The following is a 115343-nucleotide window of genomic DNA, read 5'->3' as shown; positions in this document are numbered from 1 at the left end:
TGGTCGCATTTTGCGGCGGAATCGGCGCGCTGGCTTCTGTGATGGAAAGCTGGATCGTCGCATATGAAACCACCGCCGCGGCTGTTGAAGCGAAAGTGGACCTGTTACGCCATCTTCAGCGCGGATGCTCATGGATGAGTTATTACGGCTTGCCTTATAGCTATCTGATGTTTGCAGCAGCTTATCATACGGAAGCCGTCCCGCGGCGGATGGCGAAAATGTTGCCGTTTATAACATTAATTCCGCCGGTGATCATGCTTGTTTTTCCGGCGCCCGCTAACCTGCCTGTCTCCTACATGCCTCTGGCTTGCTGGGCGATTCCATACAGCGTCCTAGGCACGCTTATCGTCTTAACGAAGCGGGCGACGCATCCAGCCGAGCGAAGGGCGCATTTGATCGTTACGGCGGCCGTGCTGCCAGCGGTATTGTTTGCTGTGGCGATGAACTATATGCTGCCTGTATTCGGCGTGTATCGGATGTGGCGCTATAACGTGTGGTCCATTCCGGTTGCGTTCAGCATATTCGTTGTGTCCTTATTCAAATATGGCTTTCTCGGCGTTCAGCTCATGATCGAGCGTCGCCGCTTGGACTCCTCAATGCGGGCGATTACGAGCGGAACGGCGATGCTGAATCATGCCATTAAGAACGATATTGCCAAAATCAAGCTGTTCGCCGATCACCTGGGAAGGTCAAACGCGAATGCGGGAGCTGCCGCTGGGAACCAAGCGGATGCAGCCGTTATTATGCGAGCGGCTGAGCACATCGAGACGATGATTCGAAGCGTTCACGAGCGTACGCAAGAGTTGGTATTAAGAGCGGAGCGAGTTAATTTGGCGGAGCTTGTGCGGATGCAGGTCGGTGCGATCTCCAAAGCGGCAGAAGCCGCTGGCGTACATCTGACGACGTGTCTGCCAGAAGCCGCTGATGTCGAGGTTGTTGCCGACGCCGCTCAGACGGAGGAAGCAATACATAATGTGCTTCGCAACGCGTTAGAAGCGATGCCAGAAGGCGGGCAGTTAATGATCACGCTGTCCGGGGGCAAACGAGGGGCTGTGATCGCCATTCGCGATACAGGTATCGGTATTGAGCGGCAGCATTTGCAGAGAGTAACGGAGCCGTTCTTTACGACGAAAAGCGGCAAAGAGATGAATTTTGGGCTTGGCCTCGCCTATAGCAGCCAGCTAATGAATCGCCAAGGCGGAGAGCTGCGGGTAGAAAGCGAGCGTGGGAGCGGGACGACGGTCACCTTCTCGTTCCCGTCTTTGAAGCGTTCGAGCAAGCGTGTGCGTTCGCTCGCAGCAGGCGAATCGCCGATAACGCGTGTATTTACGAAGTCTGGAGGGGAATGAGCGGATGAGCGAGCAGCAGCAAACCAAGCAAGAGCAGGAAGGGCAAATCCGCGTCATGCTCGTTGAAGACGATCCGGAATGGCGGCGCGGGCTGTCGCACTATTTAAGCGCGGTAGCTGATCTGTCTGTTGTAGCGGAGACAGGCGATCCTGAGCAGGTGGCCTCCTTATGCGCGAGTACGCGCCCTGACGTCATATTGCTTGATATTATGTTGTCGGACGTTCCGGCGGGGCTGCGCCTGGCGGCTGAGCTGCCAGCGATCACTTCAGCGCGAATGATCATGCTGACATCAATGGAGGATGGCGCGTTTGTTTCGGAGGCGCTGCGTGCAGGGGCTGTTAATTATATGGTGAAATCGCGTTTCACCGATATTCCGCATGCGATTCGCCAAGCGGCGGCGGATCGTTCGATGATTGACGCCTCGGCGGCAAAGCTGGTGCTGGAGGAGCTTAGGCGGCTTAAGAAAGTAGAGCGCGACTACGAGGTCGACCGGTTCAAACGGCAGGTCACGCCAGCCGAGGTGCAGGTTTTATCGATGATTCACGAGGGCTACAGCCAATCGCAGATCGCGGACCGATCGTTTTTATCGCTGCGGACGGTCAAAAATCACGTAGGCAATATTTTGCGCAAAATCGGGGTCGGCACAAGCAAGGAAGCAGCGGAGAAAGCGAAGGATATGGGGCTGTTCTAGCAGCAAACGGAGGCGGTACCAGATAAAGTTGGTACTATTCCCATCGGCAGGCGCGAGTAGAATAGGAAGTGTTAGGACTTGGTCCTAAACTTTCATCCCGAATGGGAGGCGCTTGTAATGGAATTATGGAAAAAGCATTGGACGACAGCGTTGGGCGCGCTGTTCGTATTGGCGGCGTTCCTATCGCTCTTCAAATATTCGGCGGATCAAGGCTGGCTGACGGACCCGATCAAAATAGCGATTGGCCTAATCGCTGGCGCTGCAGCCGCTTCGATCGGGGTGAAGCTGCATCGCAAAGGTAAGGGGTTCGTCCTTGCCGGGGAGCTCGGAACAGGGCTGGGCGCAGCAATAGGCTACTCGACGGCTGCTTATGCGGGCATTTACACGACATTGTGGGAATCCATGACGGTGCTGGTCGCCATGACCGCGATAACGGCCGCGGTTGCCGCGTATGCGTATCGCTTCAATTCCCGCATTCTCATGATGGTGTCGCTGCTAGGTTCCATGCTGGCGCCGCTTGTTATGCAGCCGGAAACGGATCAAGTGCTGCAGCTGTTCCTGTATTTGCTCGTTATGAATACTGCGGTGTTTGCCATTAGCGTGATGAAAAGCTGGCTCGAGCTGCGCTTGACAGCCTTTCTATTTACTTGGCTGCTGTATGCGGTGTATTATGTCCATTTCTTGCCTGAGTCGAATGGTTGGTGGAGCATGCCGATGCGGTATGCGGTTGCAGCATTCGTGTTCTATTTAGTGGCATTCTACGCTGCAACCTGGCGAGACCGCAGCCAATCAGCGGGGATCAATGTGTATTTCAGCTTCGCGAACACGGTGCTGTTCGGCGCTTGGGCGGCGGCGCTGCTGCCTGGGCAGGGCGCGATGACGGTTCTTATGCTTTTAATCGGCGTATTGTATGGCATGCTTGCGCTGGCGATTTATCGCTTCAAAATGGTTTCCGTGTCTGCGGCAGCCGGTCATATCCACGCGGCGTTAGCCGTTATCGCCCTGCTGCTCGGCATGTCGGGCCTCGGCTCCGGCTCGGATTATCGTCCGCTTGTCGGCGCGTTCGTATGGACGGCGATTGCACTAGCAATGGTCCTTGTTGGCCGCAAGCTTCGCACGGATTGGCTCATTGTTGCAGGATCGTTCGTATGGCTCGTAACAGGCGTCTACTGGTTTGCCAATGCATGGGACGTCCCGCGGATCAATCCGCTGGGAGACCTGTATATTCCGTTCTTGAACGGGGGAGCGATCGCTTGGGTCGCGCTGGCGGCCTTCGGGTTCTACGTATCGAGACAGGTCAACTACAAATCGCTCGATAAAGAGTCGGCATCAATCGTTGCGGTGCTGTATGCCGTACTGAGCCATATTATCGTCGGCGGCTTGCTGACGGTTCAGATCACTAATGTGTACGATGAGTACGACGTTGCAGGCAGCGTTCAGCTGGCACTGTCGGTCGCATGGGGCGTCTATGCCTTGCTGCTGTTCTTATGGGGGGCCTATAGCCGCCAACGTCCGTTCCGGTGGTTTGGTTCGATCGTGATCGTATTGGTGGCGTTAAAGACGATTCTGCTCGATCTGAGCGGCGAAAGCTCGTTGTACAAAATCATCGTGTTCCTGCTGCTTGGCGCGATTTCGTTCGGCATTAGCTGGGTTAATACGAAGTGGCAGGCGAAGTCGGGTAAGCAATAGGCATAAACTATAATTCCGATAGCATTTATATCTTTGTCTTCAACGACCATTTGTGGTACAACTGATAATAGATTGAGAATTTATTGTGTGTATAGAAGAGGAGTGTCAATCACTATTATGGCAGACGTAAAAAAAATCGCAGTTCTCGGCGGCGACGGCATTGGACCAGAGGTTGTCGGCGAAGCGCTTAAAGTGCTCAAAAAAACGGAAGAGCTGTTCGGCTACCAATTCGAAACGGAGCACGGCCTGTTCGGCGGTATCGCAATCGACGAGAAAGGTACGCCGCTTCCGCAAGAGACGCTTGAAATTTGCCAAAAAGCGGACGCTGTACTGCTCGGAGCGGTTGGCGGCCCGAAATGGGATAACAATTCGAAAGAGCTTCGTCCAGAAACGGGCTTGCTCGGCATTCGCAAAGCGCTCGGCCTGTTCTCCAACATCCGTCCTGCGAACGTATTCGATTGCTTGAAGGAAGCTTCGACGCTGAAACCAGAAGTGCTTGAAGGCACGGACCTGATCGTTGTGCGCGAGCTGACGGGCGGCATTTACTTCGGCGAGAAATTCCGTCGCGAAACCGCGAACGGCGAAGAAGCAGTCGATACTTGCGCATATAACGTACAAGAAGTTGAGCGTATCGTTCGCCAAGCGTTCGAAATCGCACAAACGCGCCGCAAGAAGCTGGCGTCGGTTGATAAAGCAAACGTGCTTGAGACGTCCCGCCTGTGGCGTGAAGTGGTTAACCGGATCGCGCCAGAATATCCAGACGTAGAGCTTGAGCATGTACTCGTAGACAACTGCGCAATGCAATTGCTCCGCCGTCCGTCGAGCTTCGACGTTATCGTAACGGAAAACATGTTCGGCGACATCCTGAGCGACGAAGCAGCAATGCTGACGGGTTCGATCGGCATGCTCTCTTCCGCATCGCTGGGCGAAGGCAGCTTCGGCCTGTACGAGCCGGTGCACGGCTCGGCGCCTGACATTGCTGGACAAGGCATCTCGAACCCAATCGCTACGATTCTGTCTGTAGCGCTCATGTTCCGCCTGACGTTCGGCTACCATGAGGCAGCGCAACGCATTGAAGATGCGGTTAAATCGGTTCTCGATGCGGGCCACCGCACGGGCGACATCGCAGTCGACAAGAGCAAAGCGATCGGTACGTCGGCGATGGGCGATCTGATCGTGGCTGCAATGGGTAACTAATTAATTGTAATAATTATTAATAAATAACGAATACAATATTGACTTCATTCTATTCTGGTGGTACCATTCATCTAGGAAGTAAGTCAATAGACATTCACTCAAATTACGCCACTGGCGTCAAGGAGGTTCTTTTATTATGGCAGATCGTTTGGTAGGTCGTTTGGCCCCAGATTTCACGTTGGAAACAGTATCCGGTGACGGAGAGCAATTCGGTAAAGCATCCCTGTCCGACTACAAAGGCAAATGGCTCGTATTCTTCTTCTATCCACTTGACTTCACGTTCGTATGCCCGACAGAAATTACGGCACTTAGCGATGCATACGCACAATTCAAAGACCTGAACACGGAAGTGCTCGGCGTCAGCACGGACAGCATCCACAGCCACCGCGCTTGGATCCGTACAGACAAAAACGACAACGGCCTGGGCAAGCTGAACTTCCCACTGGCTGCTGACATCACGAAGAGCGCAGCACGCGATTATGGCGTACTGATCGAAGAAGAAGGCATCGCATTGCGCGGCCTGTTCATCATCAACCCAGAAGGCGAGCTCGTATACCAAGTTGTTAACCACAACAACGTAGGCCGCAGCGTAGAAGAAACGCTTCGCGTTCTGCAAGCTTTGCAATCCGGCGGTCTGTGCCCAATCAACTGGAAGCCAGGCGAGAAAACGCTCGTAGCAAAATAACATCGGCTTATGCCGAACAACAAGAGTCCGCACCTTGAGTGCGGACTTTTTTTATAACCTGTCTATTATTGGCTATCGAAAAAGGCAGGAATTTCGTGGGTAAAGCACGAATACGTTAGGGGTAAGTTTTAATAAAGTGAATATCGGGTAAACGGAGTACAGCTACAAGCCATGAATGTCCAGCGAACGCATTACCTTTAAGGGGTGAGATGCCGATGAGTTTCTGTTGTGGAGCCAGTATGATTGGCACGAAAGGAACGCTTAAGCATTTCCGGACTCATATTCATAATGTGCCGATCTTGTTTTGTCCGGTATGCCAGTCTGTAGAGGTTCACCATATGATTGAAAATGAATATGAAATTTTGGCAGAATTCGCCCATGGCGATGGCGCTTCCGAGATTGATTTTCAAGATTATGTCGAGAAGGATACGAATTTGTTGTTCGAGAACTGTGTGAACAATGAGAATGAGGACCCGCTTGAAGTGGTGATCAGCCAGATTGACATGGCGCTGGATTTGCTTGTGATTGCGAAGCAGATCGATGATACGCAGTGGAGTAACGACCTGAAGAAGCGACTAGGCGTGTTGAGCGCAAGACGAACGAAATTACGCCAACGGCAGACGTCCTAGCAAGGTGATGTTCAGAGCCTCCGGTTGCGGAGGCTTTTTTTTATGCCAGGAGCAGTCCATACCCCCACAAGGGTGATGGGATAGACGAACGTTATAGATGAGGTGAAACGGTTGCTGCTTGTCCTATTCAAACGGTTCATCAGCAAGATTAGCGGTGATCGACCGTCCGCAGACGGCTCCGCCGCATCGCCGGAAGAAACCATCGTGCAGATAAGGCAAGGCGACGAGCAGCTAAGAGCAGTGTTCATTGCGCAATATGAGCCTTATATTCTCAAAGTAACGAGCCGGTTTTGCAAGCGATATATCGATCCAATTCAAAATGAAGAATACAGCGTGGCGCTTATCGCCTTTAATGAAGCGATTGAAGGCTTTAATGAGGCCGCCGGACGTTCCTTTCTTGGCTTTGCTGAGACGGTTATTCGCCGTCGGCTAATTGATTTTGTGCGCAAGGAGCAGCGTCACGCGCAGTCGCTGCCTTACAGCGCGTATGACCGTGAGGACGATGATGAGCTAATCAGCAATCCAATCGAGACGACGCAAGCGCTGCAGAAGCATGAGCAGGATCGTGTCAAAGAAGAGCGCAAGCAGGAAATTCAGACGTTCGCTGCGCTGCTTGGCCAATATGGGATTTCGTTCTCTGACTTGGCTGATCAAGCGCCTAAACATGCAGATACGCGGGGAATGTTGTTTGCGATTGGCAAACTGGCGGCAAGCGACCCGCTTTTATATAACCCGATTCTAGAGAAGGGGCGCCTGCCAGTAGCTGAGTTAGCTGGGCAAGCGGGCGTATCCCGCAAAACGATTGAACGCAATCGAAAATACATAATGGCGCTCGTCTTGCTGCTATTGGGCGAGTATCCCTATTTGAGAGCCTATATCACGCATACGGACGCGCCGCAGGTGTCTTTGGCAACCCGTGCACAATCGTCGAAGGAGGTGAAGCTGTGAGCAGCAGAGGCATTGTGATGGAGAAATCCGAGAAGCATTATATTATTTTGACCCCAGATGGACAGTTTCAAAAAATTACGCGTGTTCCCGGCTCCAGCTTCGATATCGGCGATGAGGTGACAGGCAGTCGAAGAAGAAGACGGCCGAGGCGTGTAATCGGCGCTTGGATCGCGGGAGCAGTCGCCCTGTTGCTGCTGTTCCCCATGTTTATGGTGCCTACTTCGCAAGCAGCTCCTGTTGTCGCATATGTATCGCTGGACGTAAACCCAAGCGTAGAGATGGGAATCGACGATGAAGAGCAGGTCCGCGAGCTGAGAGGATTGAATGAGCAGGGCTCCAGTATCATCGTTAATATGAAGTATAAAGGCTTGAACGCAGCAGTGGTAGCGGCAGAAATTGTCGAGCGGGCTTCCCAAACGAAAGCGGAAATCAACATATCCAGCAAGGATGATCGAGATATCGTCATTACGAGCGTTATGCTGGATGGCAAAGCGAAAGATCCCGAGCGATTCGAAGCCGAGCTCGAGTCGGACATTCACAAGGCGGTTACCGACAAGCTGCATGCTGGCGAGCTAGGAACGCCTGCAAACGACAGCAAGCCTGGCAATGATGGTATAACGATGTTATCCGCTCCCGAGGAAGTTCGTGAGGAAGCGGAGAAAAACGGTGTTTCAGCAGGGAAAATGGCGGTGTATTTATTAGTAAAGAGCGAGAACCCGGACGTGCAGCTAGACACGCTTAAGACGCAATCGATTCATGAGTGGACAGCTCCAGTAGGCGGCATTCATCAGCTCGTACCCCCTGTCCCGCCGGCGAATGCGGCTCCACAAACCGATCTTCCGAAAGAAAAGGAAAATGAACCGTTAAGCAAGGAACAGAAGCTCAAGCATGCAGAAGCACGTCAAAAATGGGAAAAGCAACGTTTGAAAGCGCTTTTGAAACAAGAAAAAACCAATGCTTCCAGCATTGCGGATAATAAAAATGCAAACTCGGATAATGGCAAGAAGGAGGAGCAAGGGGAAAAGGAGAACCTTAATAACAACAAGCAAACGTCGAGCCCGCCGAAAAATGCTGGAAAAGACGGGCAGACCAAAGGCAAGGGCAATGATCAGCAGGGCAGTTCCAAAAATCAAAATCGAGACGATGATCGCTCGGATTCGAGGAAAGGCAATAGCAGCGCAAGCCAAACTCCGCAATCGCAGCAACATGGCAACTCCCGCTCGGACAATCAGCAGCGCAGCAATGGCAAGGACGATGGCCGCAGCAGCAATAATGACCGGAATAATAACAACAATCAGGACCGGAAATCCAATAGCCAAAAAGAGAACGAGCGAGACGACGACAGGTCGAGCCATGATAAGGATGACGACAATGACCGGGAGCGAGGAAACAGCGATCATCAAGACAGTCGTAACAGCAACGGCAGCAATAAAAGCAACAGTAACGGCAATAACAACAGCAGTGCGAATAAAACCAATAAAAATGATAAAAACAAGGAGGACCATTCGAACAAGCAAAATCAAAAGTAAATACCTTACAGCTTTTGCTGAAATGTGATTTCTTCCAATGTTTTTCGACAGGATCTCCGATTGACAACGGTTACAAATTCATCCATCATAATGAGTACAAAGTTGAAGCTAATGTGGTGTTGACCTGCTGGAATGGCTCGAAATGGCGAGGAGAGCGGAGGCGAAATGTAGGGATGGACATGTTCCTTATTAAGACGCCGTCTGATGCAATAAGCGTTCGTCAACGGGGACGAGACATTGCTCGAAAGGTCGGCTTCGGGGCCGTAGATCAGACGCGTATCGCTTTTACTATATCAGAGATGGCTTTGCAGCTCGCGGATTCACCGGCACAAGGCCATATGGTCATTAAGGCAATTACCCGCAACAAACAGGAGCTGGGCATTGAGGTCCGGCTCTTCGATCATGCAACTGACGCCAATAGATGGAATCCGGAATGGATGAATAAGTGGGTTGACGATCTTGAAGTAAAGCATGACGATACGAGAGGAACGGTTATTACGTTTCGCAGATGGTTGCCGCCGTCCTACGGTTATGAAAGACAGGCTGGTCCGTCCGTTCTTGCTGCTGGGGAGGAGTAATTATGCAGGCTATTCGAAAGCGTTATTTACCTGCGCTTGCCGAATATATTCGCAGCGGGAGTGAAGCTTCTCTATTTCAAGCAACCGAGCTTGGTAAGATGCTTGGCAATGTTCATCCCGAGGAGATTATTGCGGTACACGACGAATGTATGCAGACACTTGTCCTTAATGTAGAGTCAGAGGAAGGCATTCGGCTCTATAATCGCTCGTTTATGTTTTTGATCGAGCTGATGGTGGCCTATCGTTTCAGGAATGACACCGAGAAAACAACCGAGCAGAAGTTTACTGAAATGAGGGAAATGTTATTCAAATCGCATCGCTCCTCAGAGCGTGTGAAGAACAAGTACGAGAACGTGCTGCAGCATATGGATTCAGGCATCGCCTTGTTTGATGCCAATGGCACGCTAACCTTCGTCAATCTGATGCTGGCGCGCATGCTGGATATACCAAGAAAGACGCTGGTGGGCTGTACAATTCGCGGCCTCATGCTGCATCCCAAATTGAAGCGAAGCACGCGCAGGATGATTGTTCGTCTATACAAGGAAGCGATTTTACGTCGAAATCGGTATTTTGAGTTTCAGGATAATGCCGGCAGACATTTTCTTGTGACGGTTACATATGGGGACCAGCTTGAAGGCGATATTTTGATCAGCATTAAAGATGTATCGGAATACAAGCAGATTGAGCAAACGGCCTATCAGAACGATAAGCTAGCGATGCTGGGCAAAATTGCAGCGGCGATCGCACATGAAATTCGGAATCCGTTGACGTCCATTCGCGGATTCATCCAGCTGCTCAGGCCGCATCTGCTGCAGCTAGGCAAAGACGAATACGCCCGCATTATCGTCGCAGAGATCGATCGCGCGAACGATATCATTTATGAATTCCTCAACTCCTCCAAGCCAACCGCACCCATGAAACAGGAAGTATCAATTAACGCGCTCTTGAAGGAAGTTATCCTGCTGACCGAGAGCGAGGCGCTCATGCGCGGCTGCTTGATTCAGCTGGAAGCGTATGAAGAGACGCTGCTTGTGTCGATTGACGTGAAGCAGGTGAAGCAGGTTATTTTGAATATCATGAAAAATTCGCTGGATGCGATCGAGGAAATAAACGGGTCGCGTAACGGGCGAATTGACGTCATCGTACAGCGATCGCCAGAGGGTGTCGAAATTACGCTGCGCGATAACGGGAAAGGCATGGACAGATCGACGCTCTCGCGGTTGTTCGATCCATTCTTCACGACGAAGGAAGCGGGCACCGGACTTGGGCTGTCTGTCAGCTATCGCATTATACGAAATCACGGCGGAACGATTCGTGTCGACAGCGTGCCGGATGAAGGAACATCGTTTATGATCAATTTGCCATTGATCTCGTAAAGCTTTAGAATCGGGATAGTATTCCCCGATTCTTTTTTTTATAGGGCGACCACGAAAGGATGAAGAACAATGAGCTTTACTTTTACATACGGTGCGGATTCGGCGAACGCGAATCAAGCGGATGTTGTCATTAAGCTGATTAGCGGCGAGGAGCTGAAGCAGCCTGCAGGAGACAAGGTTTGGGTGCAAGCCAGTATCGACGATGAGGTGCGTAAGCGGCATGCTCGCGGCTTGTTTAAAGGCGCCCGCGGCCAGAGGGAAACGATCGCTACACTCGGGCTGCATGCGAGCGATTATGTGATCTTCGTAGGTTATGAGGGGCAAGCGACGGCAGACGGCTTGCGCGAGGCTGCGGCTGGTGCAGCGAAGACGGTTCGAAAGCTGCGGGCGAAGACGGTTCACGTGCTGCTGCCTAAGCATGTCATCGACGGTACGGCAGATTGTCATCCGGAGCGGGCAGCGCAGTCGCTGTCAGAGGGCTTTGTGCTGGGCTGGTATGAACGGCCGAAACGGAAGCGGGAGCATGAGCAGGCTGCGGATTCGATCGATATTCGATTCGTGCCAGAGGAAGGCATCGAGCAGGACGATGCTGCGGCTGCACGCTGGTCCTATGGCATCAAGCGCGGCCAGTTGTTCGCGGACGGCGTTATTTTTGCCCGCGATTTGACGAACATGCCGGGCAATGAGCTCATTCCGGAAGGGCTCGCGGAATATGCGGAGGAAATTGCGCATCGGTATGGCTTCGATGTCGAAATCATTGATGAGTTTACGGCGATTGATCAAGGGATGGGCGGTCTGATTGGCGTCGGCAAAGGCAGCGTTCACCCGCCTCGCATGATTGTGCTTCATTATCAAGGAGCAGAGGACAGCAGCGACGTATGGGGAATTGTGGGCAAAGGCATTACGTTCGATACGGGCGGGATTTCCTTGAAGCGTGCCGAGGGCATGGAGGATATGATCGGCGATATGGGCGGCGCAGCGGCAATTTTAGGCGCGATGCGGATCATTGGCGAGCTGAAGCCGCGCGTGAACGTGGTTGCCGTTATTGCGGCTGCTGAGAATATGCCGTCTGACCGCTCCATGAAGCCGGGCGACGTGCTGGTCACGATGAGCGGACTGACGGTTGAGGTCGTCAACACGGATGCAGAGGGACGTCTGGTGCTTGCAGATGCCATGACAACGGCGATTCGCCGCGGCGCAACGCATCTGATCGACGTCGCAACCTTAACCGGAGCAGTCGAGGTTGCGCTGGGCAACGTCGCGACCGGCGCTGTGACGAACAACGAGCTGCTGCTGCAGGAGGTCATTCGCGCAGGCCGTTCGTCGGGCGAGCGGATCTGGCCATTCCCTTCTTATCCGGAATATCGCAAGCAGATCGAGAGCGATGCGGCGGATTTGAAAAACAGCGGCGGCCGTTATGGCGGCACGATAACGGGCGGCCTGTTCATCGGCGCATTCGTCGAGGAGCGCCCGTGGGTGCATTTGGACATCGCTGGCACCTCTTGGCTCAAAGCAGCTCGCGGCTGGGAATCCAAAGGCGCGACAGGCGTCATGGTTCGGACGTTGGCCGAGCTGCTCGCTACCCGCCAATAGTGGCATGAATCGGAGGGATTGTCTGCAGCGTGTAGGCTGCGGATAGTCCCTTTGTTATGATGGAGGTTCGAATGAAAGGGAAATATAGTGTATTAGCCAGTATAGTGATGGCCATGCTGGTGGCTTCGATGGACAGCACGATCGTCAACACGACGATGCCCGTTATTGCGGAGGAGCTTGGCGGGATCGAGCTTTATGCATGGACGTTCGCGAGCTACATGATTTTATCGACGGTTCTGGCTCCTGTAGCGGGACGGCTGTCTGACTTGTTCGGACGCAAAAAAGTGTTTGCGGCAGGCATCGTCTTGTTCCTGCTTGGTTCTATGCTGTGCGGCAGCGCGGATACGATGCTGCTGCTCGTCGTATTCCGTGCGGTTCAGGGAATAGGCGCGGGGATCATGAATCCGTTTCCGATCATTATCGCAGGCGATTTGTTTCCTGTAGAGAAGCGGGGATCGATCCAGGCGATGTTCACCGCGATGTGGGGGCTATCGGCGGTCATAGCGCCGCTGCTTGGCTCTGTATTCGTCGAATACTCTAGCTGGCGATGGGTATTTTATGTGAATTTGCCGATTTGCTTATTATCGCTGCTGCTGCTGCTGCCTTATCAAGAGCAATACGAGCCCAAGCGTGCGAAGATCGATTATGGCGGGGCAATCATTTTTACTGCTGCGATAGGTTTACTGCTGCTGCCAACCGTCGTGGCGTCCGGCTGGTGGCTGTACTTAGGCGGAGGGCTGATCCTGCTCGTCCTGTTCTACATGTATGAGAAGCGGCAGGCCTCGCCACTTATTCCATTCTCCTTGTTCCGCAACAAGCAGGTAGCATGGATGAACCTGAACTCCTTGTTGACCTACGGGGCATTGTTCGGCGCCTCAAGCTACTTGCCGATGTTTTTGCAGCATCAAGGCTATTCGCTCTTCCTGAGCGGCGTAGCGATGCTGGGCATGTCATTTGGTTGGATGATTTGCAGCGTCCCCGCGGGCAAGTGGATTGGGCGCTTCGGCTACCGTAAGCTAATTCTGGCGGGCAATGCCATTCTCGTCGGATCAGGCGTGTGGTTTTTGCTGCTATCTGACGCGACGGGCTTCTGGTTTGTTTTTCTCGGCTCCATTCTGTTCGGTTTAGCCTTCGGCATGCTGTCCACGGTTTCCGTGATCGGATCACAGCAGCTTGTAGGGTCGACGGAAAAAGGAATTTCGGCCTCGCTGCAAATGTTTTCGCGCAATATCGGGACAGCAGTCGGCGTAACGATTATGGGATCGATGCTCTCGGGCGCAACGGACATCCTTGTCGGCTACCGTCATATGTTTATTTATGGGCTTGCCTTTAGCGTGCTTGCCCTGTTATTCACGATCTTCGTTAGCGGCCGAATTGCAAAATCTGTCATTACAGAAGTCTAAACGAGTCGATTTATGCTTTGCGTTCCGCACTTATTTCAAGTATGATGATAAAAAAAGAACTCATGTTCAACGATAAGGAGTAACAATCGTATGACTTCTAAAACTAGCCACTGCAAAATCGTCGACTGCACGATCCGTGACGGCGGACTCGTTAATAACTGGGACTTCAGCATTGAGTTCGTTCAGCACTTGTACAATAGCCTGAATGAAGCTGGCGTTGACTACATGGAGATTGGTTACAAAAACTCGCCTAAACTGCTCAAGGGCGCCGAAAGCGCTGGCCCTTGGCGTTTCCTGAATGATGATTTCCTTCGGAAGGTCATTCCGAACAAAGGCCATACGAAGCTGTCCGCGCTTGTTGATATCGGCCGCGTAGACGAGAACGATATTTTGCCGCGCAGCGAGAGCCTGCTCGATCTGATTCGCGTTGCTTGCTACATTCAAGACGTGGACAAAGCGCTTGAGCTTGTTAAAGTGTTCCATGACCGCGGCTATGAGACGACGCTGAACATCATGGCGCTCTCCAACGTTATGGAGAACCAGCTGATCGAAGCGTTCGAGCTGATCCGCGAGAGCGTAGTTGACGTTGTTTACATCGTTGACTCGTACGGCAGCTTGAAGCCTAACGACATGGCATACCTCGTTGACAAGTTTAAGGAGCATCTGCCAAACAAACGTCTGGGCTCGCATACGCACAACAATTTGCAGCTTGCATTCGCGAACACGATTATTGCAGCGGAGAAAGGCGTAGAGCTGCTCGACGCTTCCGTTTACGGCATGGGCCGTGCAGCAGGCAACTGCAACACGGAGCTTCTCGTCGCGCACCTGCCTAACGCGAAGTACAACGTACGTCCTGTGCTCGACATGATCGAGAAATACATGCTGCCGCTTCGCGAGAAAGAAGAGTGGGGCTACATCATGGAGTACATGGTAACGGGCATGCTGGACGAGCATCCGCGTTCGGCTATGGCACAACGCGACAGCAGCGACAATCGTGATAAAGTAGTCGACTTCTATGATCGACTGACGACACCAGAAATCGCACACAGCAAATAAAGCATATCGCAATACAAAGAAGGACACCTCCTGCCTCACGACCGAGCTTTCTCGGTGGAAGGGCGGAGGTGTCCTTTTCGGTTTGATCGTGGAATGGCCTAGCCTTGCAGCGCAATAAGCTCGTCGTCACCGCGAAGCACGCAGGCTTGCTTCAGGACATTCGCATGGAAATAAGCTTTCCCTTGGAACGAGCGGCCATCGGCAGCAACAGCCGTTACCGACACCAGGATGTGCTCGGAGCTGTAATAGTGATCAAGCAAGGAAGCAGGTCCGGCTCCCGTTACGTCGATATACCACAGCTTGGAGCCATACTCCGTGACGAGCACAAGCTCAGCTTTCGTTAAGGCAAGCTCTATTGTCTCTGCCGCGTTAGGATCAGCGAGCGTTATTTGTTGAATTTCAATCGTTTCCATCCGACTTCGCATGCCCCTCTCCGTTGTTTATTCGATTGTATAAGCCCATTCCTATTTTTGCAACATATGCGATTGGCGATGCGTCTAACGGATGTAGACCAAATATAGGGGGTTGTCTTAAATGATGGAAAGGATCAAACGAAGATGGTTGTTCGTTTTGCTGATGGCGTTCGTCTTGCTGATGCAGGCTTGCTCCTCTTCGGCGCCGGACGACAAGTCAGATAACAGCACATCATCTGAGGCGACGACAACGGAGCCAGCCAAGGCTTCTACAGAGCAAAAAGCTGCTGACCGTGGCGAGGCGGTTCCGGATTCAGGGGAATCGGCTGCTGACCGGAGCGAGGAGCCAACGTCTTCCGGCGCATCGACGAGCGGACAGCAGGGCAACCTGCCGGATGCCGGGACGCTAACGGCAGGCGAATGGGATGATAATGCCAAATGGAGCACATGGAATAAGCTGATGGCTTCCAATGAAGGGCGAGAAAATCGCCCCTATTGGCAGTTTTATGATTTTCGCAGGCTGGAAGTGAAGGTGAAGGCGGGCGGCAGCCCGGTCGCGGATGCAGCCGTTGTGCTGACCAGCAAGGATGGGCAGCAGGCGTGGGCCGCACGGACGAATGCAGCTGGCGTCGCGTATGTGTTCCCGACCCTTTTCGTTGAGCAGGGCGGAGACCGCAAATATACCTTGAGCGTCACCGCTGGTCAGCAAAAGAAGCAGTTCGAGAACGTAGAGCTCAAGCAAGGGCGTTCGATGGAGGTAAGCTTCGACGATGCGATGAGGCCTTCCTCGCTCGTAGATTTGATGCTCGTGGTCGATACGACCGGATCGATGTCGGATGAACTGCGTTATTTGGAAGCGGAGCTGAAGGATGTTGTGACGCGTGTTTCCGAGCAAAATAACGGGCAGCTTGATATTCGCGTCAGCTCGAACTTTTATCGGGATGAGCATGATGATTACGTTGTGCGGCCATTCCCATTCACGCGGGATGTCGATAAAGCGGTCGATCAGATCGCGGATCAAGAGGCATTCGGCGGCGGCGATTTCCCTGAGGCGGTGGAATTGGCGCTCAGCAACGCCATTGAGGAGCACGAGTGGAGCAAGGAAGCGCTCGCGCGGCTGATGTTTGTCGTCCTGGATGCGCCTCCGCATCATGAGCCACAGATTATGAAGAAGCTGCAAAAGCTGACAGCGAAAGCGGCTGAGCAGGGCATTCGCATTATTCCGATCGCATCGAGCGGCGTCGATATTGCAACGGAGCATTTGATGCGTTATATAGCGGTTTCGACGGGCGGGACGTATGTGTTCCTGACAGACCATAGCGGGGTAGGCGGCGATCATTTGAAGCCGGCTGTAGGGGAATACGAGGTGCGTGCGCTGAACGATTTGATGGTAGACGTCATCACCCGCTATTGCCGTTCCTAGGAAGAACGGCGGCGGATGAAATAGGCATCCTCCAGCGTTGGCAGCTGCTCTTCAAAGCAGGCTGAAGGCGGCTTGGCAGCCATCACCCGAACGACAAAGCCGTCGTCAGAGGAAGGCTTAACGTCGATGATGCTGGAGGGGGTCAGCTCGCGGTAGGCTGCTGCATCCGCAGCGCCTTCCCATACGCGAAGGGGGAGGCTGGCTACCCAATCAGCCGCAGAGCTGTCGAACCTTGTCCGCCCCTCATCCATCCATACGATACGCTGGGCCCAGCCTTCCCATTCGTTCAGCTCGTGCGTAGAGACGATGACGACGCGGTCTCGCGCATAAGCGGCGAGATAGCGGATGAACCGGAGCCGTTCGATTGCATCCATCGCATTGAGCGGCTCATCGAGCATCATATAGGAAGGGTTGCCAATCCACGCTTGCGCAAGAGCGATCCGTTGACGGATGCCGTGCGCAAGCGTTTTGATTTTGCGGGAGCGGTAAGGCTCCAGTTGGAAAGCATCGAGCACGCGCCCAGCTTCGACCGAGCCGCTGAACCCTTTGAGCTGCTCCATGTAGCGGAGCAGCTTGGCTACTGTCAGCTGCTCGTACAGCTCAACGCCAGTAGGCACGAAGCCGATCTGGGAGCGAATTTCCGGAAGATGGCGGGAAGTGGTCCAGCCATCATAGCTGATCGTTCCGCTGAGCGGCAGCTCCGCCGTTGCGAGCAGCTGGAGAAGCGAGGTCTTGCCTGCGCCATTGCGCCCGACCAGTAGCGTAATGCCCGGGCGGAACGTCAGCCGCGGAATGCTTAGGCGAAACGGCGTTTTGCCATTTCTCTGCCATTCGATCTGATGCAGTTCGAGCAGCATAGGGCTGCGCCTCCTTTTGCATAAAAATTATTTGATCTCGCGGATGCCAAGGCTGCGTCGATACGCCATGGCGAGCAGCGCGAGGCCTGCAGCCATCGCAATGAGCTGGAGCTTATCCTCCCAGATGCGATACAGCTCGAAGTCGGCGAAACCGAGGCCGTAGTTCCAAATAAACCAGAGCACAAGCCCCCAAGCGAGCGCAGGCTTTAATCCTTTGCGCAGCATGACATTGGCGACCACGCCGCTGATCAACAGGTAGAGGGACAGCCAGCCTGTAAGAAAGGCTAGCGAGTTAAACCGATGGTCTGTCCACTCCATGTAGAGGGTAGCGGCGAGACCGAGAATGACATTCAGCAAGGTGACGATCAGCGAACGGGTAAGCAGCAGCAAGGCTGGCGGGTAAGGCGAGATGCTTTCGATCATTCGCATTTCGCGGTTCCAAGTCCGGAAGCTGTACAGCATCCCTCCGAGCAGCGCAGCGGGCATAAGGATCGTAAACCATCCTACAGCGCGGTCGGCAGCTGCCAAGCCAAGCCGATCGACCATGAACAGGAGCATGACGAACAAAGCGGCGCTCGCAGCCCAATAAGCGCGGGAATACGCGATGATCTGGCTTCTCATTAGCCGGCCAAGGGAAACGGTTTGTTTGCGGGATGAAACGGCTGGCTGTTCGACTTCGGGTTGCGAGATATGCATGACGTCATTAAACGCAGGTTGCAGCGAAAGCAGCAGGCGAGCAGTGTCGGATGACGTCACTGGCTTCACCGTGTAAGGTGCCAGCGCATCATTCATATCGCGTTCAAGCTGTTTTAGTTCATCATCGTTTGGCATGCTCATGCTGTTTTCCTCCCCTCGATGTATGGGTTTCTTCTTTGTCTGGCTTTAGCCGGTCCTTCAGCTTGCGGAGCCCCTTGTACAAATGCGTTTTGACCGAGCCGAGCGGCAGTTGGAGCGCCTCCGCAATGTCTTGCAGCTTCAGGTCTTGGAAAAAACGAAGCATGACGACCTGCTTCTGCACATCTGGGAGCTCGTCGAGCGAGCGAATGATTTCTTGTCTTGTCTCTTGCCGTTCGGCGAGCTCGACAACGGAAGTTTGCATGTCCCGCTGTTCCGGCATCTCGGCCATCAGGCGATTATCGGTATGGTACTGTGCGCTCTTCCAATAGTCGCGGCATAGATTAAGAGCAACTCGGTATAGCCAAGCCTGCGCATTATCGGGAATGGAGCGCTCCTTGAGCTGTCTTAAGAAGCGCAAAAAGGTTTCCTGCACGAAGTCTTCCGCCTTCTGGGCATCTCGCAGCTGGCGCTGCAAGTAACCGGACAGCGGCGCATGATGCCGTTGGACGAAAGCTTCGAAGCAGGCTTGTTCGCCTCGCGCCATCCCTTGAACTAACTCGTCGTCCGTCATCGGTTCATCTCCTCGTTCCAAGCCATGTTCCAGTCCTCCATCGTTAATGTTAGGTTGTCGCTCGGAATTTTCAATCCACGTGACCATAATTGGCTCAGCACTTGCTTCACCTGTTCGGCTCGGCCGGCTTCAAGCGCATGGTCGATTTGTGTTTTAATTAAGAGCCAATGCCGAGAATCAGACAGCAGGCTGATCGGCCGTGCATGCGGCTGTTCGGCATCATGCATATAGCGAATCGCATTTCGCAGGTCGTAGACAATCGAGCTTTGCTGCGATTCCGCTGCATCGAGAAGCGTCCAATCGGTTGCATTCGTATCCAGATCGCCAAATAAAAGTACATTGGCAGCAAGCCGCAAATCCGATCCATACATGCCGGTTACGGAGCCGGAGAGCAGGAGCGTATCGTTTTTCAGCATATCGCTCATGCCTTCGCCTACGGGCATTGCGGTGAAAATGGGCGCAGTCCATAGCTGCCGCACGGGCTGAAGATTCGGTAGCCAGCCAGCATAATAACGCTCGAGCTGCTCGAGCTCGGACAGCAGCAATTCGCTGCGTTTGGCATCGCCGCTCGTGGTTACAATCGCAGTAGCCTCGCTGCCGTGTTGAATCGCCTTGAAGCGCCCGGCGATGATATCGACCGATTGCGCACGCGAGCCTTTGAACCGCTGCACGTTGGCGGAGGAAGCTGATGTGCCAGAGGCTTCCGTATGGACAGGAGACAGCTTGGGCAGGGTCGCAAATAGCGGCTCGTTAAAGCCTTTCATCGTGACGTCGAAGTCCGTGAAGAGATTCGCGGTCACATCGGTCCGATTGACGTAATTTCCCGGCCCTCCGCGCGCCTTGCTGCCTTGATAAAATAAGCTGTCCCCTCCCGGCAGCGGATACCAGCCAACAGTTCCCGGCAAATAGACCGAGCTGTCGTGGATGAAGCTCCAGTAGCCCTCCGAATTGTTCGTTCTAGCCCAATCCATAAGCTTTCCTTCATAGCGAAAGGCAATCTTCCCAGCGGCTGCATTCGCAGCTGACGGCGGAATGGTTACGAATACGCGCTCGCCGCTGCGATCCCAATCCGCGGGATGTCCGTCCCACGCAATCGATTGGATTTGCATAGCGGGATGGAGCAGGAAGGCCAGTCGATGCGGTTGAATCGAAGCCACCTTTGCTACATCTGATGATGCGGGTAAGGGTTCTCCGTTGTGAAGCGGGACGGTAACCGTCACGTTCCCCCGCAAGCCATCTGCTGGCAGCCGCTCTGCAATGATCGAGACGGACGATAGCTGGAATTGATAGGGCTCATGCGGCGTTATCGCCACATACGACGGAGCGGAGCTTCGAATAAGGTCGACGCGCTCCAGCCGTTCCATCCAGAAATAAGCGTATGGGAGCGCCGCGACGATCGAGAGCAGCAATGCAGCGGCAGCTGCTGGAGCTGGATGGCGGTTGTGCATGCTCGGGCGTATACGGCGGACGGCTGAAGTAGCGAGTGTAAGCAAAAACAATCCGAAAGCCGCTACGAACAGCGCAAGCAGGGCATATTCCCGCCCATACAAGGCAGGCGTCCAGCCGTCATTGCCGAAGGTGGAGCTATCGGTTAGGAGATGCGAGAGCATGAATGCTTTCAGCATATACCAATTGGTTTCGGGCAATGCATAGATTTGCAGGAAGAATGCGCCGAATACCCAGCCCAGAAAGGCGACAGGCAGCGCGAAGCGGGACGGCATTAAAGCGCCAATGGCCATTCCGAGCGCCAGCGTAATGCTATAGGTCATGCCGTAGTGCAGCAGTAGCCACCCGAGCTCATAGGCTATAGCATCGCCTGGTAGCCCGAAGCGGGCAGCGGCTATTGCGTCTCCGGCAAAGATGAAGCCGATAAATAGGCACATATATAGGATGCCGGCCGTAAACTTGGCGGCAACAAGCAGCGCATTAGGCAGCGGCGAACCGAATGACCAGTCGAAGTTGCCGCTGAGCAGGTCGCGACGCATAAGCAGCACCCCGAGCAGAGCAGGCAAGACGGCTGTCAAGGACTGGACGACAGCATGCTCTTCGGCAGCATTGGCATAGAAGCTGGGCGGAATGTCGGCGCCGGCAGGGATCGTGAGCGACATGAACACCCAGATGCCTGCCCCTATTGGCAGAAGCATCGGCCAGCGCAAGCGGAAGAGCAGCTTGCATTCCAGCAGAACATGAAGCAAAGCCGAGCGCAAATGAAGGAGCAGGACGCGGGCTAAGCTGTAGGAGCGAAGGCTGCCGGTACTCATTGCCGCAGCTTACTTGAGCTGATTAAAGCCAAGTAGCCTTCCTCCATAGAGGGCTCTGTTTCGGAGGCATACGGATGAGGCATCGTCATCGATAATGCCCGGCATTCGAGCCCTTCGAAGGTGCGTCTGGCTGCGACGATGCCGCTGGCGGGCTGCCGCCGCCATTCCGATTCCGAAGTTTCCCAGCGCCAAACCTGCCCTTTGGCGTGAGCGGCAAGCTCCTCCTTGCCGCCGCTGTACAGCAGCCTGCCCTCGCAGAGCACATGAATATCTCGGCAAATGCCTACATCGCTCAGGACATGCGTCGAGAGAATGACGGCTTTCGTCTGCGACAGCTCGGCTAACACGCTGCGCAGCCGCACCCGTTCCTCCGGGTCGAGCCCGGCGGTCGGCTCGTCGACGATCAGTACATCGGGATCGCAAGCGATCGCTTGTGCGATTCCGAGCCGTTTGATCATGCCGGACGAGCAGCTGCGCACTGCCCAGCTCATCTGTTCGGCGAGGCCGACCGCCGATAGGGCGGCCTCTGCGGCAGCAGCGGCTTCTCGCGCGGCAGCGCCGCGCATCATAACCGAATGCTTAACGATTTCGAGGCCGGTAAGCTGACCGTGCATGCGAAACGTTTGGGGAACGAACCCGATATGCTGCCGTGAACGAAAGGGGTGCCTGACGGACAAGCCATGAAGCTCGGCGTCGCCTGTAGTTGGCGCTAGCAAGCCTGCCAGCATGCGGAGCAGCGTAGATTTGCCGGCGCCATTGGGTCCTAACAGCCCATGCATGCCAGGCCCGAAGGAAACGGAAATCGGGTGAAGCGCCCAGCCGGATCTATATCGTTTGCCAAGTCGATTGGCGGTTAGCATGTAATCCCTCCTGCTTCATTCAACGAGAGGCTCAAGCAAAAAGATTCGTGAAGAAGCTTCTTGAGAAACCGAATAGTGGGAAACGCGTCTAGACAGAACGTTTCATTTGAGCCAAACTTCATTATAGCAGAGGAAAACAGGATGTTGAATCGTCGGGAAAGACGTAGAAAAGAGGAGCTTGCAATGACGTGGAAAATCTATCCGCTCGGTGATCGGGCGCTTGTCGCGGAGCGGGAGGAACCGGAGAAAGCTGGCGATTGGGCAATGATGGCCGCCGGGGCGGATGCGCTGCGGGAGAGCCGCATTCGAGGAATCATTGACATCATTCCGGCATACACGACGGTGACGGTCTTGTATGATCCGATCGTAGTCGCTTTAGGAAGGCCAAAGGATTGCGAGCCCTATGCGCTGCTCGTTCGCGAGATACAGCGACTGCTGGCGAACGTGGCGGCTGCGGAGCAGACTGTCGCTCGCCAAATGGACATTCCGGTCTGCTATGGCGGCAGCATGGGACCGGATCTGCTGGAGGCGGCCGCGCGAAGCGGATTGCGCGCGGAGGCTTTCATTCGAGCGCATGCCGAAGCGATTTATACGGTTGCGCTCGTCGGTTTTGTGCCCGGCTTCCCGTACATGACAGGGATGCCGGAGGGGCTTGCTCAGCCGCGCCGCAGCAGTCCAAGGTCGCGGGTACCCGCGGGCTCGGTCGGCATTGGCGGCGGGCAAACGGGCATTTACCCGCTGGCGGTGCCAGGCGGGTGGCAGTTGATCGGCCGAACGCCGCTGCGGCTGTTCGATGCCGGCCGGGAACAGCCGGCGCTGCTGCGCGCTGGCGATCGCGTGCGATTCGTGCCGATTGATGAGGCACGCTTCCGCGAGCTGGCGCGGGAAGGGGTTGAAGCATGAGTCTACATATTGTGAAGCCTGGACTATATACGACGGTTCAGGATTTGGGGCGTGAAGGGCACCGCTCCGCTGGCTTATCCGGCGGCGGCGCAATGGACCCGTATGCCATGCGCGTAGCGAATTTGCTTGTCGGCAACGAGGAGTCAGCAGCAGGCTTGGAGCTGACGCTTCTAGGGCCGACCATGACCGCGGCGACCGAGCTTCTGGTCGCCGTCACCGGCGCCGATATGGCGCCGCGGTTGGACGGCCGCGAGCTTGCGATGTGGCGCCCTGTGCGCGTGCCGGCAGGCGCGACGCTGACGTTCGGCGCGGCGCGCCTTGGCTGCCGCGCCTACGTGGCGGTCACCGGCGGCATCGGCACGCCGCCGGCGCTCGGCAGCCGCAGCACTGACGCGCGCGCCGCCATCGGCGGCATCGCCGGTCGGCCGCTGCGCGCCGGCGATGCCGTGCCCTGCGGCTCCGCCGCAGGGGCGGGCGCCCCCTCCGCGTGGGCGACCGCATGGCTTGCGGCGCTGGCACAGCCACGCGCCGCAGCTTCATGTACGGGCCGCCCATCAACTGGGGCGGCCTGGTATGCACCGCCGCAAGCCTATGGCGGTGCAGGGCCTGACGGCATCGAGCTGCGCGTGATGCCGGGCAGCGAATACGGGCAGTTCACAGAAGCTGCCCGCATTGCCTTTCTCAGCGAACGTTACCGCGTCTCGGCCGCTTCCGATCGAATGGGCATACGGCTCGAAGGCTCGCCGCTTCCAAGAATGGAACGATTCGAGCTGCCATCGCACGGCATTGTGCCTGGCGTCATTCAAGTGCCCGACGGCGGCATGCCGATCATGCTTGGAGCCGATTGCCAAACGACAGGCGGCTATCCGAAGCTTGCGCATGTCGCTTCCATTGATCTTCCGCTGCTTGCGCAGGCCAAGCCTGGCGACGATATTCGCTTCCGCCTAATAGACCTGCAAGAGGCGCAGCGCCTTCTTCGCAAGCGCGAAGCGGAGCTTCGCGCTTTGGCAGCAGCTATTTCGCTGGGCTGCCCTTAAGGAAATAACGTCTAGTAAAGGAAGGTACGAACATGTCACAACGATCCGTCGATTTGAACGCCGACTTCGGTGAAGGCTTTGGCGCCTACGCCTTTGGTCAGGATGACGCTCTGCTTCCCTATGTAACGAGCGTCAATATTGCTTGCGGCTTCCATGCCGGCGATCCGCATACGATGCGTGCAGCGGTGAACAGCTGTATACAGGCAGGGGTCGCAATCGGGGCTCATCCGGGACTGCCTGATCGATTAGGCTTCGGGAGAAGGGAAATGGCAATCACGCCGCAGGAAGCTTACGATTTTGTGCTTTATCAGGTTGGAGCGCTTAAAGCATTCGTTCGGACTGCCGGTGGACAGCTTCGGCACGTGAAGCCGCATGGCGCGCTTTATCATATGGCCAATAATCAGGCAGAGATTGCTCACGCGATCGCACGTGCTGTGCGCGACCTAGATCCACATATGATGCTGTACGCTCAGTCTGGAAGCATTCTGCTGGACATTGCAAAGTCGCATGGCTTGCGTACAGTTTCGGAGGTTTTTGCCGACCGAACGTATCAAGCGGACGGCAGCCTGACCCCACGCTCGCAGCCGAATGCGGTGCTGGATAGCACAGAGGCTGCCTTGCAGCAAGCGATTCAGATGGTGAAGCACGGAACGGTGCTCACAGCTGGCGGGCGTGAGGCGGCAATTATGGCACAAACGATCTGTTTGCATGGCGATGGCCCGCATGCCGCACAATGGGCGGCAGCGATTCGGAATGGCCTTGAAGCGGAAATGGTCCGTGTGCAAGCGCCGCAATAACGAGAAGATTTGAAGGGAGTGCTCAAGCATGGAAATGAACAGCCGCACAATCAGAGTGTTCATATACGGATCGCTGCTTCCGGCGCAGCATAACCGGCATGTCGTCGATTCCTATGTGCTGCATACGGAGGAGGGACGAATTGCAGGACGGCTTGTTGATTTTGGCCCCTATCCAGCACTCGTTAGAGATGCGATAGCGAAGCGAGAATCGTCGTATGTCATCGGACAGTGGATAACGGTCGATCGGAATGGGTTGGCTGCAATGGATGTGCTCGAAGATTTCATTGGCTATGAAGAGGAAAACGATTACGATCGCGTTTGGGTCCGTGACCTGGATTACCCCGACCGTTCGGGCTGGGTTTACGTATGGGCAAACGACCGCGATTTTCCGCCTATCGCTGCAGCGTTCTGGCCTGATTTTTATGCAGCCAAAATCAATCGGTCATCCCTTGCTTAATTCGCGTGCGAACAGCTTGCTTGTTTCATGAACGTTCTGATAATGTTCAAATTATAGGCGGAATGTAACGTCATAATTTTGTAAACTAAGGCTGGACGCGCTTTTTTGACACGCGAAAGGATGTGCCGATTTTGATTATGAAACGCTTTACGCTTAGTTTAATGCTTCTCCTATCCTTGCTGCTGTGGTTGTCCCCGATTGCGGACGCACACGCCCAATTGCTAGAAACGATTCCGGAGGCTGGCGAGCAGCTTGCAGCCAGTCCTCCTTCTGTTCAACTTACGTTCAATGAAGCGATAGAAACGAGCGTTGGAGCGATTGAAGTGCTCGACTCGCAATCGCGGCCCATTGATCCGAATGCGACGATTCAAACCAATGCAGACCATACGCAAGCAACGGTCGCGTTGCCTAAGCTTAAGGAAGGCGTGTATACGGTTACCTACCGTATCATTTCCGAGGATGGCCATCCGGTGAATGGTTCTTACGTGTTTATCGTCGGCAATCCGCCCGAGGCGAAGGATGCTTCGACCTTCGATCTCCATGCCCAAACTGGACATGCCGGACATGAGGCGACCGCGGCCCAATTGTCGCCGGCTGAATTCGTATTGTATGCGGTACGCGTATTTTATTATGGCGCTCTGCTATTAGCGACTGGTATCGTGCTATGGTCGGCAATGATACGATTCGATCGAGCAGAGGCCCAGCCTATTGTTCAAAAATGGTCGCTGCTTTCCATGCGAGCTTTATTATTCGCTTCGATCCTTTATGTCTTCTTCCACGCGCGCGAGGTGATGGAGGGACAGCCTCTCGATGAGTGGGCGCGGCTGTTTACCCGCACAGGGGTAGGGATGATATGGCTGGCTGCAGTCGTCCTCTCCTTGATCGGCTTTATGATTTTACGCGGAGGGCGATATGTTCGCTTCGCTTGGGTGCTTGTGCTGCTTGCAGTGGAGAGCTGGAGCGGCCACGCTGCCGTCAATAATCCGAAGGCGCTCACCGTAGCGCTAGATGGCGTTCACTTGCTAGCCGCAGCGATATGGGCAGGCGGACTAGCCTTGCTTCTCGTTCTTTGGTTCCAAGACCGCAAAGAGGCTGGCCGTTTCGCTACGCGCTTCTCGGGCGGTGCGGTGCTCTCGCTAGCTGCCTTAGTGTTGACTGGCGTTGGCATGACCTTGCTTTTCTTACCGAAGCTTTCCTATTTATGGCTAACTGCATGGGGCGTCTTATTGGCCATCAAAGCAGGATTGGCGCTGCTCGTTATCGTTGCCGGCGTATTTCTGCGATTGAGGGTAAGGCGTGGAGATCTGCCAGCTCCAGGGCTGTTGAAAACCGATGGCCTTCTGATGGCTTGTATCATCATCATTACGGCATTGTTTACGTATGTAAGCCCGCTGCCGCCGAATGAACCTGTTAGCTATCACCAAATGGGCTCGAAGATGCATGTGTCTCTCCGCGTAACACCCAACAAGCCTGGCGATAACAAGGTTACGCTCAAAATATGGCTGCCGGAGCAGACAGGCGAGCCGAAGTCGGTCGTGCTGCGGTTCCGATCAGAGAAACACCCGGATGCCCCGATCGATATACCGCTGGAAACGTATAAGGATGATGAATTTGACTCTTTTGATGGCTATGTCAAAGCAACCTACCGGACGGAAGGGCCATACATTCCATATCCTGATCTGTGGACGGCAGAGATTCGCGTAATGGATAAGGAAGATAACGAATTGGTTGAAACTACGACATTCCGTAATTACTAAACGGCTGCGAGATACGCGCGTTAATGAGGTGGGCCATAATGTCCTATGCAAAAATCAAATGGTTGATTCTGCTGCTGCCGACAGTAGCAACGGGGATTTGGGAGTATGTGCGGCATCAAGCGCTGCTGCCCTACCTGTCTATGGAGCTTGGCAATGTGCTGACGCCATTTATCGTACTGCTGGTTACGCTCACCTTGTTGACGAAGCTGTTCCGTATGCTGGAGGAGACGCTGAATCAGCTTCAGAAGGGACAGGCGATGAAGGCTGCTTTCGAAGAACGGGAGCAGTTGGCTCGCGAGCTGCACGATGGCATATCGCAATCGCTTTTCCTTATGTCTGTGAAGCTGGATAAGCTCGAAAGGGCACAAGATAGCGATGATCGAGCAGCTGCTGCAGAGCAGATCAGAGCGACGGTTCGCCATGTCTATGAGGATGTTCGACAATCGATTGCCAACCTGCGGACGGCCCCTGTCACAACAGATGTGCCTTGGATGTCTGCGATTCGGGGATTGGGAGATGAAGCGAATGCTAATGGCATTCACACAACGTTAGACTGGCGGCTGTCGGATGGCATGCTTACGGGCAAGGAGCAGGTAGAGCTGTTAGCCATTTTGCGCGAGTCCGTCATGAATGTGCGCAAGCATTCGAACGCCAGCACCTTATTAGTGGAATGCGAGCCTTTTGGCAGCGGGTTTCGAGCTGTGGTCCAAGATAATGGAAGTGGCGGCGAGCAGACTGATTTTTGGGCTAAAGGCAGGTTCGGCATACGCATGATGCGTGATCGCGCCGTTGGAATGGGCTGGACATTCACGATTACAGGCAGCAAGGATCAGGGAACGAAGGTCGAAATCGTCAACAAACGAGGTGGCGGACATGAAAAATAAAGAAATATCGATTCGCGTGCTGTTGGTTGACGATCATCCGCATGGACGAGAAGGAATGCGTGATATTTTGTCAGCCGATTCGTCGTTTGAAATTGTCGGAGAAGCGATGAGCGGAGAAGAAGCCGTAGCGCTCGTTGAATATTTAGAGCCCGATCTTATCCTGATGGATATTCGAATGCCGGGAATCGGCGGTTTGGAAGCGACGCAGCGCATCAAGGCGAGCTCGCCCGCGGCCAAGATTGTTATGGTTACGGTGTCTGATGACATTACGGATCTTTTTGAAGCAATCAGGCGAGGCGCACAGGGCTATTTGCTCAAAAACTTAATGCCATCCGCGTGGCTTGAATATTTGCGTGCGGTAGCCATCGATGAAACGCCAATGTCCAAGGAACTTGCCGGGCGTCTGCTGCAAGAATTTACGGGATCAACCTCTGCAGTAGGAACACAGACTGCGGAAAAGGCGATTACGCCGCCGCAGCCGGACAAGCACGCTGCCAATCGCCGTACAGCAGCTACGCCGCTTACTGATCGGGAGAAGGAAATTTTAGAGCGCGTGGCTTACGGCGATTCGAACAAGGAAATCGGGGCAAAGCTTGGCATTTCCGAGAACACGGTCAAAAACCATTTGAAAAACATCCTACAAAAGCTGCACCTCGATAATCGCGTGCAATTGGCAAGATATGCGCATGAGCAAGGGATATAAGCAGGCGCCTGCACAAATTTGTCACACTCGATAGCCCTTTCGAGTCATGCCGACGACTTTGGCTGAGGCTATACTAAGTCCAGGTCAAAGAAGCGGTCCGTATTTTAGAAGGGATGTCGATGAACGATGAACATGAAAATCAAGATGAAAAAGCTTGCGGTTGCGGCAACAATGGCAGTTTGCTTGCTGATGTTTGCAGGTATTGCGAGTGCGCACGTTACGGTTCAACCACAGGAAGTGCCGGCAGGCTCTTATCAAGTGATGTCCGTACGCGTACCAAGCGAAGAAAAAGGAACTACTACGGTCAAAATTCAAGTGAAAGTTCCGGATCAAATCAAGGTTAGCCGCGTCGAGCCTAAAGTAGGCTGGAAATACACGCTTGAGAAAGATGCGGAAAGCAAAATTACGAGCATTACATGGACGGCTGATGGTACGGGCTTAAGTGAAACCGAATTTACCGATTTCCGCGTTAACGGCAAGGTGGCCGACGATGCCAAAGAGCTCGTATGGAAGGCCTACCAAACGTATGCTAACGGTACGCTCGTTGAGTGGGTAGGCGGAGACGGGGCTGATAAGCCAGCTTCCGTAACAATGGTTACAGCAGCTGAAGCGGGTAGCGACGGCCATGGCCACGGCTCTTCCGCAGGCGCTGCCGACAACAAGTCGGGGGATACGTCCGTATCCTCTGGAGACACAGGCAAAGCTGAGACAGGTACGGACAGCGGCAGCGCAGGAGCGGCGGAAACAGCTGCAGATACTAATGCTAATGCCGGCGATGATTACAATGCAACGCTTCCGCTCGTATTGTCAATCGTAGCTGTAGCGCTTGGCGCCATTGCTCTTGTGATTTCCCTAACGCGCAAAAAGCGTTAATCTTCGAGGCAACTATAGCGGTAGTCATCGCTGCCGCTTTATCGTTTGCAGACCGTTATTCCTAGAGCATTTGATCACAAATGCTGATGGGATAACGGTCTTTCATTTTTTTGTGTGGAAAAGCTAGTGTTCGGACAACCTATTGCGCAAAATAGCTCTCCCTGAGTGAAATGCTTATATCATCAAAGGTTCCAAATGACATCACCAGGTTGCTATCGTTTCTTGAAAGAATTTGTTTCGTTTCATCGACGACCTGCTGTTAATAGCTACGCTCTACTATCGTTACGTTGAGGAGGGCGACATGAATCAACTAGAGCTAACCAGATCCTATCAATAGTGGTTTATTTTATCAGTTGAGGCTTTTCACTATCATGATCATTTTCGAAAGTCACGGCAAATTTATAACCCACTGGACCGTTATGGCCACATGCCCCTAATGACCAAATGACCAAAGACTTGAACGAGCTCAATTGACTTGAATGTTCCTAACGGCTTAAACGTTCCCAATGAATTGAAGGAATTTACGATTCCTACTCCTAACGACTTGGATGCTTCTAATGACTTGAATGCTTCTAATGACTTGGATGTTACCAAAGACTTGAACGAGCTCAATGGCCTGAATAATCTCGATAGTCTCCATGTCCTCAATGTCCTAATGTCCTCAATGTCCTAATGTCCTCAATGTCCTAATGTCCTCAAATGTCCTAATGTCCTCAATGTCCTAATGTCCTCAAATGTCCTCAATGCCCTCAATGCCCTAATGTCCTCAAATGTCCTCAAATGTCCTCAATGCCCTCAATGCCCTAATGTTCCCATGTTCTCAACGGCCCCTTTTTCATGATATAGGCATTTCATTCAGGGAAGCCTGTTTTTTGTGATGGAGAGCGGGGCTTCGCTATCAAAAGTGATTAAAAAACATCTTGAAATAAGAACATACGTTCGATATAATTAAGTCATAAGAACGATAGTTTCTATTTTGTAAGGGGTGAGCCAATTGTCTACGTATATTAATGATTTTATGTCGCAGTTTCAAGATGAAGCGGCTTGTCGTCAGTATATGTTTCAATTGCGCTGGCCAAATGGCTTTTGCTGTACACGATGCGGACATGATTCCGCTTCTTATATAACGACTAGGGATTTGTATGAGTGCGTGCTCTGTAAGGCGCAGATTTCAATTACATCCAACACGCTCCTTCATCGCACGAAATTGCCGATGTCGTATTGGTTGTTTGTGTTTTATTGGTTCACAACGGAACAGAATTGCTCTGCGCGTAAGCTATCAGGCCTATTGTCTATTCATTATAGGACTGCGCTTCGCATGATGCATATCGTGCGTGAAGCGATGCGCGATTGGAACGGGACGGCTACGGGTCTGCTTTCAGCTCCAGCGAGTGAGGAGCCTTCGTCGCCGATGACGGTTGTTCACCGTGCCGTAAAGAGGCTTGGAGCTCGTGCGAGAAAGCACATGGTGTCAAAGTATCGTCGAATTCGTTATTGGCAGCGGTATGTAGATGAATTTATTTTTCGAAAGCAAGCAGGCGTATCAAGCTTTGAAACGGTGGAGCCGATGCTGCATCGAGCGGTTTCGTTTTCTAGTGCGTAGCCGCGTTCTCGATGCTTTAACGAGCGGCTTGCGAAGGAGTGTGCCTAATTCACTGGTTTTGCTTGCTTTGATGCTAACGAGTTGGCTATAATAAAGGGCAATAGATGGATTGCGATGACGGAGAAGAGTACACAGTGCCGAACGAACAGGGAGAAGACGCCGGAGATTGAGAGCGTCTTTACGAGGACGGTCTGTCGAAGTTCGCTCCCGAGCAGACTTTTGAACGCGCGCCTATTAATGGGCCGTATGTAGGGAGTCCGGCGCCGGCCGTTATCCGGTAAGAGAAGCTAAGTTGTTTCTTTCATATGGTATGGTAACCATATGAATGCTAATGCGCAGCTCAAAATAGGGTGGTACCACGGTCCTTTCGTCCCTAACGGGGAGGAAGGGCCTTTTTTGTATTTGGAGCGATAGCGCTCCGATCACGATGGAGGGATTCAGGCATGAAAGAACGTTTAGAGGCGCTTCGTACGGAAGCGCTACAGGAGCTGCAAGGGGTTGCAAATCCACAGCAATTGAATGATTTGCGAGTTAAGTATTTGGGAAAAAAGGGCGCATTGACGGAAATTTTGCGTGGAATGGGCAGCCTTAGCGCTGAAGAACGCCCGATCATCGGCCAAGTCGGCAACGATGTTCGCGCTTCGATTGAATCGGTCATTAATGAGAAGCAAGAGACGTTCCTTCGCGAGGAAACGGAAACAAGGCTTCGTGAAGAAACGATTGACGTTACGCTTCCGGGGAACGAGCTGCCGACAGGAGCAGTGCATCCATTAAATAAGGTTGTACAAGAAATCGAGGATATTTTCGTAGGTCTCGGCTACACGGTCGCAGAAGGACCTGAGGTGGAAACGGATTATTATAACTTTGAGGCATTGAATTTGCCTAAAAATCACCCAGCTCGCGATATGCAGGATTCGTTCTATATTACGGATGAAATTTTGATGCGTACGCAGACTTCGCCTGTTCAGGTTCGAACAATGAAAGCAATGAATGGCAAATTCCCGGTCAAAATCATTTGCCCAGGCAAAGTGTATCGTCGTGATGATGACGACGCAACGCATTCGTTCCAATTTAATCAAATCGAAGGCTTGGTTGTCGGTCCCAACATCCGAATGAGCGATCTTAAAGGAACGCTGCTTCAATTCGTTCAATTGATGTTTGGCAAGCAGGCGCAAATTCGACTTCGTCCAAGCTTCTTCCCGTTCACAGAGCCGAGCGCAGAGGTTGATGTAACCTGCTCGCAATGCGGCGGCCAAGGCTGCCGGATGTGCAAGCAAACGGGCTGGCTTGAAATTCTTGGCTGCGGCATGGTTCACCCTCGCGTTCTGGAGATGGGCGGCTACGATCCGAACGAGGTGACTGGCTTTGCATTCGGCATGGGTGTTGAGCGGATTGCGCTTTTGAAATATGGAATCGACGACATCCGTCATTTCTATACGAACGATCAACGGTTTTTGAATCAATTCGGGCGTATGTGACGCAGAAGGGAATAGAAGCGAAATGAATGTATCTTATCGGTGGTTGAATGAATATATCGAGGTATCTGATTTAACGGCACGCGAGATCGCTGAGCAAATGACGCGCGGCGGTATCGAAATCGATGTTGTGGAGTCATTGAATAAAGGGGTAACCGGCGTTGTCGTTGGTTATGTCGTATCGAAAGAAAAGCATCCGGATGCAGACAAGCTGAACGTTTGCCAGGTTGATGTTGGAACAGGCGAGAATTTGCAAATCGTCTGCGGAGCTCGTAACGTGGATGCCGGCCAAAAAGTGCCAGTGGCCGTCGTTGGCGCAAAGCTGCCGGGTGATTTCAAAATCAAGCGTGCGAAGCTGCGCGGTGTGGAATCCCAGGGAATGATCTGCTCGGCGAAGGAGCTGGGCCTCAACGATAAGCTGCTTCCGAAGGATCAGCAGGAAGGGATTCTTGTGCTCCCTGCCGAGACGCCGATTGGCCAATCGATTGGCATCACGCTTGGCATCGATGACGAGGTTTTGGAACTGGATTTGACGCCTAACCGTTCGGATTGCTTGAGCATGCTGGGCGTTGCTTATGAAATAGCTGCATTGACTGGGCGGGAAGTGAAGCTTCCAAACACATCCGTGATGCATTCCGCTGATCAAGCCTCGGACCATATTTCAGTTTCAATTGAAGCAACTGAGCTGTGCTCGCATTACTCTGCTCGCTATATTCGTGGCGTAAAAGTAGCGCCATCGCCGCAATGGCTGCAAAATCGTCTGATCGCTGCAGGCGTTCGTCCAATTAACAACGTCGTTGACGTTACGAATTATGTCATGCTGGAATACGGACAGCCGCTACACGCATTCGACGCTGCTAAGGTAGCTGGAGGCCGCATCGTGGTGCGCCAAGCGAAGCCGGGAGAGACACTGACAACGCTCGACGATCAAGAGCGGAAGCTTGAGCCGCAAATGCTTGTTATTGCAGACGCCGAGAAGGCGATTGCCTTGGCTGGCGTGATGGGTGGAGCGAACAGCGAGGTTACGGCGGATACGACGGATATTTTGCTAGAATCGGCTCGCTTTGACGGCAGCACGGTCCGCAAAACTTCGCGTCAGCTTGGCCTTCGGTCAGAATCAAGCGCCCGTTTTGAGAAGGAAGTTGATCCAGGACGTGTTATTGCTGCCTTGAATCGTGCGGCTTCCCTACTCGAGCAATGCGCGGAGGGCCACGTTACTGAGGGAATCGTTGAAGCAATCACGAAAAATATTGAGCCATCGGTCGTACAAGTTGCGCTCAACAAAATAAACCAATACCTCGGCACCAGCTTGTCGAAGCTGGAAGTGGAGGCAATCTTCCTTCGTCTTGGGTTCGAAGGTTCGCTCGATGAGAACGGCGTATTTACAATTACGGTACCGACGCGCCGCGGAGAAATTACGCGTGATGTTGATCTGATCGAAGAGGTAGCGAGATTGTATGGATACGATAATATTCCGACGACGTCGATCGAAGGCAGCACGACGCCTGGCGCGCTAACGAAACCGCAAGCGATCCGCCGCGATCTGCGCAAGCGTCTTACGGATTCGGGTTTGAACGAAGTGATCAGCTATTCCTTCACTGGCCCGGAACGTACGAAGCTGTTCCCAGCGCTTACGAATGGCGCGGTTCCTGTTCGCTTAGCGATGCCGATGAGCGAGGACCGCAGCGTGCTGCGCACGTCGCTTTTGCCGCAGTTGCTTGAAATGGCGGTTTATAACCGGAACCGTAAGAATGAGAACATTGCCGTGTTTGAGCTCGGCAGCGTATTCCATACGGAAGAAGAAGTGCTGACGCACTTGCCGCAGGAAAAGCATCGGTTTGCATTGCTGCTGACAGGCAATGCGGTGCAGGCGCAATGGAACCGCAAAGCCGAGGCGTACAATTTCTATCATGCCAAAGGCGTTGTAGAGACGATTGTAAACACGCTGGGCATTAGCGGGTCGGTACGTTTCGAGGCTGCCCAGCCTGAAGGGTTCCATCCAGGACGTACGGCAGCGGTTCTGCTTCATACAGAAGCAGGCTGGACTACAATTGGCTATGTAGGCCAACTGCATCCTGCGCTTCAGCAGCAGTCGGATCTGCCAGATACCTATGTGGCAGAGCTGGATTTGGCTCCGCTATACGAGTATGCAGACTTCGCAATCGAGTATAAGACGCTGCCGCGTTACCCGGCGATGGAACGCGATATCGCTGTAGTGGTTGATACGGCAGTCCAAGCAGGCCGTCTGTTGGAAACTGCAAGTGAAACGGCTGGCGAGCTGCTGGAGTCCGTTCGCATCTTCGATGTTTACGCGGGCGAGAAGCTGGGAGCTGGCAAAAAGAGCGTTGCTTTGGCGCTCGTTTATCGTCATGCGGAGCGTACGCTTACCGATGAGGAAGTAACGGAGCTGCATAGCGCAGTTGTCACGAAAATCGAACAAACTTTTGGTGCAGAATTGCGGAAGTAGGCAGGAAACAATCAAAGCCACATCGAAATAGTTCCGAAAGGAACAGCGATGTGGTTTTTTTTCGCCTTTATCTATGCTGGTCGCGATAACGAATGCCGGGTTGACACCAAGAAATGCGACTTTAATTACTACTAGGAGGACAAGGTTTGATGGATGCCGATCGGACACGCGTAACGGTTGACATATACGGACATCAGTATAAGCTTGCAGGACGCTCCAGTACCGACTATATCAAGCGGATCGCAGCACTGGTCGACGAAAATATGCACAAACTAGCCAAAGGATATCCAAGGTTAGATATGCCCAAGCTGGCTGTTCTTGCGGCTGTACATATGGCTGAGGATCTTCTTCGATTACAAAAGGAAAATGATCGCTTGCTCGTTGAAGAAACGCGGAACGCCGTACTCGTAGAGGAAATTGAGCGGGTGCGCAACGAGGCAGGCGCATTGCAAGATATCGTTGTTGAAGCGGAAAACCGGATTGCAGCAGTGGAATTGGCAGCGAAGGAAGCATTGACGTCTCAGCAGCTAGAGCAGGACGAACAGATTAAAGCGCTTGTGGAGCAAAATCGGATAGCTCTCGAGCAAGCAGTAGAAGAGGCGAATGCGCTACACGCTGCAGCAGCTCAAGCAAGCGAGAACCAGCTTGAGCTAATGCAGCAGCAACTGGAGGCTGAGCTTGCAGCGCTTAAGGAAAGCCATTCTCAAGCATTAGCTTCGCAGCGGGAGGAATGGGGACGCCAGTTAACGTCGGCACGAGCTGAAGGCGAGCGGAAGCTGCAGGAGCAGCGGGTGTCAGCTGATCGGCTGCTTGCGGAGCAGCGGACTGCTTCTGAGAAGAAGCTGCAAGAGCAGCGAGCGGATAATGAGCGCAAGTCTCAGTCGCTTCGCGAACAAGCGGAGCAAAAGCGCCAGCAGCTGGAGCTTCAGTTGGCGGAGCTTCATAAGGCTGAGGAACGGCGAGATGCAGCCAATAAATCGGCGATGGAGCAGTTGAATGCTTCGCATAAAGCAGCTCTTGAGCAGCTGGATGCTGCGCACAAGGCAACGGTTGAACAGATGAATGCAGCTCATCAAGCGACGCTCGCACAGCGGCTTGAGGAACAGCAGGCAGAATCTTTGGCGCGGTTGCAAAAGCAGCAAGCGGAAGCAGCTCATCAGTTGGCAGAGCAGCAAACAGAAGCAGCTCGTCAGTTAGCAGAGCAGCAAGCAACGGCAGCCTTGCAGCTGAAGCAGCAGCAAGAAGAAGCGGCGCAGCAGTTGAGCCAGCAAAAGAGCGCGTTGGATGAGCGTCGTGCAGAGCAAGCAGCAGCGCTTGAGCGTATGCAGCAGGAGCAAGCTGATGCGTTCACGCTTGAATTGTTATCGCTGCAGGAAACGCATCGTCAGGAGCTGCAGGCACTTGAAGAGGCAAAGGCAGCCGAGCAGGAGACGGTTAGTCAACTGCTTCACAAGATTGAACAGCTGGAGCAAACTGCGCAAGACTCCGTACGCAAGGCTGAGCAGCGGATTGAGCAGGCCGAGCAGGCCCAGCTGGAGCTGCTGCAGCAAGCGGATGAGCGCGAGCATGCATGGAAAGCAGACTTTGCACAGCTGGAGCAGTCGTTCAAGAGCGAGCTTGAGCGTAAGAAAGCAAGCTGGCTTGAAGAGCGCGAGCAGATCGCAGATCACTTTGAACAAGAGATGGCTGTGTTGGCAGGCGATTATGACCAGGCTCAGAAGCAGCTGCAATCGGTGCTTGCTGCGAAAGAGGCGGAGCTTGCGAAAATTCGGAGTCTGCTAGACGATCAGGCGGCCGCAGGACAGCAGCGCTTCGAGCAAGCGCAAGCGCAGTGGGAGCGGCGGCTGGCGGAGCTAGAGGAGCAAATGCTCGCTGCAATGGAGCAGGAAGAGGGGCTTCGCGGTGCAATTGGACAGCTTGAAATCGAGCTGCAGGATCGGGAGCAAGTGTCTGGCAATGCATTCGAGCGACTGGAGAACGTACAATCGCAGCTGAAGGAGCAACAAGCTGAGCTTGACCGATTGTATGCCGAGCTTGCGAAGGAGCGCGATGGCCGTGAGCGCGCAGCTCGCGACAGCGATCAGCATGCGAATAAGGCGGAAGTGCTGGAAGGGCAGCTGAATCATCTGGCGGATCAGTTGGAGCTGCAGATTGAGCAGGCTGCGGCCGCATCGAGACTGCTGGGCATCCAACAGCAGGAGCAAACGCGCTTAAGCAGCCGCATCGTAGAGCTGGAGCAGTCGCTGCAGCAATATAAGCAGCGTGAGCAGGAATTGCTCACCCATACGGAAGCGCTGCAGCTCGAATCGGAAGAGCTCTTTAAGCTGAAACAAGAAGAGCTCGAGGAACAGCTGCGCAGGCATCATGAGAAGCTTGAGCAGCAGCTGCTTGAACGCGAAGAAGAGCTGTCGGACAAGCTGCAAGGTTACGAAGCGCATATGCGGTCGGTGTCACGCGAACTTGAGCAATATCGAGAAGCCGCTGCCGCAGGGGCAGAGCATGTCGAATCGCTTAGCGAGCAAATACAGTCGCTTGAGCAATCTCGGCAAGGCGCGGCAGCTGAAGCCGAGAGCCTTCGCAGCGAGCGCGCTCGCTTGCAAGAGCAGCTGGATAAGCTGCAGCAGGAGTATGCGAAGCTGCAGACCGAGTATAATGAGTGGATCGAGCTGATCGAGTCCAGCTAGTTGTACACAAACAAAATAAAGCGGATGCCTTCCGAGCGCAATCACTTTTCAAGTTGATTGCAACCGGAGGGCATCCGCTTTTTTTGATCCATTATCATCCTATGCTTGCGCTAGGAGACAATAATTTTAGCTTTCATTTTCGAATGGCCAGTGCCGCAAGCGATGTTGCAGTAAATGTTATATTCACCTGGCTTGTCGAAGGACAAAATTTTGGATTCGTTCGTTTGGATGGAGTAGCTTGTGTTTTCAATTTTGATGCCGTGGAAGCCTGACGATGACTTGACGGAAAGCTTGATGGCCTCGCCTTTTTTGACATGATATTCAGGCTTGTCGAACGCCCAGCTCTTCGCTTCGATGACGAGCTCGGTTGTTGCTGCAGACGGTTCGGAAATATTCTCGTTCATCGTAGTGGAACTAGCGCCGCACGCGCTGATGACCATGACGAGCATGGCAATAATTGCGACTCCGACTAATTTGCTTCTTAATCTCATTGTTAAAAACTCCCCTTTCTGTGCCATTGCATAGCATACCATGAATGACAGCATGTCTCCATTCCATTGTATACGAAAGCGGCAGCAGCCGGCAGTTACAATATGGTGAAGTTTCCCTCTCACTGAGCTGTCAAGACAATCCCCTTGCCTAATCAGGCAAGGGGATTAAGCTTTGACGAGCATTCGATTAACGGCGGTCGCGGTCGTAATGGCGGTCGTGGCCAGCCTCGAACGGCGTGCTAACCGGAATGAACAGATCGATGATCCCGATCGCAAGCGCTGCAAGAATGGCGCCAAGCCAAGTAACCGTAACGCCGCCTACGATGAACTGCGCTACCCAAATGACGACGACACTGGCGATAAATCCGACGATGCCGCGGCCGAAAGGCGTTACTTTTTTGCCAAAGATGCCTTCTACGATCCAGCCCAATGCAGCGATGACAAGGGCTAGGAATAGCGCGCTCCAAAATCCGCCGACACTAAATTGAGGAACAATAAAACCAACTACCATAAGCACGAGCGCCGCCACAATGAACCTTACGACATGGCCTAAAAAGTTCATTAGGTATACCCTCCTCTAATATTGGATCTCATGCACCAGCAGGTTGCCGGTTATGAGCTGTTCAATCATAGCGTACCCGAATGAGCAATTCGCATGTATGGAAGGTTACGTCATGGCATCCAGTTCCCGCATCAGCTATAATGGACGTTGAGAGGAGCTGTTCGAAGCCTTGGATCACAAAATTTTAAATACGATGGATTATTATAAAATGATACAAAAGCTGGCGGGCCATGCATTAACCTCGCTGGGAAAAGGAGTAGCCGAACAGCTGAAGCCAAGCTCGGATCTGTCGTTCGTTAAGCATTCGCTGCAAGCGACAGACGAAGCGTATAAAGCGGACCGGCTGAAAGGCACGCCGCCGTTTCGCGGCATTGTCGATTTAACGGCTTCGCTGAAGCGGGCGCGGATCGGCGGTACGCTGAATCCGGCTGAGCTGCTGGAAATCGCGGAAACGATACGGAGCGGACGCCGCGTGAAGAAGCATGTGCTTCAGTTGCACGACGACGATCCAATTCCGCTTTTGCATGACATTGCAGACTTGCTCTCGGAGCATAAGCCAACGGAGGATGCGATCTTCGCCTGCATTGATGACAATGCGGAGGTGATGGATCAGGCAAGCCCGGAACTGGCTTCCGTTCGTCGCGAGCTTCGCAACGGCGAATCGCGCATACGCGAGAAGCTGGAGCAGATGATTCGATCCAGCTCGGTGCAAAAGATGCTGCAGGACGCGATCATTACGCTTCGCAATGACCGTTACGTCATCCCGGTCAAATCAGAATACCGTTCCAACTTTGGCGGTATCGTCCATGACCAGTCCAGCTCGGGCGCTACGATGTTCATCGAGCCGGAAGTGATTGTATCGATGAACAACAAGCTTCGCGAGCTGAGAGCGAATGAGGAGCGCGAGATTGAGAAGGTGCTTCAGAAGCTGACCGCAATTGCGGCAGAGGTCAGTGACGACCTTTTGGCGGATGCTGAAGGTTTGGGGATGCTGGATTTCGCTTTTGCGAAGGCGCGGCTTGCTCATGAGCTGAAGGCTACATTGCCTCTAATGAATGACCGCGGCTTCCTGAAGCTGAAGCGCGGACGGCATCCTTTATTGGCAGCCGATGCTGTCGTACCGATCGATGTCGAGCTGGGCAATTCCTTCTCTACGATCATCGTAACCGGCCCGAATACAGGCGGTAAGACGGTGTCGCTGAAGACGATCGGCCTGCTCAGCCTGATGTCGATGTCGGGCTTGTTCATTCCAGCGGAAGATGGCAGCCAGATGTGCGTATTCGATGCCATCTATGCTGATATTGGCGATGAGCAAAGTATTGAGCAGAACCTTAGTACATTCTCCAGCCATCTGACGAACATTATTCGTATTCTGAACGCGATGACGCCAAAAAGCCTCGTGCTGCTTGATGAGCTGGGCGCCGGAACGGACCCTGCAGAGGGCTCTGCGCTTGCCATCGCAATTCTGGAGCATATTCACCGGAAGGGCTCGCGAATCGTAGCCACGACTCACTATAGCGAGCTGAAGGCTTACGCATATAATCGCAATGGCGTTATTAACGCGAGCATGGAATTTGATGTTGCAACGCTTAGCCCGACATACCGTCTGCTTGTTGGCGTGCCGGGACGAAGCAATGCATTCGCCATCGCTGAACGACTGGGGCTTAGTCAGCAAATCATTGATCACGCGCGCGGCGAAGTAAGCGAAGACGATATGCGCGTGGAGAATATGATTGCATCGCTCGAGGAGGATCGGCTTAGCGCCGAGACGGAGCGGCAGAGTGCGGAGTCGCTGCGCAGAGAGCTGGAGCAGCTTCGGGAGAAGCATGCTGCAGAGCAGCAGCGTTTCGAAGAGCAGCGCGACAAGCTTTTGCTCAAGGCGCAGGAGGAAGCGCGCGCAGCTGTTAGAAAAGCGAAGCTTGAAGCGGAGCAAATTATATCGGATTTGCGTAAATTAGCGCTTGAAGAAGGAGCGTCGGTCAAGGAGCACAAGCTGATCGAGGCTCGCCGGAAGCTGGATGAGGCTTCGCCGGAGCTGCATAAGCCGAAGCCGGCTGCGAATCGCAGCGGCAAGTCGGCCAAGATCGGCCCTGGCGATGAGGTTCGCGTCTACAGCTTGAATCAAAAAGGCAGCGTCATCGAGCTAACGGGATCGGAAGCGCTCGTTCAGCTTGGCATCATGAAGATGAAGGTTTCGCTCGATGATCTGGAGCTGCTGAAGTCAACGGAGGCTGCAGCGAAGCAGCAGCAGCCGAAACAGGCTGCGAGTTTGAAGCGCACGCGCGACGAAAGCGCAGCGATGGAGCTCGACCTGCGCGGAGCTTCGCTTGACGAAGCTTTAATCGAAGCGGACCGTTTCCTCGATGAGGCATTTTTGGCAGGCTTCGGCCGTGTACATCTCATTCATGGCAAAGGAACGGGCGTTCTGCGAAATGGCATCCAAGATTTCCTGCGCCGCCATAAGCATGTGAAGAACTACCGGATTGGCCAATACGGCGAAGGCGGCACTGGCGTGACGGTAGCCGAGCTTCATTGACGGGAGGAAACGGATGGAACGCGAGATTGATCGGCTTCTCGATATTCCGTTTGTAGCTTCGTTAGCTTTCGTATCGGTTGCCGTGCTGGCGCTAATTTTGTTTTTGTATATATTCGAGCTGGTTACGCGTTACGATTGCTGGGCAGAAATGAAACGAGGCAATCTAGCGGTAGCTATGGCGACTGGCGGGAAGATATTCGGCATATGCAACATCTTCCGATTTGCGATTGAAGCGAATGAATCGATCTATAAAAGCATGGGGTGGGCAGGGTTCGGCTATGCCATTCTGCTCGCCGCTTACTTTTTGTTCGAGTTCCTGACCCCCGTTTTTCGAATCGATGAGGAAATTGAGCGTGATAACCGCGCAGTCGGCTTAATCGCGATGCTGATTTCGGTATCCTTATCCTATGTAATCGGTGCGACCATTATCTAATACGGCCAAGGTGATCTGACGGATGAAATATTTATGGGGAACGTTATTTGCGCTTGCGATTTTATTTGTAGCATTCGGCATTTTTTATATGAAGCATAACTAGTAGAAGAGGTAGAGGTGAGCCAACATGGCGAAGAACGATCAATTGGACAATAACAACGTATGCCCGTGGTGCCATTCCGAAATCGTATGGGACGAGGAAATTGGTCCGGAAGAGCACTGCCCGCATTGCAGCAACGAGCTTTCCGGCTATCGTACGCTGCAAGTAGGTATTGAGCAAGAGGAGTCCGAAGTGTATGGTGAGGAAGCGTCGGAACAGCATCAACATCAGCATGAAGAGGAAGAAGACGACTGGGCTTCGGATGATACCAAAAAACAAGCCATGTCAGGAGACGGCTATCGCCATGCGGGCCGCGTCAACTTCGCCATCGAGGAATCGGTTCAACGCGTGCTAGACGATCAGCTTGAGATGCCGGAGTGCCCTTCCTGCCGAAGCTATATGATTGAGCTAGGCGTACATAACGTTACTCGCGATTTCTTTAAGCCGGCAGTGCCTTTTGCGATTGGCAAGCCGCTGATGGAGCCGCCATTCGAGACGGTTATGTTCGTCTGCCCGGCATGCTTCGAAACGTCAACGAAGCTGTCGCTCGAAAGCCGTCAACGGCTGACAAACCTGCTTCAGGAAGAAGCGGAGAAGCAATAACAGGCAAGCATGGCTCCCCCCGTTTTGGGACAACTTAGCTAGACATGTCACGATTCGGGGAGGAAACATGGATGGGGACGCAAGCCTCAGCCTTGCGGCAGGACAAGTCCGGCGCCAAGCTGGACAGCCAATCGGTTACATTAATTGTTGTGCACGGGCTGCATGCGATCGCAAGCGCGTTATCCGGCACATTCATTCCGGCATATCTGTGGAAAGCAAAGGAGTCATTCGCAAATATCGGCTGGTTTTGTTTGAGCCAATATGTCGTTGGCGGCCTGATTTTCTGGATCGCCGGCAAATGGGTGAAGGAATACAACAAGATGAATGCTCTGCGGCTCGGCGTTGTGCTGTCGGGCTGCTTTTATTTTACAGTGCTTATGCTGGGCCCTTCCGCTTATAAGTGGGTCGTGCCCATCGGCATTCTAGACGGGGTAGCGCTGGGACTGTTTTGGCTCTCCTATAATATCGTTTATTTTGAAGTAACCGAGCCGGGCAATCGGGATCGGTACAATGGCATTGCCGGGTTATTAGGGGCGGCTGCAGGCATTATTGCCCCGTGGGTATCGGGCTATATCATTACGACGCTTAAGCAGCAGCGCGGCTATCAGGTGATTTTCACTTCTTCTTTGATCATTCTGGGAATCGCCGTCGTTTGTACGTTTTGGCTCAAGCATCGGCAATCCTCTGGTACGTATGAATGGCTGCATGGCGTGAAAGAGCTTCGCCAACGCGGCAATCCGTGGCGCCGGTTTACGCTGGCGATTATGATGCAAGGCTTGCGTGACGGCGTATTTATGTTCCTGGTGGGACTTACGGTTTATATTGCGACTCGCAATGAGCAGAAGCTGGGCAATTATGCGCTTACTATTTCATTCGTTGCACTGATCAGCTTCTGGATCGTGGGCAAATGGCTTCGGCCGCATCGCCGTAAATATGGAATGCTTGCCGGGGTGCTGCTGCTTACCGCCGCTATTATTCCGTTGTTTTTTGGCATCAGCTATAAAACGCTGCTCATGTTCGGCATCGGGACATCATTGTTTATGCCGCTGTACATTATCCCGGTTACGTCCTCGGTATTTGATTTGATCGGCAAAAATGAGCAATCCGTACGAAAGCGCGAAGAGTTTATCGTGCTGCGCGAAATCGCGTTGACGCTCGGGCGTACCATTGGCATGATCGCCTACCTCGTCGTTTTATCGCGCACACGCTCGCCAGCGGCGATTACGTGGCTGCTCTTTGCCGTAGGCTGCATGCCGATCATCGGTTGGTTTGCGACGAGAAATTTATTAAATATGACGCCTGATCATGGAGAGGAGAGACAGAATGCCAAAGATCGTACAATCGGTAACGGAGCTAATCGGGGAGACGCCGGCCGTCCGCATTAATCGGTTAACGACCAGTCAGGATGCGGAAGTATTCGTGAAGCTGGAGCGGTTTAATCCGAGCGGCAGCGTTAAGGATCGGGCTGCGGCTTCCCTCATCGCGGATGCGGAGCGAAGAGGCGTAATTCAGCCGGGCAGCACGATTATCGAGCCGACGAGCGGCAATACAGGAATCGGGCTCGCGATGAATGCGGCAGCCAAAGGCTATCGGCTCATTCTGGTTATGCCTGACAATATGTCGGTCGAACGCATTATGCTGCTGAAAGCGTACGGCGCGGAGGTCGTGCTGACGCCGGCTGCCGAGCGTATGCCAGGCGCGCTGCGCAAAGCGTTAGAGCTGCAGCAAGAGCGCCCAGGCAGCTTTATTCCAAATCAGTTCGAAAATGCTGCGAATCCTGATATCCATCGGACAACAACGGCTTTGGAAATATTGGGCCAAATGGAGGAGCGCCTCGATGCATTCGTGGCGACGGCGGGAACTGGCGGTACGATCACCGGAACAGGGGAGGCGCTTCGGGAGCGATTGCCTCATCTGCATATTGCGGTCGTTGAGCCGCAGGGCTCACCGGTATTATCCGGCGGAAGCCCTGGCCCGCATAAGCTCGTTGGAACGAGCCCTGGCTTCGTGCCTTCGATATTGAACACATCCATCTATAATGAAATCATTCAAGTGTCGGATGAGCACGCGATTGAAACGATGCGATCGTTAGCAAGACTGGAAGGCTTGCTGGTAGGGCCATCCTCAGGCGCGTCCGTTTGGGCAGCGATTCAAGTCGCTAAGCGGCTCGGAGCCGGCAAGCGGGTTCTATGTATCGCGCCGGACAGCGGCGAACGTTACTTGAGCATGAATTTGTTCGAAGCATAGTTCAATACGCAATTTGTCCGAACAACAAAAATGGTGGGGCGAGGGAAGGACCCTTGCTCCACCATTTTTTTGCGCGGCGTTACCGCTTCCTCATTCCCAGTCATCCAGCTCGTTGCGGATAATTTCCTGTCGCTCTACGATATATCTGCGCATGAGGGACGGTTCTGCTGCGAATACTTGAAAATTATGCTTCCGCGTATAATCGCCTCGGATCGCTTCCGCGATCGATTCGTGCATCGATTCGATGACGGGGGTTAAGGCATCCAGTGTAAAAGCGGTATCCATCAGCTCGAGCAGCAGCGTTTTGTAACGTGCCCGATACTTGCTGAAGCTGAGCAACTTCTCGGTTACTACATTATAGCCTCGAATGTCGACCAGATCGCTGTCACAGACGCGGCCGTAGCAATTTCGTCCCCAAGTTCCTTCGTAATCCCATGGCAAGATCCGATACCGTCCGTAAGTAGGCGTTTCATATAAAGCGTAATTTTGCTCGAACCCGTCATAATTGCCTGTCAGCACAGCGCCGGCGAGCCATTTTAAGTAAAAATTCGTATCGAGCCTGTTGCTTAACAATTTCGCTAAATTGCTGCCCTCATAACGATTGACTCTGCGGATAAAGGTGACGAGACGAGATTGCGTGCTATCATCGCCGAGCTGCTGCTCGTAGCCGTTAAATAATGATGATTTGGTTTCATTCGTGTCGGGGTCGATGAGGCTGAAGTTCGCATCATCGTTGATGGCATAAATAAGAGATCGCCAGCCTAGCCCGCGCGCTTTGAAGAAATTGCGGTCAACCGATTCGATCTCCAAATAAACGCCTTGCGGCTCTCCGTTCCATTGCAGCTCCATATGCTTCGTCTTCGGCGAGTACACGCCAATCTGGTTGAAAAAATGGAAGGAAAGCGCGTTGCGCATTAAGGAAGGATCATCGTATTCGGCATTCCAGTGCAAAATCTGCGTTGTGCCGCTGCTGCTGCCGTAACGAACCTCATATGATTTTTTGGAATAACTCAATGTATGCCCGCCTCTATGGCGCAGCTGCGCATTGTAGCTTTTTCCATCCAGCTCCAGCTGTACCTGGACGAACTGCTTGCTTCGGGGATATGCCTGCAGCTTTTCCCATTCGGACTGTTCAATCGTAATGGAGCGCTGAACAACGCCCTGTGACGACGACATAACGGCACCTCCGGACAAAAGATAAAGCCTATCGATATCGATAGGCTTTTGTGCTTACTTACACTATGCGTGAGGTGCTTATCCCGTCACAGGGCCTTGCGATTAACCTTCTCCTTGGCTGCCGCCCGTACGTCCTTGCGAACCTCCGGATTGTCCTTGCGAACCTCCTGTTTGTCCGCCCGAACCGCCTGTTTGATGGCCTTCAGATCCACCTGTTTGGTGGCCTTCAGATCCACCCGTACGTTGCCCTTCCGATCCACCTGTTTGATTTTCATTGCTATTTGCCATTTGCCATTCCTCCTTCATTTGAACATACCTCAATCTATGAAACAACTCTACTAACCGCGCGGGCGGTTCGTCCAATCTCTCAAAAATAGATCATAATCTAGTACCGCAAGTATACGAGATACATATAGATATATTACAAATCGTCACCAAGGATAGATGAACCTAAGGCGAGGTAATGGAGGGATGCAGAACACTTAACGGGGAAAGACAATTAACGAGTAATTAGGTTGACGTGAAGGTTAGTCGGTTTCTCTGTTCTCGTTTAAAGGAATCTATCTATCAATTATTTGGAGGGACTTATCTAATGATGTATGGAAACATGTATAACAACTATTGCCGCAAACCACATCGGTCTTCGTCTTCGGGGCACAAATCGGCACCAAAACCAACACAAGAAAATTTCTTGAACGCTCTGATCGGCAAGAAGGTTAAAATCAACCGTGGCGGCCCTAACTCGATCGTTGGCCGGCTGCTCGCAGTAAAAAGCGATTACCTCGTTGTAGCAACGTGGGAGGGCATCGTTTACGTCAAAACGGCTCATATCAAATCGATCACAGAGCTTGACGGCTCCAGCGGAAGCCGTTCCGGCGGCCATTCCAGCGGCCGTTCTGACGGACGCACAGAAGGACGCACAGGCGGACGCTCCCGCGGTGGCAAAAAATTCATCGATGCAGACAACTTCACGGGCGTACTCAAAGCGCTTAACCAGCATTTCGTACAAGTGAACTGGGGCGGCCCTGAGAAAGTTGTTGGCTTCCTGTCCGAAGTGAAAGGCGACCACATCCTCGTGGTATCGGATCACAAAATCATCAAAATCTTCATCCTCCACATTCAATCCATTAAACTTGAAAACATGCGTTCGCGCGGCAGCTCTGGCCGTTCCGGCGGTTCCGCAGGCGCACAAGGCGTTCAAGGTCAAAAAGCAAACCCAACAACGAAAGCAGCAGCTCCTGCGCTCAAAAAACGGACGACGCTCAAACGGCGCATTAGTCGATAATTCGGCGATGTGTCGGTAATGGAATCCGGGTTGGATGATTCATCCGACCCGGCTCCAATCCGACGACCTCCTGATATGCGGACCACGATACAGGGTGAAAGGAGGGGCCGTATTGTGACGAAACAGCAGCATCCGTTAATGAATTGCTATGTCGATCTAGAAGTGTCAGGCAAAGCGATACCGCTGAGGGGCAAGCTCGTCGATATGGGACAAGACATTCTCGTTATCCATAACGGACAGCAGTTTGTTTACGTGCCGATCATCCATTTGCAGCAGCTAAGAGCAGTTACTTCGCAGGAAACGATAGAAATTGTCGTGCCGGAAACGCCGTTCGAGCATCCGAATGATCCAATCTCCTACCGAAAAATATTAATGAATGCGAAAGGCATGTTTTCCGAGCTTTATATTACAGGAAATCAATCGATCCACGGTTATTTGACGAGTGTCATGAATGATTTCTTCGTCTTCTATTCGCCGGTATACCATTCGGTTATCGTTTCATTGACGCACCTGAAGTACTTGATTCCTTATAATCCGAACGCTACGCCATACACACTGACGCCTGAGCAATTCCCGTTGAAACCGTCGCCGCTCACGCTTGCACGCACGTTCGACCAGCAGCTGCGCAAGCTGGTTGGAGAGTTTGTTATTTTGGATCTTGGCGAAAATTCGAATAAGATCGGCGTGTTAAAAGGATTGGATCAAAACATGGTAGAGCTCGCAACCGCTGGCGGAAATTCCGTCTATCTTCATCTTGATCATGTTAAGACGGTGCATTTGCCATAACCGTTTTCTATTGCCGCAGCAAAAAGCCAATGAAGGGAGAGTTCTCGCCTTTCATTGGCTTTTTGCCATACATAATGCAACGTGCCTTGGACATCCTACGGGAGGTGTTCCGTTCCAACAAGAGCTTGCCAAATCAGAGGAGTGAGTGATGCGTGCTGCAACCATTGACAGCCAAAGAATTGGAATATATCGCGGATTCCATGTCCAATGAGGATTTGTTATTGAAGCAAAATGCGGTGTTGGCTTCGTCGAGCTCCAATCCGGCGCTTCGCCAAACGGCGCAGCAGTTTATTGCCGTTCACCAGCAGCATTATCAGACGCTGCTTCAGGCGCTTCATCAGCATGCTGGCATCGCGCCAACGCAACCCCAAAACTAGCCTGACAGGAGGTAGAGGAGAACATGAATCAGCATCAATCGATTTTGCCGGACGAGGATCTGGCGAGCGTTGTTTTATCGGATTTGAAGCGGGTCGTAAGAGAGTATGCGACGGCAGCTACCGAGTCGACATGCCCAGAGGTGCGCAAGCTGTTTACGTCGCTTCTCAATAGTACCTTGCAATTGCAAGGCCAGCTGTTCACGGTGATGCAGCAAAACCAGATGTACAACACATCCTCCCCTGCGCTTCGCCAAGAAATCGACAAGCAAGGCAAGCAATATGACCAGACGCTGCAAAAAACGAATCAATTCGTGCAGCAGCGCCTAAGCATTCCGCAGCAGCAGCCTGTCTATTATACGGGCCAGCCGCCTGCGGGACAGTTGGGGCAGGTGCCTTTCCAGCAGCAGCCTGTTCCGAACCATCATTCGCCTGTCCAATACAGCTAACAAGCAGCAGCAGCTTCCTTTATGGCCGGTCATCCGGTTGGAAGCCGCTGTTTTTTGTTTTGCAGTCGTGGCGGTTTCATTGTAAAATTAAAGATACAGTAAATCACGCAATGCATTGGAAGGAAGGCTAGAAGGAGGCTATGACGATGAGCGATTTGAAGATGAAAATTTTGGAGTTATTGAAAGAAGACGCTCGGCGTGATGCCGAATTGTTAGCCACGATGCTCGACGTAGAAGTCGACGTTGTCAAACAGGAAATCAAGGAGATGGAAGATGACCATCTCATCGTAAAATATGCTGCAGTCGTCAATTGGAGCAAAGTGCACGATGAAACGGTGACCGCGTTGATTGAGGTTCAAATTACGCCTGAGCGCGGCCGCGGATTCGAAGGCATCGCCGAACGGATTTATTTGTATCCAGAGGTAAAGTCGGTTTATCTGATGTCCGGCGCCTATGACCTGCTCGTGGAAGTGGAAGGCGAGACGTTGAAGGAAGTTGCGTCGTTCGTATCCAATAAGCTGTCCCCGATTGATTCGGTTCTATCGACCAAAACCTTTTTCATACTTAAAAAATACAAACAAGACGGCATCATCTTCGACGAAACCGTCGGTGACCAGCGCTTGATGATTTCGCCGTAAAGGGTGATTGCAAATGATAAAAGACGAACAACAGGCGCCAGTCGCTCGGCGCGGATCGGTTAGCGATTATTTGGCGCCACAAGCCCGGGCTTTGAAGCCCTCGGGAATCCGGCGCTTTTTCGATTTGGTGAGCGGTCGCAAGGATATAATTACGCTTGGCGTTGGCGAGCCTGACTTCGTTACGCCATGGCATGTGCGCGACGCTTGCGTAGCTTCGCTCGAAATGGGCAAAACGCAGTATACGTCCAATGCCGGCATGCCGGAGCTGCGCAATGCGATCGCCTCCTATCTCCAAGGGCGTTTTCAGGTGGAATACGAGCCTGCCAATGAGATTCTCGTGACGATCGGAGGCAGCGAGGCGATTGATTTGGCGCTTCGCGCATTAATTGCTCCTGGCGACGAGATTCTCATTCCAGAGCCATGCTATATTTCGTATTCCCCAATTACAACATTGACAGGCGGCGTAGCGGTAGGTGTGGAAACGTTCGCAGAAGACGCATTCAAGCTTCGTGCGGAATCCTTAAAGGCCGCAATCACGCCGCGTTCGAAGGTGCTGATCCTCTGTTATCCGAGCAACCCGACGGGCGGCGTCATGACTTACGAGGACTGGCTGCCGATTGCGAAGGTTGTAGAAGAGAACGACCTGATCGTTATTTCCGATGAGATTTATGCGGAGCTTTCGTACGGCCATAAGCATGTCAGCTTCGCTGCATTGCCGGGGATGAAGGACCGGACGATTCTCGTCAGCGGCTTCTCTAAAGCTTTCGCCATGACAGGCTGGCGGATGGGCTATGCTTGCGGGCATCCAGAGCTGATCTCTGCTATGCTTCGCATTCATCAATACACCGTGATGTGTGCGCCGATCATGGGCCAAGTGGCAGCGCTCGAAGCGCTGACCAACGGCATCGCAGAGATGGAACGGATGATCGAATCGTACAATCAGCGCCGCCGACTGGTCGTGAAGGGGTTCCGGGAGATCGGGCTGGAATGCCACGAGCCGCAAGGCGCGTTCTACGCTTTCCCATCGATCAAGTCGACGGGGTTAACCTCTGAGGAGTTTGCCGAGCGCTTATTGAATGAAGCGAACGTTGCGGCTGTTCCCGGCAATGTGTTTGGACTTGGCGGAGAGGGGCATCTGCGCTGCTCGTATGCAACAAGCGTTGCGCAATTAAATGAGGCGATTGAGCGGATTGGCAAATTTGTGCATGGCATTAAGGTAGCAGGTAGCTAAACTGACAAAAATTCCTATAAGATATCAAAAAAAGTGTATATTCATTTTGATGCACATTTGATATAATTTAACACAGGATTAACATTTCTCGTCTCAGAATCCGATTATGATGATAGCAACTTTACCAGTGGCAAGGGAGGGAAGGCATTGACGATTGCGGAATCAAGTTTGACGTTGCAGGAGCAACCAAGCACATATCGTACGCGAAAACTGCCCCCATCCATTCAACTGTTGGAGGAAGAGATCTTCAGGTTGCGGGAAGCAATGGAGCGTACGTACGACGAAGAAGACACGTTCCAATCCGAAATTGTAATCGAGATGAGCAGAAGACTTGATATCAAAATAAACGAATATATGAATTATTATCGTTTTAAATGGAATTCACTTAAATAAAGTGATGTAAGCCCCGCAAGGGGCTTTTTCTTTTTTTGGGTGAAGGATGGTTTGTGATATAGTAGAGACAGTCTGTTTATACGCTAGTTTGACATCTATTTGTGGAGGGATTTCGTTGTACAATCGCATGAAAAAAGCAAAATGGATCGGCGCGCTGCTGTCGGTATTATTAACGGTCGTCCTGTTAACTGGCTGTGGAGATGAAGCGGATGTTTCGGTGTTCATCATGGCGCCTAACGGCATGCCGGATAAGGTGACAACGGATCTGCAGGCGGAGCTTCAGCCTACGCTTGGCGAGAAAACGATCAAGGTCGTCGGCAGCCCGATCTATAACGCGCAGAAGCTGCTTGTCGAATATATTGCTGGGGAGCACGCGGTTATGGCGCTTCCGAAGTCTGATTATGAAGCAATGATTGGACAAGGCGGCGGCGTGCCTTTAGAGGATATCTTCGATGAGAAGCAATATTCGGAAGGGGTTATGGTCGGTACGATTTTGAAGGAGAAGAATGCAGAGGTGAAAGAAAAGCATTTGTTCGGCATCCCTTTGAAGCAAGCCGGCATGTTCAAGAAAACGGGCTTCGCGCCAGAAGAAATGTTTCTGATCATTCCGACTAACGCGCCGGATCTTGCATTGTCCAAACAGGTTATAAAGGAGCTGGTCCATTCATGAAGTTATATACTAAGTCAGGAGATCGCGGGCAAACCTCGGTCAAAGGCGGCCGCGTCATGAAAAATGATGCGCGCGTTGAAGCTTACGGCACGTTGGACGAGCTGAACAGCTTCGTCGGCGCTGCAGCAGCGCAGGCTGCGACATTGGAGCCGGTGCGAGCATTGGCAGCCGAGCTCGTCGAAATTCAACAGGAGCTGTTCGACTGCGGGTCCGATCTGGCTTTCGCCTCGCCGGCGGAGGATCATTATAAGGTGACGGCAGATATGACGGCTAGGCTGGAGGGCTGGATTGATGCGCACGCGGATGCTGCGCCGGAAATCCGCCGCTTTATTTTGCCTGGGGGGAGCGCATTGTCTGCTTCGTTGCATGTGTGCCGTACCGTGTGCAGACGGGCGGAGCGCCAAATCGTGACGGTAGCTGAAGCCCATCAGATACCTGAGGAAGTACTGAGATATGTGAACCGTTTGTCGGATTATTTCTTCGCAGCGGCACGTTCGGCTAACGCGGCGCTCGGCGAAGCGGATACGGAATATGTACGCAGCGCGGAGGTATTCCGCAGTGCACCGCGCAAGGAACAATGAGTGAGGCGGGTTACTACAAGCCGCTGACGGTGACGGTGGAGGAGCGGGATCATGGGCAGCAGGTCCGGACCGTGCTCGAGCGCCGATTGGGCGTATCCCGCAAGCTGCTGTCTCGCGTGAAGCTGACTGAGCTGGGTTTAACCGTAAACGGAAAGCGGGTATACACCTCAGATCGTGTGAGTACGGGCGATCTCTTGCAGGTACGGATGGAGAAGGAACGCTCGGACGATATTTTGCCGGAGCCGATTCCGATTGAAGTCGTATTCGAAGATGATGATTTGTTGATCGTGAATAAGCCTGCGGGCATTATCGTTCATCCTACACATGGGCATTATACGGGTACATTAGCCAATGGCGTCGTCCATTATTGGCAGGAGCGCGGGGAAATTGTGCGGTTTCGCCCGATTCATCGGCTGGATGAGCATACGTCCGGGCTTGTCGTCATTGCCAAAACGCCATATGTGCATCAGCAGCTATCGGAGCAGCTGCAAGCAGGGACGATTGAAAAGCGTTATCTTGCATTCGTTTATGGCAAGCCGGAGCCGAGCGAAGGAACGGTCAACGAGCCGATCGATCGCGATCCGGAGCGCCCGCATATTCGGATCGTGACGCCGGAAGGCTATCCGTCCGTTACGCATTACGAGACGATTGCTCAATATAATGAAGGAACCGCTTCCTGTGTCCGCTTGAACCTCGAAACGGGCAGGACGCATCAAATTCGGGTACATATGAAGTTTTTAGGCTGTCCGCTTATCGGCGATGACATGTATGGCAGGGAAGAGGGACATGGCCCCGCTGATGAGAAAGCAAGACGGCAAGCGCTGCATGCGGAGTCGATCGCGTTTACGCATCCGATGACAGCCGAACGAATGACTTGGAAAGCGCCTCTGCCGGAGGATTTGCAGCAGCTGGCTCATTTTTTGGGAGGATCGGGATACGATGGGGACTAAAGGAACGTTGCGATTTTATGGATATTCGAAATGCGGCACATGCCGATCGGCAGTAAAGTGGCTGCAAGCGAGGGGCTGGGAGCTGGAGCAGCATGACTTGTTCGAGCAAGCGCCGACGATTGAGGAGCTGCGACCGCTTGTCGAGCGAAGCGGCTTGGAGTTAAAGAAGTTTTTCAACACATCCGGCGAAGTATACAAGGAGCTGGGCTTGAAGGACAAGCTTCCAGGCATGTCGGATGAAGAGCGGCTTGCGCTTCTCGCTTCGAATGGCCGTCTTGTGAAACGGCCGATTGTTACGGATGGCGAGCGCGTAACGGTTGGATTCAAGGAAGAAACGTTCGAGCAAGAATGGGGAGCGTAGGGGAAATGCCGACAAAAAGCTGGCGGTCGGATAAGCTGGGGCGCCTTGGCTCCTCTATTTTTGCAGAGGTGGCAAGCTGGAAATCGGAAGCGTTAGCAGCAGGGAATGATGTGATCGATCTGGGCATCGGCAGCCCGGATTCTCCGCCTACGGCAGGCGTTCGACAGGCGCTTTCGGAGGCCGTGCTGAAGCCGGATCGTTATGCGTATCCTTCCTCGCAAGGAAGCATCGCTTTTCGCAAACAGGCAGCGGCTTGGCTGCAGCATCGATTCGGCGTGAGCGTCGATCCGGATCGCGAGCTCGTCACTTTAATGGGCTCGCAGGATGGCCTTGCTCATCTCGCGCTTGCTGTTTGCAATCCGGGAGATGTAGCTGTCGTGCCGAATCCGGGTTATCCGATCTATTCCGCAGCGCTTGAGCTTGCAGGCATTCAGCCTGAGCTGTTGGCACTGCGGGCAGACAATGGCTTCTTGCCGGATCTCGATCAAGTGCCGGAGCAGGTTTGGGAGAAAGCGAAGTTCGTTCTATTCGGTTATCCGGCGAATCCGGTAACGGCAGTGGCGAACGAAGCATTTTTTGTTCGGATGATCGAACTGGCGAAACGATACGGGTTTCTGCTCGTTCATGATCTGGCGTATTCCGAGATGGGCTTCGACGGCGTGCAGCCGATGAGCGTGCTGCAGCTTGAGGGAGCGAAGGAAGTGGCGGTCGAGTTCCACTCCTTATCGAAAAGCTTTAATATGGCGGGCTGCCGAATCGGCTTCCTCGCTGGCAATGAAACGGCCGTTGGCGCACTTCGAGAGCTGAAGGCGAACATCGATTATGGCGTGTTCGGAGCTGTGCAGGAAGCCGGCATCGTTGCTTTGCAGGAAGGTATCTCAGGTGTAATGGAGCCGGTCGGCAAGCTGTACCAGCAGCGGCGGGATGTGTTTATCGCGGCTCTAGCAGCTGAAGGCTGGCTGATCGAGAAGCCGAAGGCGACGATGTTCGTATGGGCGCCGCTACCTCAGATGCAGTGGCAGCTTCCTGACGGCGCTGAATGGGACGCAAGGCGCATTTCCCGGGAAATGCTGGTCAGGGCTGGCGTAGCCGTTATACCTGGAGACGCATTCGGCAGCGAAGGCGCTGGTTTCGTTCGAATCGCGCTCGTAGAGGAGGAAGCGAAGCTTCTGGAAGCGGCGAAGCGAATCGGTCGATTTATTCGCGGGGAATAGAGAGTGGTCTTCGTTCGGTTATCGGACGAGGGCTTTTTTCTTGGTCGCATTTTCAATAGAGTCAGTTCGCTAGACATGATAGAATAGACGACAGGAGGCGAGTGCGCGTGCAAACTAGCAATAAAGTATTAATCGTCGATGGGATGGCGGTTCTATTCCGAGCGTTCTATGCGACGTCTTATAGCGGATACATTCGCAAAACATCGACAGGCATTCCGACCAATGCGGTATATGGCTTTATCCAATACTTATACGATGCGATCAACACGTTTAATCCTTCTCATGTCGTGTGCTGCTGGGATATGGGGAGCAAGACTTTCCGTACGGAGCAGTATCCCGCTTATAAAGGCAACCGGGGCGAGCCGCCGAATGAGCTGATTCCGCAGTTTGATCTTGTGAAGGAAGTTGTAGCGGAGATGGGCATTCCGAACATCGGCATCGTAGGCTATGAGGCGGATGATTGCATTGGGACACTGGCGGCGAAGCTGACGGTTGATCACCCGGATTCGGAAGTGCTGATTCTGACGGGCGACCACGATATGCTTCAGCTGGTGAGCGAGAACGTGAAGGTCGTCATTATGAAAAAAGGAAAGCTCAACTACGCGATTTATGATATCGAGCTTTTGATGACGGAGAAGCAGTTAACGCCTCTTCAGGTTATCGATATTAAAGGGTTCATGGGCGATACGAGCGATAATTACCCTGGCGTGAAAGGGATCGGCGAGAAATCCGCGCTGAAGCTATTGCTGGAGTATGGCTCGATCGAAGGCGTGCTGGACAATTTGGAGCAGCTGCCGAAAGGGGTTCGCAGTAAGATCGAAGCGAATCTGGATATGCTGCATTTGTCCCGCGACTTGGCTACGATTCGTCTGGACGTGCCGATTACGTACGAGCTGGCGGAATGCGTGTGGGAAGTACAGTTAGATGCGGCGACTCGAAAGTTTGAGGAGCTGGAGTTTGGAGGCTTGACCAAGCTTTTGGTGCAAGCGTGAGGAATAGCCGATCGACATAAAAAGAAGCTGCCGAGTGTAAATCGGCAGCTTCTTTTTGATTTTATGCTTACATTTCGAAACGATTTCTTCTATTAAAATAGACTAGGCTTGCGAAGTCTCGCGAGTAGCTGAAGTCGTAAACCGTTTTTTCGCGAAATTCGCTTTGTTCGTCATGTAGTAGCCGCAAGCGACGAGTACGCAAAGCGCGCCGTTTAATAGGAGCAGCATTTGGTAGTTGCCGAATATATCGTAGAAGATACCACTTACCAATGCGCCGACAATGCCGCCGGCTTGGTGGAACATGATCAGAATGCCCGTCGCTTTGCCTTTTTCCTCGAACGCATCATTGGCAATCAGCAATCCGCCTGGAATCGCAGAGAGGTACGTGATGCCGAACAGAATGGCAAAGATATGCGGCGACCAAGCGAGATGGAGGAACAGGATGAAGAACGCAGCGATGCGTACGGTATACAAAAGGGCCATGACCATGTTTTTGTTCATACGGTCCAGCACATAGCCGTAAGCGAAGACGCCAGTAATCTCCATAATGCCGAGAAGGCTCATGACGAAAGCAATAACAGCTGGGGAAACCTCAGCCATTTGATGAATGGTAACAAGGTTCATTTCGACGGTACCCATGTTAAAACCGCAGGTGAACAGCGCCAAGCTGATGATGAACAGGAGCGGATGCTTGAGGAAGTTAACGAGCCCAACGCCTTGTTTTTTCGGCTTTTTCGTTTTGTCCGCTGGAGTTGCTTCTTGAGAAGGTTTGGCGGTTTCATCCGGAGACCGCATGGCAACGATGAACAATGGAAGGGTCGTAATTAAGCCGAGCACTGCCGTGACGAGGAACGCGTCTTGCCAGGTCAGCCACGTATTGGAGACGAAGACAGGCGTACAGATCGCAAGCCCGATGGATGAAGCGCTAGTTAGAATCGCTGTTGCTTTGGCCCGATGTTGCTTGAACCATTTGAAGAGCAGTACATAGCTTGTAGATGCGCCTATGCCTGAGAAGCCGCTGATGACGCCATAGCCGATGTAGAACCAGATCGGTCCGCTTGATAAGCAGACGACGGCAGCGCCCACGATGTTGAAGAGGCTGCTGAGAATCAGCACTTTTTTGGCTCCGTACCGGTCGACGAGTGCTCCTCCAATAGGGGCGCAAAACGCTGTTATCAATAAGTTCGTTGACCAGGCCCCTGCCACCAAGCTTCTGGCGATGTGAAAATCATCTGCAATTTGCACTTGAAACACTGCCATTACGAAGCGTGACAGTTTGCCCGAGAAGGCAATGAACCACAAGATCGAAAGCAACATCCAGGCTGACCGTTTTTCCTGAAACCACATTTTCTCCAATTGTAGCATCCTCCCTCATAAAAAGATACTGATCGGTATCTTTATTTTCGAAGTTTAAACATATACGCTAGTAAAGTCAAGTATAATTTTCCATTGACTACCTTGGCGGAGAGGAGGGAGGCTTTATGAAAAAAGGCGAGCAAACACGCGAGCGTATTATTGAGCAAGCGGCTGCTCTGTTTAACACGCACGGCTATGCAGGGGTGTCGCTGAATGAAATCATTCAGATGACCGGCATTCAGAAAGGAGGGATTTATCGGCATTTTACTAATAAGGACGAAATTGCGCTGGCGGCCTACGATTACGCTGTGCGCGTAGTAAGGGAGAAGATCGATGCTGCCTTGGCAGGGAAAGCATCGGCGTTCGATAAGCTGATCGCATTCTTTGAAGTGTACGGCAACGTCGTGGACGATCCGCCCTTTACGGGCGGCTGCCCCTTGTTGAATACGGCTGTGGAGAATGATGACGGTCATCCCCTGTTGTTGGAGAAAGCAAGGCATACGCTGGCAGTATGGAAGCAGATGATGAAAGACATCTTGCAGCAGGGGATCGATCGCGGAGAGTTCCGAAAGGAGATCGATGAGGAATCATTGTTTTCGTTCTTCATTGCATCGCTCGAAGGGGGCATATTGCTAAGCAAGCTGGAGGGAAGCAACCAGCATATGGGGTACGCCATCGAACATATTTCGGGACATTTAAAGCTTTTTTTACTTCATAATCCGGATGGAGCGGGCTGAACAAGCCCGATTTATTATTAGAAGCGTTGAAGCGCTTCATGTGGCAATATTCGATCTTAGTACCCTCGTAATACCCCATATTGGGTATATACGGGGGGTGAAGTGATTAAGTACTATGCAATATAGAAAGTCAAAAGGAGGTAATTAAATGGCGACTGCTGTAAAACTTGGTATGGATGAGATTATTTCTGTGGTGAAAAGAGTTGTCGAATCTGAATTTAATTTGGAGCTGAGCACGGATGCCGAGATCAGCTTGGATTCGATCGCAATCGTTAAAACGATTGTGCTGCTGGAAGAAGAGTTTGGCTGTAGCTTTGACGAAGACGTTGTCCGCCTTGAGCATTTCTCAAGCATTCGCAAAATCAGCCAGCTGATTAGCGAGCTGGAAGAAGAATAAGGGAATGATTACGAAATACGATTTGAACGATCAGTACCTGAATTGCAGAAGAAACCAGTCCTTAAGCTATCTGCACACGAAGGGTATCCCGATCGATCTGCTGTTCTATGGCGCGTATGAGCAGCCGAAGGAGATTTTCCAATCGATCTATGAGCAGGGCATGAACCGAAATCTGTATCTGGATAAGGTAGCCAATGCGGATGAGCTCGAGCTGCTCGATATTAAGACGCACCGCATCCACGCGCTTCAGTTCAACGCAATCGAAGACGAATTGTCCGAGATTTTCAAACGCAATGATGTGGCTTTGTTATTCGGGGATGGGTACAGACTTCCCTACAAGCAAAACACGTACATGACCCGCCACGAGCTGCATTCCATCGTCCTTTGCGGGATTAACCCGGGGACCGGTCACTATTACGTAAGGGATGATATCTACGATGCCGATGTTTATCGAAGCGGCAGGGACTACATCACCTATGAATGTGATGCAGCAACGATATCCTCCTTTTATGATAATGAATTTGACTTTGGTTCGCATGAGACCTTGGAATCGAAATGGGACGTGATTTATTACGAGAGCCATTTCAACAGCGACAAGCCTTATTTGCAATCGATTTTTTATCCCCGTTTTGAACAAATGCTAAGCCATTTAAGTATGGATTTTGAGTTGTACACCGAAATTCCGGATCTTATTGCGAATGCGAGCATTGACCAACCCCTGCAGCAGGATGACCGTTTACTTCAATTCATTACCATTCTTATTGGCTCCAGAAAGCATTTCATGCAATTCCTTCAACGGATTGATGCCATTAGCACGGAAACCATCGCATTGTTTGATCGAATTACCGGCTATTTGGAGTCCATTCGCTATTCGCTAATTAAGAAAAATATGACAGGAAAGTTGGATCTCTCAAAGCTAAAAAACAAATGCGATTTACTAAAAAATGATGAAGAGTCAGCATTCGATACCTTGCAAAGGTCTGTAGCTGTCAATCGATGAGAGGGGATTACTTAATGGAAAAGCAGTTCTTTGATGTCGCAATTATTGGCTCCGGCGTTGCCGGAGCCACGCTCGCAGCCGTATTGGCAAGACATAATGTCAAGACGTTGGTACTGGACGGCGGCACGCATCCGAAGTTCGCGATCGGCGAATCGATGATTCCGACGACCTCCTTCTACATGCGTTCGATCGCCGAGCGCTATGACGTACCGGAGATTATGAACTGCAGCACGCTGCCGCTCCTTCGCGACAATATCTCCTCCATGTGCGGGATCAAACGCAACTTCTCGTTCGTGTATCAACGTCCGGGCGAAGCGCAAAACCCGAAAGAAATGACGCAGCTGCCTGTTCCGAATATCCCGTATGGCGCTGAGGCGCATCTCTATCGTCAGGATACGGATGCTTATCTGCACGCGGTTTCGGTTCGCTACGGCGCGGTCGTTAAGCAAAGAACGATGGTGACGAACCTCACGTTCGAAGAGGATCAAGTCATTATCGAAACCTCGCAAGGCACGTTCTACGCGAAGTTTTTGGTCGATGGCAGCGGCATGCAGTCCGTTCTTGCGAAACAGAAGGGTCTTCGCGAGGAGCCGACGCGGATGAAGGCGAATACGGGTTCGATCTTCACCCATATGATCGATGTGGCGCCGTTGGACGAGTTTTATAAAAAAGGCGATCTTGACATTCCAAGCCCATTACATAAGGGCACTCTCCATCATATTTTTGATGGCGGCTGGCTGTGGGTGATTCCGTTCAACAACCATAAGGACGCGAAAAATCCGCTCGTAAGCGTAGGTCTTCAATTCGATCATAAGCGGCTGGACAAGCTGCCATTCGATATCAACCTGCCGCCGGAAGAAATGTTCGCCGCATTCCTGGACAAGTTCCCGGATATCGCCAAACAGTTCGCCAATGCGAAGCCGGTTCGCGACTGGGTGAAGGTGAATCGCTTGCAATATTCGGCGCATTCGGTTATCGGCCATCGTTACTGCTTGATGGCGCATGCCGCATGCTTCATCGATCCGCTGTTCTCGCGCGGCCTCGCAATCACGTCCGAGACGATCTTCTCGCTCGCTCAGCAGCTGATTGATGCAACGAAAGAAAACGACTTTAACGTTGAACGGTTCAGCCGTGTCGGCGACATCATTTCGAAGTCGTTCGATACGAATGATCGTCTGGTTAACTGCTCGTACATTGCGTTCCGCAACTTCGAGCTGTGGAATGCATGGTACAGAGTTTGGACGCTGGGCCAAGCGTATACGTCCCTGCGATTCACGCAAGTACTGTCCAAATATTACAAGGGCGACAAGGAAGGCTTGCTGCAGTTGGAGCAGCATCCATTCGTCGGCTCCCTCTGCGGAGATTTGCCGGAATTCCAAGAGCTCTTCGATAAAGTGGCATCGATCCTGGAAGCCGTAGGCGACGAGGAGCTGGATGTAGAATCCGCGATTACGCGAATCTATCAGCTGTACTCGGAAATCGACTATGTGCCAGAGCAGTATGAGCTGACAAACCCGGATCGCCACTATATTTCCAAAATGGATGGCAAAGCGCTGCTTGATATCGTCGAGTGGGGCACGAAAATCGGACCGGAACGGAATCGCAAATTGTACTTCGACATGGAAAACAGCTCAAGCGGCAGCTTAACGCTAGTTTAATGAAGAAACACTTCGCGGGTCCTTCCTTGGGGGGAGGGCTCGCGAAGATTATAGGGAGTATCGAACAGATTGGAGGGATATTATGGATACCCGCAGCCTTCTGAAGGAGCTTATTATTGAAGCTTCTGATCACAACGTGACGATGGAGGACTTGGAGCGTGTAGGCGATTCCATCAAGCAGCTGGGTCTTGATTCTCTAGTAAAGATTCGTCTCGTCGTATTAATAGAAGAAAATTTTGATTTGAACATCGATGTGGAAGAGGTCAGCTCGGAAGTGTTCGATCAATTATCTGCGCTGCAGCACTATGTGGAGAGCGGAAATCAAAATATGACTTTGTCGATATAGAGGTGGCCAATGGCGAACGAGGTGAAAGAGAAGAGTGAGGTAGCCTTCATCGATGAGATGGTGTACGGTTCCAAAATCCTATATTTGGAAGGCCATAACGACATCAATAATGGACAGATTTCGTTCCGGGACGGTCAATCGATCTGGATCAGACGGGCATTTATGGGCTGGGAAGAAACGACCCATGACGATTTCATAAACATCGATCTGGATGGCAATCGGATTGCGGGCGAAGGGGTCATTCCAGCGGAGTGGCCATTGCATACCGAAACCTATCGGGCAAGGGAGGATGTGAATTGCATCATTCATTCTCATCCCCCGTATGCCATGATCTTCAGTGCGACTGCGCTTGAGCTGAAGGCTGTCACGCATGATGCGACGCCAATCATCGATACGACCCGATTTACATTAACGACGAATACGGTGACGAATAAGGGAATTGCCCAAGAGGTGGCGAAGGCGCTTCAGAAAAGCAATACGATGCTGCTCAAAAATCACGGCATCGTAGCGGCTGGCAAGTCGATACCGGAGACGGTATGCTGGGCAATCGCATTGGAGAATGCTTGCAAGCTGCAATTGCTAGCGGAATCGACAGGCGTTCCGTATGGTTCATCGGAAGCTCATGAAGTAAAGATGAAGAAAAAAATTATTTTCGGGACGACTGCGCTTCGAGAATATTGGGCTTATTGGTGCAGGAAGGTTGATCATCATTTTAATGAATCAAGGAGGACGGGCCTGTGATCAACTCTCCAGCGATCGTAGATGACCTTCTTAGAATTTTCCAAAATTACAAGGGATATGAGTACATTGGCAGCCGAGCGAGCAAGAGTCCGAAGCCTGAGCGCTTCAAGAATTATAACACGCCGTACTTCCGCTTAAAGACATCCCTCTATAATGATGAATTGGAAAACATCTGTTTTACGAACGGGACGAACCTGCTGGAAAAAATATTGCTGCCTTCGTTCGGAATGAGCTCGGTCAAATTTTATGGGCATCAATCCGAAATCCTGCTGTCCTATCCGTCGGCAGGCGGCTGTTATCCAATGGAAATCTACCTCGTTTCCTCACGCTTGGACGGAGTTGACAAAGGCGTTTACTACTACTCCATTCCGAATCATTCGTTCTATAAGGTGAACAATCAAGATTCGATGTATTTGTTGAACGAATCTTTGCTGGAAGAGCATCAGGATGCTGATTTTTACTTCATTATTACAGCCTACCACTGGCGCAGCTGTTGGAAATATTCCAATCGCGGCTACCGGTTCGGCATGATTGAGACGGGCCATGTCTTATCGAACTTCCAATTGGTGCTGCAGAGTTTGGGATTAGACTTCTCCGCTTATACCGTGTGCAAGGCGAACTACTTGAGAACGCTGCTGTCGATCGATAATTTCGAGGAGCCGTTCGCCGTCATCGCCGTCAACATTCCGAATAACGAAGAGCAGGAGAAAGACCGGAAGCGGACGATGGATACCAATACGAAGCTGGCAACCGCGACTTCCGGGCAAAACGATCAAGGGGCTCTCGCGTTCGACTGGACGGCGATTCTGAATTATCAGGATAAAGTGAACCGGTCGATCAAGAAGCCGTCCGACGATTGGGTGCAGCAGTATCAAGTGCCCGGGCAGTGGGGGTATAAGGATACGATTAACCTCCTTTATCAAAGAAGGTCGAGCGCCCGCTATACTAATTCCGAGTTATCCTATACTGATTTTATGAGCTTGGCGCAGTATCTTCAATCTGAGCAGCTGCAAATCAAAACGTATGCCATCGTTCACGCTGTAGAAAATATGCAGCCGGGCGTTTATCGAATAGATGGAGCTCCAAGCCTGATCAAGGCAGGAGAATTCAGAGAAATCTCGACCAAGCTCTGTATTGACCAACAATTCGTCTATGATTCTTCCGTCCTGTTCTTCTTCGCAATCGATCATTCCGCGATTTCCGATTCGGACTTCTATCTCTATCAGAAACAGCTGATCGAGTCAGGCCTCCTAAGCCAAAATTTATACATCAAGTCGCTCGAGTATAAGATGAGCTATTCAGCGATCGGCGGCTATTACGACGACGATGCAAGAATCTTCATGGAGCTGCCCGCGCATATGGAAATCATTTATGCAGGGACATTAGGCATGGAAAGCGATCAAGCGAACCCGTTGAAGCGGGACCGATATTATTTGAATCAGTCTACGCCTGCGGAAGGCGCCGTGGATACGCTCACGAATGAAACGGGCATTTCGCAAAGCATGATTATTTCCAAGCTGTACGGCTCCGTTCTGGAAAATGGCGATCGGATCGCCATTCAATACGATCAAAAGGCGTATACCTACAAGGAAATGTGGGCGCATATCACCGCTCGAGGCGCGTGGCTGAAAGAGCAGCTGCCGCTGAAGGGGCCTGTAGGGCTCAGCATGAAAAACTGCGCGGAATATTTATTCACGTATTACGGGCTGCTGCTCGAAGGGTATCTCCCGATGCTCATCGATCACACCTTCACCCGCGATGAAATGAACTCGCTATGCGACTATTATCACATTCCAGCTATCGTTAGCCTAACCGCGAACAACGAGCTATGCGTGGAGCAATTGCTGCCCGAAGAGCTGTCCGTTACCTCGCCATTGCTGGAGCAGCTGTCCGATGTGGCAACCTGCCGGTTTTCCTCCGGTACGACAGGCCGTCCGAAATGCCTGATGTTCACGGAAGAAGCGATCGTGAATGCCGGATTAAACTGGGCGAAGGCGACCCGCATTACGCAGGAGGACAACGTATTATGCACGGCTTTATTCCATAATGGATTGGCCTTCAATACCTCCTTCCTAGCTGTATTCCTGTCGGGCGCTACCCTTTATATCCAGAAGCAAATTACGCCAAAATCGATCTGGGAAATCGTCAGCAACCATAACATATCCATTTTGGTCGCCTTCCCGGTCGTCTACGATCTGCTGAACCAATCGAAGTTTTGCAACAGCCAGCATGGGTTAAGGCTCTGCTTATCCTCGTCGGCGCCTTTGCATCATGCGATCAAAGAAGCGTTCACGGCGAAGGTCGGTCTCGATATTTGCGATTATTACGGTATCGTCGAATGCGGTCCGTGCACCTTCAATGACGGCAGCAAGCCGTTATCGCAAGGGATTCCGGTACCAGGCGTTTCCTTCCGAATCGTCGACGAGCAGGGCAAGCAGCTTGAGGATGGGGCCACGGGCTTCGTGCATATCAAATCCCAATCGATGTCCAAAGGCTATCTCAAGGGCGAAGCCCAGTTCCAAGTCACGCCAGACGGGTATTACCAGACGTCGGATCAAGGTTATCTGGAAGACGGTTATCTCTATATCAACGGACGAACATCGGATCTTATCAATGTCGCGGGCAAGAAGGTAGATCCTGTCGAGATCGAGAACGTGCTGCTCAAGCTGGAATTTATCCGCGATGCAGCCGTCGTCGGGGTGATGAACGAGCGTCAGACGACCGAGTTCCCGGTTGCTTACATCGTGACGGATGCGAATTTTGATTTGGACCTTATTATTGCTTACTGCCAGCAATATCTCGCGCCGTTCAAGCTGCCGCAAAAAATCATTGCGATCTCCGAAATACCTCGCAGCGGCGTCGGCAAAATCAAACGGAAGCAGCTCGTTGAAGACTTCCTCAATTCGAATAGAAAATAGGTGCTAATATGTCGGTGATTACGCAAAGCACGATTCAAAATGCATTCGCCAATCGAATTGGCGGCAGTACATTCGGGCTGGATACGAAGGTGTATAAATTCGAGAAGATTAAGCGCGCGAAAAACGAGGCGAAGGCCAAATTTCCGGATCGCGAGCTGATCGACATGGGGCTTGGCGAGCCGGACTGGATGGCTGACCCTGCTGTCGTTCAAGTGCTGGCGGAAGAGGCGGCGAAGCGGGACAATCGGTTTTATTCCGATAACGGCATGTCCGAATTCAAGGAAGCGGCCGCTCATTATTTGCAAGAGGTGTTCGGCATTACCGGGATGAACGCTGCTACCGAAATCAACCACTGCATCGGCTCCAAATCCGCTTTGTCCCAAATCCCGCTCATGTTTATCAATCCCGGCGATATCTTGTTAATGACGACGCCCGGCTATCCGGTGATGGCTACCCATACGCAATGGCTGGGCGGAGAGGTTGTCCATCTCCCATTAACGAAAGCGAACAATTACTTGCCGGATCTGTCGGCTCTTTCGGAGGACGTACGGAAGCGGGCTAAGCTGCTCTACATTAATTACCCGAACAATCCGACCGGCGCGACGGCGACCCGGGAATTTTACGAGAGCGTGGTCGAGTTCTGCCAAGCGAATCAGATCATTGTCGTCTCAGACGAGGCCTATGCCGCGTTAACGTTCGAAGGCGAACAGCCTTTGTCGTTCCTGTCTGTGCCCGGGGCTAAGGAAATCGGCGTTTCGATCCATTCCTTGTCCAAATCGTTTAATATGACCGGCTGGCGCCTCGGTTTCGTGGCAGGCAACGAGCTTGTTGTCAAAGCGTTCGCTCACGTGAAGGACAACTGCGATTCCGGACAATTTATTCCGATTCAGAAAGCGGGCGTGTACTGTCTGAATCATCCGGAATTAACGGTTTTGACGGGACAAAAGTATTCGCGGCGGCATGGCAAATTGGTCGAAGCGCTCAATCGGGTCGGATTTAACGCCCGGAAGCCGAAAGCAGCTTTCTTCTTATATGTAGAAATTCCGAAGGGAATAGCGGGCGGACCAGAATTTACGTCGGCTGAGCAGTTCTCGGAATATCTCATTCGGGAGCAATTGATTTCAACGGTGCCATGGGATGAGGTAGGGGCGAACGTCCGGTTTTCCGTCACGTTTGTCGCGGATAGCGAAGAGGAAGAGGATCGAATCATTCACGAGATTGAAGAGCGATTAAGCAGCATTCCATTTATTTGGGAATAGAGGGGAGTTTTCGTGGCCGCGAACATTTTGCCTATATTTGAACCTATTATTCATGGAAGAATGTATTACGCTTTTCCGCTGAGCCTTATCGATGCGAACGACCGCCATGCCCAGTCCTGGATCATGAGCCGATTCGTCCAGCTTCAGTCGCATACGCTGGAGCAGGTCGATCGTACGGGAATTGCCGAGCTGCGGTTTGCCCATGCGGATCATCCGGAATGCTACACCGATGCATTCGAAGTCGAAGCCATCTCGATGGCGGGGATGTACGGCAGTGACGTTACGAGCTACATTCGCAAAGCGATCGCGCTGCATCGTTACGTCTATATATATGTAGACAAATTTTACGTGTCGGATAATCCCTTCTCCGGGAAGAAGCATGTCGTGCAGGAATCACTCATTTATGGCGATGAAGACGGGCAGTTTCATATTCTAGGCTTTAATCGAAACCGCAGGTTCGAGAAGTCCGTGGTTCCTCATTCCGATATCGCAAACGGATTTCTGCACTCCGATACGCCTACGATTTATTTATTGAAAGCCAAGCCGTTCGATCAATCCGCTTTTGATCTGATCGATATTCGGGAGCAGCTGAATCGGTATCTGCTTTCCGACAATGCCGGCGCTGAACATATCGGCGAATCTGGCCTTGAACGGTCATATGGCCTGCAGGTGTATGCAAGCCTTCGGCAATCGATCCGAAATCTGGCCGAACGACACGAGCTGGTCGTGCCGAATATCGCCTATCTTCATATTCTTGCGGAGCATAAGAAGCTGATGCATAAGCGGCTGCAAGGCTATCATGGGCATGGCGTTGCGCTTGCATCGGAATCGATGCTGCACTATCAGGCGTTCGAGAAGCAATTGATGAAATTGCGGAATGATTTGATCAAGTACGAAGCGAACCATAAGGATGTTATTTTGCAGCAAATCGATGATTCCCTCCGCGTTATAGCGCAGTCCGAGAAGCAATGCTTAATGGGCTTCCTCGATTGCATACCATGCTGATAAGAGTCGGGAGAGCTAGGCTATGATTCATGTGGATGTGAAAAGCGAAGTCGATATTAATGCCCATCACGGCAACCTGCGCCCGGTCATCGGAGCCAAGCATTATGAGGTGATCCACGCGGATCGCGCTGTGCCTGACATCGAGGACGGTCCTGGCTGGACCTTTCACAATGCCCCTACAATGGCGTTCTGGAACGGCAAATTTTATTTGCAATATATCGCCAATCCGGTCGGCGAGAATATGCCGCCGAGCCGGGCCATGCTGACGATGTCTGACAATGGCCGGAATTGGAGCGATCCGCGCATTGCATTCCCGACGTACTGCATGCAAGCTCGGGAGCAGGATTCGGATCTGTCGGCAGGGGAATCCTATTCCGTCATGCATCATCGGATGGGCTTCTACCTCGCGCCCAATGGCAAATTTCTTACGCTGGGCTTCTACGGCATAAGTCCTGAGCCTTCGGTCATGCCGAACAACGGGCAAGGGATCGGCCGAGTCGTGCGCGAGATCGGCAAGGACGGCTCATTGGGGCCAATCTACTTTATTCGCTATAATCGGCATGCTGGCTGGGACGAATCGAATACGACTTTTCCGCATTATATCCAATCAAGGGACGCGGCTTTTGTCGAAGCATGCGATAGCTGCTTGGCCGACCGGTTGGTCACAATGCAGTGGTGGGAGGAAGAGCAGCGCCCGGATGGCGATTATCCTGTCAAAGGCTATAAGGCGATGTCAGCTTACCGCATCGGCGACCAGTCCATTGTCGGCTTGTGGAAATGGGGAAAAAGCGCAATCAGTCAGGATAACGGGGAATCCTGGAGCGACGTGCAGGATATTCCTTCATTAAATACGGCAGGCAGCAAGATTTGGGGCCAGAAGCTGTCGGATCAAACCTATGCTGTCGTCTACAACGCGAGTCCCATGAATGAGCATCGTTGGCCGCTCGCCATTCTGACGAGCAGCGATGGCGTCAACTACGCCAATATCGGGCTTGTTCAGGGGGAGGTGCCTGTTCGGCGATATGCAGGCTACTACAAGTTTTTTGGCATCAACTATGTGAAAGGACTTGAGGTGGGAAGCGAGTATCTTCGAAGCTTGTGGCTCTCCTATAGCATGAACAAGGAAGATATATGGGTTTCTCGCATTCCGGTGCCCATTCGATACGCTAACCCTGCTCCTGTCCATGATCGATTCGATGCCTATGCCCATCAGCAGAGCCTGTTGGATGATTGGAATCTGTATATTCCGCATCTCGCGCAGATTGAGCTTGGGAAGGATCCTAGCTCCTCGGCTTACGCGCTGCGGATTCAGAATAATAATTCCTCCGATTGGGCGAAAGCGGAGAGGATTTTCCCTGCGAGCACCAGCGTGGATATCCAGTTCTCGATCATGCCGGTATGGAAGGGAGGGCAGCCGTTAGCCGTTCAAATTTTGGATGGCAAATCGAGCAGCCTGATAAGCATCTGCTTTGAAGAGGAGGGGGCGATTCAGCTGCGCCAGGGCGAAGCGTCTGATCCGATAGGCTGCTATACGGCATTGCAGTGGCATGACTTCCATGTACATATCGATCTGGCTTCGATGCATGTAGTAGTCGCCATCAATGAAGGCGAGCCGCAGCGGCATGCCTTGATCAACAAGCTCGCTTCGGTTGAGCGCATCGGGTTTCGGGCTGGCGAGCGTTGGCCAGAGCCTAAGTTGTCAACCAAGCTGGACCTGCCCGATCAAGCGATACCGGCAGTGGAGGTGCTCGCATCCTCTTGTTATATTCGATACGTCATAACCGCGAACCATTCGCTGGCACGGCATGATCTATAAACAACTAGCTCCGGATGCCTGGCGCATCAGATTGGATATTGAAGGGCCGCTCAAATGGGTGAACGCTTATTTGTTCAAGGGGAAAGACGGGTATTCCGTTGTCGATCCCGGCATGAGCAGCCCGGTGAACAAGAAGCGTTGGGATGAGCTTACGAAGCGGCTGACGATCAGCTACGCGGACATGAAACACATTTACGTTACGCATCATCATTCGGATCATTACGGGTTGGCGGGGTGGCTGCAGGAGCGCTCCAATGCTGAGGTGTGGATGTCGAAAACCTGTCATATGGAGGCGGAATGGTCCTATCAGAATGACCGGAAGTACATCAACAACTGGTGTAAGAGACTGGGAGGTGATGCGGATAGCCTATCTTCGCAAAATCAGATATGCGAGAAACACCCATGCGATGTCCACTACATTCAGCATGAGGATTTAGTCCCGGTTGGGGACCGATGGATGCGCGCCTTGTGTACGCCAGGCCATACCCGCGGACATGTCAGCTTCTATGATGAACAAGGCGGATTGCTCATCTGCGGGGATCAGATTTTACCTATCATGATGCCTAATCTTACGTTCATCAATGGCATTGATCGCAACCCGCTATTGGAGCTGCTTCAAAGCATTGAGCTGCAAAAGCAGTTGCCGGTCAAGGTGGCGTGGCCAGGCCATATGCACACGCTTCTTAACTTCGCTGAGCGATGTGACGAGGTGCTGCGCTATCATATGGACAAGCTGGAAGCAGTGAGAGTGTTGTTGAGAAGCGGGACGCAATCATCTTATGCATTATGTACAAGATTATTCCCGTCGTATGTGGGCAAGCCCCATCTGTTTAAGTTGAAACTAGTCGAGACGTATGCTTACCTGCAGTATCTGGTAACCGAGAGAGAAGCACGCTGGTGTTTCGGGGACAATGTCATGCAATTCAGTGCCTCGTAAATAAAATTAGAGCAACGGAAGGTGTTATTAATGGATATCGTAAAAATTGATAAGTTTGACCAGTACTTGAATTGCCGGAAAAATCAGATTTTTAGCTATTTGGCTGCAAAAAACCTGCCTGTCGACCTGCTGCTGTACAACGCTTATGAGAATTCGGACGATGTTTATCAGAACGTGTTCGAGAAACGGATTCATCGTTATCTGTATTTGGAAAAAACGCTTCCGGAAGCGGATCTTAACCTCCTTGGCGTGAGCACGTTCATGTACCCGACATCAAGCTTTGATATCGTAGATGAGCTGCTGCCGCGCCTGATCGATTCTCATCAAGTGGTGTTCTTGTATGGAGCGGCTTGGTATTTGGATTACAAGCAAAATACGTACCAGAAGGTTGAAATCGTGCACTCCATCCCGGCGTTTGCTTACGAAGAGAAGCCAGAGGGAAGAACCTACAAGATCTTCGACGATGTATTCGACGGCGTACAGCGCGGACAAGAGTTCATGCACTACGACATCAGCCATAAGGTCATGAAGGAGTATATCGAGAACCAAGGAACTGAGGGCGGCGTTAACGTGCTGGCGAAAGACCGGATGACGATTTTCGACTTCAGTACGCTGAGGGAGAAGGAAGCGAAGGAAGCGTTCCAAGCCAAATATGCCAACTGGCTGGAAAACTTTAACGACGATTTTGCTGTCTATACGAAAATTCCGGGATTGCTGCAAGATGAAAGCATCATCCAAAGCTTTGCGGATGCAGAGGCGTTCCATGAGATCGTGTTCCATCTGCTGTCGACGTTGGTTGGCTCCCGTAACCACTTCCTGCGCTTTATCCAATACACGAATCCGACTAGCGAGCTGATTCCTGTTCTGCAGGAAACGGTAGCGGCAATTGAGGCTGTTCGTTTCGTTGCGAATAAGTTCCGCTTCAGCGGCAAGCTTGACGTAAAACGGATCACGGACAAAGCCAACGCGGCTAAAGCGAAGGAAACCGAGTTCTTGGAGCTGCTGAACAAACAGAAGTATGCTTCGGTATTTGCGTAAACCATTTGATGGTCGTTATTAAAAACTTATTTTAAAAAAACCAGCCTGATCAGCGCTTGCTCGTGCTGTCAGGCTGGGATTAAAGCTTACAAACCTTTCTCTGCCATGTAGGCCGTAAGGTCTACAACGCGGTTCGAGTAGCCCCATTCATTGTCGAACCAGGAGACAACTTTCACCATCGTGCCGTCGATTACCATCGTCGACAATGCGTCGATCACGGAGGACAACTGGTTGCCGAGGTAGTCCTTCGATACGAGCGGCAATTCGCTGTAACCCAGAATGCCTTTCAGTGGGCCTTCCGCTGCTTCTTTCAAAGCAGAGTTGATGTCATCTACGGTCACTTCGCGCGATACTTCGAAGCTGAAGTCGACTGCAGATACGACTGGCGTAGGAACCCGCATCGAGTAGCCATGGATTTTGCCGTTAAGCTCAGGCATTACCAGCCCCATTGCTTTAGCGGCACCTGTAGTCGTTGGAATAATCGACAACGCGGCAGAGCGAGCGCGACGCAAGTCGGAGTGAGGCGTATCGAGAGCCGGTTGGTCGTTCGTATAGGAATGAATTGTCGTCATAAGGCCGTGTTTAATGCCGAACTTATCATGAATAACTTTAACGAGCGGAGCCAAGCAGTTAGTCGTGCAGGAAGCGTTGGATACGACATCATGCATCGCAGGATTGTACTTATCCTCATTAACGCCGAGAACTACCGTAATATCTTCGTTCTTGGAAGGCGCAGAGATGATAACCTTCTTCGCACCGCCGCTTGTAATATGGGCTTCAGCTGTTTTCTTATCATTGAAACGACCAGTCGATTCAATGACCAATTCAACCCCGTAATTCGACCAAGGAAGGTTAGCAGGCTCGCGTTCAGCGAACACCTTTACTTCCTTCCCGTTTACATAGAGATTGCCGTCCTTCGCTTCAACGTCGGCATGAAACTCACCTTGAATGGAGTCATATTTGAGCAAGTGAGCCATCGTTTCTGCGTTCGTCAAATCGTTGACAGCTACGATTTCAACATCGTCACGGTTAAATGCAGCACGGAACACGTTACGGCCAATACGTCCAAATCCATTGATTCCAACTTTTGTAGTCATTCTAATTACCTCCAATTTGGTTTTGGTTTTGAATTACAGACATCAGCGAGACATCAGCAGGTGAAGTAAAGTGAGCTCATCCCTCCATACGGGACGATAAAAGTCCCACAGGGTCAATTATCGTCCAATCGATTACGTAATCATGATAGCATCTAATTTCGACTAGCGCAACCAGATAATAGACTATTTTTAGAAAAATATTTAACTACGTTATTCGACAATTTATTCTATATAAAATAAATAATTGAAAATCATTTTTGGTGTGGTATCATTGGGTTACGTTTTGTATCAAAATGGCGAGAAAGGGAGAAAACGCGTATGAATCGTAGAAAATTTGACCATTGAGCTGAAGAAAATGGTGTTCGCAGTAGAAGTGGCTCGAATTTAAGAACGTTGCTGAACACGAATCTATTTCTAGAGTATACGTTAAATAATTCAAAAAACAATAAATTAACGGTTATTTTACACGAAAGAGTGATTAAGTGATTTTATAGAAATTAGGTTTGAATTTTGAGTAAATGTGAGGAGGAAGCTGATGAATAAGCATGTGCAAGCACGTGAGCCGATCGCAATTATTGGGATGGGTTGCCGTTTTCCTGGAGGAGCGAGCGATCCGCAGCAGTACTGGGAGATGCTTCGGGCAGGTGTTGATGCGATAACAGAAGTGCCGAGCGACCGCTGGAGCATTTCGTCTTACTATGATCCTACGCGCTCCAAATCAGGGAAGACCGCTGCCAAATGGGGAGGCTTCCTCGATAAGATCGACGAGTTTGATGCCCGGTTTTTCGGCATCTCGCCTCGCGAAGCATCCATGATGGACCCGCAGCAGCGGCTCCTTCTGGAAACATGCTGGGAAGCGCTCGAAGACGGCGGCCAGATCGTGAGCGAGATGTCAGGCTCCAGGACGGGCGTGTTCATGGGCGGCTTTACGCTCGATTACCAATTGCTGCAGTTTTCCGAGCATAACCGTCATCTGGTGGATTCCCATTCGGCAACCGGCACCATGATGACATTGCTGGCCAATCGGATTTCCTATGCGTTCGATTTTCGCGGCCCGAGCATGGCGCTCGACACCGCTTGTTCTTCTTCGCTGGTAGCCGTACATATGGCTTGCCAGAGCATTTGGTCCGGCGAGAGCGCCGTTGCTTTAGCCGGCGGAGTTAACGTCATGCTGAAGCCGGATTATTTCATTGCGCTATCCAAGCCCGGAATGCTGTCCGCTGACGGCAGGTCCAAGACGTTCGATGCGAGCGCGAACGGTTATGTGCGGGGAGAAGGCGCAGGCGTTGTTGTGCTTAAGCCATTGTCGCAAGCACTTGCAGACGGCGATCCGATCCATTCGCTCATCCGAGGAACGGCCGTTAATCAGGACGGCAGCAGCGCAGGCATTACCGTGCCGCGCGGAGAGGCGCAGGAGGCATTGATGCGTGAAGCTTACGAGCGTGCTGGCGTGGCGCCGTACGAAGTGCAGTATGTCGAAGCGCATGGCACGGGGACTGCTGTCGGCGATCCGATTGAAGCATCGGCGATCGGCAACGTGATCTCGGACTTGCGGCCGGACGATCAGGCGTGCTATATCGGCTCCGTAAAGACGAACATCGGCCATTTGGAAGCTGCAGCGGGCATTGCCGGATTGATCAAGACGGTGATGAGTTTGAAGCATAAAGAAATTCCTCCGCATCTCCATCTGAAACAGCTGAATCCCCAAATCAAGCTCCAAGCGCTTAAGCTTCGAATCTCGGATAAGGTGACGCCATGGCCGAGGACAAATGGCCAAGCTATCGCCAGCGTCAACTCCTTCGGTTTTGGAGGAACGAATGCGCATGTCGTATTGGAGGAAGCGCCGGTACGCGCAACCGAAGACACGCAGGCGAACAGGCAGCATTCGGCTTATCTCATTCCTGTATCCGCGCGCAGCGAGCAAGCGCTGGCTGCCAACGCGAATGCTTTGAAATCGGCAGTTGCCTCCCAGTTGGAGCGGCCGGAGATGTCGTTGGATGACATTGCGTATACCGCAAGCAAGCGGCGTGACCAGCATGATCATCGACTCGCTGTCGTCGTGCGATCCAAGGAAGAGCTTGTGGAATCGCTGGAGGCGTTTGCCGCGAACGAAGCCCGCCAAGGGATGATCGCAGGCCATGCGGGCGGCAGTGCGAAGAACGATGAGGGTCACGCTTTACCCAAAATGGCGTTTGTATTTACGGGAATGGGGCCGCAATGGTGGGCAATGGGCCAGCAGCTGTACCGGGAGGAGCCTGTGTTCCAGAAGGTGCTGGATGATATTAATGCGCTGCTGACGCCTTATACGGGATGGTCGCTGCTGGAAGAGATGCTGGCCGACGAAGCAGCATCGCGTATGGGCGATACAGAAGTGGCCCAAACGGCAAACTTTGCCCTGCAAGTCGGTCTGGTCGAGCTGTGGCGTTCATGGGGCATCGAGCCGGATGCGATCGTCGGACATAGCGCTGGCGAGGTAGCTGCCGCTTACATCGCAGGGGCGATGAGCCTGCAAGAAGCCGTGCGCGTCATTTACCACCGCAGCCGCTTGCAGCAGAAGACGACCGGACAAGGCAAGCTGGTCGCGGTTGGGCTCCCGATGGAAGAAGCAGTAGAGCTGCTGCGCGGGTATGAGGACCGCATTTCGATTGCCGCTATCAATAGCCCGCATGCAGTCACGCTGGTCGGGGACCCGGAAGCGTTGGAGCACGTCGTCGTTCCGCTGCAAGCCAGAGATGTGTTTTGCAAATATTTACGCGTTAACGTTCCCTACCACAGCCACTATATGGAGCCTATAAAATCAGAATTATTCGACAAGCTTGCAGCGCTTGAGCTGCATCCGACGACTCTGCCGCTCTATTCAACCGTAACGGGAGCCTTAATAGAGGGAAGCCAGCTGGATGAGGGCTATTGGTGGAAAAATGTGCGCGAACCGGTTTATTTTGCGGCAGCTGCGCAGGAGCTGCTCAAGGATGGCTACAGCATGTTCGTCGAAATCGGCCCGCACACGGTGCTTACAAGCTCGATAGCCGAATGTGCAGCTAAGCTCGATTGCCAAGCGACGATCGTTTCATCGCTTCGTCGAGGGGAGCCAGAGCGCGGAACAATGTTAACTGCGCTTGGAGCCTTGTATACGATTGGTTATCCGATCGCATGGGCGAATGTGTATCCGAACGGCAAACACGTCAAGCTTCCAGCATACGCATGGCAGCGCGAGCGGTACTGGCTGGAATCCGAAGCCTCGGAGCTGGATCGCGTCGGCGTCGAGAATCACCCGTTATTAGGCAAGCGGCTTCCTGCTCCATATCCAACCTGGGAGAAGGTGATCGATGCTGATGTGCTGTCTGCGCTGAGCAAAGCTTATCTGCAGTGCCAGAATACGCTTCCTGCTGCCGGATATATCGAAATGGCGGTGGCTGCGGCACGTTCGCTCGTCGACGATTCATCCGCGGTTGTGCAGATCGAGCATATTCAGTTTAAGCAGCCGTTGTTCCTGACCGACGATGCATCCGTGAAGCTTCGCTTCATCATCGACCCCACCGATGCAACGTTCAGCGTCTATAGCGCATCAGCTCCGGCGTATTCGCAATGGCTGCTGCTGACTACCGGCAAGCTGCGCACCGCTGTTCAATCCAGCGAGAAAATCGTCAATATGCCTACGCTGTTGAATCAATCGATCCTGTTTAATCTGGAGCATGCCCGCTCGACTACGCTAATCAAGGAAATAAGAAGAAGCTGCAACGAAGCGCTTGCCTTCTTCGAGATCCCTTCGAGCGTCATGCAGGAGATTGATGCGCTGGAGGTGCATCCGGCTGTACTCGATTCGAGCTTCCATGTGCTAAGCGAAGCGATGACCTGCACGCAGCTGGCCAATGGGCAGCATGAGCAGTCTCGATACTTGCCGTTTGAAGTGGAGAGGCTCGTCATCCATCAGCCGATGGAAAGATGCATGTGGGTGCATGCGAAGGTCGAGGAGCAGGATGCAAAATCGATCAAGGGGGACATCCAGCTGCTTGGCGAGCATGGACAGCTGATTCTAGAAATTCAGGGATGCCATGCCGTGCTGATGGAGCAGGAAGAGCAGGAGCCGGGCAGGGAGCAGCAATTGTATGCCATCCAGTGGGTTCAGCAGGATCGGCAGCTGCCGCGGGAAGCTGCGATGGCAAGCCAGACGGAAGGCGATGGCAATTGGTTGATCTTCATGGATGCGCAAGGCGTAGGCCAATCCTTAATGGACCGACTGCATGCGCAAGGCGAACGGTGCATCGCGATTTGGGCGAGCGAGTCGGCGAGCTTTGAACAGGACGGCAATACGTATGCGATTGATCCGAACCAGCCTGCGCATTTTGAACAATTGTTTAACGGCGTATTCCGTTCCTCCAAGGCAGCTTGTCGAGGCATTGTCCATCTATGGAGTCTTGACGCGGAGCATGCGGTCACGCCGAAGTCCTTATTGGCATCGGAGGCGCTGACGGTCAATACGGCGCTGCATATCGTACAAACGGTGCAAAAATGGGCATGGCACAGCAAACCGCAGCTCTGGCTGGTCACGAGGGAGGCTCAATCGACGGATGAAGTAACCGCATTGAACGTTTCGCAATCTACCCTTTGGGGACTTGCGCGATCGCTGGGCCATCAGGAGCACGGCGATATCTGGGGAGGCATTATCGATCTGGATAAGCAGCAGGCTTCAGCGGATGCCGCATTCATATGGGAAGAGATTTGGCATGCAGATGAAGATGACCAAATTGCGGTTCGCAACGGAAAGCGGTACGTCGCGCGGCTGCTGCCTGTAGAGAAGCGCCCGAACCCGATTCCGCTAGCCTTTCGATCGGACGCAAGCTATATCATTACCGGCGGCTTGGGCGATCTGGGCCAGCTGGTGGCAAAATGGATGATCAAGCAGGGGGCGCGGCGACTGATTTTAATCGGACGCACCGCACTGCCGCCACGAAGCGCATGGCATGAGGTTGACAAAACGAGCGCGCAAGGACGGCGGATCGCAGCGGTTCGGCAGCTGGAGCGCTTGGGCGCAAGCGTCCATGTGGCAAGTTTGGACATCGCAGAGGAATCGGAGCTGCATGCGTTCCTCCATCAATTCGAGCGCGAAGGCTGGCCTGCGATTCGCGGCGTGATTCATGCGGCTGGCGTGCTGCAATCCAAGCTGGTCACGCAGATGAGTGCCGACGATTTCCGCACCGTTCTGCGCCCTAAAGCGTTAGGCGCATGGAATCTGCACCATTACTTTAAGGATCAAGAGCTGGATTTCTTCGCCATGTTCTCCTCGATTGCCTCTGTTGTCGTTTCGGCGGGCCAGGGCAGCTATGCTTCTGCCAATTCGTTCTTGGACGCGCTGGCGCATCATCGCCGTTCCTTAGGCCTGCCTGCTTACAGCATTAACTGGGGACCGTGGGAGGAGCTCGGGATGGGGACGATCGAGATGGCCGAGTATATGAAAAAACGCGGCTTCACTCCGATTCAGCCGGACCAAGGCTTGGAAGCGCTCGAGCAGATTTTGGGCCAAGGCCTTCCTCAAGTGATGGTCGTTGCCGCTGATTGGCCTACGGTACAGGAACGAAACTATCCGATGGGCGCTTCGCCTGTATTGCTTAAGGACTTGATTGTTGAGAAAACGGAGGATGCTCAGGCAGCGGAGACAGCTGTGGCCCTGACCGGCAAGATCACGGACCTTCTCCAGCAAGAAACCGAGCCTGAGAAACGGCAGCAGCTAATCGTGGGCTATGTGCAGCAAATGTCCGCTAAAGTGCTGCGGCTAAGCAGCCAACAGCTGCAGCAGGATCAATCGCTGATCGATTATGGATTGGATTCGATGATGGCGATTGAGCTGAAGAACCAGATGGAGAAAGACTTGAGCGTTAATATCTCTGTTGCAGATTTGCTTAGAGGATCGACGGTTGCCAAGCTGTCCGAGAAAATCGGCCAGCAGCTGGAAGCCGACGCGGCCGAGCAAGCCCAAGCCTTAATTACACGATGAAAGGATAGTGAATGATGAATACGGTGATGATTAATCGTTCATGGCTGTTATGCCAAAAACCAAACCCGGCGGCGCGCATGCGGCTTGTCTGCTTCCCTTATGCTGGCGGGAATGCGCGAATCTATGATTCGTGGGCGGCTAGCATGCCGGCAGAGCTGGAGCTGCATGTCGTGCAGCTGCCTGGCAGAGGCAATCGATTCGCTGAGCCGCTGTGCTCGCATATTTCCGAGATCGTACCCGTATTGGCGAAGGAAATTATGGCGGTCGCCGACAAGCCGCTCGTTTTCTTCGGCCACAGCATGGGCGCATTGCTCGGCTTTGAGGTGGCGCGCCAGCTGCGCAGCACGTATGCGAAGCCGATTGCGCATCTATTCGTCTCCGCCTTTAAAGCGCCTCATCTGCCTCGCATGAAAACCGAGCGCTATCGGCTAAGCGATGAGGATTTGATTGAAGAGCTTCGCCATTTTAACGGGACGCCGGAAATTCTGTTGAAGGACAAAGAGCTGATGGATATGTTCCTGCCGGTGATGCGAGCGGATTTGGAAGTTTGCGAGACGTATGCGTACACGGATGAACTGCCGCTGCCATGCCCGATTACAGCCTTCGGCGGCTTGTATGACCAAGGGATCACGCCGAATGAATTAAGCGATTGGTGCGAGCAGACGAGTGAGGGATTCCAATTGGAGCTGTTCCAAGGCGATCACTTTATCGTGCACAGCCACCGCAATGAAATGCTGGATTATATGAAAAAAGCAGTCAATCCGATGGGGGTATATTAATGCCGATTTTAACCGAGTCCGGAACGTTAGCTAATTTGATTGGCGGCAAATGGGTCCATTCTTCGTCGCTGACGAAAGATCCGGTGTATAACCCGGCAACGGAGGAAATATTGGCGCATGTCCCGCATTCCTCCATCGATGATGTGGACAAGGCCGTTCAAGCGGCGAAGACGGCTTTCGAATCATGGAGCAAAGTGCCGGTTCCTCGCCGCGCAAGAATTTTGTTCAAATACCAGCAGCTGCTGGTCGAGCATTGGGAAGAGCTCGCTCGCATGGTTACCGAGGAGAATGGCAAGAGCTACACGGAAGCCTACGGGGAGGTGCTGCGCGGCATCGAATGCGTGGAGTTCGCATCGGGCGCTCCGTCGCTGATGATGGGCAAGCAATTGCCCGACATCGCAACCAATATGGAGTCCGGGATGTACCGGTATCCGGTCGGCGTCGTAGGCGGGATTACGCCGTTCAATTTCCCAGTCATGGTTCCTTGCTGGATGTTCCCGCTGGCTATCGCTTGCGGCAACACGTTCGTGCTTAAGCCCTCGGAGCGGACGCCGATTCTTGCTAACCGCTTGGCTGAGCTATTCATGGAAGCCGGATTGCCGGATGGCGTGCTCAATATCGTCCACGGCACGCACGATGTGGTGAATGGCTTGCTGACGCATCCGGACGTCAAATCGATTTCATTCGTCGGCTCCCAGCCAGTTGCGGAGTACGTGTACAAGACAGGCGCTGCTTTTGGCAAAAGGGTGCAGGCATTGGCTGGCGCCAAGAACCATTCAATCGTAATGCCCGACGCGGATTTGGATGCAGCGGTGAATCAAATCGTGACGGCTGCCTTCGGTTCGGCAGGCGAGCGCTGCATGGCGATTTCGGTCGTCGTTGCAGTCGGCGAAATCGGCGATCAGCTGGTGGAGAAGCTGGTCGAAGCCTCCGACCAGATCCAGATTGGGAACGGGCTGGACGAAGGCGCGTTCCTCGGGCCCGTCATTCGACAGAGCAATAAAGCGCGTACCGTGAGCTATATCGAATCGGGCGAGCATGAAGGCGCGGACTTGAAGCGGGATGGCCGGCAAGATGCGGAGTCGAGGCGGGAGGGCTATTTTATCGGTCCTACTATTTTTGACAACGTGACCTCGGAGATGAAGATTTGGAAAGATGAAATTTTTGCGCCATTATTGTCGGTCGCTCGCGTGAATACGCTGGAGGAGGCCATCGCGCTGGCGAATCGGTCTGATTATGCCAACGGAGCTTGCATCTTCACGACGAATGGGAGCTATGTCCGCCAATTCCGTGAAACGATTGACGCTGGCATGCTCGGCGTTAATGTGGGCGTTCCCGCCCCAATGGCCTTCTTCCCATTCTCCGGCTGGAAAAAATCATTTTACGGCGACCTGCATGTGAATGGTCCCGATGGCGTTGAATTTTACACGCGCAAAAAAATGGTAACGGCAAGATGGTAAACGGATTTGGGGCCGACTGGCCCCAATCATAAGATTGAAGGGAGTGGCTCCAGAGGCGGTCGTCGAAGCCAAAATCTATATTATAAAAGGGGATCGATTGATAGACGAGAGACGTTCTAACATTAAAGGAGACTCATTCAAATGAAAAGCTTATTTAATGATTTGAACACCGACAACAAGCGTTTTTGGATCGAAGTGGATGACCTGGACTGGAGCGTACTATCCCAGCTCAATCAATGTTATCGAACAGCAAACAATGGCGGTGGAACAGACAAGCGCCCGACAGCGTTAAGCGCGGCCGTCGCCGAGCAGTTTCAATCGATTACGGCCGTTTTCAGGCAAATGATGGAGCCGTTGAGCCGATCCTTGCTGATGCCTCATCTGTTCCTGCTGCTAACGCCCGATGCGCAGGTGATCGATTACGAAGGGACCTCGAATGTGATCGACAACCTGCATGTGCTCGGCATTCATAAGGGATGCTCGCTTGATGTGAATACGGCCGGCATTAATGCCGCCTCGCTTTGCCAGCAGACGAATAAGCTGTCCGTTGTCAAAGGGAACGAGCACACGCTGCACAAATTTTGCAACAACTACGGGTTATGCGCCCCTATCTATAATCAGGATACGATCGTAGCCATGCTGGGCTTGACGTTCGATCTATTGTACCAAACCAATTTTGCCATTCCCGTGCTCGTTCAAGCCATTCAAGGAATCGAGCAGCATTTGAAGCCGAATGCGATGATGGAGCAGCAAAAAGTATTTTCGGAGTTTGATCAATACAAGCTCACCCCCCGCGAGAAGCAAATCGGGTACGAGTGGCTGGAGAACAAGACGGTTCAGTATATCTCCGCTAAACATAAAATTAGCGAGCTAACCGTCAGAACGTTCATTAAACGCATTTATAACAAAGTCAATGTGTGCAGCAAAGGCGATTTCATTCGCAGGTTTTATCTCCATTCCTGACGGTTTCTTGGCTTCAAAAATACGTATCATTGGAGTGATCATATTGATGAATTTCCAGAATACCCGTAATCGTGGTGATCGTGGATGAATCTGCAGCCGAGCTTTTTGTTTCTCGTATTAGCTTCAATTGTAGTCGTCTTGATCTGCTGTAGAGTCGTGGGCAAATTGTTCAGTATGGTGGGACAACCTCAGGTCATTGGCGAAATGGTAGCGGGCATTATTTTGGGACCACTGCTGTTTGGCTCCTTGTTTCCCGGTTTTATGACGCATCTGTACACGCCTGAGGTCAAAAGCGTGCTCTATGCCATCAGCAACATCGGCCTTACCATTTACATGTTTCTAATCGGTCTGGAGCTGGATACCAAAAATCTAAATCGGGGCCAGCTGGCGCGTTCCGGCATCCTCGCTTCATCGGGGTTGGTGCTGCCGTTCATCCTTGGTGTCGTGACGGCATTGTATCTCTACCAGACCGTGCTCACGACCGATTCCAGCCTGCTGACGGTCAGTTTGTTTTTTGGCGTTGCGTTTTCCGTCACGGCTTTCCCTGTATTGTCGAGAATTTTAGAGGAAAAAGGGCTTCTTCGTACCAAAATGGGCTCGCTCGTTCTGATGGCGGCGAGCTTCGACGATGCGCTGGCATGGTGCTTGCTGGCGATAGTAACATCGTTGGCAACTGCCAAGAGCGCATATGGAGGGCTAGGCTCGCTCGGCTTATGCCTCTGTCTCGTGCTTGTCCTGTTTTTCGTCGTACGCCCGATTCTCAAACGGTTGGACCGTAGTGCAGATCATAAGCTGACGACAGGCTTATTCGCAGTAGTTATCATCCTTCTGCTCGCAACAGGGGCGGCGGCTGATTATATCGGGGTACATTCCGTATTTGGCGCGTTTCTCCTTGGCCTGTCGATTCCGAGAACAGCAGCTTATATGAAGCTGGAGGAAAAGCTGAAGGAACTGGTTAACATTTTGTTCGTTCCGATTTTCTTTGCTTACGCTGGCATGAGCATGAATATCAAAAATATTAGCATGGGCATGCTGATTGCTTTTTCCCTTATTTTCTTCATGGCGGTGCTGGGAAAATACGGCGGCTGCTCGTTCACGATGCGCCGAATGGGCTTCTCCTGGCGCGAAGCTTCGGCAGCGGGAGGGCTGATGAACGCCAAAGGAACGATGGGGCTGATCATCGCCAACATCGGGTTCACGTACGGCATCATCGATCAGTCGATGTACTCCTTGTTTGTCCTGCTCGCCGTCATCACATCCGTGATGGCCGTCGTCATTTACAACTTATCGATTAAGGAGAAGGGCGACTCCTACTACTTGTTTTCCAAGAGAGTCGGTTAGCGCTGATCGACAGCAATGATGGAAGTGGGCGTTGCGCGCGAATAGGGCACAGAAATCTGCCCTATTCGGCTAGAAGTGAGCGTTGCGGGCGAATAGGGAACACAAATCTTCCCTATCCGGCTGGAAGTGGGCGCAGTGTGCGAATAGGGAAGAGAAGTCTGCCCTATTAGGCTGGAAGTAGGTGCGGCGCGCGAATAGGGAATAAAAATCTGCCCTATCCGGCTAGAAGTGGGTGCGGCGCGTGAATAGGGCAGAGAAATCTGCCCTGTCCGTCCAGAAGTGGGCGTTATGGGCGAATAGGGAATATAAATCTGCCCTATTCGGTCAGAGGTCGGCGTGGCGAGCGAATAGGGAATAAAACTCTGCCCTATTCGGTCAGAAGTCGGCGTGGCATGCGAATGAAATAAAGTAGGCGGCGCGGGATAATCCCGCGCCGATTTTTATTTTTACCCGGAATGGAATGATGGTCCAAAGGAGGAAGAAGGAAATCTAGCCATTCGTTAAGAACTCAGTTAGTCATTATAGGTTTTTGGGCATTTCAAGAGGAGGCATTACGTTGAGGAACCATCCTAATTACAGAATTGCGGTAGAAATCGTCATATTGCACGAAAGCAAAGTGTTGTTAACCAAACGGGCGGAGCATGTGGAGGTAGGGCCGGGCGAATGGTGCGTGCCATCCGGCAAAGTCAAATATGAAGAAATACCAATCGAAGCTATGTATAGAGAAGCAATGGAGGAAACGAACCTTGAGGTCGAGCTTATAAAAGAATTGGATCAACGCACGTTTAAAGGGAGAAGCACGGTTGAAGAAATATATCGGTTAGTCTTCACGTATCTGGTCAAGCCAAAGCTTGATCAAATTGACCGCCTCGCCATTAACGACGAGCATTCGGAATATGTCTGGGTGACCAAGGAAGAATTAAACGATTCTAAATTCGAGTCACTCCATCCGACGCTTAGGAGACTTTTGGTGGAGTTGCATTAAACAAATGATAGCGGTAACTAGTGTCGCTTCGGTAGGCTTGCTTTTTTTTTTAGAAAAAACCTCTAGCATTTAGTTTACAAAAGTTTACTTCTTATCCATGCCATAAGTTTGCTATTATTATATTAGTAGATTAGCTCGATCGAAGAAGGAGAGATCACTTTGAAGAAAATCGCATTAACCGCGCTTGCTGGAGCTCTGTTCTTGGGGACGCTCTTAACTGACACAGCCGATGCCAAAGCGACGACTTACAAAAATTGCACCGAGCTGAACAAAGTTTACCCGGGCGGTGTAGCGCGGGCAGCGAACGTGAAAAATAAAGGCGGCAAAACGAAGTATAAGCCATATGTCTCGCAAGAGCTTTATGATGCCAACAAAAAAAGCGATCGCGACAAGGATCTTATCGCTTGCGAGAAATAAGGCAAAAGAAACCGTAAGGGGCGACCCTTGCGGTTTTTCTTTTCTCTATTTGCAGGCTAATAAATTTGGGAGAATTATCCGATATAGTAATGTTGTCGCCTAAGAAAATACAGAGGAGAGAAGAAAAAGTGAAAACTGTACAAAGATTGACGTGTAGCGTTATGAGTTTGATGTTGCTGTTAAGCTTCCTGACGTTTATACCTCACGTAAATGCGATTTCCGCTCCGACAGTTACGAGTTTGTCCCCAAACAGCGGCCAATTAGAGGGTGGGGATCTTCTTTATGTGAATGGAAGCAATTTTGCATCCGGGGCAAAAGTCTATTTCGGATCAGTCCAATCCCCCTCAGTAACGCTTTCTACGAGTGCTAGGCTGAAAGCAACCGTCCCGGCGGGCACCGCGCTGGGCGCAGTTGATGTAACGGTTGTCAATGCGGATGGAGGACAAGCGACGCTTATAGGCGGATACACGTACGTTGCGCCGCCACCGCCGCCATCTCCGGCTATTACGACGTTATCCCCCAATTATGGTGTTCTTGCTGGTGGAGACACTATTTATGTGAATGGAAGCAATTTTGTGAACGGGGCGAAGGTGTTTTTCGGTTCCATTGAAGCGACGGCGGTAACGTACACTTCAAGCGTGAGGCTGAAGGCAACCGTGCCAGCCGGTGCTGCTGCAGGGACAGTTGATGTGACTGTGAAAAACCCTAACGGGACGGAAGGAACGTTGGCGAACGGCTATACGTATTTAGCGCCAGCGACTGCTCCTGTCCTTACCGATGTATCTCCTAACAGCTACGCGCTAACAGGCGGTCTCTCTGTTTATATTAACGGAAGCAATTTTTCTACAGGCTCGCGAGTGTTATTCGGCTCGAATGAAGCGACAGGCGTAACCTATGTTTCTAGCACGAAGCTTATAGCAATCGTACCTGCCGGCGCTGCGCTAGGCTTGGTTGACGTCACGGTCATCAAAGCGGACGGGGCGCAAGCGACGCTTGCCAATGGTTTTACGTATATAGCGCCGCCGCCGCCTCCCGCACCTTCCATTACCACAATGTCCTTCTATAGCGGATCGTTGGCTGGCGGGGAGAGCCTTTATCTGAATGGAAGCAATTTCACATCAGGTACAGTCGTATATTTCGGATCGAATCTAGCTTATATTAGTAACCACAATTCAAGCGTCAGGCTGACAGTGATCGTACCAGCAGGCACAGCAGCTGGGGCAGTTGACGTGAAGGTTGTGAATCCCAACGGAACGCAAGCGATTCTCAGCAACGGATACACCTACTTAGCGCCGCCACCGCCGCCAGCGCCAGTCATAACGTCATTATCGGATAATAGCGGTTACCTGGCGGGCGGCCTTGATGTTTATGTGAATGGAAGCAACTATAATTCGGGAACGAAGGTTTTTTTCGGATCCATTGAGGCTACCAATGTAACGTTCCTATCTGCGATTAAACTTAAAGTGACGGTTCCCGCAAGTGCGGTACTGGGATCGGTAGATGTCACGGTCATTAATCCGGACGCAACGCAGCCTACGCAGGGAACGCTTGTGAACGGGTATACGTACAAGCTCCTTCCTACGCCAACCATTACAGGCGTATCTCCGAACAGTGGACAACTGGCAGGCGGGGAAACCGTCTACATTAACGGAAGCGACTTCTCGGCAGGCTCCAAAGTATACTTCGGCACGAAGGAAGCGGCGCTCATCAACTTCTCCAGCACGCAGCTTGCCGTACATGCGCCTTCGAGCACGTCGGTTGGTGCTGTGGATGTCTCGATCGTCAACTATGACGGAACGCAAGGCATGCTGACAAACGGGTATACGTACCTGGCGCTGCCGGCTCCCGAGATCGACCAAGTTGCGCCTAACAGCGGACTGCTCGCAGGCGGCGAGCATGTTTTTATTAGCGGAAGTCATTACCAGCAAGGGGTAAAAGTTTATTTTGGCACAGCAGAGGCTTCAATTGTTACCTACTATGCTGACGGCTATTTAGAAGTGCTTGCGCCTGAATCGCTAATTGCGGGCGCCGTTGATGTTCAGGTTGTTAATCCGGATAATCAATCGGTTGTGCTTGCATCAGCTTATACGTATAGAAGCGCAGCAGATCCTAACGAAAGACAAGATACGCTGAATGACGTCGGCAATGTCCAAATCACGAGCATTACAGCTGCGAATGAAGGCCGAGTCGACTATGGCTCTGGCGAGAAATGGCGCGCAGGAAGCGCGGTGCCGATGACCGTAGAAGGAGTTGTATACGACGATAACGGAAATCCGTTGTCCAATGAGCATATGAGCTTCCGCTTCCTAGGTCATATCACGCCTGGTACTGCGAAGCAGGTTGAGTTTGTTACCGATGCTAATGGACACTTCCGATTCCAGTTCGTGCTTCCTCCAGCAGTAGGGGAAGAGTCTTATTCCTTGCCTCTTTCGACTCATTACTTTGATATCGTAGAAATTCAATTCTATGAGGGCAAATATGATTCGTCTGATGCAGCAGCTTCCCGCTTCATTACAAATGCAAGCGACAGCAGCATCTATCACTTTGCCTATTCCTATTACCATGGCTAATCAAATCTGCACAAAGAAACCGTAAGGGCGTGCCCTTACGGTTTTCTATGTTTATTTCCTTATCATTTCAGCGTAATCGCAATTCGATCTTCCTTCGGCAGCCATTCCACCGTCGCGCCAAGCTGCTCGCTAATGAATCGAAGCAGCTGCCTTCATAATTGCTTCCAATCAACCGATGACTACCAATAGCAGAATAATCGAAATGGAGGGCTGATAGGCATGAAAGGAATATCTCAAGTGAGCGGTCGAATTGCGCATGCTGCTCGGGTGGCGGCGGCAACGGCATTGCTGGCAGCGTTGACCGCTGGAGCTGCAGGAGATTGGCATACAGAAGTATTCGGAGGCGATGGCGGAAGGATCGTTGAACACGGCGACTGGGCAGTCGCTGCTGCTGCCGGCAATGGAGCGGGAGCCACTGCCAATGTCATCTTGAAATATGCCGTGAAGCAAGAATCGGTGAAGGTTAGCCAACGCATCTGGCTGAAGGAGAAGCTGTCGCTTTCGGAGCAGGTGGCCATTAGCTTCGCATCGGGAAATCCAGCCGTCGCCCGAGTGGAAGCGAACGGCTTGTTAACCGGTGTAGCTGCGGGTAAGACGAATGTGACCATTACGGTTACGACGGGCGGATATACCGGCAGGCTGACGCTGCCTGTTGTCGTTGCTGCGGCAGCGCCAGTAGGTTCGCCGAAGAAGGCACAGGTCAAGGTAAGCGTTTCAGGCAAAACCTATACGGTACAAACGGTCACCGTTCCGAAGGGGACGCCGGTTACGGCGGGCATCGCGGGTAGGGCGGTCGGGCAAGTCCAGTCGCTCAAGGCGATGGCGAATAACTATAAGGCCGACGTAGCGGTCAACGGCACCTTCTTCGAAGCCTACAACGGGCCAACTGATCCATATGGCACGATTATTGCGGATGGAGAAGTCGCGCATGTCGGCAATTATGGGACGACGATTGGCTTCTCGACGGACGGCGCGGTCAAAATGGATGCGCTGCGCGTTCGCGTTCTGGGCGGAACGGATGGCCAAAACAATTGGTCAGGCAATTGGTATGCCTATTTCATTAATCGAACGCCGGTGAAGGGCAGCACCTCTGCCGTTTTATTCACGCCCAAACGGGGCGCGCGCATCGGCTTTGCTTACGGCACAGCGATTACGGTGAGCGGCGGCATCGTAACGAAAATCGAGAAAAACGTGAACGCGGCGATTCCGAAAAACGGTTTCGTTGTCGTGTTTATGGGCAGCGAGGAGCATCTGGCCAATCGGTTCAAGATTGGGCATGAGGCTCATTACGAGACGGTGCTGCAGGATGTGAATGGAAATAAAGTGGATTGGAGCCGCGTGCATACCGCGATTGGCGCAGGGCCCCGACTGGTGCGCAATGGCGCCGTATCGCTCGATGCGGCGGCGGAAGGCTTCCGCGATGACAAAATTTTAACATCGGCGGGCGCGCGGAGCGGGATCGGCATCAAGCAGGACGGCACGATCATTATCGCAACCGTACCGGGCGCAACGATGAAGCAATGGGCAGCCATTATGCAGAAACTAGGCGCTTACCAAGCAATGAATCTGGATGGCGGGGCATCTTCGGGCTTATATATGCAGGGCCAGACGGTCACAGCGGAGGGCAGGCTGCTGAGCAATGCGCTGCTGTTCGGCAGCAAGCTTCATTATTAAAAGGTAAACTGTGAGCGTGAGGGTGCCCTTCACGCTCACGGTTTACGCTAACGGACCCAGGAAACGCTATTTGCGGATATTTGGCGCTTTTCTTAAGCTAACGGACCCAGTCGCCGTTATTCATCGGATTTGGCGCCAAATCCTTGCTCTGTCTGCGAAATAACGGCCGTGGAGTCCGTTACATTTACAGCAAGCGTTTTTCTGCCCAAATAACGTCATTGAGATCCGCAAGAAATTGGAAGCGCCGGATCGGCTTCAAATGAAATCTTCAGAACCTCCTCGAAAGATAGCAAGGGCTAAACCATGAAAAAACGGCATCCCTGCGTATTGCGCTGGATGCCGTTTGTTTGTGTGCGATCGTCGCTTATGGCTCATCTTGTACTTCAGGAATAGCGTGTCCGCGTACGTCTTCACCAGGGTAATCTCGCTCCATACCGGCATGAAGAGCATGGTTCTCATAATCGAATCGACTCGCATTCTGTTGATCGATCCGCCAAGGCTGGCTCTTGCTGACCGTTGCGGGGTGCAGATCAGCCCCATACGGCCCTTCCGGGAATTCCTCAAGATTCAAGTCATTGCGCTGGGACTCTACTGCCGCGAAGTCCGTGTAGCGGTTGCGCTTCTCGTCGGTGAACCGGTTCATGACACACCCCTTATTTAGACGTAGGCCGGAACGAGAATTGTTCTTCTTCTCTTCCGCTCCACAGATAAGATTGCCCTGAATCAGTCGGTAAAATTCACCGTTCCGACGACAAGCTGGAGAAATTGGTTAAGTTCATCCGCTTCCTCGGCTGTAAGCTTGAATGTATGCTCGAGATACCCTTCTTCTTCCAAATCATCCGCGCCGATGATGGCCGTTTTGCCGATCTGCAAATCCGTGACCAGCTTCTTGCCATAGAAGCGATTCGTAGTCGTCACTGCAAGGTCAAACCGTTTCATGCTTGGCCCAATGAACGTCACGAAGCGCGTCGACGTCTCTTCGGTGGAGTCGGACATGAAATCATAATCAGGGAGAAGCATAGGATAAAGCCTCCATTTCGGTTATACATAATGCCCCCATCATATCATTGGCTTATGCAGGCAGGCAAACGAATCCGCGCATTTTGTAGTTGTACAGATTGGAAAATGATGCTATATTTAGAGCAGTTGAATGTTTGGACATGAGGAGGCACCTCTACCGCTTATGCGGGGGAGGTGCCTCCTTTTTTTGCGTGGACCGGGTCTAATATTCAGCCTACATTGAAGATAAGAGAGGGATGCAGGATGCAGGTTGTATTTATGAATACGTTTGATCGCGTAGATGGGGAGCAGAATGGGAACGGGGCGCATGTATCCATTTGTGAGCATGAGGGAGCTTGGATGGTGCTGTGGACAGAAGAAGCGATGAGCGAGGCAGACCAGGGAGGTGAAGATGTTGCGACTTGGTACGAAGGCACATCGTGGGAAGAGATGCTGGCCTCATTCCGGCATGGCATTGCCATGAAGATGGGAGAAGGATATTCGCCGATCATTGATAGCATGCTGGAGGAGAAAAAGGGCCATCAAGGCGGGATCGTCGCGATGATGCAATGTTACGGCGAGCTTCATGCCGATGAGGCGTTGTACGAGGAGCTGCGCGAATGGCGGCGGCGGACGGCTGCGAATCACCGCAAATCCGCGTATATGGTAGCGACGAACCGGATGCTATGGATGATCAGCGCATTCAAGCCGCATGAAGCGAAGGAGCTGGCGCAAATTCCGGGCTGGGGCGAGGCGAAGCAGAACGCTTATGCGGAGGATTTGCTTGCGGTTACGGCAAAGTTCGAGCGAGAGACGACGTTCCCGTTGGATTGGGTAACGCAGACGCTCGATTCCAAAGTGTTCATGCAATGGCTGTATAAGCAGAAGGAGCTCAAATACAAAGGGCAGATGACCCGCCATCAAGAGAAACGCCAGATTTTGCAGGCGATTTCGGAGGGGCGCACCTTGGCCGAGCTGCAAGCTGAGCTCGAGATGAATAGGCGCCACCTGATCGAACGGATAGAGCAGCTGGAATCGGAAGGTTACGACATGGCCTCGATTATGCAGAGCGAATTGTCCGAAATGCCGGATGAGGAGCAGCAGTCCGTGCTGCAAGCATTCGAGGCAGTAGGCGATAAATATCTCAAGCCTGTGATGCAGCATGTTTACGGAGAAGAAGGAATGGCCGATCGACCGCTTGATCAGATTTATGATCGCCTAAGGTTTCTTCGGATGGCCTATCGGCGAAACAAAAAGCACGAAGCGGTCTAAGCCGCTTCGTGCCTGGCGTTACTGGCAGTGCTGGATTAGCCGGTTACTTCTCCCGGCATATCGGCGGTATCCGCGATCCGGATGCCGCCATCGGGCCAGATCGGGTCGGCGAATCGAATCGATAATCCGCTGTTGCACGCCAACCCCGTTTCGTAGGAGCGGCTGCCGAGCAGCTCCGTGACGGCTTCGCGCAGCTCGAAGGAACGATTCAGCTCGAGCTCAGCCGTTGCCGCCCGCGCCGCATTCGTTATACTCGTTCCTCGAATCATTTCGAGCGCGGCGGCTGTTACGGCTAGGCCGTCCTCAATTGCTTGATCCCATAATGTCCAAGCGCTTGTGGTATACAGCGTAACACCGTCGGAAGGATCAAGCCAAGGATGCTCGTTCTCGTTCATCCAATCGTACTTCGGAATATCTCTGCGGAAGGCGAAAGGTTCGATTTTGCCAAATGTTAACAGGCGTCGAATGCCCGTCGGGTCATAAAACACCCGTTGCGCACTGATCATATCGCGCAATGCTTCATTCCAGCTCTCTCGCGTAATTTGGGAGGCCAGCTCAGGGTAACGCACGGCGGCGATGCTCTCGAATGTCTCAAGTATCGTATCAGGGAATGGGCCCTTCACCGCAATTTCCTTCCATACAGGCGTTTTCCACGTTTCGATTCCACGAAGCTTATGCGCAACGATCGTATCCATGGCAACCTCGAATCGCTGATGATCCCATTTGCGGAAGCCGGATCGGCTGAATACATAAGGATGAAGGTTGCGGTCCAGCACATGATGCAGCACGAAGCCCAGCGCATAGGCTGTGGCATGCTGCTCCTCGGCTTGCGAATGGCGGCCGCTGACGGCATCCAGCAGGTCCATAAGCACGGGACCGCATTCCCGCTGATGCATGGCTGTTCCCAGCTCGTTCATAACGGTACTTTTGTGCCATGGAAGATATCGATGATAGAATAGAAAATCCGGGCCTTGGCAGCCCATGTTGAACCACTTGCAAGTCGTTTCGTCTCTAAGTAAATCCTGTTCTCCGAGACGTTCCAGGATCGTATGTCCGAATAGGAAATGTGCCCAAACGTTCGGCATGATGTTCCTCCCTTAGATGGGTATAAAGAACCATTCGTCGACAAAATAGTATACTTGTCCTAATGATTTAAGTATAATGGATACAAATAACGGAAGCACGCGAACGCTGTCGAAAAGGGGCGCTACCTCTACATGAAAGCAGAGTACATCAATCCGTTTTTGGAATCAGCCATTATAGTAATCGAGCAAGTCGCTCAAGTTAAGCCGGCGCCAGGAAAGCCCGGTTTAAAGCAATTCACGCTCGTCGAAAATTACATATTTATTCAAATTGGCATTCATGGTCAAGTTTCAGGCAATATCATATTTGGCATTAGCGAGCAGGTTGCAGTGAAAATCGTATCCGCCATGATGGGCGGGTTCACGATCGCAGCCATCGACGAGATTGGCCGAAGCGCCATCTCGGAGCTAGGCAATATGATAAGCGGCAATGCGAGCACGCTGCTTTACAATCAAGGCGTGCATGTCGATATTACGCCGCCGATTGTCGTGAATTCGCCGGATGTGTCGTTGGAGATGGCGAAAACGTTAACCATTCCGCTCATTATGGAAGGGCTCGGGGAGCTAGACATCCAATTCTTAATCGCATCGTAACACGAAAAGGGCTCCCGCGGGAGCCTTTTTCTATGAAAGATGAGAAAGGATTAATGTTTGGCCCACGATTCTCATCGCATGGACGGCAGGTGCAGCCGTCTTTTTTTTGCGTGTCATAGTGGGATGAAGTACACTAGTAGCAGGTGATGCGATAATGATTAACGGGAAAAAAATCGTCATAACGGGCGCTTCTAGCGGCTTAGGACTGCTAGCGGCATCGATGCTCGTTGCGCAGGGGGCGACGGTTGCGCTGACGGGTCGCAATATGTCGAAGCTTGAGCAGGCGGCTGCTCGACTGCCTGGCGGGGTGAGCCGTTACAAGCTGTTTACGCTCGATGTAACGAATGCAAATCAGGCTTCGAGCGTGCTGGCTCAGATTTGGAACGAGATGGGCGGCATTGACGTGCTGGTGAATAATGCCGGCTTCGGTTTGTTCGAGCGGCTGGTTGATGCGCCGCTTGAGCATTTTGAACAAATGATGGATACGAATTATATGGGAGCGGTCCGCTGCACCAAAGCTGTGCTGCCGCTTATGCTTCAGCGCGGAAACGGACAGATTGTTAATATTGCTTCAATTGCGGGCAAGATCGGTACGCCTAAGTCGACGGGCTATACGGCATCCAAGCATGCGATGCTCGGATTTACGAATGCGCTTCGGCAGGAGCTTCAGGGCTCGGGGATTGTCGTATCTGCTGTTAACCCCGGACCGTTCGATACGCCATTCTTTCAGATCGCTGATCCGGACGGCTCTTATGTGAGCAATGTGAAGGGGTTCATGATGAAGCCGGAGCGGGTGGCGAATGCTGTCGTACGCGTGATTGACCGCCAGAAGGCAGAGATTGATTTGCCGGGCTGGGCCTCAATAGGCGCCAAGCTTTATCAGCTGTTTCCCCGGTTGTCTGACAGAGTGGCGGGCCGCTGGTTGAATAAGAAGTAGCATGGGAACGGACAAGAAGGACTACGGATAATGGAAAGAGGAAACGAAAATGGGATCCAAATGGACTGAAATTGGAATCGGACAGCCGCTTGCGGATGCGCTTGAAGCAGCGGGCATCAAGGAGCCGACAGCTGTTCAGAGCGAAGCGATTGCCGCACTGCTGGCAGGCGCGGATGTTACGGCGCGCTCGCAGACGGGAAGCGGCAAGACGCTGGCTTTCTTGCTGCCGATGCTGGAGCAGCTGGACAGCGCTAGCTCCGCCGTACAGGCGGTCGTGCTAGCGCCAACGCAGGAGCTGGCTATGCAAATTACGCGAGTAGCGCAGGCGTATGGCGAAGCGGTAGGCATTCGCGTCGTCTCGTTGATTGGCGGAGCTGCGATGTCCCGGCAGGTCGAGAACCTGAAGAAGCATAAGCCGCAGCTTGTGGTCGGTACGCCAGGACGCATTCATGAGCTGGCCGCCGGTCGCAAGCTGAAGTTAAGCTCGGTCACGAAGGTCGTGATCGACGAGGCGGATCAAGTGTTTAACCTTGGTTCTGTACGAGAGGTGGATGTCATTCTCAAAGGGACGTCCCGCGAGCGGCAAGTGGCCTTCTTCTCGGCGACGCGCCCGGAAGAGATGGCGGGAATGGAACGGAAGTGGATGCGCGAACCGAAGCTTGTAGATGTATCGGGCACCCAGCGGGTTGCAGAATCGATCAAGCATCACTTTATCGTCGTAGACAAGCGGGATAAAGTTGATGTCGCGCGCAGGCTCGTGCGCCTCATTAACCCTTCCGCAGCGCTTTTGTTCCTTAACGATACCGAAAATATTGCGCAATGGGAATCGAAGCTCCGCTACGAGGGCTTCTCGGTTGAAATGCTTTATGGCGACGCAAACAAACAGCGCCGTTCAGTAACGCTCGACCGCTTCCGCAGCGGAAGCTGCAAGCTGCTGCTGGCGACGGATGTTGCAGCTCGCGGCTTGGATATCGAAGGCCTGCCGCTTGTTATTAATTTGGACCCGCCTATTGATGCGGATCACTACGTCCATCGGGCGGGCCGTACCGGCCGCATGGGCAAGCCGGGCGTCGTGATCTCGATTATTACGTATCAAGAGCGGTTTATTATGGACAAGTTCTCCAAACGGCTTGGCATTGATCTAACGGAACGCGTGATGATGCGCGGCAAGCTATGCACGCCTGAAGAGGCGCGGCAATTCGGCGCGTCTGGCGAGAACCGCCGCACTGGCGGGTCGCAGGATCGCGAACCGAGAGCGCGGATTAGCGGCGATCGACCGGTTCGTGGCGGAAGCGACATGGAGGCCAAAGGCACGCGAGGCAAGGAAGAGCGTGCAAAGACGGCAAGCACGAGCGCGAGCGCATCATTCGAGGCGAAGCCTGTGCCAATGGAACGGCCGGCTGCAATGCGCAAGGAGAAGGCTGTCGCTGCTGCGAAGCCAGCAAAGAGCAAGCCGCCTCTATCGAAGAAGCAGCAGCTTAAGGAGAAGAAGGATAAAGGCGCGCCAAAATGGTTGAAGGCAAAACGCAGCGAAAATAATAGCGAAAATAAAATCGAATAATTTTTAGAAGCCACCCCCTGAAAGTGAAACCGACCGTCCGAATGATATGGGCGAGAGGGAAAATACGGCATGAAACCGTAATCACACACAGGAGAGGTGGCTTTTTTAATGAAAACAACGAACTGGAAGAAATTTGCAATCTCCTCGCTAGCTGTAATGACCTTGATGAGCGGTGCTTCTACTGCTTTCGCGAAGGACCATGGGCATGATGACAAAGGCAAAGGCGACAAGGATGACAATAAAGGCAAAAACGAAGTTACGATTAACATCAACTTCTCCGATGAAGAGGATATGAAATGGGCGACGGAATATATCGTTCGCCTTGCATCGAAGGGCGTATTCACGGGCTACGAGGACGGATCGTTCAAGCCGGCTCAAAAAATTTCGCGCATCGAGACGATCGTTGCTGCGGTTCGCTTGATGGGGCTGCGCGAGCAGGCTGAATCGGCGGCAGAGATGAGCACGGAACTTAACTTCAAGGATGCGGACCAGCTGAAGAAGAAGTATCCGTGGGCAGTCGGATACGTAGCTGTCGCTCTGGAAAATGACCTGTTCAGCGAAACGGAAGATTCGATTCAGCCTGAGAAGCCGGCTACTCGCCTATGGTCAGCGACGATTCTCGTCAAAGCGCTTAAGTTGGATGAGGAAGCAAAAGCGAAGGCGAACACGAAGCTAAACTTCAAGGATGCAAAACAAATTCCAGCAGGCTCCGTCGGCTATGTTGCCGTTGCGTTGGACAAGGGGATCGTAACCGGCTATAACGACAATACGTTCCGCCCGAATCAACAAGTTACGCGCGCCGAACTAGCTGCGCTGCTTGATCGCACCGATTCGCAGCTGCCTGACAACGATGCGCAAGCGATTACGGGCAGCCTGAAAGCAGCAGCGGCTAATGGTGCAATCACGGTTGTGAAGGCAGACAAAACCGAAGTGGCGCTGACGCTCGATCCGAACGTCTTTATTTTCCGCGACAATAAGAAAGCGACTGTAGCTGACCTGAAAGCTGGCGACGAAGTGCTCGTTCGCACGTTCCAGAACAAAGTGATCTTCATCGAAGTAACGAAGCTGGCGGCGGTACAGCCGACGACGACAATCGAATCGGGCACTCTTAATTCCTATTCCTTGAATGCGCAAGGCAAAATCGCGACGGTATCCATCATGAAACTGGTGAACGGCGTAGCGCAAGCAACGATCTACAACGTGGACGCAAACGTTGTGATCACGGGCGATTTCGCGAAGCTGGTGGCAGGCAACCCTGTTGACCTGACGGTTGAGAATAATGTTGTTAAGCTGATCGTAATTAAGTAGTAGTATTGCAAAAAGCTGCTTCGGGCGGAAAAACCGTCTGAAGCAGCTTTTTTGTGCTTTCCGACTTTATCAAGTCCGGTTGGAATTTCTTCTCACCTATTGAATCGGGTATAATGGGGCAATAGAGACGAGGTGATGAGGCATGTTGCCAGTATTGCAATTGGAATCATTAGTGGGCGGCTACAGCCCTAGAAGGCCGGTGCTGCATGGCTTGACGTTCAATGTCAAACCGGGTGAAATCGTCGGGCTGATCGGCTTGAACGGAGCGGGCAAAAGCACGGCGATTAAACATATTCTCGGGCTTATGGCGCCTCATTCGGGTTCGGTTCGCGTAAGCGGAGCGACCTTGGAGGAGCAGCCTGAGCTTTATCGGGGCTCCGTCGCATATGTGCCGGAATCGCCGGTATTGTTCGATGAATTGACTGTGGATGAGCATCTGCGGCTGACGGGCATGGCCTACGGCGTTGAAGGAGATGCTTTCGCCGAGCGGCGGGAAAGGCTGCTTGATGAATTTCATATGCGCGCCAAACGCGGCGCTTTTGCGGAGCATCTGTCCAAAGGGATGAAGCAGAAGGTCATGATTATGAACGCGCTTCTCGCGAATCCGCCTTTATACATTATCGACGAGCCCTTCCTTGGGCTGGACCCGCTCGGGATTCGGTCGCTGCTGGATCGCCTGGTTGAAGTGAAGAAGGCGGGGGCAGCGGTGCTGATGAGCTCGCATATTTTGTCTACGGTGGAGGCTTATTGCGACCGTTATATCGTGCTGCATCATGGCCGAATTGCGGCGATGGGTGCGCTGGATGATGTGCTGCAAGCCGCGGACATGCGAGGCGGTACGCTGGATGACGCCTTCTTCAAGCTGGTGTCGAGCACCGCGGGAGGCGGGGGAGCAAGCGATGGGCGATAAGGCGGAACAGTTGAAGGGGCTGGCCGCTCCCGAGTCGGCGAAGCGAGGCTCTGCTTTGCCGCCGGAGCCATTCGAGCCGGACAAGCTGTGGTCGATTCGCGCTGGAGCATTTCGCAAGGAAATAAAGCCTTACATGGGCTATATGGCAATGAGCGGATTTCCCGGCTTTATGATGCTGGGCATCATCGTGACGGCGATTGGCTATGCGCAGCTGCTGCGTCATTTGCCAGATGCTTTTCCGATCACGGCAGTAGGCGTTATTTTGCTGATGGCTGCCGTATGCTGGAGTCCCCTGCGCACGTGGCTGCTGCCCGCTGACAGCGTGTTTCTGCTGCCGCGCGAAGCGGCAATGAAACGTTATATGCAGCGTTCGTTTCGTTACAATGGCCTGCCGGGCATGCTGGGCGTCGCGGCGGCGCTGCTTGTCTATTGGCCTTTGTACACCCATGGAAACGGAGTGGCCGGAGCTTGGGTGCTCCTTGTCGCATTAGCGGCGCTTAAGGCTGGCAATATCGCCGGAGCGTGGCAGGAGAGAAAGGCTGCCGAGCCGTCATCCCGGATTACGCTGCGGCTGCTGCGCTGGGCGCTGACGGCGCTAACTTTAGCTGCATTATTGCGTCTTGTCCCGTGGAAAGCGATAGCATTTGGGCTGCTCGCTGGCTTGCTGCTTGCTGCCTTGCACCGGCTGCCTCGCAGGCATCGCATGCCGTGGGATACGCTCATTCGCGAGGAGGCGAAAACGCGTAGAAGGTATTACCGCTTCTTCTCGTTCTTCATCGATGTGCCGACGCATGCCCCTCGCATTGCAAAGCGAGCGTATCTTGGCTGGATTGGGCAGCGAGTTCGTTTCGATCAGCACAATACATACGTGTACATGTACGCAATGACGCTCGTTCGGACGGAGCTTGGCGGCATGCTTGTGCGGATTTTACTGCTTGGCATGCTCGTCTTGTATTGGCTAGGCGATGCCGTATGGCTCGATGGCTGGGGGGCAATCGCCGTTTACGTCCTTTTTGCAGCCGTTATCGGGCTTCAACTCGGCACGCTCCGCCAATCGCATAAATACGCGGTTTGGCGCCACATTTATCCGCTGCCGGATCACAGGCGCGTCGAATCATTGATTCGCGTGGACCGTACCGCTTATCTGGCGTGCTTATTGCTTATATGGACGCCAGCATGTATTGTGCTTGCGGTGCATGGGGAATGGCTCGCGGCATTCGTTCCGCCGGTAGCGGCCGCGGCATATGGGTTCCTGCGGCGGCCAAGCGCTTTGCGGCGCAAGATTGCGAAGGATGCGGAGCTGGACTGATCGAGCCGAACCGTTAGAATCGGCCCGATCGGAAGATGGCATATAAGAGGAAAACAAACATTAGCGTGGCAATGCCGAAGCCGATCTCAATGACGGGGAACTGCCAGATGAACGTCGATTGGCGCCCGAGGGAGGAGCCGACAATAAGGCCAACCATAATTATGCTGAACGACAGCAATACGATGCTGAAGGAGAGGCGGTTGCCGACGCGATCCATCTTTTTCAGAAACGTGTCTAGCTCCGGTACGGATATATCGTGCCGGAGCTTTCCTTTGCGCAGCATGTTCGTGATATCGCGCAGCTTATCCGGCAAGTCGGCGATTAGGTCGGCATATTCGCCGACATGGCGAAGCGCCTGATCTGCGAAGGAGCGCGGATGAAGCCGGTCCAAAAACAGCCTGCGCCCGAACGGCTCCGCGACGTCGACGATGCTGAAGGTGGCGTCCAATGCAGACACGACGCCCTCGAGCGTCAGCAGCGTTTTGCCAAGCAGCGTGAAGTCGGAAGGAATGCGAATACGATGCGCATAAGCGACGGCGAATAGATCGGTGACGGACTCGCCAAGGCTCACTTGGCTCAGCGGTACATCGTAATATTTGTCGCGCAGCAGATCGATGTCGTCTCGGAGCTTGCGCATATCGGTTTCCTCGGGGATGGCACCCATCGCTTCGATCGCCCGAATGATGCCGCTTGTGCTGTTCCGCCTTAGCGAGATGATAAGCGATCCGAAATGCTGCTTCATTGCAGGCGTCAGCCGGCCGACCATGCCGAAGTCGAGCAGGCCAACAACGCCGTTGCTCATAATGACGAGGTTGCCCGGATGCGGATCTGCGTGAAAAAGGCCTTCGTCGAAAATTTGACGAAACAGCATCGTCGTCACGCGCTCCGCGATCTGTTTTGGCGAGAAGCCTAATTGCGAGAGCCCGTCCAGATCGGTCACCTTGCACCCTGACAGAAACTCCATCGTCAGCACGCGTCGGCTCGAATAATCCCAATAGATGGCCGGAATATGCACATGCTTATCCCGTTCCAGCGGCTTGGCCATTCGTTCGGCATTTCGGCCTTCAATCGTATAATCCAGCTCCGCGCGCAGCGAGTGGGCAAGCTCATTGACCATATCGCGCAGCTGATACCGCGCAGCCCATTCGAGCCGATGCTCAGCCATCCGGGACAGCTGCTCGAGAATCTCGAGATCGGTTTCGATACGCTCCCGAATGTTCGGCCGCTGAATCTTTACCGCGACCGGCCTGCCATCCGGCAGCTTGGCAAGATGAACCTGTCCGATCGAAGCAGCAGCGATGGGCTGCTCCTCGAATTCGGAGAATAGCTCGATGATGGATGCGCCGAGCTCGGATTCGAGCACAGCAGCCGCTTCCTGGAAGGGGATAGGCGGCACATGATCCTGAAGCTTTACGAGCTCTTCGATGATGTCAGCGGGAAGCAGGTCAGGGCGCGTGCTGGCAATTTGGCCGATTTTGATAAAAGTTGGCCCAAGCTCCTCAAGAAACAAGCGTACGCGTTCACCGGTCGTCTTGGACCCGGTGTCACGGCGTACGCTGGAGCGGAGCCCGGGCAGCGGAATGCGCTCCGCAAGCCCCAGCTCCTTCACGAGATAACCGAATCCGTTGCGGACGAACGCCTTGGCGATGTCCCGATATCGCTGCAAATGCCGAATTCGGCGATTCAGCCCGATCATTGCTCTTCCGTCGAGGCAGCAGGCGCGTCGGGAGCGTCGCTCGCCGCTTTGTCCAAGGCTGGCGAAGGCTGGTGCTGAGCGACGGCAGCTTCAAGCTCGGCTACGCGGGACGTCAGAGCGGCAACCTGCTGCTGAAGCTGGACATATTCGTCACGCGTCGTCAGATGGGCTTCATGCAATGCGCTTCGCACGTAATCCTTGAGCCGCGCATCGATGGACGCCTGCGCTTCTTGCCCTTTGCGGACGAGATCCTCAACCAGCTGCTTGGAGTCGGATTTGCTGACCTCGCCCTTGTTCACAAGCTCCTCGACCAGCTTCTCCGCTTGCTCCTTGGATGCTACCGCTGCACCTAATCCGAGTGATACTGCCTTCTGAATAAGATCCTTCATCATAGCGTAACCTCCTTGGTTTTGGTTCATTTAGGTTGATTCTACCACACTGGTTAAGTAACGCAAATTTGCTCTTTCCCCTTGAAGCGCTTGAGCTCCGTTATGATGATGATGGAAATAATGACAAGTAAAAACCAGGAGCCGAGCTTGCCGAGATGAACAAGTCGCCACACGCTCTCCTGATCGGGATACGCCCATGCACCCATGAAGGTCGATATATTTTCCGCGATCCAGATAAAGAAGGCGATCAAGAGAAAGCTGAGAATCACGTGCATTCGGTACGTTTGCCCATTGATCTTGTAGGTGAAGGTCGAACGCCCAAACACGGGCAGCAGCGCGAGCATTAGGAAGTATCGCACATCGAATAGATAATGATGGGTAAAAAAGTTCGCGTAGATCGCGACCGACAAGCTGATGCCCATCCAGACGGGCGGCCAGCCGCTGACGGCAATATCGAACCTGCGCCAGGCTTGGCATATATAGCTCGCAATGCTCGAGTACATAAATCCGCTATACAGCGGAACGCCGCCGATTTTGGTCCAGCCTTCGTCCGGATAAGACCATGAGCCCATCTGTACTTTATACAGCTCCAGCGCGAGTCCGATGAGGTGGAACACGATGATGACCTTGCATTCATCGAGCGTCTCTTGCTTCGTCCAGAGGAGAAGCCCCTGCATCACGATGCAGATAAGCAGGATCGCATCATAACGCGGAATGAAGGGAATCGGCATATATTTGGTTACTGCCATCGCGCCGAAAATGACGACAGCGAACATGCAGGAAATGGCTTGAATCCAGCCAAATCGTATAAATTGTGCCAGTCGTCGCTTCATACTAGCGGCTGCGCGGGATGAGATAAGCTTTGTCCGAAAGGGTGAAGCCGAGCTTCGGATAATAATCGACTGCGCCAGGCGCGGAAATCAGTACGAGCGAGCATTGCTCGCCGATTAGCGCTTTAACGTGATCGACGAGCACTGAGCCGATTCCGCTCTTCTGGTAGCCGAGATCGACGGCCAGATCCGAGAGGTAGCAGCAGTACGAATAGTCGGTCAAGGCGCGCGCAATGCCGACAAGGCGTTCGCCGTCCCAAGCGGACACGATGAGGTCAGCGTGGTCAATCATCTTTTGCAGACGTTCGAGATCCGTGTAAGGTCGTTTAATCGAGGAGCGCTCGAACACTTCGGATAGCTGCTGAGCCGTGACCGGTTTTTCAGTGGAATAAGTAATCATCGCAAAGTCTCCTTTTGGTTCACAAATATAAAGCTTCGATTTCTTTGGCGACGCCATCCTCATCATTGCTGCCAATTATGCGGCTTGCCATTAGCTTAAGCTCGCGATGCGCGCCTGATACGGCTAGTCGGGTGCCCGCTCGTTTGAACAGCCCAATATCGTTCAGATTGTCGCCGAATACGGTCACGTCCTCTGGCAGGCAGCCCACATGCTCGCACCATAGGCGCATCCCGTGCTCCTTATTGGCTAGCGGATGAGAGACTTCAAGGAAGTAATGATTGTCGATGTACGTATCCCGCATAAAATGAACATGCACCGCGGCGCCGTATCGGCCCGTAATGGCGTGGAACAATGGCTCAAGCTCCTCGCGCAGCCCAATGTAGGTCACGATTAGCGTTCGATAGGAGGGAAGGCATGAGAGCTGCTCCACCTCTGTGAAGCGAGGGTCGCCTGGGCGGCTTGCGTAAAACCGTTGATCGCCTTCCCGCGTTAACCGTTCATGCAGCACGCGTTCGCGATCCGTATCATCCAAGGCAAACAGAAGAGGAACGAGCGCCATCTCGCGGCCGAGCGCGATGATCGCATTCGTCGTCTCATTCGCCAGCCAATGCCCGCCGAGCACTTGGCGATTCACAGGATCGAAGAGCAGGCTCCCATTATATAGAACGAGTGGATAGCGCCAAAGGATTCGGGAGGTGACGGCCATCGAGCTCTGATAGCTGCGGGCTGTTGCGAAGCTGATGCAGTCGCCATTCTCAAGTGCATTATTGATGACGCGAACCGTGTAATCGGAAAGCTGGGCATCGGAGGTGAGCAGCGTGCCGTCAAGGTCAGTTAATAGGTATCGAGGCAAAGTTAGCGAACACTTCCTTTCCAAATATAAAAAAAGCCGAAGGCATGACATCTCATGACTTCGACTTTGATGATGCGAATTATGCGTTTAGTACATCGTTCACTGCTTTGAAAATCGTATCGTAGAGCTCTTCCAGATCGCCTTCTTCGATGCACGAGAATGCGACGCGAAGGTCCGTATCGCCCAAGGCAATCGTACCGACGCCGTATTCGCTAAGCAGGCGCTGGCGAACGTCCTCCGCCGAAACCTTCGTCAGCTTCAGGCACATAAAGTAGCCCGAGTTGAACGGGTAGTAGTCCCATACATCGCCATAGCGTCCGCTATCGAGAAGCTCTTTGACGCGATTGGCGCGGCGTTTCATAATATCGTATTTCTCCGCTTTTTGCGCTTCGAATTCTGGCGATTGCAGGGCGCGCAGCACGAACGTTTGCGACGGATGCGGGCCGCTGGAAATCGTGGCGCGAATGATGCCGAGCGTTTTTTGCTCCAATGCGGCGAGCAGCGCTTCGGAAGCCGATGCGTACGTAATGAAGCCTACGCGGAAGCCCCATACGTATTCTTCCTTCGTAGCGCCGTCCACTTTGACCGTCAGCACGCGCTCATGAAGGCCGGCGAGCTTGCCGAACAGCGATTCATGAACGGAATCCTCGAAGAACAGGCCGAAGTATGCATCGTCCGTTACCGCGACGACGTTAATGCCAGCTTCCGCCGCTTCGCGAATGACGGCAACGATTTCATCGCCTTCTTGCGCGTCAGGCGTGTAGCCCGTCGGGTTGTTCGGGAAGTTCAGAATGACGATCGCTTTGCCTTTGCCCTTCTGTGCGAGCAGCGCCTCGCGCAAGCCTGCGCTGTTGAAGCGGTTTTCGCTGTTGTACAGTTCGTATTCAACGATTTCAGCACCGCGGCGAACGCCGAAGGTGAGCTCGTAGTTTTCCCAGTTTTTATTCGGAATAACGACAGCGTCGCCAGCATCTGCGAACAGGTCGGACACGATGCTGAGCCCGTGCGTCAGCGCGTTCGTTACGATTGGCGTGCCGAAGCCTTTGCCTTCGATCGAAGGGTTTTCTTTGATCATCTTCGTGCGCCAAGCGCTGCGAAGCTCTGGTTTGCCGGCAGGCGGCGCATATTCATAAATGTCCTTAGGATCGTAAGCGGACAAGGTTTCTTGGATAACGTTGAGATGCATCGGTTGACCGTTCTCAATCGCGATGCCGATCGTGGCATTGAATTTTTTGGCTTTTGCTTTTGCCTCAGCTGACTGGCTCAAGATGCCTACCTTCGGGAAATAGATTCCTCGGCCGAGATTCGACAGCATGGCGTATACGTGGGCGTTCTCGCGCTCCAACGTTTCGTTCAATTGCTGAGCAAGTTGATTCATGGATTCTTTCCATCCTTCCGAATAATTCGTCTATGCGCACAATGTGAGCTCTCATGTAAGCTTTCGGGTGCTATTATAACATTTTTTGAAGATCAAGAGCCATTCTCATTGTAAAAAAAATTTGTCTGCGGTAAGATGACTGCAAATGGGCAGAGACGGAAGCGGAGGGGCGATATGCTGGATGTAGCACCGTCATCGTTCGTATTGCTGTCCGCGTTTGCCAAGATCGTCTGCGAGCCAGGCTGGAAATGGCAAAAGCGGGAGAAACCGATGGCGAATTACGATCTATTCTATGTGTGGAGTGGCGAAGGTGAATTGGAGCTCAACGGGGCCTCCTACGAGGTAGGTCCGGGCAGCTGTTTTTTATTCAGGCCGGGCGATTTTACAAGTGCGACCCATAATCCGCAAAGGCCGCTCGTGCTGACGTACATTCACTTCGATGTGAACGGGTCGACTGCATTCGTGCCGAATCGGTATCGGGTGCTGGATGAAACGGTTGATTTTGAGTACATGCTGTCTCGATACGTGCGGCTGTTCCTTGTGAAGACGTTTGCGGCGGAGGAAGAGGCAAGGCTGCTGCTGAACCAGATGATGATTCATCTGCTGCGCGCCGATCGGGAGCCAGCGTTAGAGAAAAAGGCAAGCAATCAGCTAACAGAAGCGATTCATGAAATCGCCAACTATATTCGGCAGCATCCCGGCGTCCCGCATCGGGTCGAGGATTTGGCGATGCGCGCGCAGCTGTCGCCGCGGTATTTTTCCATCAAGTTCAAGGAGTTCATCGGGCAGTCTGTACAAACGTATATGATCCGTACCCGAATCGAGCGTGCGCAGCATCTGCTCGCGCATGCGGGGATGAATGTCACCGAGGTCGCAGACGCGCTGGGCTATCGGGATATCTTCTTCTTCAGCCGGCAATTTAAGCAATATACCGGACGCAACCCGTCAGAAATTCGCTGACGGGTTGTTTTTTTGCGCGCGCGCGCGGAGTCTGGGGCCCTGTGTGAGCGGCCTATCGCGAAAAAGCAGCGGCTCTGAGTGAAATGCCTAGATCGATGATTCGATGAAACGCCAAACACGGCTGTTTAGTTCGTCCCGTTGCAGAACGTGCAACGGCTGCATGACGAGCGAGGCAGACAGCAATTCGCGTTGCAAACTGTGCAACGGGAATTGTCTTGCAACTGCTAAATTGGTCTCAAAAGCGGCTGATGAGCGTGTACGATTGTACGGAATGCAACGGGAGAGGGTGTGCGGGAGCAAACGATGGTTTTTCGTTGCATGAACTGCAACGGGGCGACGTTGAGAGGGGCGGCTGGATGGCTGGCGTGTTGCAGCAAGTTAGGTTTAGGGCGATAGCGAGCATAGCTTGCATAAGTAAACGAAAACCCCGATAGCGCTCCGGTTGTACGGAGCCCATCAGGGTTTTGTCACAGCAGTGCGGCACGCTCGTTAATTAGCTTGGCTCTAGTTAGAGCGCAGCTGGCCGAGCTTCTCGCCCATCTTCACGCGCAAGCCGACCTTTAAGTCCGAGCGAGGGATGAAAGTATCGTCCTCGGTAAGCAGGACGACCGTTGAGCCGAATTCGAAGTAAGCAAGATCCGCGCCTTTGACCATCTCTCGTGTCTGAGGCTCAACATAACGGATGCTGCTGACGTTCATGGCGCCGACCTTGACGACCGCGACTTCGCCCGCATTGTGGCGTATGTAGGTGACTAACCGCTCGTTGCGGCTGAGCACGCGGCGCATATGGCGAAGCCCGAACTCATTAACGGGATATACTTTGCCGGGAATATGCTCGCGTTCCTCTGCGATCCCATCGACCGGAACATGAATGCGATGGTAGTCGGTCGGGCTCAAATAGAGGACTGCATAGTAGCCATGCTTGTAGTTCTCGGTGCGCGGGGAACGATTAAGCAGCTCTTCGATCGTGTAATCTTGTCCCTTCACGTTCAGGATCGTGCCTGCTTCAATCGGGCCGCAGCCGGTAATAAGCGCGTCGACCGGGCTGGCGAGTCCTGCCGGATCTTGATCGATTGCCCGCATGCCCGGCTTCAGGCGGCGGGTGAAAAATTCATTCAACGTTGCATATTGATGTAACGGCTTCTCGGCTTCTTCGACCTTAATGTTATACATTTTGGCGAAGCGCGGGATAAGCTTGCGACTTACAGCGGATTGTGCGAAGCCGCCGGTCAGCCGTGAAATAGATTTGCGGGATGTTAATTCCGTCATGGCGCGAAACAACCAAGTCCACATGCCGGTCCCTTCACGTCCTTTCTTCTGCAAAAGCTACGATTATCTCCGAATTAGTGTGCCACATCCGAGGCGACAAATCAATATGAATCCTGCTAGGTACGTTTGCGAACGCGTCCAGCGAATATCCCGAATGCTAGCAGCGCCGTCGCAATTGCGCCTATTATCGCCACAATAGCGACTGAATGGGTGGCATGCTGCTTGATAGCGATGGCGGTTAGTCCCCATGCGATGACAAGCGGATAGACCGGATCGCGGAACAGCCAGCCGACAAGATAGCCGAGGATAACTGCGAAGAGAAGGAGTCCGATAGCCCATGCTGTCTGGCTTACCTCCAAGCTGTGCCAGCCGCTGACGCGAATGGATAATACGACGGAAAAATTGACCATCGACGCCACGCTGATCCATCCGAAATAAAGGCTGAAGGGAAGATGGACGAAGAGACGCTCTCCGAACGTTGGCTCTCCTCCAGCGAGTCTTGTTCGCACATAGAGGTAAACGAGCGACAGCAGGAGAGCGAGCATTACATAGGCGCTGCTGGTGATTTTGTAATGATGCCAGAGCAGCAGCCAGGCAGCGTTCAATCCGCAGGTAACGGCGAACCATGGGCCGATCGCTCGGATGGCCGGCTTGCCTGCGCCAACCGGCGTCGTTTGATAAATCGCAAACCCGATCAATAGCGCATAAATGAGCGTCCAAATGCTAAACGCATAGTTTGCTGGCGTAACCAGCGTCGGGTATTGCGCGGAAACCTCGCCCGTCGTTACGCCGCCGATTGGCAGCCGTTCCGCAAGAAAGTTTACAACGAGCATAACGATTAGCATCGCGATGTTGAGCAGGCGATAACGGGACTTCGGCATCGGCGAAAGCCTCCTTTAATAAATACCTATTGGCTATATATTCGCTTTGTCCAAAAAAATATACCGAAGACGATGAAGCCGTAATAAACGGGCCTGCAATCGAAGATGCTACTAATTAAAATGACATGCTTATAGGGAGCGTTAAAAGATATGGAATGGGTCATTGGCTTGCTTGCCATTGCGGGGGCTGTACTAATCGGATGGATTCATGGCATGAGCCGTCTCGCGGCTCGGCTGGCGGATGGGGCTGCAGCGGTTTCGTTAGTTGTTGCGTCCTCCGTTCTTGGCGCAGCGACGTTTCGAACGATTCGCAACGACACGGTGTTTATGACTGAAATTCACAGCATTCTGCTTAGCCCGGCTATGCTGATCTGCACGGCGTATTTGACTCTCCATTGGATCGCTAGGCTCGGGACGCCTGCGTTTATTTCGCGCAATACGAATAAGCCCGAATCCTGACAGGCGGCGTCGCCAACGCCTTGCTTGCCGCGTATGCTGGTGTAGCATAGCCGTGCTGGCAGGCGCGGCAGGAGGAGGCTAGGGCTGATGTCCCGTCCGCTCAAAATCGCATTCGTAACGCCGGGGGCGTACCCGCTGCCCTCAGCCCAAAGCAGCTCGGTCGAGCGGGTAGTGGAGCAGATCGTCCCTCGGCTGCCCGGAACGGCGGAAACGCGAATCTATGGCCGAACCGCCAAGGGGCTCCCGCGCAAGGGGCGCTGGAACGGCGTCATGTGCGAGCGTTATCCGGCTGCAAGCAAAGCGACGTATACACGGCTGGTGGGCCGCGCATTGACGGGTTTTCAGCCTGACGTGATCGAGGTGGAAAATCGCCCGCGCATGCTGCTTGCGCTAAAGCGGAAGCACCCGAACGCCCGATTGTGGCTCAATCTCCATTCCTCGACCTATATTCAGCCTTCTTATATCGGCATTCAACAATTGAGGCGGAGCCTGCGAACCGCGGAGAAAATTATCGTAAACAGCTATTATTTGCGCGATATCGTAGCATCGAAGGCGCCGGAGGCTGCGTCGAAAATTGCCGTCGTCCATCTGGGCGTCGACACGGAGCGGTTTCGATCCATGCATTCCCCAGAAGGAGCTGCCCGCCGGGAACGGCTCCGTCAAGGGAAAGGCTGGACGGGGCGGAAGGTCGTGCTGTTCCTTGGCAGGCTGATCCCGCTCAAAGGCGTGCATCATCTTATCAAGCTGATGCCGCAGCTTGCTGCGAGGCATCCGGGCGCGATGCTGGTCATCGTAGGCAGCGCCGGGTATGGCTCGCATCGGATGACGGCTTATTCGAAGCGATTGAAGGCGATGGCGAAGCCCATGGGCAATCGGATTCGATTCGTGCCGTACGTGCCGTACCATGAGGTGCCGGATTGGCTGCTGGGGGCGGATGTCGTCGTCGTTCCTTCAATCAGGCGCGAGGCGTTTGGGCTGGTCAACGTAGAGGCGATGGCTTCGGGCGTCCCGGTCGTTGCAGCGCGTATTGGCGGGATTGGCGAGGTCGTGCAGGACGGCGAAACCGGCTTTCTTGCTGATCCGGCTCGTTTGCAGCAAGAGCTGTTGGCGAAATTAGACCAGCTGCTCGCAGACGATCAACTGCGGCAGCGAATGGGGCGGCGAAGCCGCGAGAAAGCGGAAACGTACTTTACATGGCAAGCATCGGCGGATCGATACGCACGGGCGACCGGCCTCATGATCGGGGGGCAACCGAGCGAGCCGTAGCTGCATTTTGGAAAAAAGAAGATTGACACGCCTGAACGAACAACGGTATAGTTTGTTCAGGAAATCCACTAGGGGCGCCTGTATGGGCTGAGATAAAGCGCAAGCTTTGGTCCCTTTGAACCTGATCTGGGTTATGCCAGCGTAGGAAAGTGGGATTGTGCGTACAGAACGTTACGCGGGACAGCTGCTGCATGCTGAGGCCGTCATTATGGATGCTTCGAGGCTCCATATGGCGACAGGCAATGCGCAGACGAGGAGCACGAATGGCTGCTGCTCGACGGTCTCTGCGATCGACGGCGCCTTTTCACCGCTCCCTTCGCCGGGAGCGGTTTATTTGTTTAAGCCGAACCGACGAAGGAAGACGGACGTAAAGGGGATAGCGGGAGCGGTGTGCTCCAGCTTGTTCTGTTTGCGATACAGTTCGATGATTCTATAAGCTGAGCGCCTCCTAGGGAATTCCTACATTCCTTGAGGAGGTTTTTTATTATGCCAGTATTATCTACGCCGCTGCCAGGCAGCCGCAAAGTATATGTAACCGGATCGCGGGAGGACCTGCGCGTACCGATGAGAGAGATTGCGCTGGAGCCAAGCGTCATCCGTGAAGTGGAGATGCCCAACGAGCCGGTTCGCGTCTATGATCCGAGCGGCCCTTATACCGATCCAGCCTATGAAGCGGACATCCGCGAAGGGCTGCCGTCCGTCCGCGGCGCATGGATTGCTGAGCGTGCGGATTCAGAGAGCTATGACGGCCGCGAAGTGAAGCCGGAGGATAATGGATTTTTGAATGCGGAGCGTGCCGCAGAGAAGGGCGCGGAGCTGTTCCCGGGCTTGTCCCGCAAGCCGCTGCGCGCCAAGTCGGGCGGCAATGTGAGCCAGATGCATTATGCCAGACAGGGCATCATTACGCCGGAGATGGAATATATCGCGATTCGCGAAGGCATGGAGCCTGCGTTTGTTTGCCAAGAGGTAGCGGAGGGCCGGGCGGTTATTCCCGCGAACATCAACCACCCGGAATGCGAGCCGATGATTATCGGACGTCATTTTCACGTCAAAATCAATGCGAACATCGGCAATTCGGCGGTAGCCTCGTCCATCGAGGAAGAGGTTGAGAAGATGACGTGGGCGACCCGTTGGGGCGCGGACACGATTATGGACCTGTCCACAGGCAAAAACATTCACACGACGCGGGAATGGATTATTCGCAACTCGCCTGTTCCCGTCGGCACGGTGCCGATCTATCAAGCGCTTGAGAAGGTGAACGGCGTTGCCGAGGACCTGAGCTGGGAAGTGTTCCGCGATACGCTGATCGAGCAGGCGGAACAAGGCGTGGATTACTTTACGATTCATGCGGGCGTGCTGCTCCGTTATGTGCCGCTGACGGCGAAGCGGGTGACGGGCATCGTTTCTCGCGGCGGGTCCATCATGGCAGCTTGGTGCCTCGCGCATCACAAGGAAAACTTCCTGTATACGCATTTTGAAGAGATTTGCGAGATTATGAAAAAGTACGATGTGACCTTCTCGCTCGGCGACGGCTTGCGTCCCGGTTCCATTGCCGACGCTAATGATGCAGCGCAGTTCGCGGAGCTGGAGACGCTCGGCGAATTGACGAAGATCGCTTGGAAGCATGACGTGCAGGTCATGATCGAAGGACCAGGCCATGTCCCGCTGCACATGATCAAGGAGAACGTCGATAAGCAAATGGAAATTTGCCATGAAGCGCCGTTCTATACGCTCGGGCCGCTGACGACGGACATCGCGCCGGGCTATGACCATATCACTTCGGCGATCGGAGCGGCGATGATCGGCTGGTTCGGTACGGCGATGCTGTGCTACGTGACGCCGAAGGAGCATCTGGGCTTGCCGAACAAGGAGGATGTGCGCGAAGGCGTCATCGCTTACAAAATCGCCGCGCATGCTGCCGATCTCGCCAAGGGCCATCCGCGCGCGCAAATTCGCGACAATGCGCTTTCCAAGGCGCGGTTCGAGTTCCGCTGGCGCGACCAGTTCCATCTCTCGCTCGATCCGGAACGGGCGATGTCGTATCACGATGAGACGCTGCCGGCTGAAGCGGCAAAGACGGCGCATTTCTGCTCGATGTGCGGACCGAAGTTTTGCAGCATGCGCATTACGCAGGACATTCGCGATTATGCAGCGGAGCACGGCTTGGAGACCGAGGAAGCGATTGAGGCGGGCATGAAGGAGAAAGCGGAGTCGTTCAAAACGCAGGGCGGCACGATCTATGCCTAAGGAGGAGGCGCTGCCGCTGGATACGGCGGAGCGCTATTCTCGTCAGATGCGGTTCGGGCCGATCGGCTCGGCTGGACAGACGCAGCTCGGCGCTTCCAGCGTTCTGATCGTCGGGACGGGTGCGCTAGGCGCCTCGCTCGCGCAGCATATGGCGCGAGCAGGCGTCGGCGTCGTACGAATCGCCGATCGCGACTTTGTCGAGCCTAGCAATTTGCAGCGGCAAATGCTGTTCGACGAGGAGGATGCGCGCAGCGCGATGCCCAAGGCGGTTGCAGCGGCAGCAAAGCTGCAGCGCATCAACAGCGAGATTACGATCGACGCGCATGTCGCCGATGTAACGGCGCATAATGTTGGCGGCTTGCTGGCGGGCATCGATCTTGTGCTCGATGGCACCGACAACGCGGCATCGCGGCTGGTGCTGAGCGATGCCTGCTTCCAGCGAGGCATCCCGCTTATTTATGGCGGGGTGACCGCATCGGAGGGCATGAGCGCATCGCTCGTGCCGGGCAGCACGGCGTGCCTGCGCTGCTTGATCGGCGGCGGCTCGGACTCGGAGGAAGGCGATGCCGCTGCCGACACCTGCGATACCGTCGGCGTTATCTCGCCGGCGGTCGAGTTCGTTGCCGCGCTGCAGGCGGCTGAGGCGCTCAAATGGTTGAGCGGCAATCGCGACGCTATGCGCGGCACATGGGTAAGCGCGGACGTGTGGACGTTCCGCGTCCGCGAAGCGAAGCTGCCGGCTGCGCGGCAGAGCTGTCCGTGCTGCGGCACGCAGCGGACAGCGGCAAGCGCCGCTGCGGATCGCGGCGGCAGCGCGCCTTTTGCGGCAGCGGCGATGTGCGGGCGGGATTCCGTCCAAGTGACGCTGGGATATGCGATCAGCATGGATCGTATCAAGGCGGATTTGGCGCAGCGCGGCTGCCAATTGACGATCAATCCGTACCTCATTCGGGCGTTGGTGCCGGAGGGGCAGCGGTTGGTGCTGTTCCCGGACGGGCGCGTCATCGTGCAGGGCACGCCGGATGTCGAGGAGGCTGTGCGGTTGTGCCAAGCGTATTTGGCAAGGGGAGCATATGCGAGTGCAGGAGGGGAGCAACGGAAATGATGACAGAACGACAATCGCGTTTTCATGAGGGGATTCGCTTGTATGTCATTACAGGCGCCAACTATCACCCCGGGCGGACGTTGGCTGATGTCATGGAGCAGACGCTGATCGGCGGCGCGGATATCATACAGCTTCGCGATAAAACCGCTAGTCAGCGCGAGCTGCTAGAGCAGGCGCGCGTCCTGCGGGAGCTGACGAAGCGGTACGGCGTGCCGCTTATTATTAACGATTACATCGATATTGCGCTGGAGGTTGGGGCGGACGGCGTCCATTTGGGACAGGATGATCGGTCGCTTGCAGAGGCGCGGGAGCGGCTGGGGCAGGATGCGATCATCGGCATTTCGACGCACCAGCTTTTGCACGCCTTAACTGCGCAGGCGGGGGGCGCCGATTATATCGGCGTTGGCCCTGTTTATCCGACGGGAACGAAGCCCGGCAAAGCTGCGGTCACAACGAACTACGTTACGGAAGCGGCTGCGTCCGTGAAGATTCCTTTCGTCGCGATCGGGGGCATTACGCTTGATAATGTCGATACCGTTCTGGCTGCGGGCGCAACGAGAGTGTGCGCGGTTTCCGCCGTGGTCGGCGCGCCTGACCCCGCGGCAGTATGTCGCTCGTTCAAGGAATGGATAGCCGCAGCGGACACAGCGCGTATCGCGGGGAGAGCTTTCTTCGCCGCAGAGGGCAGTGTGATTGTGAGCGTGAACGTAAATGGCAAAGCGACGCGAACGGCGGCTCGCTCGGTGCTCGAGCTTGTCAGGGAGCATGGGCTGGAAAATCGGCGCATGGTCGTCGAGCTGGACGGCGAAATTGTGGAACGGGCTGCTTGGGAGCGGACGCCAATTCGCGATGGCGCCGCGGTTGAGCTTGTTCATTTTGTAGGGGGAGGTTAACGCATGGCTGGCATACAACAAGACCCGCTCGTAATCGGAGGCACGACGTTAGGCTCACGGCTGCTGCTCGGAACGGGGCGGTTTCCAAGCCCGTTCGTGCTTCAACAGGCGCTAGAGGCTTCAGGCGCGGAGGTTGTAACCTTCGCCGTGCGGCGGATCAACCTGGACGAGGTGGAGGACGACTCGATTCTCCAGCATATGACGGATCGGGAGCTCGTCTACTTGCCGAACACGTCTGGAGCGAACCAAGCCGATGAGGCAGTCCGTATTGCGCGTTTAGCGCGTGCAGCTGGACTGGGCAATTGGATCAAAGTCGAGATAAGCGCGAATCCGCGGACGCTGCTGCCCGACCCGATCGAGACGCTGAAGGCGACGGAGCTGCTCGTTCGGGAGGGCTTTCACGTGCTGCCGTATACGTCGGATGACCCGATACTGTGCAAGCGGTTGGAGGAAGCGGGCGCAGCGGCTGTTATGCCGGGCGGCGCTCCGATTGGAACGGGACTGGGCATTCTGAACCCGTATCATCTGGGACTGATCGTTGAGGAAGCGAAGGTGCCGATCATCGTAGACGCGGGCCTTGGCTCCGCGGCAGATGCGGCGCAGGCGATGGAGCTGGGCGCTTCCGCTGTGCTGATGAATACGCCAATCGCGAAGGCGAAGGACCCGGTCGCGATGGCGCGCGCGGTGCGGCTGGCGATTGAAGGAGGACGCCTGTCGTATTTGGCCGGACGCATTCCGCGTAAAAAGTATGCGTCCGCCAGCAGCGACCTGGAGGGCAACATGTTTGAGCGGCAAGCTGGAGAAGGAGCGCAAGCATGGCCGAGCATGTCCTAATTGCCGGCGGCGGCATTATCGGCTTGTCCTGCGCCTTCGAGGCAGCGCGGCGAGGCAAGCGCGTGACGGTTGTCGAGCCCGGCGGATTCGGCGGGCAGGCTTCAGGCGCGGCGGCGGGCATGCTGGCTCCGTATTCGGAAAATACCGAGCAGCCGGATGCTTTCTTCCATCTGTGCGAATACAGCCTGCGGCAATATGCGGAGTGGGTCGAAGCGGTGGAGCAGGGCTCCGGCGACCATGTCGAGTGGCTGCGCACAGGCAGCCTGAACGTGGCATTCCATGAAGCGGATTTGCTCCCGATGCAGACACGGCTTATTTGGCAAAATCATTTTGGCGCCCAAGCCGAGATCGTGGAGGGCGAGGCGCTGCGCAGGTTGGAGCCGAATGTGACTGCCAGAGCTGTAGCGGGCTTGTATAGCCCGGCGGAGAGCCATGTATTCGCTCCGAAGCTGGTGGCTGCGTTGTTTGAAGCATGCAGAAGGCTTGGGGTACGGCTCGTTGCGCATGCTGGAGCGATCGAGCAAGTTTTGCATGGCTCGGCAGCAGGCGTTGCCCTCGTAACAGCGGCTGGTGACCGGTTCGAGGGAGATCGGCTCGTCGTATGCGCTGGCGCATGGTCGGGCGCTTATGAAGAAGCATTGGGCTTGAAGCTGGACGTGCATCCGATTCGCGGTCAAATCTGCGCGTTCGATTCCGCTGCTGGCGAGGTGCGCCATATGGTGTTTTCGAATCAGGCGTATTGGGTTGGCAAATGCGACGGAACCGTCGTTTGCGGCGCTTCGGAAGACGTCGCGGGCTTCGATACGACGGTCACCGATCGAGGAATCGATCGGCTGATCCGCGCGACGGATCGGACGCTGCCGATCCTGACGGGCCGCGAAACGGTTCGCCGTTGGGCGGGGTTAAGGCCCGCGACGCGAGACGGGCAGCCGCTGCTTGGCGTGCTGGCTGGCAAACCGGAAATCATCCTCGCGGCCGGCCATTACCGGAACGGCATATTGCTCAGCCCCGGGACGGCGAAGATCGTGGGCGATCTGCTGGACGGTGCGAGGACGGGCGTGTCCATCGACGCGTTTCGGCCGGAGCGGTTTGGCGCATCTGCCGTAAGGGGATAGGGCAGGAGAAGGTGCAGCGTGCCCTATCCGCCCGCGGCGAGGCCAAGCGCTGGAATAGGGCATAGAAATCTGCCCTATCCGCCCTCAGCGGGCCCAAGCGCCGGAATAGGGCATAGAAATCTGCCCTATCCGCCCGCGGCGGGCCCAAGCGCTGGAATAGGGCATCGAAATCTGCCCTATCCGCCCTCAGCGGGCCCAAGCGCCGGAATAGGGCATAGAAAAATGCCCTATCCGCCCGCGGCGGGCCCAAGCGCCGGAATAGGGCATAGAAAAATGCCCTATCCGCCCGCGGCGGGCCCAAGCGCCGGAATAGGGCGTAGAAAAATGCCCTATCCGCCCGCAACGGGCCCAAGCGCTGGAATAGGGCATAGAAATCTGCCCTATCCGCCCGCGGCGGGCCCAAGCGCCGGAATAGGGCATAGAAATCTGCCCTATCCGCCCGCGGCGGGCCCAAGCGCCGGAATAGGGCATAGAAAAGTGCCCTATCCGCCCGCGGCGGGCCCAAGCGCCGGAATAGGGCATAGAAAAGTGCCCTATCCGCCCGCAACGGGCCCAAGCGCCGGAATAGGGCATCGAAATCTGCCCTATCCGCCCGCGGCGGGCCCAAGCGCCGGAATAGGGCATAGAAATCTGCCCTCCCATTTGATATAGTA

Annotated in this window: 104 protein-coding genes, 1 pseudogene and 1 riboswitch (1 of these 106 running past the window's edge); of the genes and pseudogenes, 82 read left to right on the top strand and 23 right to left on the bottom strand. The window is 53.3% G+C overall.

Annotation, left to right across the window (positions count from 1 at the left end; translation table 11 throughout):
• From PAECUDRAFT_RS06300 to PAECUDRAFT_RS06240, 13 genes are all read left to right on the top strand, one after another.
• Nucleotides 1-1349, top strand: partial view of a sensor histidine kinase gene (locus PAECUDRAFT_RS06300; protein WP_006037290.1) — the 3' portion only. 88 nt of this gene lie to the left of the window's left edge; only the last 1349 of its 1437 coding nucleotides appear in the window; its start codon lies off the left edge, out of view; its stop codon occupies nt 1347-1349.
• Between the two features lie 4 nt (nt 1350-1353).
• The gene (locus tag PAECUDRAFT_RS06295) at nt 1354-2040 is read left to right on the top strand and encodes a response regulator (protein WP_006037289.1); all 687 of its coding nucleotides are present in this window, start codon (nt 1354-1356) and stop codon (nt 2038-2040) included.
• Nucleotides 2041-2157: 117 nt separating this feature from the next.
• Nucleotides 2158-3729 (top strand): DUF2339 domain-containing protein, encoded by a 1572-nt coding sequence (locus PAECUDRAFT_RS06290; protein ID WP_006037288.1) that lies wholly within the window; start codon nt 2158-2160, stop codon nt 3727-3729.
• A 117-nt stretch (nt 3730-3846) separates the two neighbouring features.
• Nucleotides 3847-4926: a 3-isopropylmalate dehydrogenase gene (gene leuB, locus PAECUDRAFT_RS06285; RefSeq protein WP_006037287.1), complete on the top strand. Its 1080-nt coding sequence runs from the start codon at nt 3847-3849 to the stop codon at nt 4924-4926.
• Nucleotides 4927-5062: 136 nt separating this feature from the next.
• Nucleotides 5063-5611, top strand: a complete 549-nt coding sequence (locus PAECUDRAFT_RS06280; protein ID WP_006037286.1) for a peroxiredoxin — start codon at nt 5063-5065, stop codon at nt 5609-5611.
• Between the two features lie 215 nt (nt 5612-5826).
• Entirely contained in the window at nt 5827-6240 is a 414-nt protein-coding gene (locus PAECUDRAFT_RS06275; RefSeq protein ID WP_040711779.1) for a hypothetical protein, read from the top strand.
• A 111-nt stretch (nt 6241-6351) separates the two neighbouring features.
• Nucleotides 6352-7188, top strand: a complete 837-nt coding sequence (gene sigI / locus PAECUDRAFT_RS06270) for an RNA polymerase sigma-I factor (RefSeq protein ID WP_006037284.1) — start codon at nt 6352-6354, stop codon at nt 7186-7188.
• Nucleotides 7185-8717, top strand: a complete 1533-nt coding sequence (locus PAECUDRAFT_RS06265; protein WP_006037283.1) for an anti-sigma-I factor RsgI family protein — start codon at nt 7185-7187, stop codon at nt 8715-8717. The genes sigI and PAECUDRAFT_RS06265 overlap by 4 nt, the downstream gene beginning before the upstream one ends.
• Before the next feature lie 173 nt (nt 8718-8890).
• The gene (locus tag PAECUDRAFT_RS06260; RefSeq protein WP_006037282.1) at nt 8891-9295 is read left to right on the top strand and encodes an ATP-binding protein; all 405 of its coding nucleotides are present in this window, start codon (nt 8891-8893) and stop codon (nt 9293-9295) included.
• A 2-nt stretch (nt 9296-9297) separates the two neighbouring features.
• Complete coding sequence (locus tag PAECUDRAFT_RS06255) at nt 9298-10671, top strand: ATP-binding protein (RefSeq protein WP_006037281.1); 1374 nt, start codon at nt 9298-9300, stop codon at nt 10669-10671.
• 69 nt (nt 10672-10740) lie between these two features.
• Nucleotides 10741-12264 (top strand): leucyl aminopeptidase, encoded by a 1524-nt coding sequence (locus tag PAECUDRAFT_RS06250; protein ID WP_006037280.1) that lies wholly within the window; start codon nt 10741-10743, stop codon nt 12262-12264.
• A gap of 71 nt (nt 12265-12335) precedes the next feature.
• Entirely contained in the window at nt 12336-13667 is a 1332-nt protein-coding gene (locus PAECUDRAFT_RS06245) for an MFS transporter (protein ID WP_006037279.1), read from the top strand.
• Nucleotides 13668-13757: 90 nt separating this feature from the next.
• The gene (locus tag PAECUDRAFT_RS06240; protein WP_006037278.1) at nt 13758-14723 is read left to right on the top strand and encodes an aldolase catalytic domain-containing protein; all 966 of its coding nucleotides are present in this window, start codon (nt 13758-13760) and stop codon (nt 14721-14723) included.
• Nucleotides 14724-14821: 98 nt separating this feature from the next.
• Here the strand turns inward: PAECUDRAFT_RS06240 and PAECUDRAFT_RS06235 are convergent, their stop codons facing one another.
• A complete protein-coding gene (locus PAECUDRAFT_RS06235) occupies nt 14822-15136 on the bottom strand; it encodes a hypothetical protein (RefSeq protein ID WP_040711776.1) in 315 nt (104 codons plus the stop codon).
• Between the two features lie 121 nt (nt 15137-15257).
• Between PAECUDRAFT_RS06235 and PAECUDRAFT_RS06230 the strand changes: the two genes are divergently transcribed.
• Complete coding sequence (locus PAECUDRAFT_RS06230; protein ID WP_006037276.1) at nt 15258-16559, top strand: VWA domain-containing protein; 1302 nt, start codon at nt 15258-15260, stop codon at nt 16557-16559.
• Here PAECUDRAFT_RS06230 and PAECUDRAFT_RS06225 read toward each other — a convergent pair.
• Genes PAECUDRAFT_RS06225 through PAECUDRAFT_RS06205 form a run of 5 tightly spaced genes read right to left on the bottom strand, consistent with a single transcriptional unit; the run spans nt 16556 to nt 21945 of the window.
• Nucleotides 16556-17416, bottom strand: coding sequence for an ATP-binding cassette domain-containing protein (locus tag PAECUDRAFT_RS06225; RefSeq protein WP_006037275.1), 861 nt, complete (start codon nt 17414-17416; stop codon nt 16556-16558). The genes PAECUDRAFT_RS06230 and PAECUDRAFT_RS06225 overlap by 4 nt on opposite strands.
• 27 nt (nt 17417-17443) lie before the next feature.
• Entirely contained in the window at nt 17444-18253 is an 810-nt protein-coding gene (locus PAECUDRAFT_RS06220; RefSeq protein WP_006037274.1) for a hypothetical protein, read from the bottom strand.
• Complete coding sequence (locus PAECUDRAFT_RS06215; RefSeq protein ID WP_006037273.1) at nt 18234-18824, bottom strand: RNA polymerase sigma factor; 591 nt, start codon at nt 18822-18824, stop codon at nt 18234-18236. The genes PAECUDRAFT_RS06220 and PAECUDRAFT_RS06215 overlap by 20 nt, the downstream gene beginning before the upstream one ends.
• On the bottom strand, nt 18821-21085 hold the full coding sequence (locus PAECUDRAFT_RS06210; RefSeq protein WP_006037272.1) for a V-type ATP synthase subunit I domain-containing protein: 2265 nt from the start codon (nt 21083-21085) through the stop codon (nt 18821-18823). Before PAECUDRAFT_RS06210 ends, PAECUDRAFT_RS06215 begins: the two co-directional genes overlap by 4 nt.
• Nucleotides 21082-21945: an ATP-binding cassette domain-containing protein gene (locus PAECUDRAFT_RS06205; RefSeq protein ID WP_006037271.1), complete on the bottom strand. Its 864-nt coding sequence runs from the start codon at nt 21943-21945 to the stop codon at nt 21082-21084. Before PAECUDRAFT_RS06205 ends, PAECUDRAFT_RS06210 begins: the two co-directional genes overlap by 4 nt.
• Before the next feature lie 183 nt (nt 21946-22128).
• Between PAECUDRAFT_RS06205 and pxpB the strand changes: the two genes are divergently transcribed.
• From pxpB to zapA, 13 genes and pseudogenes are all read left to right on the top strand, one after another.
• On the top strand, nt 22129-22848 hold the full coding sequence (gene pxpB / locus PAECUDRAFT_RS06200) for a 5-oxoprolinase subunit PxpB (protein ID WP_006037270.1): 720 nt from the start codon (nt 22129-22131) through the stop codon (nt 22846-22848).
• Nucleotides 22845-23885, top strand: coding sequence for a 5-oxoprolinase subunit C family protein (locus PAECUDRAFT_RS06195; RefSeq protein WP_006037269.1), 1041 nt, complete (start codon nt 22845-22847; stop codon nt 23883-23885). The genes pxpB and PAECUDRAFT_RS06195 overlap by 4 nt, the downstream gene beginning before the upstream one ends.
• Nucleotides 23886-23917: 32 nt before the next feature.
• Nucleotides 23918-24682: a 5-oxoprolinase subunit PxpA gene (locus PAECUDRAFT_RS06190; RefSeq protein ID WP_006037268.1), complete on the top strand. Its 765-nt coding sequence runs from the start codon at nt 23918-23920 to the stop codon at nt 24680-24682.
• A 28-nt stretch (nt 24683-24710) separates the two neighbouring features.
• Complete coding sequence (locus tag PAECUDRAFT_RS06185) at nt 24711-25139, top strand: gamma-glutamylcyclotransferase family protein (protein ID WP_006037267.1); 429 nt, start codon at nt 24711-24713, stop codon at nt 25137-25139.
• Between the two features lie 137 nt (nt 25140-25276).
• On the top strand, nt 25277-26896 hold the full coding sequence (locus tag PAECUDRAFT_RS06180) for a copper resistance CopC/CopD family protein (RefSeq protein ID WP_040711844.1): 1620 nt from the start codon (nt 25277-25279) through the stop codon (nt 26894-26896).
• A 38-nt stretch (nt 26897-26934) separates the two neighbouring features.
• Nucleotides 26935-27780 carry a sensor histidine kinase gene (locus tag PAECUDRAFT_RS06175; RefSeq protein WP_006037265.1) on the top strand — a complete coding sequence of 282 codons (846 nt, stop codon included), beginning with the start codon at nt 26935-26937 and terminating at the stop codon, nt 27778-27780.
• Nucleotides 27770-28483, top strand: a complete 714-nt coding sequence (locus PAECUDRAFT_RS06170) for a response regulator (protein WP_006037264.1) — start codon at nt 27770-27772, stop codon at nt 28481-28483. Before PAECUDRAFT_RS06175 ends, PAECUDRAFT_RS06170 begins: the two co-directional genes overlap by 11 nt.
• 126 nt (nt 28484-28609) lie before the next feature.
• Nucleotides 28610-29356 (top strand): YcnI family copper-binding membrane protein, encoded by a 747-nt coding sequence (locus PAECUDRAFT_RS06165; protein WP_006037263.1) that lies wholly within the window; start codon nt 28610-28612, stop codon nt 29354-29356.
• A gap of 1018 nt (nt 29357-30374) precedes the next feature.
• A pseudogene (locus PAECUDRAFT_RS26685) lies at nt 30375-30512 on the top strand (transposase); the annotation flags it as partial.
• A gap of 162 nt (nt 30513-30674) precedes the next feature.
• Complete coding sequence (locus PAECUDRAFT_RS26305) at nt 30675-30959, top strand: hypothetical protein (RefSeq protein ID WP_233516732.1); 285 nt, start codon at nt 30675-30677, stop codon at nt 30957-30959.
• A 443-nt stretch (nt 30960-31402) separates the two neighbouring features.
• Complete coding sequence (gene pheS / locus PAECUDRAFT_RS06155) at nt 31403-32437, top strand: phenylalanine--tRNA ligase subunit alpha (protein ID WP_006037260.1); 1035 nt, start codon at nt 31403-31405, stop codon at nt 32435-32437.
• A 22-nt stretch (nt 32438-32459) separates the two neighbouring features.
• A complete protein-coding gene (gene pheT, locus PAECUDRAFT_RS06150; RefSeq protein ID WP_006037259.1) occupies nt 32460-34901 on the top strand; it encodes a phenylalanine--tRNA ligase subunit beta in 2442 nt (813 codons plus the stop codon).
• A 149-nt stretch (nt 34902-35050) separates the two neighbouring features.
• A complete protein-coding gene (gene zapA, locus PAECUDRAFT_RS06145; RefSeq protein ID WP_006037258.1) occupies nt 35051-37585 on the top strand; it encodes a cell division protein ZapA in 2535 nt (844 codons plus the stop codon).
• 110 nt (nt 37586-37695) lie between these two features.
• On the opposite strand, the gene PAECUDRAFT_RS06140 is transcribed toward zapA, so the two are convergent.
• Nucleotides 37696-38076 (bottom strand): cupredoxin domain-containing protein, encoded by a 381-nt coding sequence (locus PAECUDRAFT_RS06140; RefSeq protein ID WP_006037257.1) that lies wholly within the window; start codon nt 38074-38076, stop codon nt 37696-37698.
• Nucleotides 38077-38263: 187 nt separating this feature from the next.
• Complete coding sequence (locus PAECUDRAFT_RS06135; RefSeq protein WP_006037256.1) at nt 38264-38638, bottom strand: phage holin family protein; 375 nt, start codon at nt 38636-38638, stop codon at nt 38264-38266.
• A gap of 169 nt (nt 38639-38807) precedes the next feature.
• Here PAECUDRAFT_RS06135 and PAECUDRAFT_RS06130 point away from each other — a divergent pair, with 169 nt between their 5' ends.
• The 5 genes from PAECUDRAFT_RS06130 (at nt 38808) to cysK (ending at nt 44557) form a co-directional block, all read left to right on the top strand.
• Complete coding sequence (locus PAECUDRAFT_RS06130; RefSeq protein WP_006037255.1) at nt 38808-41174, top strand: endonuclease MutS2; 2367 nt, start codon at nt 38808-38810, stop codon at nt 41172-41174.
• A gap of 13 nt (nt 41175-41187) precedes the next feature.
• Entirely contained in the window at nt 41188-41607 is a 420-nt protein-coding gene (locus tag PAECUDRAFT_RS06125) for a DUF350 domain-containing protein (protein ID WP_006037254.1), read from the top strand.
• A gap of 127 nt (nt 41608-41734) precedes the next feature.
• Nucleotides 41735-42310, top strand: coding sequence for a hypothetical protein (locus PAECUDRAFT_RS06120; RefSeq protein ID WP_006037253.1), 576 nt, complete (start codon nt 41735-41737; stop codon nt 42308-42310).
• A gap of 71 nt (nt 42311-42381) precedes the next feature.
• A complete protein-coding gene (locus tag PAECUDRAFT_RS06115) occupies nt 42382-43695 on the top strand; it encodes an MFS transporter (protein ID WP_006037252.1) in 1314 nt (437 codons plus the stop codon).
• On the top strand, nt 43634-44557 hold the full coding sequence (gene cysK / locus PAECUDRAFT_RS06110; protein WP_006037251.1) for a cysteine synthase A: 924 nt from the start codon (nt 43634-43636) through the stop codon (nt 44555-44557). The genes PAECUDRAFT_RS06115 and cysK overlap by 62 nt, the downstream gene beginning before the upstream one ends.
• Nucleotides 44558-44647: 90 nt before the next feature.
• On the opposite strand, the gene PAECUDRAFT_RS06105 is transcribed toward cysK, so the two are convergent.
• Both PAECUDRAFT_RS06105 and PAECUDRAFT_RS06100 read right to left on the bottom strand, forming a co-directional pair.
• The gene (locus PAECUDRAFT_RS06105) at nt 44648-45733 is read right to left on the bottom strand and encodes a CotH kinase family protein (protein ID WP_006037250.1); all 1086 of its coding nucleotides are present in this window, start codon (nt 45731-45733) and stop codon (nt 44648-44650) included.
• Nucleotides 45734-45819: 86 nt separating this feature from the next.
• Nucleotides 45820-46008, bottom strand: coding sequence for a hypothetical protein (locus PAECUDRAFT_RS06100; RefSeq protein ID WP_006037249.1), 189 nt, complete (start codon nt 46006-46008; stop codon nt 45820-45822).
• Nucleotides 46009-46325: 317 nt separating this feature from the next.
• Between PAECUDRAFT_RS06100 and PAECUDRAFT_RS06095 the strand changes: the two genes are divergently transcribed.
• The 13 genes from PAECUDRAFT_RS06095 to PAECUDRAFT_RS06035 all read left to right on the top strand — a co-directional run bounded on the left by PAECUDRAFT_RS06095 (nt 46326) and on the right by PAECUDRAFT_RS06035 (nt 55657).
• Entirely contained in the window at nt 46326-47018 is a 693-nt protein-coding gene (locus PAECUDRAFT_RS06095; RefSeq protein WP_006037248.1) for a DUF2642 domain-containing protein, read from the top strand.
• A 114-nt stretch (nt 47019-47132) separates the two neighbouring features.
• Complete coding sequence (locus PAECUDRAFT_RS06090; protein WP_006037247.1) at nt 47133-47804, top strand: hypothetical protein; 672 nt, start codon at nt 47133-47135, stop codon at nt 47802-47804.
• Nucleotides 47805-47956: 152 nt separating this feature from the next.
• Nucleotides 47957-48181 (top strand): hypothetical protein, encoded by a 225-nt coding sequence (locus PAECUDRAFT_RS06085; RefSeq protein WP_006037246.1) that lies wholly within the window; start codon nt 47957-47959, stop codon nt 48179-48181.
• 23 nt (nt 48182-48204) lie between these two features.
• Nucleotides 48205-48627: a spore coat protein gene (locus PAECUDRAFT_RS06080; protein ID WP_006037245.1), complete on the top strand. Its 423-nt coding sequence runs from the start codon at nt 48205-48207 to the stop codon at nt 48625-48627.
• A 146-nt stretch (nt 48628-48773) separates the two neighbouring features.
• A complete protein-coding gene (locus tag PAECUDRAFT_RS06075) occupies nt 48774-49265 on the top strand; it encodes an Lrp/AsnC family transcriptional regulator (RefSeq protein ID WP_006037244.1) in 492 nt (163 codons plus the stop codon).
• 13 nt (nt 49266-49278) lie between these two features.
• Complete coding sequence (locus tag PAECUDRAFT_RS06070; protein WP_006037243.1) at nt 49279-50496, top strand: aminotransferase class I/II-fold pyridoxal phosphate-dependent enzyme; 1218 nt, start codon at nt 49279-49281, stop codon at nt 50494-50496.
• A 147-nt stretch (nt 50497-50643) separates the two neighbouring features.
• Nucleotides 50644-50889: an aspartyl-phosphate phosphatase Spo0E family protein gene (locus PAECUDRAFT_RS26300; protein ID WP_006037242.1), complete on the top strand. Its 246-nt coding sequence runs from the start codon at nt 50644-50646 to the stop codon at nt 50887-50889.
• Nucleotides 50890-51004: 115 nt separating this feature from the next.
• Nucleotides 51005-51559 carry a hypothetical protein gene (locus PAECUDRAFT_RS06060; RefSeq protein WP_006037241.1) on the top strand — a complete coding sequence of 185 codons (555 nt, stop codon included), beginning with the start codon at nt 51005-51007 and terminating at the stop codon, nt 51557-51559.
• A complete protein-coding gene (locus PAECUDRAFT_RS06055; protein ID WP_006037240.1) occupies nt 51556-52140 on the top strand; it encodes a cob(I)yrinic acid a,c-diamide adenosyltransferase in 585 nt (194 codons plus the stop codon). Before PAECUDRAFT_RS06060 ends, PAECUDRAFT_RS06055 begins: the two co-directional genes overlap by 4 nt.
• Complete coding sequence (locus PAECUDRAFT_RS06050; protein WP_006037239.1) at nt 52137-53090, top strand: RluA family pseudouridine synthase; 954 nt, start codon at nt 52137-52139, stop codon at nt 53088-53090. Before PAECUDRAFT_RS06055 ends, PAECUDRAFT_RS06050 begins: the two co-directional genes overlap by 4 nt.
• Entirely contained in the window at nt 53080-53451 is a 372-nt protein-coding gene (locus tag PAECUDRAFT_RS06045; protein WP_006037238.1) for an arsenate reductase family protein, read from the top strand. Before PAECUDRAFT_RS06050 ends, PAECUDRAFT_RS06045 begins: the two co-directional genes overlap by 11 nt.
• A 5-nt stretch (nt 53452-53456) precedes the next feature.
• A complete protein-coding gene (locus PAECUDRAFT_RS06040) occupies nt 53457-54665 on the top strand; it encodes an aminotransferase class I/II-fold pyridoxal phosphate-dependent enzyme (protein ID WP_006037237.1) in 1209 nt (402 codons plus the stop codon).
• 107 nt (nt 54666-54772) lie between these two features.
• Entirely contained in the window at nt 54773-55657 is an 885-nt protein-coding gene (locus tag PAECUDRAFT_RS06035; protein ID WP_006037236.1) for a 5'-3' exonuclease, read from the top strand.
• Between the two features lie 102 nt (nt 55658-55759).
• Here the strand turns inward: PAECUDRAFT_RS06035 and PAECUDRAFT_RS06030 are convergent, their stop codons facing one another.
• Nucleotides 55760-57004, bottom strand: a complete 1245-nt coding sequence (locus PAECUDRAFT_RS06030) for an MFS transporter (protein ID WP_040711830.1) — start codon at nt 57002-57004, stop codon at nt 55760-55762.
• A gap of 134 nt (nt 57005-57138) precedes the next feature.
• On the opposite strand from PAECUDRAFT_RS06030, the gene PAECUDRAFT_RS06025 reads away from it, so the two are divergent.
• The 12 genes from PAECUDRAFT_RS06025 to PAECUDRAFT_RS05970 all read left to right on the top strand — a co-directional run bounded on the left by PAECUDRAFT_RS06025 (nt 57139) and on the right by PAECUDRAFT_RS05970 (nt 70865).
• Nucleotides 57139-57750: a TetR/AcrR family transcriptional regulator gene (locus PAECUDRAFT_RS06025; protein WP_006037234.1), complete on the top strand. Its 612-nt coding sequence runs from the start codon at nt 57139-57141 to the stop codon at nt 57748-57750.
• A gap of 148 nt (nt 57751-57898) precedes the next feature.
• The gene (locus PAECUDRAFT_RS06020; RefSeq protein WP_006037233.1) at nt 57899-58147 is read left to right on the top strand and encodes a phosphopantetheine-binding protein; all 249 of its coding nucleotides are present in this window, start codon (nt 57899-57901) and stop codon (nt 58145-58147) included.
• A 4-nt stretch (nt 58148-58151) separates the two neighbouring features.
• Nucleotides 58152-59147, top strand: a complete 996-nt coding sequence (locus PAECUDRAFT_RS06015; RefSeq protein ID WP_006037232.1) for a hypothetical protein — start codon at nt 58152-58154, stop codon at nt 59145-59147.
• Between the two features lie 14 nt (nt 59148-59161).
• Nucleotides 59162-60805, top strand: coding sequence for an NAD(P)/FAD-dependent oxidoreductase (locus PAECUDRAFT_RS06010; protein WP_006037231.1), 1644 nt, complete (start codon nt 59162-59164; stop codon nt 60803-60805).
• Nucleotides 60806-60887: 82 nt separating this feature from the next.
• Entirely contained in the window at nt 60888-61151 is a 264-nt protein-coding gene (locus PAECUDRAFT_RS06005) for a phosphopantetheine-binding protein (protein ID WP_006037230.1), read from the top strand.
• Nucleotides 61152-61160: 9 nt separating this feature from the next.
• A complete protein-coding gene (locus PAECUDRAFT_RS06000; RefSeq protein WP_006037229.1) occupies nt 61161-61892 on the top strand; it encodes a class II aldolase/adducin family protein in 732 nt (243 codons plus the stop codon).
• On the top strand, nt 61889-64810 hold the full coding sequence (locus tag PAECUDRAFT_RS05995) for an AMP-binding protein (RefSeq protein ID WP_006037228.1): 2922 nt from the start codon (nt 61889-61891) through the stop codon (nt 64808-64810). Before PAECUDRAFT_RS06000 ends, PAECUDRAFT_RS05995 begins: the two co-directional genes overlap by 4 nt.
• Nucleotides 64811-64818: 8 nt before the next feature.
• On the top strand, nt 64819-66069 hold the full coding sequence (locus tag PAECUDRAFT_RS05990; RefSeq protein ID WP_006037227.1) for an LL-diaminopimelate aminotransferase: 1251 nt from the start codon (nt 64819-64821) through the stop codon (nt 66067-66069).
• Nucleotides 66070-66081: 12 nt separating this feature from the next.
• A complete protein-coding gene (locus PAECUDRAFT_RS05985; RefSeq protein WP_006037226.1) occupies nt 66082-67074 on the top strand; it encodes a hypothetical protein in 993 nt (330 codons plus the stop codon).
• Between the two features lie 22 nt (nt 67075-67096).
• Nucleotides 67097-68890, top strand: a complete 1794-nt coding sequence (locus PAECUDRAFT_RS05980; protein WP_006037225.1) for a sialidase/neuraminidase family protein — start codon at nt 67097-67099, stop codon at nt 68888-68890.
• Nucleotides 68880-69827 (top strand): MBL fold metallo-hydrolase, encoded by a 948-nt coding sequence (locus PAECUDRAFT_RS05975; protein WP_006037224.1) that lies wholly within the window; start codon nt 68880-68882, stop codon nt 69825-69827. Before PAECUDRAFT_RS05980 ends, PAECUDRAFT_RS05975 begins: the two co-directional genes overlap by 11 nt.
• Nucleotides 69828-69857: 30 nt before the next feature.
• Entirely contained in the window at nt 69858-70865 is a 1008-nt protein-coding gene (locus tag PAECUDRAFT_RS05970) for a hypothetical protein (protein WP_006037223.1), read from the top strand.
• Between the two features lie 86 nt (nt 70866-70951).
• Here the strand turns inward: PAECUDRAFT_RS05970 and gap are convergent, their stop codons facing one another.
• Complete coding sequence (gene gap, locus PAECUDRAFT_RS05965) at nt 70952-71962, bottom strand: type I glyceraldehyde-3-phosphate dehydrogenase (RefSeq protein WP_006037222.1); 1011 nt, start codon at nt 71960-71962, stop codon at nt 70952-70954.
• 535 nt (nt 71963-72497) lie between these two features.
• Between gap and PAECUDRAFT_RS05960 the strand changes: the two genes are divergently transcribed.
• From PAECUDRAFT_RS05960 to PAECUDRAFT_RS05920, 9 genes are all read left to right on the top strand, one after another.
• Complete coding sequence (locus PAECUDRAFT_RS05960; RefSeq protein ID WP_006037221.1) at nt 72498-77954, top strand: type I polyketide synthase; 5457 nt, start codon at nt 72498-72500, stop codon at nt 77952-77954.
• Nucleotides 77955-77965: 11 nt separating this feature from the next.
• On the top strand, nt 77966-78733 hold the full coding sequence (locus PAECUDRAFT_RS05955; protein ID WP_040711769.1) for a thioesterase II family protein: 768 nt from the start codon (nt 77966-77968) through the stop codon (nt 78731-78733).
• Nucleotides 78733-80193 (top strand): CoA-acylating methylmalonate-semialdehyde dehydrogenase, encoded by a 1461-nt coding sequence (locus PAECUDRAFT_RS05950; RefSeq protein ID WP_006037219.1) that lies wholly within the window; start codon nt 78733-78735, stop codon nt 80191-80193. Before PAECUDRAFT_RS05955 ends, PAECUDRAFT_RS05950 begins: the two co-directional genes overlap by 1 nt.
• 141 nt (nt 80194-80334) lie before the next feature.
• Nucleotides 80335-81156, top strand: a complete 822-nt coding sequence (locus tag PAECUDRAFT_RS05945; RefSeq protein ID WP_006037218.1) for a helix-turn-helix transcriptional regulator — start codon at nt 80335-80337, stop codon at nt 81154-81156.
• 84 nt (nt 81157-81240) lie between these two features.
• Nucleotides 81241-82497, top strand: a complete 1257-nt coding sequence (locus PAECUDRAFT_RS05940) for a cation:proton antiporter (protein ID WP_006037217.1) — start codon at nt 81241-81243, stop codon at nt 82495-82497.
• Between the two features lie 556 nt (nt 82498-83053).
• Entirely contained in the window at nt 83054-83482 is a 429-nt protein-coding gene (locus tag PAECUDRAFT_RS05935) for an NUDIX domain-containing protein (protein ID WP_006037216.1), read from the top strand.
• A gap of 159 nt (nt 83483-83641) precedes the next feature.
• Nucleotides 83642-83899: an excalibur calcium-binding domain-containing protein gene (locus tag PAECUDRAFT_RS05930; RefSeq protein ID WP_006037215.1), complete on the top strand. Its 258-nt coding sequence runs from the start codon at nt 83642-83644 to the stop codon at nt 83897-83899.
• A 284-nt stretch (nt 83900-84183) separates the two neighbouring features.
• On the top strand, nt 84184-86469 hold the full coding sequence (locus PAECUDRAFT_RS05925) for an IPT/TIG domain-containing protein (RefSeq protein WP_040711767.1): 2286 nt from the start codon (nt 84184-84186) through the stop codon (nt 86467-86469).
• 219 nt (nt 86470-86688) lie between these two features.
• Nucleotides 86689-88143 (top strand): phosphodiester glycosidase family protein, encoded by a 1455-nt coding sequence (locus PAECUDRAFT_RS05920; RefSeq protein WP_006037213.1) that lies wholly within the window; start codon nt 86689-86691, stop codon nt 88141-88143.
• Nucleotides 88144-88507: 364 nt separating this feature from the next.
• On the opposite strand, the gene PAECUDRAFT_RS05915 is transcribed toward PAECUDRAFT_RS05920, so the two are convergent.
• A complete protein-coding gene (locus PAECUDRAFT_RS05915) occupies nt 88508-88786 on the bottom strand; it encodes a hypothetical protein (protein WP_006037212.1) in 279 nt (92 codons plus the stop codon).
• A gap of 80 nt (nt 88787-88866) precedes the next feature.
• Complete coding sequence (locus PAECUDRAFT_RS05910; protein WP_006037211.1) at nt 88867-89163, bottom strand: DUF3055 domain-containing protein; 297 nt, start codon at nt 89161-89163, stop codon at nt 88867-88869.
• A 243-nt stretch (nt 89164-89406) separates the two neighbouring features.
• On the opposite strand from PAECUDRAFT_RS05910, the gene PAECUDRAFT_RS05905 reads away from it, so the two are divergent.
• Nucleotides 89407-90414 (top strand): HRDC domain-containing protein, encoded by a 1008-nt coding sequence (locus PAECUDRAFT_RS05905; protein WP_006037210.1) that lies wholly within the window; start codon nt 89407-89409, stop codon nt 90412-90414.
• Nucleotides 90415-90449: 35 nt separating this feature from the next.
• Here PAECUDRAFT_RS05905 and PAECUDRAFT_RS05900 read toward each other — a convergent pair whose 3' ends face one another.
• Nucleotides 90450-91499, bottom strand: coding sequence for a zinc dependent phospholipase C family protein (locus PAECUDRAFT_RS05900; protein ID WP_006037209.1), 1050 nt, complete (start codon nt 91497-91499; stop codon nt 90450-90452).
• 132 nt (nt 91500-91631) lie between these two features.
• Between PAECUDRAFT_RS05900 and PAECUDRAFT_RS05895 the strand changes: the two genes are divergently transcribed.
• The 6 genes from PAECUDRAFT_RS05895 to PAECUDRAFT_RS05870 all read left to right on the top strand — a co-directional run bounded on the left by PAECUDRAFT_RS05895 (nt 91632) and on the right by PAECUDRAFT_RS05870 (nt 98115).
• Complete coding sequence (locus PAECUDRAFT_RS05895) at nt 91632-92090, top strand: chemotaxis protein CheX (protein ID WP_006037208.1); 459 nt, start codon at nt 91632-91634, stop codon at nt 92088-92090.
• 154 nt (nt 92091-92244) lie between these two features.
• Complete coding sequence (locus PAECUDRAFT_RS05890) at nt 92245-93027, top strand: SDR family NAD(P)-dependent oxidoreductase (protein ID WP_006037207.1); 783 nt, start codon at nt 92245-92247, stop codon at nt 93025-93027.
• Nucleotides 93028-93076: 49 nt separating this feature from the next.
• Entirely contained in the window at nt 93077-94588 is a 1512-nt protein-coding gene (locus PAECUDRAFT_RS05885) for a DEAD/DEAH box helicase (RefSeq protein WP_006037206.1), read from the top strand.
• Between the two features lie 108 nt (nt 94589-94696).
• Nucleotides 94697-95896, top strand: coding sequence for an S-layer homology domain-containing protein (locus PAECUDRAFT_RS05880; RefSeq protein WP_006037205.1), 1200 nt, complete (start codon nt 94697-94699; stop codon nt 95894-95896).
• A gap of 142 nt (nt 95897-96038) precedes the next feature.
• Nucleotides 96039-96806, top strand: a complete 768-nt coding sequence (locus tag PAECUDRAFT_RS05875; RefSeq protein ID WP_006037204.1) for an ABC transporter ATP-binding protein — start codon at nt 96039-96041, stop codon at nt 96804-96806.
• Nucleotides 96742-98115 (top strand): ABC transporter permease, encoded by a 1374-nt coding sequence (locus tag PAECUDRAFT_RS05870; RefSeq protein ID WP_158306233.1) that lies wholly within the window; start codon nt 96742-96744, stop codon nt 98113-98115. The genes PAECUDRAFT_RS05875 and PAECUDRAFT_RS05870 overlap by 65 nt, the downstream gene beginning before the upstream one ends.
• Before the next feature lie 13 nt (nt 98116-98128).
• On the opposite strand, the gene PAECUDRAFT_RS05865 is transcribed toward PAECUDRAFT_RS05870, so the two are convergent.
• The 6 genes from PAECUDRAFT_RS05865 to PAECUDRAFT_RS05840 form a co-directional block, all read right to left on the bottom strand.
• Complete coding sequence (locus PAECUDRAFT_RS05865) at nt 98129-99811, bottom strand: ABC1 kinase family protein (protein ID WP_006037202.1); 1683 nt, start codon at nt 99809-99811, stop codon at nt 98129-98131.
• Entirely contained in the window at nt 99808-100203 is a 396-nt protein-coding gene (locus PAECUDRAFT_RS05860) for a phasin family protein (protein WP_199558732.1), read from the bottom strand. The genes PAECUDRAFT_RS05865 and PAECUDRAFT_RS05860 overlap by 4 nt, the downstream gene beginning before the upstream one ends.
• 50 nt (nt 100204-100253) lie before the next feature.
• The gene (locus PAECUDRAFT_RS05855) at nt 100254-101033 is read right to left on the bottom strand and encodes a DUF817 domain-containing protein (RefSeq protein ID WP_040711761.1); all 780 of its coding nucleotides are present in this window, start codon (nt 101031-101033) and stop codon (nt 100254-100256) included.
• Nucleotide 101034: 1 nt separating this feature from the next.
• Entirely contained in the window at nt 101035-101430 is a 396-nt protein-coding gene (locus PAECUDRAFT_RS05850; protein WP_006037199.1) for a GNAT family N-acetyltransferase, read from the bottom strand.
• Nucleotides 101431-101449: 19 nt separating this feature from the next.
• Nucleotides 101450-102283, bottom strand: coding sequence for an HAD-IIB family hydrolase (locus tag PAECUDRAFT_RS05845; protein WP_006037198.1), 834 nt, complete (start codon nt 102281-102283; stop codon nt 101450-101452).
• A gap of 79 nt (nt 102284-102362) precedes the next feature.
• Nucleotides 102363-103661 (bottom strand): aminotransferase class I/II-fold pyridoxal phosphate-dependent enzyme, encoded by a 1299-nt coding sequence (locus PAECUDRAFT_RS05840; protein WP_006037197.1) that lies wholly within the window; start codon nt 103659-103661, stop codon nt 102363-102365.
• Nucleotides 103662-103835: 174 nt separating this feature from the next.
• Here PAECUDRAFT_RS05840 and PAECUDRAFT_RS05835 point away from each other — a divergent pair, with 174 nt between their 5' ends.
• Nucleotides 103836-104621 (top strand): helix-turn-helix domain-containing protein, encoded by a 786-nt coding sequence (locus PAECUDRAFT_RS05835; protein WP_006037196.1) that lies wholly within the window; start codon nt 103836-103838, stop codon nt 104619-104621.
• Between the two features lie 504 nt (nt 104622-105125).
• Here the strand turns inward: PAECUDRAFT_RS05835 and asd are convergent.
• Together asd and PAECUDRAFT_RS05825 are read right to left on the bottom strand one after the other, a co-directional pair.
• Nucleotides 105126-105914 (bottom strand): archaetidylserine decarboxylase, encoded by a 789-nt coding sequence (asd, locus tag PAECUDRAFT_RS05830; protein ID WP_006037195.1) that lies wholly within the window; start codon nt 105912-105914, stop codon nt 105126-105128.
• A gap of 92 nt (nt 105915-106006) precedes the next feature.
• Entirely contained in the window at nt 106007-106771 is a 765-nt protein-coding gene (locus tag PAECUDRAFT_RS05825; protein ID WP_006037194.1) for a tryptophan-rich sensory protein, read from the bottom strand.
• A gap of 150 nt (nt 106772-106921) precedes the next feature.
• On the opposite strand from PAECUDRAFT_RS05825, the gene PAECUDRAFT_RS05820 reads away from it, so the two are divergent.
• The 8 genes from PAECUDRAFT_RS05820 (at nt 106922) to thiO (ending at nt 114690) form a co-directional block, all read left to right on the top strand.
• Nucleotides 106922-107230 (top strand): hypothetical protein, encoded by a 309-nt coding sequence (locus tag PAECUDRAFT_RS05820; protein ID WP_006037193.1) that lies wholly within the window; start codon nt 106922-106924, stop codon nt 107228-107230.
• An 87-nt stretch (nt 107231-107317) separates the two neighbouring features.
• A complete protein-coding gene (locus tag PAECUDRAFT_RS05815) occupies nt 107318-108496 on the top strand; it encodes a glycosyltransferase family 4 protein (RefSeq protein ID WP_006037192.1) in 1179 nt (392 codons plus the stop codon).
• Between the two features lie 60 nt (nt 108497-108556).
• Nucleotides 108557-108661, top strand: a riboswitch (TPP riboswitch).
• Nucleotides 108654-108932: a hypothetical protein gene (locus PAECUDRAFT_RS25630; RefSeq protein WP_006037191.1), complete on the top strand. Its 279-nt coding sequence runs from the start codon at nt 108654-108656 to the stop codon at nt 108930-108932. It overlaps the preceding riboswitch by 8 nt.
• 50 nt (nt 108933-108982) lie before the next feature.
• On the top strand, nt 108983-110743 hold the full coding sequence (gene thiC, locus PAECUDRAFT_RS05805; RefSeq protein ID WP_006037190.1) for a phosphomethylpyrimidine synthase ThiC: 1761 nt from the start codon (nt 108983-108985) through the stop codon (nt 110741-110743).
• Complete coding sequence (locus PAECUDRAFT_RS05800; protein ID WP_006037189.1) at nt 110736-111848, top strand: ThiF family adenylyltransferase; 1113 nt, start codon at nt 110736-110738, stop codon at nt 111846-111848. The genes thiC and PAECUDRAFT_RS05800 overlap by 8 nt, the downstream gene beginning before the upstream one ends.
• Nucleotides 111845-112741 carry a thiamine phosphate synthase gene (thiE, locus tag PAECUDRAFT_RS05795; protein ID WP_006037188.1) on the top strand — a complete coding sequence of 299 codons (897 nt, stop codon included), beginning with the start codon at nt 111845-111847 and terminating at the stop codon, nt 112739-112741. The genes PAECUDRAFT_RS05800 and thiE overlap by 4 nt, the downstream gene beginning before the upstream one ends.
• Before the next feature lie 3 nt (nt 112742-112744).
• Nucleotides 112745-113575, top strand: a complete 831-nt coding sequence (locus PAECUDRAFT_RS05790; RefSeq protein WP_006037187.1) for a thiazole synthase — start codon at nt 112745-112747, stop codon at nt 113573-113575.
• Entirely contained in the window at nt 113557-114690 is a 1134-nt protein-coding gene (gene thiO / locus PAECUDRAFT_RS05785) for a glycine oxidase ThiO (RefSeq protein WP_006037186.1), read from the top strand. Before PAECUDRAFT_RS05790 ends, thiO begins: the two co-directional genes overlap by 19 nt.
• The last annotated feature ends 653 nt before the right edge of the window (nt 114691-115343 follow it).

The sequence above is a fragment of the Paenibacillus curdlanolyticus YK9 genome (genome assembly GCF_000179615.1).
Taxonomy (GTDB): Bacteria; Bacillota; Bacilli; order Paenibacillales; family Paenibacillaceae; genus Paenibacillus_T; species Paenibacillus_T curdlanolyticus.
This window is presented reverse-complemented; position numbering and strand designations above follow the sequence as displayed.

Excerpts from the sequence above, each read along its gene's own strand:
- PAECUDRAFT_RS05920 (WP_006037213.1), top strand. The coding sequence starts at position 86,689 with ATGAAAGGAATATCTCAAGTGAGCGGTCGAATTGCGCATGCTGCTCGG.
- PAECUDRAFT_RS05850 (WP_006037199.1), bottom strand. The coding sequence starts at position 101,430 with ATGATTACTTATTCCACTGAAAAACCGGTCACGGCTCAGCAGCTATCC.
- PAECUDRAFT_RS06260 (WP_006037282.1), top strand. The coding sequence starts at position 8,891 with ATGGACATGTTCCTTATTAAGACGCCGTCTGATGCAATAAGCGTTCGT.
- PAECUDRAFT_RS05910 (WP_006037211.1), bottom strand. The coding sequence starts at position 89,163 with ATGCTTCTCCCTGATTATGATTTCATGTCCGACTCCACCGAAGAGACG.
- PAECUDRAFT_RS05890 (WP_006037207.1), top strand. The coding sequence starts at position 92,245 with ATGATTAACGGGAAAAAAATCGTCATAACGGGCGCTTCTAGCGGCTTA.
- PAECUDRAFT_RS06290 (WP_006037288.1), top strand. The coding sequence starts at position 2,158 with ATGGAATTATGGAAAAAGCATTGGACGACAGCGTTGGGCGCGCTGTTC.
- PAECUDRAFT_RS06240 (WP_006037278.1), top strand. The coding sequence starts at position 13,758 with ATGACTTCTAAAACTAGCCACTGCAAAATCGTCGACTGCACGATCCGT.
- thiC (WP_006037190.1), top strand. The coding sequence starts at position 108,983 with ATGCCAGTATTATCTACGCCGCTGCCAGGCAGCCGCAAAGTATATGTA.
- asd (WP_006037195.1), bottom strand. The coding sequence starts at position 105,914 with ATGTGGACTTGGTTGTTTCGCGCCATGACGGAATTAACATCCCGCAAA.
- PAECUDRAFT_RS06235 (WP_040711776.1), bottom strand. The coding sequence starts at position 15,136 with ATGGAAACGATTGAAATTCAACAAATAACGCTCGCTGATCCTAACGCG.
- PAECUDRAFT_RS06075 (WP_006037244.1), top strand. The coding sequence starts at position 48,774 with ATGAGCGATTTGAAGATGAAAATTTTGGAGTTATTGAAAGAAGACGCT.
- PAECUDRAFT_RS06125 (WP_006037254.1), top strand. The coding sequence starts at position 41,188 with ATGGAACGCGAGATTGATCGGCTTCTCGATATTCCGTTTGTAGCTTCG.
- PAECUDRAFT_RS05865 (WP_006037202.1), bottom strand. The coding sequence starts at position 99,811 with ATGATCGGGCTGAATCGCCGAATTCGGCATTTGCAGCGATATCGGGAC.
- PAECUDRAFT_RS06295 (WP_006037289.1), top strand. The coding sequence starts at position 1,354 with ATGAGCGAGCAGCAGCAAACCAAGCAAGAGCAGGAAGGGCAAATCCGC.
- PAECUDRAFT_RS06230 (WP_006037276.1), top strand. The coding sequence starts at position 15,258 with ATGATGGAAAGGATCAAACGAAGATGGTTGTTCGTTTTGCTGATGGCG.
- PAECUDRAFT_RS06205 (WP_006037271.1), bottom strand. The coding sequence starts at position 21,945 with ATGCTAACCGCCAATCGACTTGGCAAACGATATAGATCCGGCTGGGCG.
- leuB (WP_006037287.1), top strand. The coding sequence starts at position 3,847 with ATGGCAGACGTAAAAAAAATCGCAGTTCTCGGCGGCGACGGCATTGGA.
- PAECUDRAFT_RS06050 (WP_006037239.1), top strand. The coding sequence starts at position 52,137 with ATGAGTGAGGCGGGTTACTACAAGCCGCTGACGGTGACGGTGGAGGAG.
- PAECUDRAFT_RS06170 (WP_006037264.1), top strand. The coding sequence starts at position 27,770 with ATGAAAAATAAAGAAATATCGATTCGCGTGCTGTTGGTTGACGATCAT.
- PAECUDRAFT_RS06025 (WP_006037234.1), top strand. The coding sequence starts at position 57,139 with ATGAAAAAAGGCGAGCAAACACGCGAGCGTATTATTGAGCAAGCGGCT.
- PAECUDRAFT_RS06105 (WP_006037250.1), bottom strand. The coding sequence starts at position 45,733 with ATGTCGTCGTCACAGGGCGTTGTTCAGCGCTCCATTACGATTGAACAG.
- PAECUDRAFT_RS06070 (WP_006037243.1), top strand. The coding sequence starts at position 49,279 with ATGATAAAAGACGAACAACAGGCGCCAGTCGCTCGGCGCGGATCGGTT.
- PAECUDRAFT_RS06045 (WP_006037238.1), top strand. The coding sequence starts at position 53,080 with ATGGGGACTAAAGGAACGTTGCGATTTTATGGATATTCGAAATGCGGC.
- PAECUDRAFT_RS06185 (WP_006037267.1), top strand. The coding sequence starts at position 24,711 with ATGGAAATGAACAGCCGCACAATCAGAGTGTTCATATACGGATCGCTG.
- PAECUDRAFT_RS06020 (WP_006037233.1), top strand. The coding sequence starts at position 57,899 with ATGGCGACTGCTGTAAAACTTGGTATGGATGAGATTATTTCTGTGGTG.
- PAECUDRAFT_RS05800 (WP_006037189.1), top strand. The coding sequence starts at position 110,736 with ATGCCTAAGGAGGAGGCGCTGCCGCTGGATACGGCGGAGCGCTATTCT.
- PAECUDRAFT_RS06215 (WP_006037273.1), bottom strand. The coding sequence starts at position 18,824 with ATGACGGACGACGAGTTAGTTCAAGGGATGGCGCGAGGCGAACAAGCC.
- thiE (WP_006037188.1), top strand. The coding sequence starts at position 111,845 with ATGATGACAGAACGACAATCGCGTTTTCATGAGGGGATTCGCTTGTAT.
- PAECUDRAFT_RS05840 (WP_006037197.1), bottom strand. The coding sequence starts at position 103,661 with ATGAATCAACTTGCTCAGCAATTGAACGAAACGTTGGAGCGCGAGAAC.
- PAECUDRAFT_RS06195 (WP_006037269.1), top strand. The coding sequence starts at position 22,845 with ATGAGTCTACATATTGTGAAGCCTGGACTATATACGACGGTTCAGGAT.
- thiO (WP_006037186.1), top strand. The coding sequence starts at position 113,557 with ATGGCCGAGCATGTCCTAATTGCCGGCGGCGGCATTATCGGCTTGTCC.
- PAECUDRAFT_RS06275 (WP_040711779.1), top strand. The coding sequence starts at position 5,827 with ATGAGTTTCTGTTGTGGAGCCAGTATGATTGGCACGAAAGGAACGCTT.
- PAECUDRAFT_RS06210 (WP_006037272.1), bottom strand. The coding sequence starts at position 21,085 with ATGAGTACCGGCAGCCTTCGCTCCTACAGCTTAGCCCGCGTCCTGCTC.
- PAECUDRAFT_RS05900 (WP_006037209.1), bottom strand. The coding sequence starts at position 91,499 with ATGCCGAACGTTTGGGCACATTTCCTATTCGGACATACGATCCTGGAA.
- PAECUDRAFT_RS06055 (WP_006037240.1), top strand. The coding sequence starts at position 51,556 with ATGAAGTTATATACTAAGTCAGGAGATCGCGGGCAAACCTCGGTCAAA.
- PAECUDRAFT_RS06135 (WP_006037256.1), bottom strand. The coding sequence starts at position 38,638 with ATGAACTTTTTAGGCCATGTCGTAAGGTTCATTGTGGCGGCGCTCGTG.
- pheS (WP_006037260.1), top strand. The coding sequence starts at position 31,403 with ATGAAAGAACGTTTAGAGGCGCTTCGTACGGAAGCGCTACAGGAGCTG.
- PAECUDRAFT_RS06225 (WP_006037275.1), bottom strand. The coding sequence starts at position 17,416 with ATGCTGCTCGAACTGCATCAGATCGAATGGCAGAGAAATGGCAAAACG.
- PAECUDRAFT_RS06180 (WP_040711844.1), top strand. The coding sequence starts at position 25,277 with ATGAAACGCTTTACGCTTAGTTTAATGCTTCTCCTATCCTTGCTGCTG.
- PAECUDRAFT_RS05915 (WP_006037212.1), bottom strand. The coding sequence starts at position 88,786 with ATGAACCGGTTCACCGACGAGAAGCGCAACCGCTACACGGACTTCGCG.
- PAECUDRAFT_RS06250 (WP_006037280.1), top strand. The coding sequence starts at position 10,741 with ATGAGCTTTACTTTTACATACGGTGCGGATTCGGCGAACGCGAATCAA.
- cysK (WP_006037251.1), top strand. The coding sequence starts at position 43,634 with ATGCCAAAGATCGTACAATCGGTAACGGAGCTAATCGGGGAGACGCCG.
- PAECUDRAFT_RS05885 (WP_006037206.1), top strand. The coding sequence starts at position 93,077 with ATGGGATCCAAATGGACTGAAATTGGAATCGGACAGCCGCTTGCGGAT.
- PAECUDRAFT_RS06165 (WP_006037263.1), top strand. The coding sequence starts at position 28,610 with ATGAACATGAAAATCAAGATGAAAAAGCTTGCGGTTGCGGCAACAATG.
- PAECUDRAFT_RS05970 (WP_006037223.1), top strand. The coding sequence starts at position 69,858 with ATGGATATCGTAAAAATTGATAAGTTTGACCAGTACTTGAATTGCCGG.
- pheT (WP_006037259.1), top strand. The coding sequence starts at position 32,460 with ATGAATGTATCTTATCGGTGGTTGAATGAATATATCGAGGTATCTGAT.
- PAECUDRAFT_RS05855 (WP_040711761.1), bottom strand. The coding sequence starts at position 101,033 with ATGAAGCGACGACTGGCACAATTTATACGATTTGGCTGGATTCAAGCC.
- PAECUDRAFT_RS26305 (WP_233516732.1), top strand. The coding sequence starts at position 30,675 with ATGATGCATATCGTGCGTGAAGCGATGCGCGATTGGAACGGGACGGCT.
- PAECUDRAFT_RS05895 (WP_006037208.1), top strand. The coding sequence starts at position 91,632 with ATGAAAGCAGAGTACATCAATCCGTTTTTGGAATCAGCCATTATAGTA.
- PAECUDRAFT_RS05820 (WP_006037193.1), top strand. The coding sequence starts at position 106,922 with ATGGAATGGGTCATTGGCTTGCTTGCCATTGCGGGGGCTGTACTAATC.
- PAECUDRAFT_RS06115 (WP_006037252.1), top strand. The coding sequence starts at position 42,382 with ATGGGGACGCAAGCCTCAGCCTTGCGGCAGGACAAGTCCGGCGCCAAG.
- PAECUDRAFT_RS05975 (WP_006037224.1), top strand. The coding sequence starts at position 68,880 with ATGATCTATAAACAACTAGCTCCGGATGCCTGGCGCATCAGATTGGAT.
- PAECUDRAFT_RS05990 (WP_006037227.1), top strand. The coding sequence starts at position 64,819 with ATGTCGGTGATTACGCAAAGCACGATTCAAAATGCATTCGCCAATCGA.
- PAECUDRAFT_RS06100 (WP_006037249.1), bottom strand. The coding sequence starts at position 46,008 with ATGAAAATCAAACAGGTGGATCGGAAGGGCAACGTACGGGTGGATCTG.
- PAECUDRAFT_RS06000 (WP_006037229.1), top strand. The coding sequence starts at position 61,161 with ATGGCGAACGAGGTGAAAGAGAAGAGTGAGGTAGCCTTCATCGATGAG.
- PAECUDRAFT_RS05880 (WP_006037205.1), top strand. The coding sequence starts at position 94,697 with ATGAAAACAACGAACTGGAAGAAATTTGCAATCTCCTCGCTAGCTGTA.
- PAECUDRAFT_RS06040 (WP_006037237.1), top strand. The coding sequence starts at position 53,457 with ATGCCGACAAAAAGCTGGCGGTCGGATAAGCTGGGGCGCCTTGGCTCC.
- pxpB (WP_006037270.1), top strand. The coding sequence starts at position 22,129 with ATGACGTGGAAAATCTATCCGCTCGGTGATCGGGCGCTTGTCGCGGAG.
- PAECUDRAFT_RS05790 (WP_006037187.1), top strand. The coding sequence starts at position 112,745 with ATGGCTGGCATACAACAAGACCCGCTCGTAATCGGAGGCACGACGTTA.
- PAECUDRAFT_RS06280 (WP_006037286.1), top strand. The coding sequence starts at position 5,063 with ATGGCAGATCGTTTGGTAGGTCGTTTGGCCCCAGATTTCACGTTGGAA.
- PAECUDRAFT_RS05815 (WP_006037192.1), top strand. The coding sequence starts at position 107,318 with ATGTCCCGTCCGCTCAAAATCGCATTCGTAACGCCGGGGGCGTACCCG.
- PAECUDRAFT_RS06030 (WP_040711830.1), bottom strand. The coding sequence starts at position 57,004 with ATGTGGTTTCAGGAAAAACGGTCAGCCTGGATGTTGCTTTCGATCTTG.
- PAECUDRAFT_RS06080 (WP_006037245.1), top strand. The coding sequence starts at position 48,205 with ATGAATCAGCATCAATCGATTTTGCCGGACGAGGATCTGGCGAGCGTT.
- zapA (WP_006037258.1), top strand. The coding sequence starts at position 35,051 with ATGGATGCCGATCGGACACGCGTAACGGTTGACATATACGGACATCAG.
- PAECUDRAFT_RS06015 (WP_006037232.1), top strand. The coding sequence starts at position 58,152 with ATGATTACGAAATACGATTTGAACGATCAGTACCTGAATTGCAGAAGA.
- PAECUDRAFT_RS06095 (WP_006037248.1), top strand. The coding sequence starts at position 46,326 with ATGATGTATGGAAACATGTATAACAACTATTGCCGCAAACCACATCGG.
- PAECUDRAFT_RS05980 (WP_006037225.1), top strand. The coding sequence starts at position 67,097 with ATGATTCATGTGGATGTGAAAAGCGAAGTCGATATTAATGCCCATCAC.
- PAECUDRAFT_RS06245 (WP_006037279.1), top strand. The coding sequence starts at position 12,336 with ATGAAAGGGAAATATAGTGTATTAGCCAGTATAGTGATGGCCATGCTG.
- PAECUDRAFT_RS06255 (WP_006037281.1), top strand. The coding sequence starts at position 9,298 with ATGCAGGCTATTCGAAAGCGTTATTTACCTGCGCTTGCCGAATATATT.
- PAECUDRAFT_RS05870 (WP_158306233.1), top strand. The coding sequence starts at position 96,742 with ATGACGCCTTCTTCAAGCTGGTGTCGAGCACCGCGGGAGGCGGGGGAG.
- PAECUDRAFT_RS05955 (WP_040711769.1), top strand. The coding sequence starts at position 77,966 with ATGATGAATACGGTGATGATTAATCGTTCATGGCTGTTATGCCAAAAA.
- PAECUDRAFT_RS06010 (WP_006037231.1), top strand. The coding sequence starts at position 59,162 with ATGGAAAAGCAGTTCTTTGATGTCGCAATTATTGGCTCCGGCGTTGCC.
- PAECUDRAFT_RS06190 (WP_006037268.1), top strand. The coding sequence starts at position 23,918 with ATGTCACAACGATCCGTCGATTTGAACGCCGACTTCGGTGAAGGCTTT.
- PAECUDRAFT_RS06175 (WP_006037265.1), top strand. The coding sequence starts at position 26,935 with ATGTCCTATGCAAAAATCAAATGGTTGATTCTGCTGCTGCCGACAGTA.
- PAECUDRAFT_RS05825 (WP_006037194.1), bottom strand. The coding sequence starts at position 106,771 with ATGCCGAAGTCCCGTTATCGCCTGCTCAACATCGCGATGCTAATCGTT.
- gap (WP_006037222.1), bottom strand. The coding sequence starts at position 71,962 with ATGACTACAAAAGTTGGAATCAATGGATTTGGACGTATTGGCCGTAAC.
- PAECUDRAFT_RS06005 (WP_006037230.1), top strand. The coding sequence starts at position 60,888 with ATGGATACCCGCAGCCTTCTGAAGGAGCTTATTATTGAAGCTTCTGAT.
- PAECUDRAFT_RS05875 (WP_006037204.1), top strand. The coding sequence starts at position 96,039 with ATGTTGCCAGTATTGCAATTGGAATCATTAGTGGGCGGCTACAGCCCT.
- PAECUDRAFT_RS06220 (WP_006037274.1), bottom strand. The coding sequence starts at position 18,253 with ATGAGCATGCCAAACGATGATGAACTAAAACAGCTTGAACGCGATATG.
- PAECUDRAFT_RS06140 (WP_006037257.1), bottom strand. The coding sequence starts at position 38,076 with ATGAGATTAAGAAGCAAATTAGTCGGAGTCGCAATTATTGCCATGCTC.
- PAECUDRAFT_RS05945 (WP_006037218.1), top strand. The coding sequence starts at position 80,335 with ATGAAAAGCTTATTTAATGATTTGAACACCGACAACAAGCGTTTTTGG.
- PAECUDRAFT_RS06120 (WP_006037253.1), top strand. The coding sequence starts at position 41,735 with ATGGCGAAGAACGATCAATTGGACAATAACAACGTATGCCCGTGGTGC.
- PAECUDRAFT_RS05835 (WP_006037196.1), top strand. The coding sequence starts at position 103,836 with ATGCTGGATGTAGCACCGTCATCGTTCGTATTGCTGTCCGCGTTTGCC.
- PAECUDRAFT_RS05905 (WP_006037210.1), top strand. The coding sequence starts at position 89,407 with ATGCAGGTTGTATTTATGAATACGTTTGATCGCGTAGATGGGGAGCAG.
- PAECUDRAFT_RS05950 (WP_006037219.1), top strand. The coding sequence starts at position 78,733 with ATGCCGATTTTAACCGAGTCCGGAACGTTAGCTAATTTGATTGGCGGC.
- PAECUDRAFT_RS05940 (WP_006037217.1), top strand. The coding sequence starts at position 81,241 with ATGAATCTGCAGCCGAGCTTTTTGTTTCTCGTATTAGCTTCAATTGTA.
- PAECUDRAFT_RS05860 (WP_199558732.1), bottom strand. The coding sequence starts at position 100,203 with ATGATGAAGGATCTTATTCAGAAGGCAGTATCACTCGGATTAGGTGCA.
- PAECUDRAFT_RS05960 (WP_006037221.1), top strand. The coding sequence starts at position 72,498 with ATGAATAAGCATGTGCAAGCACGTGAGCCGATCGCAATTATTGGGATG.